At 70.4% G+C, this 115,343-nt stretch carries 91 protein-coding genes, 1 tRNA gene, 1 rRNA gene, 1 pseudogene and 1 riboswitch (1 of these 95 running past the window's edge); of the genes and pseudogenes, 30 read left to right on the top strand and 64 right to left on the bottom strand.

The features are described 5' to 3' along the window. From OO67_RS31585 to OO67_RS31575, 3 genes are all read right to left on the bottom strand, one after another. Positions 1-672, bottom strand: the 5' portion of a protein-coding gene (locus tag OO67_RS31585; protein ID WP_033305229.1) for an alkaline phosphatase family protein. 516 nt of this gene lie to the left of the window's left edge; the window shows 672 of its 1,188 coding nt (coding positions 1-672); its start codon is at positions 670-672; its stop codon lies off the left edge, out of view. Then, the gene (locus tag OO67_RS31580; RefSeq protein WP_033305249.1) at positions 672-1,268 is read right to left on the bottom strand and encodes a DUF5998 family protein; all 597 of its coding nucleotides are present in this window, start codon (positions 1,266-1,268) and stop codon (positions 672-674) included. The genes OO67_RS31585 and OO67_RS31580 overlap by 1 nt, the downstream gene beginning before the upstream one ends. Positions 1,269-1,331: 63 nt before the next feature. Beyond that, on the bottom strand, positions 1,332-4,244 hold the full coding sequence (locus tag OO67_RS31575) for a bifunctional acetate--CoA ligase family protein/GNAT family N-acetyltransferase (protein ID WP_033305228.1): 2,913 nt from the start codon (positions 4,242-4,244) through the stop codon (positions 1,332-1,334). Positions 4,245-4,408: 164 nt separating this feature from the next. Between OO67_RS31575 and OO67_RS31570 the strand changes: the two genes are divergently transcribed. After that, positions 4,409-4,690, top strand: coding sequence for an HPr family phosphocarrier protein (locus OO67_RS31570; protein ID WP_018520603.1), 282 nt, complete (start codon positions 4,409-4,411; stop codon positions 4,688-4,690). Positions 4,691-4,860: 170 nt separating this feature from the next. Here the strand turns inward: OO67_RS31570 and OO67_RS31565 are convergent, their stop codons facing one another. The 4 genes from OO67_RS31565 to OO67_RS31550 all read right to left on the bottom strand — a co-directional run bounded on the left by OO67_RS31565 (position 4,861) and on the right by OO67_RS31550 (position 9,720). After that, positions 4,861-5,565, bottom strand: a complete 705-nt coding sequence (locus OO67_RS31565) for a GntR family transcriptional regulator (protein WP_033305227.1) — start codon at positions 5,563-5,565, stop codon at positions 4,861-4,863. A gap of 226 nt (positions 5,566-5,791) precedes the next feature. Next, a complete protein-coding gene (locus OO67_RS31560; protein WP_033305226.1) occupies positions 5,792-6,586 on the bottom strand; it encodes a M23 family metallopeptidase in 795 nt (264 codons plus the stop codon). 13 nt (positions 6,587-6,599) lie between these two features. After that, positions 6,600-6,767: riboswitch (cyclic di-AMP (ydaO/yuaA leader) on the bottom strand. A gap of 191 nt (positions 6,768-6,958) precedes the next feature. Beyond that, positions 6,959-8,341, bottom strand: coding sequence for a M16 family metallopeptidase (locus tag OO67_RS31555; RefSeq protein ID WP_033305225.1), 1,383 nt, complete (start codon positions 8,339-8,341; stop codon positions 6,959-6,961). 26 nt (positions 8,342-8,367) lie between these two features. Continuing rightward, positions 8,368-9,720 carry a M16 family metallopeptidase gene (locus tag OO67_RS31550; RefSeq protein ID WP_033305224.1) on the bottom strand — a complete coding sequence of 451 codons (1,353 nt, stop codon included), beginning with the start codon at positions 9,718-9,720 and terminating at the stop codon, positions 8,368-8,370. 245 nt (positions 9,721-9,965) lie between these two features. Between OO67_RS31550 and OO67_RS31545 the strand changes: the two genes are divergently transcribed. Beyond that, complete coding sequence (locus OO67_RS31545; protein WP_033305223.1) at positions 9,966-12,416, top strand: DNA gyrase/topoisomerase IV subunit A; 2,451 nt, start codon at positions 9,966-9,968, stop codon at positions 12,414-12,416. A 25-nt stretch (positions 12,417-12,441) separates the two neighbouring features. Here OO67_RS31545 and OO67_RS31540 read toward each other — a convergent pair whose 3' ends face one another. Next, positions 12,442-13,506: a CobW family GTP-binding protein gene (locus OO67_RS31540; protein WP_033305222.1), complete on the bottom strand. Its 1,065-nt coding sequence runs from the start codon at positions 13,504-13,506 to the stop codon at positions 12,442-12,444. 20 nt (positions 13,507-13,526) lie between these two features. Beyond that, positions 13,527-14,690 (bottom strand): citrate synthase/methylcitrate synthase, encoded by a 1,164-nt coding sequence (locus OO67_RS31535; RefSeq protein WP_033305221.1) that lies wholly within the window; start codon positions 14,688-14,690, stop codon positions 13,527-13,529. Positions 14,691-14,829: 139 nt separating this feature from the next. On the opposite strand from OO67_RS31535, the gene OO67_RS31530 reads away from it, so the two are divergent. After that, positions 14,830-16,155, top strand: coding sequence for a citrate synthase (locus tag OO67_RS31530; RefSeq protein WP_078598392.1), 1,326 nt, complete (start codon positions 14,830-14,832; stop codon positions 16,153-16,155). 43 nt (positions 16,156-16,198) lie between these two features. Here OO67_RS31530 and OO67_RS31525 read toward each other — a convergent pair whose 3' ends face one another. Next, positions 16,199-17,206 carry a LacI family DNA-binding transcriptional regulator gene (locus OO67_RS31525; RefSeq protein WP_033305219.1) on the bottom strand — a complete coding sequence of 336 codons (1,008 nt, stop codon included), beginning with the start codon at positions 17,204-17,206 and terminating at the stop codon, positions 16,199-16,201. 210 nt (positions 17,207-17,416) lie between these two features. Here OO67_RS31525 and OO67_RS31520 point away from each other — a divergent pair, with 210 nt between their 5' ends. Further along, positions 17,417-19,174: a sensor histidine kinase gene (locus tag OO67_RS31520; protein WP_033305218.1), complete on the top strand. Its 1,758-nt coding sequence runs from the start codon at positions 17,417-17,419 to the stop codon at positions 19,172-19,174. Further along, positions 19,171-19,848 carry a response regulator gene (locus tag OO67_RS31515; RefSeq protein ID WP_033305217.1) on the top strand — a complete coding sequence of 226 codons (678 nt, stop codon included), beginning with the start codon at positions 19,171-19,173 and terminating at the stop codon, positions 19,846-19,848. The genes OO67_RS31520 and OO67_RS31515 overlap by 4 nt, the downstream gene beginning before the upstream one ends. 42 nt (positions 19,849-19,890) lie before the next feature. Here the strand turns inward: OO67_RS31515 and OO67_RS31510 are convergent, their stop codons facing one another. The 3 genes from OO67_RS31510 to OO67_RS31500 form a co-directional block, all read right to left on the bottom strand. Then, positions 19,891-21,483, bottom strand: a complete 1,593-nt coding sequence (locus OO67_RS31510; protein WP_033305216.1) for a solute symporter family protein — start codon at positions 21,481-21,483, stop codon at positions 19,891-19,893. Then, positions 21,480-21,953 carry a DUF485 domain-containing protein gene (locus tag OO67_RS31505; RefSeq protein ID WP_078598394.1) on the bottom strand — a complete coding sequence of 158 codons (474 nt, stop codon included), beginning with the start codon at positions 21,951-21,953 and terminating at the stop codon, positions 21,480-21,482. Before OO67_RS31505 ends, OO67_RS31510 begins: the two co-directional genes overlap by 4 nt. Before the next feature lie 226 nt (positions 21,954-22,179). Next, positions 22,180-24,306, bottom strand: coding sequence for a DNA gyrase/topoisomerase IV subunit B (locus tag OO67_RS31500; RefSeq protein ID WP_033305214.1), 2,127 nt, complete (start codon positions 24,304-24,306; stop codon positions 22,180-22,182). A gap of 432 nt (positions 24,307-24,738) precedes the next feature. On the opposite strand from OO67_RS31500, the gene OO67_RS31495 reads away from it, so the two are divergent. After that, positions 24,739-24,972 (top strand): DUF7455 domain-containing protein, encoded by a 234-nt coding sequence (locus tag OO67_RS31495; RefSeq protein ID WP_014153643.1) that lies wholly within the window; start codon positions 24,739-24,741, stop codon positions 24,970-24,972. A 116-nt stretch (positions 24,973-25,088) separates the two neighbouring features. On the opposite strand, the gene OO67_RS31490 is transcribed toward OO67_RS31495, so the two are convergent. The 6 genes from OO67_RS31490 to OO67_RS31465 form a co-directional block, all read right to left on the bottom strand. Further along, positions 25,089-25,919, bottom strand: a complete 831-nt coding sequence (locus OO67_RS31490; RefSeq protein ID WP_033305213.1) for a S1 family peptidase — start codon at positions 25,917-25,919, stop codon at positions 25,089-25,091. Between the two features lie 128 nt (positions 25,920-26,047). Then, on the bottom strand, positions 26,048-27,595 hold the full coding sequence (locus OO67_RS31485; RefSeq protein ID WP_033305212.1) for an RNA polymerase sigma factor: 1,548 nt from the start codon (positions 27,593-27,595) through the stop codon (positions 26,048-26,050). A 322-nt stretch (positions 27,596-27,917) separates the two neighbouring features. After that, positions 27,918-28,784 (bottom strand): FadR/GntR family transcriptional regulator, encoded by an 867-nt coding sequence (locus tag OO67_RS31480; RefSeq protein WP_157841750.1) that lies wholly within the window; start codon positions 28,782-28,784, stop codon positions 27,918-27,920. A 182-nt stretch (positions 28,785-28,966) separates the two neighbouring features. Next, positions 28,967-30,727 (bottom strand): ABC transporter ATP-binding protein, encoded by a 1,761-nt coding sequence (locus OO67_RS31475; RefSeq protein ID WP_033305210.1) that lies wholly within the window; start codon positions 30,725-30,727, stop codon positions 28,967-28,969. Between the two features lie 148 nt (positions 30,728-30,875). Beyond that, entirely contained in the window at positions 30,876-31,640 is a 765-nt protein-coding gene (locus tag OO67_RS31470) for an NUDIX hydrolase (protein ID WP_033305209.1), read from the bottom strand. A 182-nt stretch (positions 31,641-31,822) separates the two neighbouring features. Then, the gene (locus OO67_RS31465) at positions 31,823-33,169 is read right to left on the bottom strand and encodes a DUF4192 domain-containing protein (protein WP_033305208.1); all 1,347 of its coding nucleotides are present in this window, start codon (positions 33,167-33,169) and stop codon (positions 31,823-31,825) included. A 110-nt stretch (positions 33,170-33,279) separates the two neighbouring features. On the opposite strand from OO67_RS31465, the gene OO67_RS31460 reads away from it, so the two are divergent. Continuing rightward, the gene (locus tag OO67_RS31460; protein ID WP_033305207.1) at positions 33,280-35,451 is read left to right on the top strand and encodes a RecQ family ATP-dependent DNA helicase; all 2,172 of its coding nucleotides are present in this window, start codon (positions 33,280-33,282) and stop codon (positions 35,449-35,451) included. A gap of 216 nt (positions 35,452-35,667) precedes the next feature. Next, complete coding sequence (locus OO67_RS31455) at positions 35,668-36,300, top strand: hypothetical protein (RefSeq protein ID WP_033305206.1); 633 nt, start codon at positions 35,668-35,670, stop codon at positions 36,298-36,300. A 57-nt stretch (positions 36,301-36,357) separates the two neighbouring features. Here the strand turns inward: OO67_RS31455 and OO67_RS31450 are convergent, their stop codons facing one another. From OO67_RS31450 to OO67_RS31425, 6 genes are all read right to left on the bottom strand, one after another. Further along, on the bottom strand, positions 36,358-36,993 hold the full coding sequence (locus OO67_RS31450; RefSeq protein WP_033305205.1) for a flagellar biosynthesis protein FlhF: 636 nt from the start codon (positions 36,991-36,993) through the stop codon (positions 36,358-36,360). A 61-nt stretch (positions 36,994-37,054) separates the two neighbouring features. After that, positions 37,055-37,765, bottom strand: a complete 711-nt coding sequence (locus tag OO67_RS31445) for a ribonuclease HII (protein WP_033305204.1) — start codon at positions 37,763-37,765, stop codon at positions 37,055-37,057. A gap of 600 nt (positions 37,766-38,365) precedes the next feature. Then, complete coding sequence (locus OO67_RS31440) at positions 38,366-40,150, bottom strand: DUF4153 domain-containing protein (protein ID WP_033305203.1); 1,785 nt, start codon at positions 40,148-40,150, stop codon at positions 38,366-38,368. 216 nt (positions 40,151-40,366) lie between these two features. Beyond that, entirely contained in the window at positions 40,367-41,278 is a 912-nt protein-coding gene (locus tag OO67_RS31435; protein WP_033305202.1) for an ADP-ribosylglycohydrolase family protein, read from the bottom strand. Positions 41,279-41,290: 12 nt separating this feature from the next. Continuing rightward, positions 41,291-41,950 (bottom strand): histidine phosphatase family protein, encoded by a 660-nt coding sequence (locus OO67_RS31430; RefSeq protein ID WP_033305201.1) that lies wholly within the window; start codon positions 41,948-41,950, stop codon positions 41,291-41,293. Positions 41,951-42,065: 115 nt separating this feature from the next. Continuing rightward, positions 42,066-42,671, bottom strand: coding sequence for a YdbC family protein (locus OO67_RS31425; RefSeq protein WP_033305200.1), 606 nt, complete (start codon positions 42,669-42,671; stop codon positions 42,066-42,068). A 204-nt stretch (positions 42,672-42,875) separates the two neighbouring features. On the opposite strand from OO67_RS31425, the gene OO67_RS31420 reads away from it, so the two are divergent. Continuing rightward, positions 42,876-43,409, top strand: a complete 534-nt coding sequence (locus OO67_RS31420; protein WP_033305199.1) for a TerD family protein — start codon at positions 42,876-42,878, stop codon at positions 43,407-43,409. A gap of 539 nt (positions 43,410-43,948) precedes the next feature. Here OO67_RS31420 and OO67_RS31415 read toward each other — a convergent pair. Beyond that, positions 43,949-46,858, bottom strand: coding sequence for a vitamin B12-dependent ribonucleotide reductase (locus tag OO67_RS31415; RefSeq protein WP_033305248.1), 2,910 nt, complete (start codon positions 46,856-46,858; stop codon positions 43,949-43,951). 156 nt (positions 46,859-47,014) lie between these two features. Next, positions 47,015-47,530, bottom strand: coding sequence for a transcriptional regulator NrdR (gene nrdR / locus OO67_RS31410; protein ID WP_033305198.1), 516 nt, complete (start codon positions 47,528-47,530; stop codon positions 47,015-47,017). Positions 47,531-48,064: 534 nt separating this feature from the next. Between nrdR and lexA the strand changes: the two genes are divergently transcribed. Then, the gene (lexA, locus tag OO67_RS31405; RefSeq protein WP_033305197.1) at positions 48,065-48,862 is read left to right on the top strand and encodes a transcriptional repressor LexA; all 798 of its coding nucleotides are present in this window, start codon (positions 48,065-48,067) and stop codon (positions 48,860-48,862) included. Between the two features lie 154 nt (positions 48,863-49,016). Here lexA and OO67_RS31400 read toward each other — a convergent pair whose 3' ends face one another. The 5 genes from OO67_RS31400 to OO67_RS31380 are packed head-to-tail and all read right to left on the bottom strand — an operon-like array spanning position 49,017 to position 57,045. Then, on the bottom strand, positions 49,017-50,984 hold the full coding sequence (locus tag OO67_RS31400; protein ID WP_033305196.1) for an ATP-dependent DNA helicase: 1,968 nt from the start codon (positions 50,982-50,984) through the stop codon (positions 49,017-49,019). A 50-nt stretch (positions 50,985-51,034) separates the two neighbouring features. After that, entirely contained in the window at positions 51,035-52,894 is a 1,860-nt protein-coding gene (locus tag OO67_RS31395) for an IucA/IucC family protein (RefSeq protein ID WP_033305195.1), read from the bottom strand. Positions 52,895-52,954: 60 nt separating this feature from the next. Next, entirely contained in the window at positions 52,955-53,674 is a 720-nt protein-coding gene (locus OO67_RS31390; RefSeq protein ID WP_033305194.1) for a GNAT family N-acetyltransferase, read from the bottom strand. Positions 53,675-53,705: 31 nt separating this feature from the next. Continuing rightward, the gene (locus OO67_RS31385; protein ID WP_033305193.1) at positions 53,706-55,625 is read right to left on the bottom strand and encodes an IucA/IucC family protein; all 1,920 of its coding nucleotides are present in this window, start codon (positions 55,623-55,625) and stop codon (positions 53,706-53,708) included. Positions 55,626-55,653: 28 nt separating this feature from the next. Further along, the gene (locus OO67_RS31380; protein ID WP_033305192.1) at positions 55,654-57,045 is read right to left on the bottom strand and encodes a diaminobutyrate--2-oxoglutarate transaminase family protein; all 1,392 of its coding nucleotides are present in this window, start codon (positions 57,043-57,045) and stop codon (positions 55,654-55,656) included. Positions 57,046-57,384: 339 nt separating this feature from the next. Here OO67_RS31380 and OO67_RS31375 point away from each other — a divergent pair, with 339 nt between their 5' ends. Then, on the top strand, positions 57,385-58,596 hold the full coding sequence (locus OO67_RS31375; RefSeq protein ID WP_051710057.1) for a trypsin-like serine peptidase: 1,212 nt from the start codon (positions 57,385-57,387) through the stop codon (positions 58,594-58,596). An 82-nt stretch (positions 58,597-58,678) separates the two neighbouring features. Here OO67_RS31375 and hflX read toward each other — a convergent pair whose 3' ends face one another. The 6 genes from hflX to miaA all read right to left on the bottom strand — a co-directional run bounded on the left by hflX (position 58,679) and on the right by miaA (position 66,642). Further along, positions 58,679-60,199 (bottom strand): GTPase HflX, encoded by a 1,521-nt coding sequence (hflX, locus tag OO67_RS31370; RefSeq protein ID WP_033305190.1) that lies wholly within the window; start codon positions 60,197-60,199, stop codon positions 58,679-58,681. A 133-nt stretch (positions 60,200-60,332) separates the two neighbouring features. Continuing rightward, positions 60,333-61,823 carry a M1 family metallopeptidase gene (locus tag OO67_RS31365; protein WP_033305189.1) on the bottom strand — a complete coding sequence of 497 codons (1,491 nt, stop codon included), beginning with the start codon at positions 61,821-61,823 and terminating at the stop codon, positions 60,333-60,335. Between the two features lie 100 nt (positions 61,824-61,923). Further along, the gene (locus OO67_RS31360) at positions 61,924-64,071 is read right to left on the bottom strand and encodes a RelA/SpoT family protein (protein ID WP_033305188.1); all 2,148 of its coding nucleotides are present in this window, start codon (positions 64,069-64,071) and stop codon (positions 61,924-61,926) included. A 140-nt stretch (positions 64,072-64,211) separates the two neighbouring features. Further along, positions 64,212-65,084: a diaminopimelate epimerase gene (gene dapF / locus OO67_RS31355; protein ID WP_033305187.1), complete on the bottom strand. Its 873-nt coding sequence runs from the start codon at positions 65,082-65,084 to the stop codon at positions 64,212-64,214. Between the two features lie 74 nt (positions 65,085-65,158). Further along, entirely contained in the window at positions 65,159-65,596 is a 438-nt protein-coding gene (locus OO67_RS31350; RefSeq protein ID WP_033305186.1) for a hypothetical protein, read from the bottom strand. Between the two features lie 107 nt (positions 65,597-65,703). Continuing rightward, positions 65,704-66,642, bottom strand: coding sequence for a tRNA (adenosine(37)-N6)-dimethylallyltransferase MiaA (gene miaA / locus OO67_RS31345; RefSeq protein ID WP_033305185.1), 939 nt, complete (start codon positions 66,640-66,642; stop codon positions 65,704-65,706). 175 nt (positions 66,643-66,817) lie between these two features. Here miaA and OO67_RS31340 point away from each other — a divergent pair, with 175 nt between their 5' ends. Next, positions 66,818-67,063, top strand: coding sequence for an antitoxin (locus OO67_RS31340; RefSeq protein WP_033305184.1), 246 nt, complete (start codon positions 66,818-66,820; stop codon positions 67,061-67,063). 82 nt (positions 67,064-67,145) lie between these two features. On the opposite strand, the gene OO67_RS31335 is transcribed toward OO67_RS31340, so the two are convergent. Next, entirely contained in the window at positions 67,146-67,865 is a 720-nt protein-coding gene (locus OO67_RS31335) for a class III extradiol dioxygenase subunit B-like domain-containing protein (RefSeq protein ID WP_033305183.1), read from the bottom strand. 14 nt (positions 67,866-67,879) lie between these two features. Continuing rightward, positions 67,880-69,400 carry a tRNA (N6-isopentenyl adenosine(37)-C2)-methylthiotransferase MiaB gene (miaB, locus tag OO67_RS31330; RefSeq protein WP_078598391.1) on the bottom strand — a complete coding sequence of 507 codons (1,521 nt, stop codon included), beginning with the start codon at positions 69,398-69,400 and terminating at the stop codon, positions 67,880-67,882. Positions 69,401-69,560: 160 nt separating this feature from the next. Between miaB and OO67_RS31325 the strand changes: the two genes are divergently transcribed. Together OO67_RS31325 and OO67_RS31320 are read left to right on the top strand one after the other, a co-directional pair. Further along, positions 69,561-70,475, top strand: a complete 915-nt coding sequence (locus OO67_RS31325; RefSeq protein ID WP_033305181.1) for a YceI family protein — start codon at positions 69,561-69,563, stop codon at positions 70,473-70,475. 166 nt (positions 70,476-70,641) lie between these two features. Then, entirely contained in the window at positions 70,642-71,640 is a 999-nt protein-coding gene (locus OO67_RS31320; RefSeq protein ID WP_033305180.1) for a TAXI family TRAP transporter solute-binding subunit, read from the top strand. A 16-nt stretch (positions 71,641-71,656) separates the two neighbouring features. Here OO67_RS31320 and OO67_RS31315 read toward each other — a convergent pair whose 3' ends face one another. Beyond that, the gene (locus tag OO67_RS31315) at positions 71,657-73,051 is read right to left on the bottom strand and encodes a sensor histidine kinase (protein WP_033305179.1); all 1,395 of its coding nucleotides are present in this window, start codon (positions 73,049-73,051) and stop codon (positions 71,657-71,659) included. Between the two features lie 9 nt (positions 73,052-73,060). Then, positions 73,061-73,765, bottom strand: coding sequence for a response regulator transcription factor (locus tag OO67_RS31310; RefSeq protein ID WP_033305178.1), 705 nt, complete (start codon positions 73,763-73,765; stop codon positions 73,061-73,063). Positions 73,766-74,122: 357 nt separating this feature from the next. Here OO67_RS31310 and OO67_RS31305 point away from each other — a divergent pair, with 357 nt between their 5' ends. The 9 genes from OO67_RS31305 (at position 74,123) to OO67_RS31270 (ending at position 81,514) form a co-directional block, all read left to right on the top strand. Next, entirely contained in the window at positions 74,123-74,911 is a 789-nt protein-coding gene (locus tag OO67_RS31305) for an amino acid ABC transporter ATP-binding protein (RefSeq protein WP_033305177.1), read from the top strand. A gap of 59 nt (positions 74,912-74,970) precedes the next feature. Continuing rightward, positions 74,971-75,813, top strand: a complete 843-nt coding sequence (locus tag OO67_RS31300) for a glutamate ABC transporter substrate-binding protein (RefSeq protein WP_033305176.1) — start codon at positions 74,971-74,973, stop codon at positions 75,811-75,813. Between the two features lie 98 nt (positions 75,814-75,911). Further along, entirely contained in the window at positions 75,912-76,580 is a 669-nt protein-coding gene (locus OO67_RS31295) for an amino acid ABC transporter permease (RefSeq protein ID WP_033305247.1), read from the top strand. Continuing rightward, positions 76,577-77,620 (top strand): amino acid ABC transporter permease, encoded by a 1,044-nt coding sequence (locus OO67_RS31290; protein ID WP_244300364.1) that lies wholly within the window; start codon positions 76,577-76,579, stop codon positions 77,618-77,620. The genes OO67_RS31295 and OO67_RS31290 overlap by 4 nt, the downstream gene beginning before the upstream one ends. Continuing rightward, the gene (locus OO67_RS31285) at positions 77,608-79,242 is read left to right on the top strand and encodes an FAD-dependent monooxygenase (protein WP_033305175.1); all 1,635 of its coding nucleotides are present in this window, start codon (positions 77,608-77,610) and stop codon (positions 79,240-79,242) included. Before OO67_RS31290 ends, OO67_RS31285 begins: the two co-directional genes overlap by 13 nt. 32 nt (positions 79,243-79,274) lie before the next feature. Continuing rightward, positions 79,275-79,361: a putative leader peptide gene (locus tag OO67_RS40935; protein WP_311605579.1), complete on the top strand. Its 87-nt coding sequence runs from the start codon at positions 79,275-79,277 to the stop codon at positions 79,359-79,361. Between the two features lie 74 nt (positions 79,362-79,435). Then, positions 79,436-80,089: a cupin domain-containing protein gene (locus OO67_RS31280; RefSeq protein ID WP_033305174.1), complete on the top strand. Its 654-nt coding sequence runs from the start codon at positions 79,436-79,438 to the stop codon at positions 80,087-80,089. Further along, positions 80,080-80,493 (top strand): rhodanese-like domain-containing protein, encoded by a 414-nt coding sequence (locus OO67_RS31275; RefSeq protein WP_382057461.1) that lies wholly within the window; start codon positions 80,080-80,082, stop codon positions 80,491-80,493. Before OO67_RS31280 ends, OO67_RS31275 begins: the two co-directional genes overlap by 10 nt. Before the next feature lie 385 nt (positions 80,494-80,878). After that, positions 80,879-81,514 (top strand): DUF6197 family protein, encoded by a 636-nt coding sequence (locus OO67_RS31270; RefSeq protein WP_033305172.1) that lies wholly within the window; start codon positions 80,879-80,881, stop codon positions 81,512-81,514. A 548-nt stretch (positions 81,515-82,062) separates the two neighbouring features. On the opposite strand, the gene recX is transcribed toward OO67_RS31270, so the two are convergent. Next, positions 82,063-82,761 carry a recombination regulator RecX gene (gene recX / locus OO67_RS31265; RefSeq protein ID WP_033305171.1) on the bottom strand — a complete coding sequence of 233 codons (699 nt, stop codon included), beginning with the start codon at positions 82,759-82,761 and terminating at the stop codon, positions 82,063-82,065. A 3-nt stretch (positions 82,762-82,764) separates the two neighbouring features. After that, the gene (gene recA, locus OO67_RS31260) at positions 82,765-83,898 is read right to left on the bottom strand and encodes a recombinase RecA (RefSeq protein ID WP_033305170.1); all 1,134 of its coding nucleotides are present in this window, start codon (positions 83,896-83,898) and stop codon (positions 82,765-82,767) included. 373 nt (positions 83,899-84,271) lie between these two features. Between recA and OO67_RS40240 the strand changes: the two are divergent. Then, positions 84,272-84,406 (top strand): annotated as a pseudogene (locus tag OO67_RS40240) (short-chain dehydrogenase); the annotation flags it as partial. Here OO67_RS40240 and OO67_RS31255 read toward each other — a convergent pair. Together OO67_RS31255 and OO67_RS31250 are read right to left on the bottom strand one after the other, a co-directional pair. Continuing rightward, on the bottom strand, positions 84,393-85,541 hold the full coding sequence (locus OO67_RS31255; protein WP_033305169.1) for an AI-2E family transporter: 1,149 nt from the start codon (positions 85,539-85,541) through the stop codon (positions 84,393-84,395). The pseudogene OO67_RS40240 and the gene OO67_RS31255 sit on opposite strands and share 14 nt — an antisense overlap. A gap of 208 nt (positions 85,542-85,749) precedes the next feature. Beyond that, positions 85,750-85,944 (bottom strand): DUF3046 domain-containing protein, encoded by a 195-nt coding sequence (locus OO67_RS31250; RefSeq protein WP_033305168.1) that lies wholly within the window; start codon positions 85,942-85,944, stop codon positions 85,750-85,752. Between the two features lie 80 nt (positions 85,945-86,024). Between OO67_RS31250 and OO67_RS31245 the strand changes: the two genes are divergently transcribed. Further along, entirely contained in the window at positions 86,025-86,939 is a 915-nt protein-coding gene (locus tag OO67_RS31245; RefSeq protein WP_033305167.1) for a hypothetical protein, read from the top strand. 56 nt (positions 86,940-86,995) lie between these two features. Here the strand turns inward: OO67_RS31245 and OO67_RS31240 are convergent, their stop codons facing one another. Genes OO67_RS31240 through OO67_RS31230 form a run of 3 tightly spaced genes read right to left on the bottom strand, consistent with a single transcriptional unit; the run spans position 86,996 to position 88,951 of the window. After that, complete coding sequence (locus OO67_RS31240; RefSeq protein WP_033305166.1) at positions 86,996-87,301, bottom strand: AzlD domain-containing protein; 306 nt, start codon at positions 87,299-87,301, stop codon at positions 86,996-86,998. Beyond that, positions 87,298-88,077 (bottom strand): AzlC family ABC transporter permease, encoded by a 780-nt coding sequence (locus tag OO67_RS31235; protein WP_033305165.1) that lies wholly within the window; start codon positions 88,075-88,077, stop codon positions 87,298-87,300. Before OO67_RS31235 ends, OO67_RS31240 begins: the two co-directional genes overlap by 4 nt. A gap of 10 nt (positions 88,078-88,087) precedes the next feature. Next, complete coding sequence (locus OO67_RS31230; protein ID WP_033305164.1) at positions 88,088-88,951, bottom strand: AraC family transcriptional regulator; 864 nt, start codon at positions 88,949-88,951, stop codon at positions 88,088-88,090. A 102-nt stretch (positions 88,952-89,053) separates the two neighbouring features. Between OO67_RS31230 and OO67_RS31225 the strand changes: the two genes are divergently transcribed. Both OO67_RS31225 and OO67_RS31220 read left to right on the top strand, forming a co-directional pair. After that, positions 89,054-93,769 (top strand): Lhr family ATP-dependent helicase, encoded by a 4,716-nt coding sequence (locus OO67_RS31225; RefSeq protein WP_208861107.1) that lies wholly within the window; start codon positions 89,054-89,056, stop codon positions 93,767-93,769. Positions 93,770-93,827: 58 nt separating this feature from the next. Next, positions 93,828-94,634: an Fpg/Nei family DNA glycosylase gene (locus OO67_RS31220; protein WP_033305162.1), complete on the top strand. Its 807-nt coding sequence runs from the start codon at positions 93,828-93,830 to the stop codon at positions 94,632-94,634. A gap of 124 nt (positions 94,635-94,758) precedes the next feature. Here the strand turns inward: OO67_RS31220 and OO67_RS31215 are convergent, their stop codons facing one another. The 11 genes from OO67_RS31215 to OO67_RS31165 form a co-directional block, all read right to left on the bottom strand. Next, positions 94,759-94,974, bottom strand: coding sequence for a hypothetical protein (locus tag OO67_RS31215; protein ID WP_033305161.1), 216 nt, complete (start codon positions 94,972-94,974; stop codon positions 94,759-94,761). A gap of 243 nt (positions 94,975-95,217) precedes the next feature. Next, on the bottom strand, positions 95,218-95,409 hold the full coding sequence (locus OO67_RS31210) for a CsbD family protein (RefSeq protein ID WP_033305160.1): 192 nt from the start codon (positions 95,407-95,409) through the stop codon (positions 95,218-95,220). Between the two features lie 25 nt (positions 95,410-95,434). Then, a complete protein-coding gene (locus OO67_RS31205) occupies positions 95,435-95,905 on the bottom strand; it encodes a Dps family protein (RefSeq protein WP_033305159.1) in 471 nt (156 codons plus the stop codon). A 214-nt stretch (positions 95,906-96,119) separates the two neighbouring features. Continuing rightward, positions 96,120-96,503, bottom strand: a complete 384-nt coding sequence (locus tag OO67_RS31200) for a helix-turn-helix domain-containing protein (protein ID WP_014153702.1) — start codon at positions 96,501-96,503, stop codon at positions 96,120-96,122. A 109-nt stretch (positions 96,504-96,612) separates the two neighbouring features. Continuing rightward, complete coding sequence (locus tag OO67_RS31195) at positions 96,613-97,125, bottom strand: CinA family protein (protein WP_033305158.1); 513 nt, start codon at positions 97,123-97,125, stop codon at positions 96,613-96,615. After that, entirely contained in the window at positions 97,122-97,937 is an 816-nt protein-coding gene (pgsA, locus tag OO67_RS31190; RefSeq protein WP_033305157.1) for a CDP-diacylglycerol--glycerol-3-phosphate 3-phosphatidyltransferase, read from the bottom strand. The genes OO67_RS31195 and pgsA overlap by 4 nt, the downstream gene beginning before the upstream one ends. Then, entirely contained in the window at positions 97,934-99,412 is a 1,479-nt protein-coding gene (rimO, locus tag OO67_RS31185) for a 30S ribosomal protein S12 methylthiotransferase RimO (RefSeq protein ID WP_033305156.1), read from the bottom strand. Before rimO ends, pgsA begins: the two co-directional genes overlap by 4 nt. 177 nt (positions 99,413-99,589) lie before the next feature. Beyond that, positions 99,590-100,390 carry a helix-turn-helix domain-containing protein gene (locus OO67_RS31180; RefSeq protein ID WP_033305155.1) on the bottom strand — a complete coding sequence of 267 codons (801 nt, stop codon included), beginning with the start codon at positions 100,388-100,390 and terminating at the stop codon, positions 99,590-99,592. Between the two features lie 212 nt (positions 100,391-100,602). Further along, positions 100,603-103,383, bottom strand: coding sequence for a DNA translocase FtsK (locus OO67_RS31175; RefSeq protein WP_051710062.1), 2,781 nt, complete (start codon positions 103,381-103,383; stop codon positions 100,603-100,605). Positions 103,384-103,493: 110 nt separating this feature from the next. Beyond that, positions 103,494-104,174, bottom strand: coding sequence for a response regulator (locus OO67_RS31170; protein WP_033305153.1), 681 nt, complete (start codon positions 104,172-104,174; stop codon positions 103,494-103,496). Positions 104,175-104,418: 244 nt separating this feature from the next. After that, complete coding sequence (locus tag OO67_RS31165; RefSeq protein ID WP_033305152.1) at positions 104,419-109,860, bottom strand: HAMP domain-containing protein; 5,442 nt, start codon at positions 109,858-109,860, stop codon at positions 104,419-104,421. Between the two features lie 402 nt (positions 109,861-110,262). Here OO67_RS31165 and OO67_RS31160 point away from each other — a divergent pair, with 402 nt between their 5' ends. Further along, on the top strand, positions 110,263-112,890 hold the full coding sequence (locus OO67_RS31160) for a SpoIIE family protein phosphatase (protein ID WP_425274687.1): 2,628 nt from the start codon (positions 110,263-110,265) through the stop codon (positions 112,888-112,890). Between the two features lie 138 nt (positions 112,891-113,028). Here OO67_RS31160 and OO67_RS31155 read toward each other — a convergent pair whose 3' ends face one another. Together OO67_RS31155 and OO67_RS31150 are read right to left on the bottom strand one after the other, a co-directional pair. Next, the gene (locus tag OO67_RS31155) at positions 113,029-113,415 is read right to left on the bottom strand and encodes a VOC family protein (protein WP_033305150.1); all 387 of its coding nucleotides are present in this window, start codon (positions 113,413-113,415) and stop codon (positions 113,029-113,031) included. Next, positions 113,412-113,705: an ArsR/SmtB family transcription factor gene (locus OO67_RS31150; RefSeq protein ID WP_033305245.1), complete on the bottom strand. Its 294-nt coding sequence runs from the start codon at positions 113,703-113,705 to the stop codon at positions 113,412-113,414. Before OO67_RS31150 ends, OO67_RS31155 begins: the two co-directional genes overlap by 4 nt. 152 nt (positions 113,706-113,857) lie before the next feature. Between OO67_RS31150 and OO67_RS31145 the strand changes: the two genes are divergently transcribed. Next, on the top strand, positions 113,858-114,181 hold the full coding sequence (locus OO67_RS31145; protein WP_106972853.1) for a hypothetical protein: 324 nt from the start codon (positions 113,858-113,860) through the stop codon (positions 114,179-114,181). 101 nt (positions 114,182-114,282) lie between these two features. Further along, complete coding sequence (locus OO67_RS31140) at positions 114,283-114,858, top strand: dihydrofolate reductase family protein (RefSeq protein WP_033305149.1); 576 nt, start codon at positions 114,283-114,285, stop codon at positions 114,856-114,858. A 122-nt stretch (positions 114,859-114,980) separates the two neighbouring features. Here OO67_RS31140 and OO67_RS31135 read toward each other — a convergent pair. Together OO67_RS31135 and rrf are read right to left on the bottom strand one after the other, a co-directional pair. After that, positions 114,981-115,053: transfer RNA gene (locus OO67_RS31135), tRNA-Thr, on the bottom strand. 216 nt (positions 115,054-115,269) lie between these two features. Continuing rightward, positions 115,270-115,343, bottom strand: a 5S ribosomal RNA gene (gene rrf / locus OO67_RS31130); the annotation flags it as partial.

The raw sequence follows: 115,343 nt of genomic DNA, 5'->3' as shown, positions 1-115,343 counted from the left end.
TCCCTGGCCGTCGACCTCGCTGTAGTACGTGTAGACGAGGGACCTGTCACCGGCGGCGAGCCGCTCGGCGGCGAGGTCCATCCGGTCCTCGCCGGTGAGCCGGCCGAGGAAGGAACCGCCACTGAGCGCGACCTTGGTCAGGGGTGTCTGCTCGAAGTCCGGGGCGGAGACCTGGGCCGTGCGTACGCCGGCGGCGTCGGCGAGCTTGAAGACGGTGGGGTACGGCTGCCAGGCCTTGAGGTCGGTCCACGGCTTCCAGCGCAGCTGGTTCATCAGCGCACCCGTGTCCGGATTGCGCACCGTGTAACCGGGGAGGCCGTGTTCACCCGGCGCGAGGCCCGTGCCGACCGAGGCGAGCGAGGTCGCCGTGGTGGACGGGAAGCCCGACGTGACCGGCCGGCCGGTGCCGCCGCGGGAGGTGGGGAGCAGCGAGTACAGGAAGGGCGCCTCGTCCGGGTGGGCCTTGATCTGCTCCCAGCCGAGCCCGTCGATCAGGAAGACGCAGTTCCGGTCGGCGGGCGTGAGCTCCGGGATCGCCGCCTCGAAGCCGGGTACGCCCTGCCCCGCGACGAGGGTCGGCAGCAGGTCGGCGAGCGATCCGCTGCCGTACTCCGGTACGGGCGCGGTCTCGGGAGCGAGCAGGACGGGGTCCTGCCAGGCGGGCTGGACCATCAGCGGGCGGTCGCCGCGGTGGCGGCCGTGGCCTCGGAGAGGGACTGGGCGAAGACGAGGGTCTGGCGCACCGTGTCGGGGCCGTCGCCGGCCTCGCTGACGCGCAGGCTCAGGTCGTCGGCGGTGGAGCTGCCGGTGTAGCCGTGGTCGGCCTCGCAGTTGGGGTCGCCGCAGGCCGCCGGCTCGAGGTCGATACGGGAGACGGCACCCCAGCCGATGGTCAGTACGACCTCGCGGGGCAGCGTGCCGGGCACGTACTTCTCCGGATTGGCGACCACACGGCTGACCACGACGGAAGAGATCCGGTCGAGCTTGACGGACTCCGTGGACGTCGTGGCGTACGGCGTCGGCGAGCTCGTGTCGGCGGCCTGCTCGTCGGTGTGGCTGACGATGAAGCGCGTGTCCGTCAGGACGAGGACCGTGACGTGGCGGCGGACCTCGTTGGAGTCGAAGGTGGTCTCCTGGTGCACCAGGTACGAAGCGACCGGCTCCCCGCCGACAGCGGCCTCCACCGCCTCGGCCACGAGGGCCGGGTAGTAGCCGCTGCGCTCGATCGCCGCGCGCAGCCCCTGGGTCGTCGTACCGGTCTTTGCCATGAGGACCATCCTACGGGGGGCCGGTGGCTGCCGGGGACGTCGTGCTCCGGTCCGTGGGGCCCGTCAGTAGACGGGGAGCCGGCGCGGGCCGAGGTCGCTGCGGGCGGGCGGCGGGGCCAGCCGGACACTCGCTCCGAGCACCGTGAGGCCCTGCGTCGCCACGACGACGGGTTCCAGGGCGACCGAGACCACCTCGGGATGGTCGTCGACCAGCCGTGACACCCGCAGGAGCAGCTCTTCGAGCGCCGCGGTGTCCGCCGGCGCGGAGCCGCGCCAGCCGAACAGCACCGGAGCCGCCTTGATGGAACGGATCAGTTCGGCGGCGTCGCGATCGGTGGCGGGCACGAGCCGGTGGGCCGTGTCGCCCAGCAGTTCCGAGGGGGCGCCGGCCAGACCGAAGGAGAGAACGGCACCGGCGGCGGCGTCGATGGACGCCCTGACGACGGTGTCGACACCCCTGGGTGCCATGGCCTGGACGACGGGACGGAGTTCGGCGGGCGTGCCGAGCAGATCGGTCAGTTCGTCGTACGACCGGCGCAGGGCGCTCTCGTTGGCGAGGTCGAGCCGGACACCGCCGAGGTCGGCGCGATGCCGCAGATGGGGTGCGGTGGTCTTGAGGGCCACCGGGTAGCCGAGCTCCGCCGCGGCGCGGACGGCGGCGTCCGGATCGGGCGCGGGGAGCGCCGGCCGTACGGTGACGCCGTAGCGGGAGAGCAGCTCACCGGCCTCGTCGTGGGTGAGCGGGCGGCCCCGTGGGTCGGGGTCCGGGCCGAGCAGCGTCCCGATCAGCCCCGCCGTCCCGTGCTCGTCGATGGTGTCGTCGAGGAATTCGGGCACCTTGCCGGGGGCGGCCGCCTGGCGCCGCCACTGCGCGTACTTCACCGCTTCGGCGAGGGCGCGGACGGCTCGCTCGGCCGCGGGGTAGGCGGGGATCCGCCCGGCGGAGGGACCGGGGCGACCGGTGCTTCCGGGCACGGGCCCGGCCGGGGCGACGGCCCGGTCCGCACCCGCGCCCGGCGCGCCGGACGGGGGTGGGGCGGACGGCGGCGGCTCCTGCCCCGGGGCGGCCACGGGGGCGGCGGGCCGGTGCGCGGGCGGGGTGGCCGTGCTCGTCGCGGCGGCGAGGGCCTGCGCCAGTCCGCCCATCTCCACGTGCACCACCGCCACCGGCTTGGCGGGGCCGGTGGCCGCCGCCTCACGCAGCGCGGCCGCCAGGACCTCGCCCTCGCCGGTCTCCGCCTCGCCGTTCTCCCCCACCCAGGGGATCGCGGTCACGATCACGGCGTCACACGTCCGGTCGGCGAGCGCCTGGGCCAGTGCGTCCCGGAAGTCCTGCGGGCTCGCCTCCGTGGTGAGGTCGCGGGGCGGGCGCGGGCGCAGCCCCTCCGCCAGGCAGGCGTCGTAGGTGAGGAGACCGAGCGACTCCGAGTTGCCGAGGATCGCCACCCGGGGGCCGTCCGGAAGGGGCTGGCCGGCGAGGAGCAGGCCGACGTCGACCATCTCCGTCACGGTGTCGACGCGGATCACGCCCGCCTGGCGCATCAGGGCGGAGACCGTCGCATCGGGGATACGGCTGACGGGCACGGCGTGGCCCGGCGGATTGGTTCCGCTGTGGCGGGCGCCCTTCACCACGACCACGGGCTTCACGGCGGCCGTCCGGCGGGCGAGCCGGGTGAACTTGCGGGGATTGCCGAGCGATTCGAGGTACAGCAGGGCGACGTCGGTGTCCTGGTCCTCGAACCAGTACTGAAGGAAGTCGTTGCCGGAGACGTCGGCCCGGTTTCCCGCGGAGATGAAGGCCGACAGCCCTGCGCCCCTGCGGTGGAGGCCGGACAGGAGGGCGATCCCGATGGCGCCGGACTGGGTGAAGAGCCCGATGCGCCCGGCCTGGGGCGACTCGGGGGCGAGCGAGGCGTTGAGGCGGACCGCGCCGGAGGTGTTGATGATGCCGAAGGCGTTGGGTCCGATGATCCGCATGCCGTACGAGCGGGCCTGCCGGACCAGCTCCCGCTGGCGCTCCCGGCCTTCGGCACCCCGCTCGGCGTATCCGGCGGAGAGGACGACCAGACCCTGGACCCCGTGCTCGCCGCAGTCTGCGACGGCCTCGGGCACGCGTTCGGCGGGGGCCGCGACGACCGCGAGGTCGACCTGCTCGCCGATCCCGCCCACGGAGCGGTGCGCGGGCACCCCGTCGACGGTGCCCTGGTCGGCGGCGAAGGACGTGTTCACCGCGTGGACGCGCCCGGTGAAACCCGAGCCGAGGAGATTGCGCAGCACGGTCCGGCCCACGCCGCCGGGCTCCCGGCCGACGCCGATGACCGCGACGGACCCGGGGGCGAGCAGGCGCTGGACGGAACGTGCCTCGGCCCGCTGTTCGCGGGCGCGCTGGACGGCGAGGGACTCGGCCGTGGGTTCCAGGTCGAGGGTGAGGTGGACGGAGCCGTCCTCGAAGCTGCGCTGCTGGGTGAACCCGGCGTCCCGGAACACCTTGATCATCTTGTTGTTGGCGGGCAGCACCTCGGCGGCGAAGCGGCGGATGCCCCGCTCCCTGGCCACCGCCGCGATGTGTTCGAGCAGGGCCGACGCCACGCCTCGGCCCTGGTGCGCGTCCTGGACGAGGAAGGCGACCTCGGCCTCGTCCGCGGGGGCGGAGGCGGGCCGGCCCTGTCCGTTGATCCGGTCGAAGCGGACGGTGGCGATGAACTCGCCGCCGATCGTGACGGCGAGCCCCACCCGGTCGACGTAGTCGTGATGGGTGAAGCGGTGCACGTCCCGGGCGGAGAGACGCGGATACGGGGCGAAGAAGCGGTAGTACTTCGATTCGTCGGACACCTGCTCGTAGAAGCTGACCAGCCGCTCGGCGTCGTCCGTGGTGATGGGCCTGACGCGTGCGGTGCCACCGTCGCGGAGCACCACGTCCGCCTCCCAGTGGTCGGGGTACGCGTGATGCGGACTCTGCTCCGGAGTGGGCTCCATGGGCAAAGCCTACGGCTCGTCGCACCGGTCGCGGCGGGATGGCGGCGAAGGCACGCTGAGGGAGGCGGTGGGCGGCGAGCGGCCCGCGCCGATGCCGGGCACAGCAGTGCGCAGCACATGAGAGACTGGTCTAGACAACCCATTGATACGTGAAGGGCAGAACCATGGCTGAGCGCCGCGTCAACGTCGGTTGGGCCGAGGGCCTGCACGCCCGCCCCGCTTCCATCTTCGTCCGGGCAGCCACGGCCTCCGGCGTCCCGGTGACGATCGCCAAGGCGGACGGCAACCCGGTGAACGCGGCCTCCATGCTCGCGGTGCTCGGCCTGGGCGCCCAGGGCGGCGAGGAGATCGTGCTGGCGTCCGAGGCCGACAACGCCGAGGCCGCTCTGGACCGTCTGGCGAAGCTGGTCGCCGAGGGGCTCGAGGAGCTCCCGGAGACCGTCTGAGTCCGGCCGCCGCGAGCTGGATCACTCTCTGCGGAAATGCCGCGGCCTCCCCATCGGGAGCCGCGGCTTTTCTGTTTTCCGGACGGGAGCCGGCGGGACCCGGAAAACGAATTCAGGGCAGCAGAAAACACGCCCTCCGATAAACACCCTCTTTGTATACGGCGCGATTGTTAATGGCGCACTCCCCCGATGTTTACGGGAGGTTGCGAAGTCCTCACCCGCGTCGCGCCCGCCGCCTGACCCGGCCGGTCCGCGCGCCGCAGCCGGTGGGCGGCGGTGGCCCGCTCGGCGTGCAGGGTGGCGAGCGCCCTCGCCCGCTCCGGGTCGCGGCGCGCGACGGCGTCGACGAGAGCGCCGTGCTCCGCCCAGGAGTCCGCGGGGCGGGCCGGCTGCTCGACGGCGTACATCCACGCGATCTTGTGCCGGAGCTGGGTGAGCAGCGCGATGAGCGCGGGGCTGTCCGAAGCCTGCGCCAGCGTCTCGTGGAACCAGCCGCCAAGGGAGCGCAGATCCTCCCCCTCACCCCGGCGCACCCGCTCCTGCCCCAGCCTGACCAGGCCGCGGAGCACCTTGAGGTGAGCCTCCGTGCGGCGCTGCGCCGCGCGGGCGGCCCCCAGGGGCTCCAGGAGCATCCGGATCTCCAGGAGGTCGGCGGCCTCCTGCTCCGTCGGTTCGGCGACACAGGCACCGGCGTGCCGGCGGGTGACGACGAACCCCTCGGACTCCAGGGTGCGCAGCGCCTCGCGCACGGGGACGCGGGAGACGCCGTAGCGTCGCGCGAGCACCTCCTCGGTGAGGCGGCTGCCTCGTCCGAAGACGCCCGAGACGATGTCGTCACGGATTGCCGTGCATACCGAATGCGCGGGAATGCGCATGTCCGAACCTCCGCCTTAATCCCCGCGAAACGCGGCCGATCGACGCCTGTTCCGTGACTCTATTGCAACCGGCGGGAATTTCCGATGGCGGGGTGTAAACCATGGATATCTTTTGGCCTGTTGAGCACTTCGGCGAGAGCTGCGGCGCATACTCCCCTCCGGACACGGCGAAGGCCCCGGCGGATGCCGGGGCCTTCGGAGGAGCGTTCTCGTGGGGTGGCGGGGATCAGACCTGGACGCCGTGGGCGCGGAGGTAGGCGACCGGGTCCATGTCCGATCCGTACTCGGGGGTGGTCCGGGCCTCGAAGTGCAGGTGCGGCCCGGTGGAGTTGCCGGTCGAACCGGAGAGACCTATCTGCTCGCCCGAGCCGACGCTCTGGCCGACGGAGACGCCGATCGAGGAGAGGTGGCCGTACTGGGTGTACGTGCCGTCGTTCATCCGGAGCACGATGTTGTTGCCGTAGGCGCCGCCCCAGCCCGCCTCGACGACCGTGCCGGCGCCGACCGCGACGACGGAGGAGCCGGACGCCGCCTGGAAGTCCACGCCGGAGTGGCTGCCGGAGGACCAGAGCGCGCCGCCGGACTGGTAGCCGGTGGTCACGTGCGAGCCGGCGACCGGGAGGTGGAAGGAGTTCAGCCGGGCACGCTCGGCGGCGCGGGCGGCACGCGCCTTCTCCTCACGGGCCTCCGCGGCGCGGGCCTCGGCCTTGCGCTTCGCCTCCGCCTTCGCCTCCGCCCTGGCCTTCGCTTCGGCCTTCGCCTTCGCGGCGACGTCCGCCTGGTGCTGCTGCGCCTCGGCCTGAGCGTCGATCTGGGCGGCGAGAGTGGTGTCGAGGGCGACGGTCTGCGTCAGACCGGTGCCGGTGGCGGCAGCGGCCTCGGAATCCGCGGCGAGGGCCGGGGAGGCCGTGGCGCCGAGGACGCCGGTGGTGGCCAGGGCCGCGATGCCGGCGGCCTTGGCGCTCTTGCGCGTCAGGCGGCTCGGGGCACGGTGCTTCCCGGTGGCACGGATGAACGCCATGGAGGGGCTGATCCTTTCCTTCCTTCTCGCCTACCGGGTTAGCTGACGGGTTCGGAGCAGGAAGGTCTCCTACGGCCCCCTGCCCCTCTCGTGAGACACAGGGATCCGATTCACCCCAGGGACTTCGTGGGTCCCCGGCTCCCCAGGCTCGCGCCTGACGGGGACTCGGCGATGACTGTCCGGTCGCCGCGGGCGCGGCATTCGTCTGGCGGACAGCCGAGCCGACGCTAGGACGGGCCGCTTTCCCTCACCAAACGGAAAGGGCCTTTTGTCGCACATCCCACAGGACGAACAGCACTCTTCTTTGCATAACGGACAAAAGACAGAACCCCGGCGCGCATGCCCGCGCCGGGGTCCGTCACGTCCCGTTCGTCAGCCGCTGACGACCGTCACCTCGCCGATGCCGAGCGCCCTCACGGGCTCCGCGATCCGGGAGGCGTCCCCGACCAGGACGGTGACCAGACGGTCGACCGGGAACGCGTTGACCACGGCGGCGGTCGCCTCGACCGTGCCGGTCTCGGCCAGGCGGGCGTACAGCTTGGCCTGGTAGTCGTCCGGAAGGTGCTGCTCCACCTGGTCGGCCAGGGTGCCGGCGACGGAGGCCGCCGTCTCGTACTTCAGCGGGGCGACGCCCACGAGGTTCTGCACGGCGGTCTCCCGCTCGGCGTCGGTGAGACCCTCGGCCGCCAGGGTGCGCAGGACCTTCCAGAGGTCGTCGAGCGCGGGACCGGTGGACTCCGTGTCGACGGAGCCGCTGATGGCGAGCATGGCGGCGCCGGTCGAACCGGACGAGGAACCGGGCGCCGTCGAGCGCAGCACCTGTCCGAAGGCGCGCACGCCGTAGGTGTAGCCCTTCTCCTCGCGCAGCACGCGGTCCAGCCGGGAGGTGAGGGTGCCGCCCAGGCAGTACGTGCCGAGGACCTGCGCGGGCCACACGCTGTCGTGCCGGTCGGCGCCGATCCGGCCGATCAGCAGCTGCGTCTGCACGGCTCCGGGACGGTCCACGACGACCACACGGCCGGTGTCGTCCGCGGTGATCGGCGGCACGGGCCGGGCCTGGCCGGCATTCCCCGACCAGTCCCCGAGGGTCTCGGCGAGCAACGCGTCCAGGTCCACCTCGGTGAGGTCCCCGACGACGACCGCCGTCGCCGTGGACGGACGGACATGGGCGTCGAAGAAGGCACGTACGGCGGTGGCGTCGATCCGCCGGACCGTCTCCTCGGTTCCCTGGCGCGGACGCGACATCCGTGCCGTGGCGGGGAAGAGCTCCTTGGAGAGCTGCTTGGCCGCCCGCCGCGCCGGGTTGGCCTGCTCGTGCGGGATCTCGTCGAGGCGGTTGCCCACCAGACGCTCGATCTCGCTCTCGGCGAAGGCCGGAGCCCGCAGGGCCTCGGCGACCAGGCCGAGGGCCTTGGTCAGCCTGGAGACCGGGACCTCCAGGGAGACGCGGAGACCGGGGTGGTCCGCGTGGGCGTCCAGCGTGGCGCCGCACCGCTCCAGCTCCGCGGCGAACTCCTCGGCGGAGCGCTTGTCCGTGCCCTCGGACAGCGCGCGCGCCATGATCGTGGCCACACCGTCCAGTCCCTCGGGCTCGGCGTCCAGCGGTGCGTCGAGGAAGATCTCCACGGCGACGACCTGCTGGCCGGGGCGGTGGCAGCGCAGCACGGTCAGCCCGTTGGGCAGGGCGCCTCGCTCGGGCGCGGGGAAGGCCCAGGGCCTGGCCTCGCCTGCGGTCGGCTGCGGGTGGTACTCCATCGCTACTCCAGTCACGGCGGCGTCGGTCACTTGTCGGCCCCCTCGTGCGCGTCGGTGCCGTCCGTCTCGTCGGCCGGTTCGACCGGCTCGTAGACCAGGACCGCACGGTTGTCCGGGCGCAGGTGCGCCCGGGCGGCGGCCTTGACCTCGTCCGCCGTCACGTCGAGGACACGGCCCACCGCGGTCAGGGCGAGCTGCGGGTCACCGAACAGGACGGCGTAGCGGCACAGTTCGTCCGCACGGCCGGCGACCGTCCCGAGACGGTCCAGCCACTCGCGCTCCAACTGCGCCTGCGCGCGTTCCATTTCCTCCGGCGTGGGGCCCTCCTCGGCGAAGCGGGCCAGCTCCTCGTCGACCGCGGCCTCGATCTGCGGCACCTCGACACCGCCGGACGTCTTGACGTCCAGCCAGCCCAGCGAGGGCGCACCCGCCAGCCTGAGCAGCCCGAATCCCGCTGCCACGGCCGTACGGTCACGGCGGACCAGGCGGTTGTGCAGGCGGGACGACTCGCCGCCGCCGAGCACGGTCAGCGCCAGGTCCGCGGCGTCGCACTCGCGCGTGCCGTCGTGCGGCAGCCGGTAGGCGGCCATCAGCGCACGCGCGGGGACCTCCTCCTTGACGACCTCACGCAGTTGTTCGCCGATGATGCCGGGCAGCGTGCCGTCGCGCGGGGGCTGCTTGCCGTCGTGGGACGGGATGGAGCCGAAGTACTTCTCGATCCAGGCGAGCGTCTGCTCCGGGTCGATGTCGCCGACCACGGAGAGCACCGCGTTGTTCGGCGCGTAGTACGTCCGGAAGAACGCCTGCGCGTCCTCCAGGGTCGCCGCGTCCAGGTCGGCCATCGAGCCGATCGGCGTGTGGTGGTACGGGTGGCCCTCCGGGTAGGCGAGAGCGGTGAGCTTCTCGAAGGCCGTGCCGTAGGGGACGTTGTCGTAGCGCTGTCGGCGCTCGTTCTTGACGACGTCCCTCTGGTTCTCCATGGACTCCTCGTCGAGCGCGGCGAGCAGCGAGCCCATCCGGTCGGCCTCGAGCCACAGAGCCAGCTCCAGCTGGTGGGTGGGCATCGTCTCGAAGTAGTTGGTGCGTTCGAAGCTGGTCGTGCCGTTCAGGGAGCCGCCGGCCCCTTGCACCAGCTCGAAGTGCCCGTTCCCCTTGACCTGGCCCGAGCCCTGGAACATCAGGTGCTCGAAGAGGTGAGCCAGGCCCGTGCGTCCCTCGACCTCGTGGCGGGACCCGACGTCGTACCAGAGGCAGACCGCGGCTACGGGGGTCAGATGGTCCTCGGAGAGCACCACGCGCAGGCCGTTGGCCAGGCGGTGCTCGGTCGCCGTCAAGCCGCCGGAACCGGCCTGGGCTGTGGCCGTGTGACCCATGGGCATGTACGTCCCTTCGATCGGTACAGGTTTTCCTGCCGGACCTGCCACTCTAAGCAAGCGCACGGGCACCTGGCGAAGTTCCCGTCGGGTGAATGTTGTCGTGGATACTGCCCCTGACAGGCCTCCACGGGGGCCCCGGGGACCGCTTCGGACGGGTCGAGGTCGGCGTTGTCGGTACGGCGGTCCACAATGGTCGGCGTCAGAACCTGAGGTTGCCCGACAGAATCTGTGAAGGAGTCGCAGCCGCGATGGCCCGCCGCAGCACGAAAACCCCGCCGCCGGACGACTTCGAGGAGAAGATCCTCGACATCGACGTCGTCGACGAAATGCAGGGCTCCTTCCTCGAGTACGCGTACTCGGTGATCTACTCCAGGGCTCTTCCCGACGCCCGCGACGGCATGAAGCCCGTGCACCGCCGCATCGTGTCCCAGATGAACGAGATGGGGCTGCGTCCCGAACGCGGCTACGTGAAGTGCGCCCGTGTCGTCGGCGACGTCATGGGCAAACTGCACCCGCACGGTGACGCGTCGATCTATGACGCACTGGTGCGCATGGCACAGCCGTTCTCGATGCGCCTGCCCCTCGTCGACGGGCACGGCAACTTCGGCTCACTGGGCAACGACGACCCACCGGCCGCCATGCGGTACACCGAGTGCCGGATGGCCGACGCCACGTCACTCATGACGGAGTCGATCGACGAGGACACCGTCGACTTCCAGTCGAACTACGACGGCCAGGAGCAGGAGCCGGTCGTCCTTCCGGCGGCTTACCCGAACCTCCTGGTCAACGGCGCTTCCGGGATCGCGGTCGGCATGGCGACCAACATGCCCCCGCACAACCTCGGCGAGGTCATCGCCGCCGCCCGCCACCTCATCCGGCACCCCGCTGCCGACCTCGAGACGCTGATGCGTTTCGTCCCCGGCCCCGACCTGCCCACCGGCGGCAGGATCGTCGGCCTGGGCGGCATCAAGGACGCCTACGCCGCCGGGCGCGGCACGTTCAAGATCCGCGCCACGGTGGCCATAGAGAACGTCACGGCCCGCCGCAAGGGTCTCGTCGTCACCGAACTGCCCTTCACCGTCGGTCCGGAGAAGGTGATCGCCAAGATCAAGGACCTCGTCGGCTCGAAGAAGCTCCAGGGCATCGCGGACGTCAAGGACCTCACCGACCGGGCGCACGGTCTGCGTCTGGTGATCGAGGTCAAGAACGGCTTCGTGCCGGAGGCCGTGCTGGAGCAGCTCTACAAGCTGACGCCGATGGAGGAGTCCTTCGGCATCAACAACGTGGCTCTGGTCGACGGACAGCCGCTCACCCTGGGGCTCAAGGAGCTCCTGGAGGTCTATCTCGACCACCGCTTCGACGTGGTGCGCCGGCGCAGCGAGTTCCGCAGGACCAAGCGCCGCAACCGGCTGCACCTGGTCGAGGGCCTGCTCGTGGCCCTGCTCGACATCGACGAGGTCATCCGTCTCATCCGGGACAGCGACAACTCGGCGCAGGCGAAGGAGCGCCTGATGGAGCGCTTCTCACTGAGCGAGATCCAGACCCAGTACATCCTGGACACCCCGCTGCGCAGGCTCACGCGCTTCGACAGGATCGAGCTGGAGAGCGAGCGCGACAAGCTCACCGAGGAGATCGCCCAGCTGACCGCGATCCTGGAGTCGGACGCCGAGCTGCGCAAGCTGGTCTCGTCGGAACTGGCCGCGGTGGCCAAGAAGTTCGGCACCGACCGGCGCACGGTGCTCCTGGAGTCGGCTGGTTCGCAGGTCGCCTCGGTGCCCCTGGAGGTCGCCGACGACCCCTGCCAGGTGCTCCTCTCCTCGACCGGCCTCCTGGCTCGCACGGCCAACGCCGAGCCGGTCGTCCAGGCCGAGGACGCCAAGCGCACGAAGCACGACGCGATCGTCTCGGCCGTCCCCGCCACCGCACGCGGGGACGTGGGTGCGGTGACGTCCACCGGCCGGCTGCTCCGGCTCTCGGTGATCGACCTGCCGCAGCTGCCGGACACCCACGCCGCTCCGAACCTGTCGGGCGGCGCCCAGATCTCGGAGTTCCTGACGCTGGAGGCGGACGAGGATCTCGTCTGCCTCACCACGCTGGACGAGGAGTCGCCGGGACTGGCCATCGGCACCCTGCAGGGGGTGGTGAAGCGCGTGGTGCCCGACTACCCGCCCAACAAGGACGAGCTCGAGGTCATCTCGCTGAGGGACGGTGACCGGATCGTGGGCGCCACACAGCTGCGTACGGGCGAGGAGGACCTGGTCTTCATCACGTCCGACGCGCAGTTGCTGCGCTTCCCGGCCGCGTCGGTGCGTCCGCAGGGACGCGCGGCGGGCGGCATGGCGGGCGTCAAGCTCGCAGCGGGTGCCGCCGTCCTCTCGTTCACCGCGGTCGACCCCTCGGCCGACGCCGCGGTGTTCACGGTCGCCGGGTCGCACGGCACTCTGGACGACTCCGAGCGGACCTGGAAGCTCACCCCGTTCGATCAGTATCCGCGCAAGGGAAGGGCCACCGGAGGGGTGCGCTGCCAGCGCTTCCTCAAGGGGGAGGACGTCCTGGTGTTCGCCTGGGCGGGTGGGACCCCGGCACGGGCGGCGCAGAAGAACGGCGCGCCGGCCGAGCTCCCGGCCCCGGATCCGCGCCGGGACGGTTCGGGAACGCCGCTGACGAGCCCGGTCGCGGTGATCGCCGGCCCGCTGTAGGACGCGGTCCGGACGGCGACAGGCTTCAGGCCTCGTCGTCGTCCGGCTGCCGCACGTACCGCAGGACGCCCCACATGCTGCGCTCCAGCTCCTCGGTGGCGTCCTGCCAGGCGTCCAGGCAGTCCCCGAGTTCCTTGTGCAGCGCGTCGGCGTCGATACCGGAGCCGATCAGCACCAGCTGGGTCCGCCGCGGTTCCCCGCGGGCCCAGCGCTGCGGTACGAAGCGCAGGAATCCGCCGACGGCGTGCAGGGCGTACCGGTTGCCGGGGTCGCCCGCGCCGAAGTCGGCGAATCCCTTGATCCGGTAGAGGCCCGCGGGCCTGGAGTCGAGGAACGCCATGAAGCGGCGGGGGCTGAGCGGCACGTCCGAGGTGAAGGAGACGCTCTCGTACGCCGCGTGCAGGTGGTCCTCGTGTGTGCGGTCGGCCTCGGGGAGCAGGTCCTCGAACGTCAGCTGGCGGAAGGAGTCGTCCTCGTCCGGCCGGAGCACCGGGTCGAAGAGCAGCCCCGGGTCGATCCTCCCGTAGGCGGAGCAGATGACCGCCGCCCCGCCGCCCGCCGCGCCGACCGCCTCCTTCAGGGCACGCAGTCCGGCGTCCGCGACCCGGTCGGTCTTGTTCAGGACGATCAGATCGGCGACAGCGAGGTGGCGGTCGATCTCGGGATGGCGCTCCCGTGTGGCGGGGAACTCGGCGGCGTCGACGACCTCGACCAGTCCCCCGTACCTGATGTACGGATTCTCACTGGCCAGCAGCATCCGCACGAGCTCCTGCGGCTCGGCGAGACCGCTCGCCTCGATGACGATCACGTCGAGCCGGGCGGCGGGCCGCGTCAGCGTCTCCAGATAGGTGTCGAGCTCGCTCGCGTCGACGGCGCAGCACAGACAGCCGTTGCCCAGCGAAACCGTGGAACCGACCTGCCCCGCGACGGTCATGGCGTCGATCTCGATGGAACCGAAGTCGTTGACGATGACGCCGATCCGGTTGCCCGCCCTGTTGCGGAGCAGATGGTTGAGCAGTGTCGTCTTGCCGGATCCGAGGAACCCCGCCAGGACGACGACCGGGATCTGCGGGGCGCGGGGCTGGGTCAACGGGACCTTCCTCGGGTCGGTCAGGGCGCGGGCACGGGGGACGGAGGCGGAGCCCCGACGTAGCGGGCCGCCGGACGGATGATCTTCGAGTCCTCCGCCTGCTCCAGGATATTGGCGCTCCATCCGACCATGCGCGCGGCACAGAAGGTGGGGGTGAACATCGCGCGGGGCAGTCCGCAGAGCTCCATGACCACCCCGGCGTAGAACTCCACGTTCGTGTGCAGCTCGCGTCCCGGCTTGAGCTCGGCGAGGATCGACTCCACCTGGCGTTCCACCTCCACGGCGAGTTCGACGAGCGGGCCGCCGAAGCTCTGCGCGACCGAGCGGAGCATGCGTGAGCGCGGGTCCTCGGTGCGGTAGACGGGGTGCCCGAACCCCATGATCCGTTCTCCTGCGAGGACTCGCTCACGGATCCAGCCGTCGATCCGGTCCGGTGTGCCGATGGCGTCCAGGGTGTCCAGTGCCCGGCTGGGTGCGCCGCCGTGCAGCGGTCCGGACAGCGCGCCGACCGCTCCCACGAGGCAGGCGGCGACGTCGGCACCGGTGGAGGCGATCACCCGGGCAGTGAAGGTGGAGGCGTTGAAACCGTGGTCGACGGTGGAGACGAGGTACCGCTCGACGGCCGCCGTCCGTGCGGCATCCGGCTCCTGGCCGGTGAGCATGTACAGGTAGTTCGCGGCGAACGGGAGGTCGTCACGCGGTTCGACCGGTTCCAGGCCCTGCCCGAGACGGTGCAGGGAGGTCAGCACGGTGGGGACCGCGGCGCACAGCGCGAGGGCGTCCTCGCGGCGGCGGTCGGCGCCGATGTCGTACACCGGGCGGAACCCCGCCGATGCCCCGAGCAACGAGAGCGCGGTACGCAGTCCGGCGAGCGGGCCGGAGACCAGGCCCGCGCGGGCGATGGACGGCAGCGCGTCCCGCACCTCGGCGGGCAGCCGGCGCAGACCGGCGGTGCGTGCGGCGAAGCGGGCGCCCGCCGCCCGGCCGGGCAGTTCGCCATGGAACATCAGGTACCAGACGTCCTCGAAGCTGCGGCTCTGCGCCAGCTCGATCGCCGAGTACTGCCGGTAGTGGTAGAAGCCCTCACGACCGCGCACGTCTCCGAGCGCGGTGTCGGTGACGATCACGCCGGCGAGACCCCGGGGGGTTTCCAGTGGTGCGGTTTCCGTGTGCGAGGCAGGCATGGCAGGTCTCTCCTCCGCCGAACAACTTGACATTGATTCAACTGTTCATGGTTGATGAAAAGCTGTCAATGTTGACTTAATCAATATAAGTATCGGGTTGGAGTGATCGGCCATCCATGGATGTGGGTACGGTGGCGCCATGACGCATGACTCGGCACACGGGACCGGCCCTCAGGGCACAGAGGCCGAAAGGGCGGCGGTGGCGCCCCGGCTCACCACCCGGGAGGCCGCCGAACGGCTCGGGGTGAAGCCGGAGACCGTGTACGCGTACGTGAGCCGCGGGCAACTCGCCAGCACACGGGTCCCCGGTGGGCGCGGCAGCACGTTCGACGCCGCCGAGATCGACGCCCTGGCACGCCGGACCGGGCGCAGGGAAACTCCGTCGTCCGCCTCGGGCGACCTGGTCTTCCGTACCGGCATCACGCTCATCACGCCGGACCGCTGCTACTTCCGGGGCGTCGACGTCGCCGGGCTCGCCCGCCGCCACGGCTACGAGGAGGTGGCCGAGTGGATCTGGACCGGTGAGCTCCGCCCGGGTATCCGCTTCGTCGCGGCGCCCGACTCCCTCGCGGCGGCACGGCGGACCGCCGCGACACTGCCGCCACACAGCAGCTCGGCGGACCGGCTCCGGGCAGCTGTCGCCGCGGCCGCGGCCGCCGACCCCCTGCGGTTCGACCTCTCCCCCGAGGGGGTGCTCAACAGCGCGCGCAATCTGATCCCCACCCTGGTGGGCGCGCTGCCGAATGTCGCGGAGCCCGGTGGCGCGGACAGCTCGCTCGCCGCCGAGCTGTGGCCCAAGCTCTCCGCGCGGCCCGTGGACGCGGCGGCACTGGCCGCGCTCGACACGGCCCTCGTCCTGCTGGCCGACCACGATCTCGCCGCCTCCACCTTGGCGGCCCGTGTCGCCGCGTCGACCCACGCGCATCCGTACGCCGTGGTCTCCGCGGGGCTGGGTGTACTGGACGGCCCGCTGCACGGTGCCGCGAGCGGTCCGGCGCACCGCATGCTGGCCGAAGCCGTGGAGCGGGGCAGCGCGGCTCCGGTCGTCGCGGATCACCTGCGCGCAGGCCGGCCGGTGCCGGGGCTCGGGCACCGCCTCTACACGGGTGAGGATCCGCGGGCGGGTGTGCTGTTCGCGCTGCTGGACGAGATGCCGCAGGCGGCCCCGGCGATGGCGGCGGCCCGAGACGTGGTCGCGACCACCGCTCGCCACTCCGGGCTGCACGCCAACGTCGACCTGGCCCTCGCCGTCCTCTCGGTCGCGTGCGGGATGCCCGCCGAGGCCGGTGAGACGGTGTTCGCCGTGGCCCGGACGGCGGGCTGGATCGCCCACGCGATGGAGGAGTACGCGGAGCAGCCGCTGCGCCTGCGGCCCAGCGGGCAGTACAGCGGTCCGCGCCCGCCACAGCCCCTGCCCGCCCCGAAGGCGCCCGGCCTGGAGGCGGAACCCATCGCAGGGTCCTGAGCTTGCAAATTAACTACAGCCGGAGGAAATTCTCACCGGCTCCCTACCGGGGAGGCCGGGCCGTGGAACCCCGGACAACCAGCTCCGGCTCGAAGAGGAGCTCGTCGGAGGGCACCGTACGCCCTCCGATCTGCACCGAGAGCAGTTCGACGGCCGCCCGGCCCATGGCTTCGATCGGCTGGCGCACCGTGGTCAGCGGCGGCTCCGTGCAGTTCATGAACGCCGAGTCGTCGTAGCCGACGACCGACACGTCACCCGGCACCGACAGGCCGCGGCGGCGTGCGGCGCGTACCGCCCCCAGGGCCAGCGGGTCGCTGGCGCAGATGATGCCCGTGACCCCTTCGTCGAGCAGCCGTGTGGCGGCGGCCTGGCCGCCCTCGAGCGAGAACATGGCCCTCGCCACCCACTCGTCCGGGACCGTGGCCCCCGACCGGGCGGCCAGGGCGCGGGCCGCGGCGAGCTTGCGCTGCGAAGGGAGGTGGTCGGCCGGCCCCAGGACGAACCCGATCCGCTCGTGGCCGAGCGAGACGAGGTGGCGCCAGGCCTGCTCGACGGCCACCGAGTCGTCGCACGAGACGGCGGGAAATCCGAGATCGGCTATGGCGGCGTTGATCAGGACGACCGGGATCTTGCGGTCGGCGAGCACCTTGTAGTGATCATGGGGGGCATCGGCCTGGGCGTACAGCCCGCCGGCGAACACGACCCCGGACACCTGCTGCTGCAGGAGGAGCTCGACGTAGTCGGCCTCGGAGACCCCGCCCTTCGTCTGCGTGCAGAGCACCGGAGTCAGCCCCTGCTGGGCGAGCGCGCCTCCGACCACTTCGGCGAAGGCCGGGAAGATCGGATTCTGGAGCTCGGGCAGGACCAGCCCGACCAGCCGGGCGCGCTCACCCCGGAGCTGCGTCGGACGCTCGTAGCCGAGTACGTCCAGGGCGGAGAGGACAGCCTGCCGGGTGGCGTCGGACACGCCCGGCTTGCCGTTCAGCACGCGGCTGACCGTGGCCTCGCTGACTCCTACTTTCTGGGCAACCTGAGCAATTCGTCGCGTCATGAACGCAAGATTAGCGCAAGAAACGCAAGAAGATTGCGCTGGAGTGGATACTCATAGAACGCTCACAGACGGAGGGCGGGGAGGCAAGAGCCTGACCACCCGGCGTTCCACCGCCGGCCCCCGGCCCGTCCACGGCGTTCCAAGGGTGATCGAGGGCGGTCGACGGCCGGAGATTTCGGTAAGCACGGTGAACCCTCTACCGTTCGTACGATGAGCGCCCCACCGACCACCCCGCGGGGTCCGCGCCGGTTCGGCTGGCCGAAGCGGGTCTTCTCGCAGGTCCTGCTGATGCAGCTGGCCATCATCACCGGTGTCACGGTCCTCGTCACGGGCCTCTTCCTGGCACCGCTCAGCGCCCAGCTCGACGACCAGGCGATGCGCCGCGCGCTGGCCATCGCGCAGAGCACGGCAGCACAACCGCAGCTCGCCGCCTCTCTCCTCACCACCGAGCCGCACCCGGACGGTGCCGTCCAGGGTGCGGCGGAGCGCATCAGGCGGTCCACCGGCGCCGAATACGTCGTGATCATGGACAGGCAGGGAGTGCGCTGGTCACACACCGACCCCTCCCGCATCGGCGATGTCGTCAGCACCGACCCGAGCACGGCGCTCGCCGGAAGGTCCGTGATGGAGATCGACAGCGGCACGCTCGGACGCTCGGCCCGTGGCAAGGTACCGCTGCTCGACGGATCGGACCGGGTCGTCGGCGCCGTCTCGGTCGGGATCGCGTACGACAGCGTCCGCGCCCGGCTGCTCGCCGCGATCCCAGGGCTGCTCGCCTATGCGGGCGGCGCCCTCGCCGTAGGAGCGCTGGCCGCCTATCTGATCTCCCGCCGTCTCCAGCGGCAGACCCATGACCTGGCGTTCTCCGACATCTCGGCGCTGCTGACCGAGCGCGAGGCCATGCTGCACAGCATCCGTGAGGGGGTCGTCGCACTCGACCGCACGGGACGCATCAGGCTCCTGAACGACGAGGCCCAGCGGCTGCTCGGCCTCGGCCCGGACGCCATGGGCAAGCAGCTCGACGAGGCACTGGGCGGAGGCCGGACCACCGACGTGCTGGCCGGGCGGGTCGTCGGTGACGACCTGGTGACGGTCCGCGGCAGCCGGGTGCTGCTCGCCAACCGGATGCCCACCGACGACGGCGGGGCCGTGGTCACGCTCCGCGACCGTACGGAGCTGGAGTACCTCGGCCGCGAGCTGGACTCCACGCGCGGCCTGATCGACGCGCTCCGCGCCCAGGACCACGAGCACGCCAACCGGCTGCACACCCTCCTGGGGCTTCTGGAACTGGAGATGCACGAAGAAGCCGTGGAGTTCGTCACGGAGGTCGTCGGCGTCCACCGGGCGACGGCCGAGCAGGTCACCGAGAAGGTGCACGATCCCCTGCTGGCCTCGCTCCTGGTCGGCAAGGCGACCGTGGCCGCGGAGCGCGGTGTCGCGCTGCGCATGGCCCCGGAGACGCTGCTGCCGGACCGGCTGGTGGACCCGCGCGGGCTCGTCACGGTCCTCGGCAATCTGGTCGACAACGCGCTGGACGCCGCCGCGGGATCGGCCGACGCGCAGATCGAGGTCGGACTGCGGGCCGAGGGCCGTACGGTGGTACTGAGGGTGCGTGACAGCGGACCCGGTGTACCCGCCGGTGACCACGAATCCATCTTCATGGAGGGCTGGTCGACCAAGGAACTCCCGGCCCACGGCAAGCGCGGCCTGGGCCTGCCACTGGTGCGGCGGCTCGCCGAGCGGCAGGGCGGCAGCGTGGCCGTGACGGGCTCCCCCGAAGGCGGGGCGGTGTTCACCGTCGTGCTCCCGGAGGCCATGGACGGACCGGAACGGTCCGGCATCCCCTCCCCCGGCGAACCGGAACGGTCCGGCATCCCCTCCTCCGGCGGACCGGAACCGCTCGCCGCCCCCTCCCGCGGGGGCTCCACCGCCTCCGTGCGACCCGCGACGTCAGGAGACGCCCCGTGATCGAGGTTCTCGTCGTGGACGACGACGTCCGGGTCGCCCGGATCAACGCGGCCTACGTCACCAAGGTGCCCGGCTTCCGGGTGGCCGCCATGGCCCACTCGGCAACCGAGGCCCTCGCCAGGATCGGCGAGGTGCCCATCGACCTGATCCTGCTCGACCACTATCTGCCGGACCGCAACGGCCTGGCCGTGGTGCGGGAACTGCGCGGGCTCGGCCATCACACCGATGTGATCATGGTGACGGCCGCGCGCGACGTCGCGACCGTTCAGGCGGCGATGCGCCACGGAGCACTGCAGTACCTGGTGAAGCCCTTCGCGTACGCCGGGCTCCGCACCAAGCTGGAGGCGTACGCCGCGCTGCGCCGCAGTTTCGAGGACGGCGGCGAGGCCGAACAGACCGAGGTGGACCGGCTGTTCGGGGCGTTGTGGGCCACGGGCGGGTCGGACCTTCCCAAGGGACATTCGACGACCACCGCGGAACTGATCCGTCAGGCCCTGCGTGCGGCCGACGGGCCGCTCTCCGCGCAGGAGGTCTCGGAGAGCGCCGGAATGAGCCGTCAGACCGCACAGCGCTACCTGAAGCTGCTGGAACGCACGGGCCGCGTGCGGCTGTCCCTCAAGTACGGCGAGACGGGCCGTCCGGAACACCGATACACGTGGGCCACCGGCTCCTGACGCCCCCGCCCCGCCACCACGAGAGCGCCCGGCCCGCCCCGGCTACGCCGCACCCGCCCCGGTCAGCGACCGGACCTCCGTCTCCGCGTGCTTGGCCGGGTCGGGCGCCTCGGGCGAGGTGACCGTGCCGATCCAGCCGGCCAGGAATCCCGCCGGGATCGACACCAGCCCCGGGTTCTCCAGGGGGAAGAGCGCGAGATCCACGCCGGGGAACAGCGAGGTCGGGCTCCCCGAGACGACGGGCGAAAGCAGGACGAGCAGGACGGCGGGGATCAGCCCGCCGTAGACGGCCCAGACCGCTCCCCGCGTGGTGAAGTCCCGCCAGAACAACGAGTAGAGCAGCGCGGGGAGGTTGGCGGAGGCCGCCACCGCGAACGCCAGCCCCACCAGGAACGCGACGTTCAGGTTCTGGGCGAGGAGGCCGAGCGCGATGGCCACCACCCCGATGCCGGCCGCGGCCACCCGGGCCACTCCGACCTCGCTCCGCTGCTTCGCGCCCGGCCGCCGGAACGAGGCGTAGAGATCGTGGGCCACGGAGGCGGATGACGCGAGGGTGATCCCGGCGACGACAGCGAGGATCGTGGCGAAGGCGATGGCGGCCACGACGGCGAAGAGCACCGTGCCGCCCGTGGAGCCCTCCCCGCCTCCGAGGTCGAGCGCGAGGAGCGGAACCGCCGTGTTCCCCGAGGCGTTCGACGCCCGGACGTCCGCGGAGCCGACGATCGCGGCCGCTCCGAACCCGAGTACGACGGACATCAGGTAGAAGCTGCCGATGAGCCCGATCGACCAGATGACGGAGCGACGGGCCGCGCGGGCGGTCGGGACCGTGTAGAAGCGCGACAGGATGTGCGGGAGGCCGGCCGTGCCGAGGACGAGCGCCAGGCCGAGGCTGACGAAGTCGAGACGCGCCGTCCAGTTCCCGCCGTACCTCAGCCCGGGCGAGAGGAAGTCCCTGCCGTGTCCGCTGCGTTCGGCGGCGGACACGAGCAGGGCGTTGACGTCGCCGTGGAAGCGGACGAGGACGAGCACGGTGAGCGTGACGGCGCCGGCCATCAGCAGGACCGCCTTGACGATCTGGATCCAGGTCGTGGCGCGCATGCCGCCGAGCGACACGTAGATCACCATGAGCGCTCCGACCCCGACCACGGTCCACGATCGGGCGGTGTCGCTCGTACCTCCGAGCAGCAGCGCGACGAGGCTCCCCGCGCCCACCATCTGAGCCACCAGGTACAGCACCGAGACGGTGACGGACGAGGTGCCCACCGCTGTCCGCACCGGTCGCTCCGCCATCCGGGCGGCGACCACGTCCGCGAGCGTGAACCGCCCGCAGTTGCGGACGAGTTCGGCGACGAGGAGCAGGACGACCAGCCAGGCCACGAGGAACCCGACGGAGTAGAGCATGCCGTCGTAGCCGAAGAGGGCGATCAGCCCCGAGATACCGAGGAACGACGCGGCCGACATGTAGTCACCGGCGATGGCGAATCCATTCTCCACGGGGGAGAACAGCCGCCCGCCCGCGTAGAACTCCTCGGCGGAACCCTGTCTGTTCCGGCTGACCCATGTGGTGATGCCGAGCGTCACGGCGACGAACGCGCTGAACAACAGCAGTGCCAGCGTCTGATGGTCCCCCCTCACCGTCCGGCCCCTCTTGTCATCTCCTGGGTCTCCCAGCGCAACTCGAGCGCGGCGCGGTCCCGGTGCAGACGCGCGTGACGGGCGTAAGCCCAGGTGAGCAAGAACGTGGTGAGGAACTGTCCGAGCCCTGCCAGCATGGCCACGTTGAGCGCACCGGCGACAGGACGCGCCATCAGGTCGTGCGCGGTGGTGGCCGCGACGACGTAGGCGAGATACCAGAGCAGGAACGCTGCCGCGGCGGGAACCACGAACCGCCGGTAGCGACGGCGTACTTCGCGGAACGCCGGGCTGCTCTGAACCTCCAGATAGATCTCGGCCGCGCTGGGGCCCTGCCGCTCCCCCGAGCGGATCCGCCCGCGGTCCGCGAGGGCCACCGCGCCGTCCGGCTCGCCCCGCCCGCCGCCCGGCGCCTCGTACCACGGGTCGTCGAGCCGCATCGCTGCGCCGTCCGGCCCTGCTTCCTTCTCCACCCACAACTCCCTTGTCCGCGAGCCTTTTCGGCCGCGTAGCCAAGAATGGGCAGACCGGGAAGATCCCGGGCACTTCATGCGCCGTGCTTCACCATTTCAGGTGACGGATACGCCGGGCGGCCGCGTGAGCCCCCGGCCGTGCGCATAGTGCACGGCCGGGCCTCCGAAAGACCGGCCCAGGGTCGACCGTGGGTGGAGCAAGGGCCTCCACCCACGGGGGAGAGCGTCAGACGTCGATACGCGAGCGGTCCAGGGTCGCCGCGGAGCTCGTGATGAACTCCTTGCGGGGCGCGACCTCGTTGCCCATCAGCAGGTCGAAGACCTGCTCGGATGACTCCAGGTCGCCGATGTTGATCCGGCGCAGGGTGCGGTGCCGCGGGTCCATCGTGGTCTCCGCCAGCTGGTCGGCGTCCATCTCACCGAGGCCCTTGTACCGCTGGATCGAGTCCTTGAACCGGACGTTCTTCCGCTGGAGCTCCAGCAGGGTCTGCCTGAGCTCGTTGTCGGAGTAGGTGTAGATGTACTTGTCCTGGCCCTTCTTGGGCTGGACGAGTTCGATCCGGTGCAGCGGCGGCACGGCCGCGAAGACCCTGCCCGCCTCGACCATCGGCCGCATGTAGCGCTGGAAGAGGGTGAGCAGCAGGGTGCGGATGTGCGAACCGTCGACGTCGGCGTCCGTCATCATGATGACCTTGCCGTAACGCGCCGCGTCGATGTCGAAGGTGCGCCCGGAGCCTGCCCCTATGACCTGGATGATGGCCCCGCACTCGGCGTTCTTGAGCATGTCCGAGACGGACGACTTCTGGACGTTGAGGATCTTCCCGCGGATCGGGAGCAGGGCCTGGAACTCACTGTTCCGGGCCAGCTTCGCCGTACCGAGGGCCGAGTCGCCCTCCACGATGAAGAGCTCGCTGCGCTCCACGTCGTCACTCCGGCAGTCGGCCAGCTTCGCGGGCAGCGAGGAGGACTCGAGCGCGGTCTTGCGGCGCTGCGCGTCCTTGTGCTGGCGGGCGGCGATGCGGGTGCGGGCGGCGGCCACGGCCTTGTCCAGCACCGCCCTGGCCTGGGCCTTGGCGTCACGCTTCGTCGACGTCAGGAACGCCTTGAGCTCCTTGGCGACCACGTTGGCCACGATCCGGTTGGCCGCCGAGGTGCCCAGCACCTCCTTGGTCTGCCCTTCGAACTGCGGCTCCGCGAGCCGTACGGTGACGACCGCGGTCAGGCCCTCCAGCGCGTCGTCCTTGACGATGTCGTCCTCGGCGACGCGCAGCAGCTTGGAGGACCGCAGGACCTCGTTCACCGTCTTCGTGAGGGAGCGCTCGAAGCCGGTCATGTGCGTGCCGCCCTTGGGGGTGGCGATGATGTTGACGAAGGACTTGAGGTTGGTGTCGTAGCCGGTGCCCCAGCGCAGGGCGATGTCGACCCCCAGCTCACGCGTGACCTCGGTCGCCGTCATGTGCCCGCGGTCGTCCAGGACCGGCACGGTCTCCTTGAAGCTTCCCGTCCCGGTCAGGCGCTGAACATCGCAGACGGCCTTGTCCTGTGCCAGGTACTCGCAGAATTCGCTGATGCCACCGTCGAAGCGGAAGGTCTCCTCCGTCTTCCCCTCACCGTCGATGCCCCGCTCGTCGCGTACCACGATGGTGAGACCGGGCACGAGGAACGCGGTCTGGCGAGCTCGCTGGTACAGCGTCTCCAGGCTGAGCTTCGCGTCCTTGAGGAAGATCTGGCGGTCCGCCCAGTACCGCGTACGGGTACCCGTACGCGTCTTGGGAACGCGCTTGCCCTTGCGGAGGCCGTTGGCGGGGTCGAAGGGGCTGTCCGGCCCCTGCTCGGTGAACATGCCCGGGACACCGCGCCGGAAGCTGATGGAGTGGGTCGCGCTGTTGCGGTCGACCTCGACGTCCAGCCGGGCGGAGAGCGCGTTCACGACCGAGGCGCCGACGCCGTGGAGGCCGCCGGACGCCGCGTACGAGCCGCCGCCGAACTTTCCGCCGGCGTGCAGCTTGGTCATGACGAGCTCGACGCCCGAGAGCCCGGTCTTGGGCTCCACATCGACGGGAATGCCCCGGCCGTTGTCACGGACCTCGACGGAGGCGTCGTCGTGGAGGATGACCTCGATCGTGTCGCAGTAACCCCCGAGAGCCTCGTCGACGGAGTTGTCGATGATCTCCCAGAGGCAGTGCATGAGTCCGCGGCTGTCCGTGGACCCGATGTACATTCCGGGACGCTTACGGACCGCTTCGAGCCCCTCGAGGACGAGAAGGTGCCGCGCGGTGTAGTTGGAGCTGTCCCTGTCTGAGCCGCCTGCTCCGGTCAGCAGCGCAGTGGACGGCACGGAATCGGCGGTCACGCGGTTCGCTCCTCGCTGAATTTCATTTGGGGCCCAGTGGGTAACGGGCTCGGCCTCGGTAGCCGCTGAGAGCCTACCGAGGCCTGGTAGAGCGGTTGTAACGCCACCCAGGGGGAATCCTTATGCTAGTCCAGCCTCGCATACGCGTTCGATCATTCGTTGGAGTGACGTGCACATCACGTTCCCTTCGAGGCATGAACCATTTAGGCTCCGGGCACGTCCTCATGAACAACCGGCAAGCCAGCCGGTGGACCTGCCCCCGCAAGCAACGCGAAACCGTAGCGCTACGCAATACGGCACATTCGCCGCCAACCGGCAACAGACAGCCATCCTGAGAAGAAGTTTCGAAGAAATGCCACGAGCGGGAACGTTTTCGGCCTGGTTGGATGTTGACCCTGGTACGACAGCTCGTCGAGCTAGAGAAGAGGCGACGTGACTACTGTTCTGACCCCCGCGAGCCCGCTGACCGCAGCAGACCGCTGTGACCGTTGCGGCGCCCAGGCCTATCTGCGCGTCGTCCTCATCAGCGGCGGTGAACTGCTCTTCTGCGCCCACCACGGGCGCAAGTTCGAGCCGGAACTCAAGAAGATCGCCGCGGAAATACAGGATGAGACAGATCGGCTCACTGCCGTGCAGGCCAGTGCCGCCGACGAGGAACAACACTGACACCTCGCATCCACGACGAGCCATGGGTCCGGTCCAGGACCGGCCGGCGGGCGGCTCTCCCCTCGGGGAGTGCCGCCCGTTCTCATACCTACGGACACGAGGTGCGGTGTCCGCGGTCAGCTCCGGTCGGCCATCCACCGGATCGCCGCGGACATGCGGGTGTACACCCCGGGGCTGCCCGGGCTCCCGCAGCCGCTGCCCCACGAGACCAGCCCGATGAGGCGCCCACGGGCCACCAGCGGGCCTCCGCTGTCCCCCTGGCATGCATCCCGCCCACCCGCCCTCTCACCGGCGCAGAGCATCGATGAGGCCTCGTAGGCGCCCTGTGTGCCGCCGGGGTACGCCCGGGTGCAATCGCCGTCCGGCAGCACCCGCACCGTGGCCGCACGCAGCTCCGAGGCATAGGCGCCGTAGCCGGTCGTGTCCCCCCAGCCGTACACCGCCGCCGCGGTTCCCGGTTCGTACCCGGCGTGTCCGGCCCCGGCCATCGGGATCACACTGCTCCTGGGCAGCGCCCGGTCCAGGGTGAGGACCGCGAGGTCGGCGGCGTTCGTACGCGGGTCGTAGCCAGGATTGACCCACGTCGAACGCACGGGGATCTCCTGGCCGCCGGGCCCGTTCAACTCGTCCCGTCCGGCGATGACCCGCAGGTCCCGGACCTCCGGGACAGCGGCTCCCAGCACGTCCTCGCGCAGGCAGTGTGCGGCTGTCAGCACCTTGCTGGGTGCGATCACCACGCCGCCGCAGAACTGGCCCGCGCGGATTCCCCCGAACCGGTCACGGCTCGACAGGGCCACGACCCACGGACTGTCCGCGACGGCCACCGGCCTCCCGCCGACGATGATGCTGTCCGCCGCCGCGGGTTCAGGAGGGCCGAGGGGTATCACCGCCGCTGCGACCGCCAGGGTGAGGGCGGCGGGAAGGGCACGGACGAGAACGCGGGGCATGGGGACTCCTTACGCCTGGGTGAGCAGTGCCCACTCAGCGTCATCCGCCCCGGTGCCGACCGCATGCGGACATGGCCGGGGCCCGGAACCTCTTCAGGTTCCGGGCCCCGGCCATGTGCGTCCGCGATCTAGTCGAGGTAGTCGCGCAGCACCTGCGAACGTGACGGGTGGCGCAGCTTCGACATCGTCTTGGATTCGATCTGACGGATGCGCTCACGCGTCACTCCGTAGACCTTCCCGATCTCGTCCAGCGTCTTCGGCTGCCCGTCGGTGAGACCGAAGCGCATCGAGACCACGCCCGCCTCGCGCTCGGAGAGCGTGTCGAGCACGGAGTGCAGCTGCTCCTGGAGCAGCGTGAAGCTCACCGCGTCCGCGGGCACGACGGCCTCGGAGTCCTCGATCAGGTCTCCGAACTCGCTGTCCCCGTCCTCGCCCAGCGGAGTGTGGAGGGAAATCGGCTCGCGGCCGTACTTCTGGACCTCGATGACCTTTTCCGGGGTCATGTCGAGCTCCTTGGCCAGCTCCTCCGGGGTGGGCTCACGGCCCAGGTCCTGGAGCATCTGACGCTGCACACGCGCGAGCTTGTTGATGACCTCGACCATGTGCACCGGGATGCGGATGGTGCGGGCCTGGTCGGCCATGGCGCGGGTGATCGCCTGGCGGATCCACCACGTGGCGTACGTGGAGAACTTGTAACCCTTGGTGTAGTCGAACTTCTCGACCGCGCGGATCAGGCCGAGGTTGCCCTCCTGGATGAGGTCCAGGAAGAGCATGCCGCGACCGGTGTAGCGCTTGGCCAGCGAGACCACGAGGCGGAGGTTGGCCTCCAGCAGGTGGTTCTTGGCCCGGCGGCCGTCCTCGGCGATGATCTCCAGCTCGCGCTTGAGCTTCGGAGCGAGCTTGTCGGAGTTCGCGAGCTTGTCCTCGGCGAAGAGCCCGGCCTCGATGCGCTTGGCGAGCTCGACCTCCTGCTCGGCGTTGAGGAGGGGGACCTTGCCGATCTGCTTCAGGTAGTCCTTGACCGGGTCGGCCGTGGCGCCGGCGACGGCGACCTGCTGCGCAGGCGCGTCGTCCTCGTCGTCGTCGGAGAGGACGAAGCCCTTGTTCTCGCCCTCGCCCTCCTCTTCCTCACCCTTGCCGGCCTTTACTTCCTCGACCGGCTCGTCACCGTCGAGCAGCTCGTCGTCCTGCTTACCGGCCTTCTTCGCCGCGGTCTTCTTGACCGTGGCCTTCTTCGCGACGGTCTTCTTGGCAACCGTCTTCTTGGCTGCTGTCTTCTTCGCAGGAGCGGCAACGGCAGCGTCGTCGGCCGCCACGTCCGCGTTCTCGGCCGCCGGGGCGGCGGACGCCGCGACGGTCCGCGTCACAGTCGTCTTGGCTGCGACAGTCTTGGTGGCGGTGCGCTTGACCGGGCTCTTCGCTGCGACGCTCTTGCGGGCGCGCTTAGGCGACTCCGCGGCACTGACCATCAGCGTCACACCCTCTTCCTCGAGGATCTGGTTGAGGCTGCGCAGAACGTTCTTCCACTGGGTTGGCGGAATCTGGTCAGCCTCGAAGGCCCGACGCACGTCATCGCCGGCGATCTGCCCATCAGCCTTTCCCCGCTCGATGAGCGCCATCACAGACTCGGACTCGGCGATCTCCGGCGGGAGCGTACGGGATGTGCTGGCCGACACGAACAACCTCTCGGAACGATGGAAACGGCTTCCGGCCCGGCCCTGGAGAGGGCTGGAACCGACGACCGTCGGCTGGGGATGTCGCCGACGGCGCGGGTTTGGCCTCAGAACTGCACAGCGCACTGTGTGGCTGCTGTATTCCTTCCGCGGCGGTCACCTCTTAAGTCATCGCACTGTTTCGAGGAGTGTTACGCCCAATTCGCGTGGCCCCAGTCACACCTCATACGCGACAAACAGACCAGAGGGCGCATCACCGTATAAACATGCCGCCGAACCGCTGGGGCCCGACGGCACCCGGTTCATGTACCCCGGTTTCGGACGCTCAGTGCTCGCGAGGCGCGGGAACCACCCGTTCCCCGTCGGTGTGGCCCACCAGCAGCTGCCGCATGGCGGCCTCGGCGCCGGCGGAGTCACCTGACGCGAGAGCCTCCGCGATCCGCGCATGGTGACCGAGAGACGCCTCAGCGGGCCGGTCACAGCCCGTGACGGGCCCGCCGGAGACATGCAGGGCCGCCGACACGATCCCGGAGAGGTGCTCGAGCATGCGGTTGCCCGCCGCCTGGATCAGCAGGGCATGGAACTCCGCGTCGGCCCGGGAGAACGTGACGGCGTCCCCCTGCCCCATCGCGTGCCCCATGATCTCGATCATGTCGCCCAGGCGCTGCTGAATGTCCTCGCGCCCGTGCCCGGCGGCCAGCCGGGCGGCCAGCGGCTCGATGGTCCACCTGAGGTCCTCCAGTTCGCGGCGCTGATCATCACGCTGCGGCCCGAAGGCGCGCCATTCGATGATGTCGGGGTCCAACAGGTTCCAGTCACTCACCGGCCGGACCCGCGTGCCCACGTTGGGCCGGGCACTGACCAGACCCTTGGCCTCGAGAACGCGCAGGGACTCCCTCACGACGGTGCGGGAAACCTCGAATCGCTGACCGATCTCCTCCGGCACGAGCGGCCGGTCGGCACCGAGGTCACCGGAAACGATCATCTGGCCCAGCTGCTGGACCAGCTGGCCGTGAAGCCCACGGCCGCGACTGGCCGTGCCGCGTCGGCTCGCCCGCCCCAGATCGGATTCGGCACCACCCCAGGAACGCAAGGCGGCACGCTCGCCGGCCGGCGCCTCCGTGTAGGGATAGCGGTCGAGTTCGCCCGGGCCGGCGAGGCCGGAGTCGGCGGAGCGGGCGGCGGTCATCATGGTGTGCGCAAGGGTACTCACGCATCCTTTGTCGGCGCGGCTCACCCGCCCCTTGAGGTCTTTGCTGAAAAGCACACGAAAGGGTGATCGGCACCCACCTCTCAATTGACGCCTTATCAACAGAAATCCCACTGTTTCGGGGGAGTTGTCCGTGACGGGCTACCCGCAGCAGGACGATGCGGTCACCAACGAGCTCTCCCACGCAGGCTGGTGAACACATACGCGCAGATCAAGGCAGACAGCGACAAGGAAAGCGCCAGTCCCACGGGTTGGGCCACGATCCGCACGGCAGCCATCGCCCATCGGTCCGTCTCGTACGGCCACTGCGGCCAACCGAGTTCACGCAGCCGGCCCGGCAGACCGGTGACCGAACGGGCGGACGGGCCCGCGAGGAGCTTCTGCATCAGCGGTACGACGAGAACCGGGACCGCCAGCACGGCGGCGACTCCGGCACCGGCCAGCCGGAAAACGCCGGCTCCCAGCAGTCCCGCCCAGGCACACCCGACCGAGAGGCCGGCCCAACTGGCGGCCAGCTGAACCGCGTTCGCGGGGGCGGCTACCAAGTCGCCGCCGTAGACGAGGCGCAGGGCTTCGGCGTCCGCCAGAACGGAGAGCAGCGCGAGCAGCAGCGCGACCCCCGCCGAGACCACCAGTTTGGCCAGCAGAAGACCGAGGCGGCGCGGCACGGTACCCCGCCCCGCGGCAAGCGCCGGGTACCGGTACTCGTCGCCGAAGGAGAGGGCTCCCAGCAGGCCCGCGGCGAACGCGGCAGGCGGTAGTGGCAGCAGATCAGGCCAGGCGACGAGCAGATCCGGCAGAGGCGTCCTCCCGGAGCGGGCCATCAGCACGGAGAGCCCCACCGAGAGGGCCAGAACGGCCGCCATGATCAGAGCGGTTGTCCTTACGCCGAAGAGCCGGCGCAGTTCGTAGCGAATGGGCCGGAGCGGGCCACGGGCCGGGCGCACGGGGATCGGAGGGGGCAGCTTCGAGATCGCCACGGTCGAGGCCTGTCCGGACGGGACAGTCCCGGCCGGACTGTCACCCGCGCCTCGGGGAGGAGCGGGCGCCGGGCCTGTGTCCCCGGTCTCGTCGGCGAGTTGGTGGACAGGGACTCCGTGCCGGTACGCGGTGTCCCCGACCTCCGCGCACGTACTTCCGTACACCGACAGACGGCTGCCTCCCTCGGCGACCACTTCGACGGAGCGCTGCGCGGCGCGGGCCTCACGGCTCACCACGGCGGCAAGCCGGGCCGCGTGCGGGGTCCGCACGGCGACCCTGGGACGCAGACGGGTACGGGAGAAGTCGGCGACCTCCTGGTCCGCCACGAGGCGTCCCTCGTCGATGGTGACCACACGGTCGGCCGCGCGGGCGGCCTCCTTGGGATCAACGGTGGTGTGCAGGACCGTGCCCCCTTCGGCCGCGTGTGCACGGAGAAGACCGTGGAGCCAGCTCCGCTCACGCGGCGAGAGGCCCTCGGTGGGCTCGTCGAGTACAAGCGTATGAGGGTCACCGAGCAGGGCCGAAGCAAGGCCGAGCCGCCGGTCCATACCGGCCGAGAGGGTGCCGATGCGCTGGTCCCCCAGCCCTGCGAGACCGACGACCTCGAGCAGCTCGTCGGCTCGCGACGCCGGAACTCCTGCCGCGGCACAGAGCATGCGGAGCTGGCCGCGCGCTGTGCGCGCCGGATGCCCCGGTACGTCTCCGAGCAACACCCCGACCTCTCGTGCGGGATGGCCGATGCGGTGCAGCGGGCGGCCCCTGAAGTAGGTCACGCCCCTCCCCGCTTCGAGCTCCAGCATCAGGCGGAGGGCGGTGGTCTTGCCGGAGCCAGGAGCGCCGAGCAACGCGGTGACGCTGCCGGACGGGGCTTCGAAGGTCAGGTCGTCCACAACGGGCGGACGGTCACGGCGGGGGCTGCTGGTGAGTCCGATGGCCTGGAGCATCGCTTCTCTCGCGGAGGGTGAGACCCGCTCGGCGGCAGGATGGAGTACCCCAGCAAGATAACGCTACATTCCGGACTTTTCGCGCACCGTTGCTTCAGTGGGCGTTCCGCAGGTCCGGGCGGGGTGAGTCCTGAAGGGCCGGACCCGCTCAGACTTCCGGCCTCAGCATCGGAGGGTTGAGCACGGTCGCCGCCCCGGCCCGGAACAACTGCGCGGGACGGCCTCCCTGCCGCGTGGTCGTCCCACCGGACGGAACCAGGAAGCCGGGCGTTCCGGTGACCTTGCGGTGGAAGTTCCGGGGGTCCAGGACGACACCCCACACCGCCTCGTACACCCTCCGCAACTCACCGACCGTGAACTCGGGCGGGCAGAACGCCGTGGCCAGCGAGGAGTATTCGATCTTCGAGCGGGCTCGTTCCACCCCGTCGTCGAGGATCCTCGCGTGATCGAAAGCCAGTGCCGCCGACTGCTCGTCGTCGCGACCGAAGCCGCCCCCCGGCCCGAGCAGGTCGTCCACGGGTGCCCAGCGCGCGCTGTTCGCGTCACCACCGGCACGCGGGGCCGGGAGGTCGGGCGCCAGAGCGAGGTGCGCGACACTGACGACTCTCATCCTCGGGTCACGCCCCGGGTCGCCGTAGGTGGCAAGCTGTTCGAGGTGGGCGCCGTTTCCTACGGCGGGGGCAGCCGGATCGTGGGCGCAGAGACCCGTCTCCTCGACGAGCTCACGCGCCGCCGCCGCGGCGAGGTCCTCATCGGCTCGGACGAATCCGCCCGGCAGCGCCCACCGCCCCTGGAACGGTGATTCGCCACGGCGCACCACCAACGCGCAGAGCGCATGACGTCGCACCGTGAGGACAACCAGGTCGACGGTGACAGCGAAGGGCGGGAAGGTCGACGGGTCGTAGGGCGGCATGCCGAAATCATAGTCGTCTTCCTGACGATAAACACTCCCTTCGCGATACCCGGTTCCGTGTTCGGCCCGCTTCACGCGCTGCGGCGGCGGCCGGCCCGGCAGAGGCGTCGGCCGGATCCTTTCGCTCCCTCCGACTGCGGCCTGTCCGGCAGCGGGCCGGGCCGACCCGGTGAACGCAGCGGTCAGTCGCGGCTCCCGGCTCCGCGAGAACCCAGCCGCCGTGTGTCGCCGGCCCGTCCCCGGCCGGCGGCCGGGCCCGGACGGGAGACAGGGCCTGCTGCCGACCGGTCCACCGGCTTCCGTTTCCGCCTCCCTGCCGGAGTGCGCGCGGTCCGCCGGTGCCCTGCCCGCCCCGTGTGCCGCCCACCGGGATCCTGAGAGGGGCTGTCGCTACCCTGGCCGTCGCGCCGGACGCGCTCCCTGCGGAGACACCGACGCAGCGTCTCCGGGTCGAGACCTTGATTGCACGCCTGGTGCAGGAGCTGGGCGAACGTGTAATGGGGGTCGGCGCGCAGAGCGAGCCCCAACGCCACCCTGGCACCCGCCTCGTCGCCGGTGGACCATGAGACCCAACCGGCCAGCGCCAGGGGCGCCGCTGCGTGCTCCACATACGGGCCGACACAGCGGCGGGCCAGAACATGCCACAGCCGCAGCGCCGTTTCCGCCTCGCCGCCCTCCATCCACTCGGCCGCCCGGTCCCTCGTCTCGCGGTCCTGCAGGCCGAGGATCACAGCCGCCGCCTCGTGGGGCGCGATCAGGCCGTCGTCACCGCCGTCCGTCCCGGCGGACCCGGCGGCCGGCGCCTTCCTGAGGCGTTCCATGAGGTCACGCGCGAGCGCCAGGGTCTCTGCCGCCACCTCACCGCGCCCTTCGACGTCGAGGATCCGGGACACCAGCACGGCACCCGCTGAGTCCAGAGCCCGTTCCTGCTCCTGCGCCGCCGCGGATTCCCCTGGCAAGAGGCGCGCTTCCATGTCCCGCAGCGATCCGCGCACCTGAACACCTGCGTACGCGGCTGCGGCAGCCATCACCGTGGTGCCCGGCAGGGCCAGCGGATTGCCCTCGGGCGGGCAGCAGCGGTCATCGGGGCAGCAGTAGGACCAGTAACGGCCGTCGGAGATGCACAGCGCTTCGAGCACGGGCACGTCGAGCGCGCCGCAGGCCGTCCGCAGGCGTTGGGCGAGCGGCCTCAGCCGCTCCATGGTCTGCGAGGCGCCCTCCCCCTCGGCCGGGTCCTGGCAGAGGAAGACGATGATCGCGTCGGGACGGGATTCGCGCCTCTCACTTCCCACGATCAGGCACTGCGCGAGTTGGTCGGCGACCGGCCCCCACTCCTCCGGCTCGTGCGGAATACCCAGCCTCAGTCTGCCGCCGAAGCGGCCCCGGCCACCGTGCAGGGCGACCATGACCACGCTGTCGTTCGGATGGAAACCCATCAGGTACGGAAGGGCGTCGGCAAGTTCGGCGGGACCCCGCAGAGTGATCTGCTGTGCGTCCGGCGGTCCGGTGGTTTCGTCGTGCTTGTTCATGGCATGACCGTCCCGCGGGCCGCCGGTTTCCGCGACCCCTGTGGATAACTTTGTCCACAGGTGTCGACCACCGTTCGTGGTTTGTCGTAGGCATCGGGTTGCATGGGGGTATGACCAACGAAGACCGCGCAGAGCTCAGGGCCTCGGCCGATTCCGTACTCGCCCGTCTGGTCGGGGACGCCACCGGCACCGCCCGGCTGCGCGAGGACCAGTGGCGGGCCATCGAGGCCCTCGTCGCCGACAAGCGCAGAGCCCTGGTCGTCCAGCGGACAGGGTGGGGCAAGTCCGCGGTGTACTTCGTGGCCACGTCGCTGCTGCGCTCGATGGGCAGCGGCCCCACGGTGATCGTCTCGCCCCTGCTCGCCCTGATGCGCAACCAGGTGGCGGCTGCCGCCCGGGCCGGTATCAGCGCCCGCACGATCAACTCCTCCAACACCGAGGAGTGGGAGACGGTCCAGGCCGAGGTGGCGGCGGGCGAGGTCGATGTGCTGCTGGTCAGTCCCGAGAGGCTCAACAACCCGGATTTCCGGGACCAGGTACTGCCGCGCCTCGCCGCGGCGACGGGCCTCCTGGTGGTCGACGAGGCGCACTGCATCTCCGACTGGGGCCATGATTTCCGGCCGGACTACCGACGGCTGCGGACCATGCTCGCCGATCTTCCTGCGGGCGTCCCCGTGCTCGCCACGACGGCCACCGCCAATGCCCGCGTGACCGCGGACGTCGCGGAACAGCTCGGTACGGGGGCGGGCACGGACGCCTTGGTGCTGCGGGGACCTCTGGACCGGGAGAGCCTCAGCCTCGGAGTGCTGCAACTGCCCAATGCGGCGCACCGTCTGGCATGGCTCGGTGACCACCTCGGAGAGCTGCCGGGCTCGGGGATCATCTATACGCTCACGGTCGCGGCCGCCGAGGAGATCACCGCGTATCTCCGCCAGTGCGGGCACCCGGTCACGTCGTACACCGGCCGGACGGAGAACGCCGACCGGCAGCAGGCGGAGGACGATCTTCTGGCCAACCGGGTCAAGGCCCTGGTGGCCACGTCCGCGCTCGGCATGGGATTCGACAAGCCCGACCTCGGCTTTGTCGTGCACGTGGGATCCCCGTCCTCGCCCATCGCCTACTACCAGCAGGTCGGCCGGGCGGGACGCGGAGTCGAGCATGCCGAGGTCCTGCTGCTCCCCGGCAAGGAGGACGAAGCCATCTGGCAGTACTTCGCCTCGGTCGCCTTCCCCCCGGAGGAGCAGGTCCGCAGGACGCTCGACATCCTCGCCCAGGCCGGCCGCCCCTTGTCGCTGCCCGCCATGGAACCCCTGGTCGATCTGCGGCGCACCCGCCTCGAGACCATGCTGAAGGTGCTGGACGTCGACGGTGCGGTGAAACGGGTGAAGGGCGGCTGGATCTCCACCGGCGAACCGTGGGTGTACGACTCCGAGCGCTACGCCTGGGTCGCGCGGCAGCGGGCCACCGAGCAGCAGGCCATGCGCGACTACGTCTCCGCCACCGGATGCCGCATGGAGTTCCTCCGGCGCCAGCTGGACGACGAGGAGGCCGAGGCGTGCGGGCGCTGTGACAACTGCGCGGGCGCACGATTCGACGACAAGGTCTCCACTGCTGCCCTCGACGGTGCGCGCGGCGAGCTCGGCAGGCCAGGCGTGGAGGTGGAGCCGCGCAAGATGTGGCCCACGGGGCTCGCCGCGGTAGGGGTCGATCTCAAGGGCCGTATCCCGGCGGGCGAACTGGCCCTTCCGGGCCGGGCGCTCGGCAGGCTCTCGGACATCGGCTGGGGCAACAGGCTGCGTCCGCTGCTCGCGGCGCAGGCGCAGGACGCCCCGGTGCCCGACGACGTGGCGAGCGCGGTGGTCACGGTCATCACCGACTGGGCGAAGGGCCCTGGCGGCTGGGCATCCGGGGCCCCGGACGCGGCGCCCCGGCCGGTCGGTGTCGTCACGGTCGCCTCGCGCCGCAGACCGCAGCTGGTCCATTCCCTCGGCAGCCGTATCTCCGAGGTCGGCCGGATGCCCCTGCTGGGTACGGTCACCTACGCTCCGGGCAGCGAGGAGCTGCGGATCTCACAGACCAACAGCGCGCAGCGGGTGAAGGCCCTGCACGACGCCCTCGTCGTGGAGCCCGCGTTGGGTGAGGCACTCGCAGCCGCGGGAGGGCCCGTCCTGCTCGTGGATGATCTCTCCGACACCGGGTGGACCCTGGCCGTGGCGGCGCGGCTGCTCCGGCGTGCGGGAGCGGAAGCCGTGTTTCCGCTGGTCCTCGCAGTCCAGGCCTGACAGATGGCTTCGTTCGTCGCCGAACGGGCAGGGATATAGGAGTCATTCCGTCAGATACCCGTCAGCCAAGCCAATTGCTCGTTGCCGCCTGCCGATACGACAGGAAGAATTGGAGTCGCTCCCCGCACGGTCTTTTCGCGGGCCCGGAAGGGCTGTGCCGCGGCGCGCCCCCACTCGACCCTGCCCGCACCGTGGGCGCGTAGCGAAGGGAGGACCGTGACCTTCGGATTCGCTCCGTCCGCAGCCACTTCACTGTCGGCATCAGCGGGCTCCGTCAACCACGTTGCCAGGATGCTCGAACCTGCCGAGTGGGCCGCGGCAGGGATACCTCTGCTGCGCAGTCCGCGGGAGGTCGTCAGCGGCCTCCACTCGCGGCACCGGCCGACTCCGGCCACCGCGGTCGTCGCCGTCCTCGACCATGAGGAAAGGCTCACGGCCAGCGCCTCGTTCACCCGGCGGTCCACCGCGGCAGCGGACGGCTGGGAGTTCCGCAACGCCCTGCTGGCACATCTGCGCCGGGTGATCCCGCACGATCTCCGCCGCCGCACCCCGGTGCGTACCGCGGTCCTGCTCTACTGCCGTGACGGGGACGAGCGCTGGACGGAGGAGGACGGGGCGTGGATGTGGGGACTGCGGGACGCCTGCACTCTGCACGGTCTGAGATGCGGGGCCTACATCACCCTCACCCGTGGGGGATGGCAGGTGCTCGGCGAGGGCCGGGGCGGCCGCAGGCCGACGCTGCTGTCCAGGCCTTCGGCCCTGGCGGACACCTCCTCCGACCACGACTCCGTTCCGCTGCGCACCGGCGGCGGGGCAGCCGAAGCACTGCGGCGGAGCGCGGCCCGCTGAAGCGGGATGTGGGTCCCGGCCGTCCATGAGGACGGCCGGGACCCACGGCCGTACGTCTCAGACACCCGCGCCGAGTGCGGAATTGATCTTCTGCGGGTCTCCGCACACGATCAGCAGGTCACCGGCGCGCTCCCGCACGCCGGACAGCGCCCGGGCAGCCGTGTCGTCGAGGTCGCCGTCGACCGCGACGACGACCACCGAACGGGAGGCGCAGCGGTCGGCGTCGGCCGTGCGGGCGAAGAAGACATCGTCCCCCGCGTCGTGCTGGGCCCAGTACGCGGCCTCTCCGAAGGAGAGTTCGTGCGCGGCCCACGGGTGCGGTTCGCCGGTGGTGAGCACAAGGATGTCTCCCGGCGCCCGTCCGGTGTCGAGCAACAGGTCGACCGCCTCGTCGGCAGCATCGATCGCGCCGCCGGCCGGAGCCGGGATCAGCTGGAACTGCGCTGCGGAATCTTCCGGCAGCTTCCGCCCGGCAGGGACCGGAGCAGCGGGGGCGGCGGATACGGGGCGCGCGCGCTGCGCCGGGGGCGCGGGGCGCGCGGGGCCGCGGCCGGGGTTGCCGGGACGCGGGGTGGCCGCGGAACGCGGGCCAGGTACGGGACGGGGGGTCGGCGCGGTGCGGCCGGCGGCCGGAGTGACGCGGGGACCCTGGGCGCTCTCGGGAATCTGAGGCTCCTCGGGGATGAGAGGCATGAATGGTTGTCTGTCACAGCCGACGCGGCACGCGTCGGCGGGTGGATACGCCTGTGTGCGATCAGAAGTCGAAGCCGAGCTGGCCCCCGCTTTCAAGCGCCGCCGCCTCGGCGGAGAACCGGACCTTCTTCAGGTGCTGCCACTGGGGCAGCGCGTCGAGGTAGGCCCAGCTGAGACGGTGGTGAGGCGTAGGCCCCCGCACCTCCAGCGCTGCCCGGTGTACCGGTGACGGATAACCGGCGTTCGCGCCGAAGGCGAAGTCCGTGTACTGCCCCGTATCCGCCCCCAGTTCGGCCATCATCGTGTCCCGGCGGACCTTGGCGATCACCGAGGCCGCCGCGACGGCGATGCACGACTGGTCACCCTTGATCACGGTGCGGACGTTCCAGGGCGGTCCGAGGTAGTCGTGCTTGCCGTCGAGGATCACGGCGTCCGGCCGCACGGGCAGCGACTCCAGCGCCCTGACGGCCGCGAGACGGAGTGCCGCGGTCATGCCGAGATCATCGATCTCCAGGGGCGACGCATGGCCCAGCCCGTAGGCCGTGACCCACTTCTCGAGCACCGGGGCGAGTTCCGCCCGGCGCTTGGGGCTGATCAGCTTGGAGTCGGTCAGGCCCTCGGGGGGCCTGCGAAGACCGGTGACGGCAGCGCACACGGTGACGGGGCCGGCCCACGCTCCGCGTCCGACCTCGTCGACACCGGCGACGGTCCTGGCACCGGACGTAGCGCGCAGTGAGCGCTCGACGGTGTGCGTGGGTGGTTCGTACGGCATGGCGCCTGCCAGGTTACGCCGACGGGCACGGCAAGAACACCCCGGGGCACCGTCCAGCGGTACGGCCCGTGTCCGACCATGTCCGGAGCGGCTTCGGCCGGTGCACGTCGAGGGCCGTTGAGGGCCGTTGAGGGCCGTCGAGGGCTGCCGAAGGGTGAGACCGGCCCGGGGCCCGTGAGCCGGATCCGGACCCCCGCTCCCTTCGCCGAGCGGCAACCGCGCGAGCACGATCGGGCCTGCGCCCCCTCCGCCGAACCGCCTCCGCCGGCGTTCCCGTGAACTCGCATCGCGGACGCGGACGCCAGCCGGCCCGCCCGCCGCGCCCCGGGTCGGCTTCGCACGGGAGCCCGGACCGGCGGCGGCGGACCGCACACGGAGGGCGTGGAGGGAGACGCCGGCCGCCCGGCCTCGTCGGCGCGAGTAGGCCCGGAACTCCCCCGGTACACCTGGGCGTTCGGCTGCCCTGGGCGCACTCCCCTCGGGCGTGGGGCGGCGGTGGCCGACCGTCGCGTCGGCCGGGGTGCTCAGCGACGGCCGCCACGGGTCTCGGCACGGGTCTCAGTACGGGTCTCGGTACCGGTCTCGGTCTCAGTACCGGTCTCAGTACGGGTCGTACGAGTCCTCCTCCTCGTAGCCCTCCCGCTCGTCGGCCTCCTGGCCGAGGCCATAGCACTCGGTCCCGTGGTTCTGCACGGCGTTCTTCTCGAGGATGTCCTGGGCCCTGGCCTCGCCCCAGCTGGTGGAATACCACGGGGCGTCCGCGGCGGCGAGGTCACGCTGGAAATTTTCCAGTGCACAGGACCTCAACGGTTCGGGCAGCGTGTTCAGGGCCGGTACGGCGTCTGCGGACAGCCCCTTGAGATAGTCGATGTCGATCGCTCTGTCGCTGCCGTACCGCTGGACGTTCTGTTCGGCGATCAGGCCGTCGGGCGAGACCAGCCCGAAGACGAGCACACCCGCGGCCGCGCTCACGGCGACCGCGCGCGGCAGCAGCCTGGCGCCGAAGATCCCGGCCGCGAGGATGAGGACCAGCACCACGCCGAGCCAGAGCTCCACAGCGGCCACCGAGATGCGGAGCCGTGTCAGACCGAAGGCGTCCACGTAGAGGTCCATGCGGCGCAGGGCGGAGGCCACGACGACGAGCGTGAGTACACACAGGGCACCGAGAACACTCCGGACCAGGGTCCGGTCGCCCGGTCCGCCCCGCGGGGCCCAGCGCAGGGCGAGCGCGATGACGACCAGGGTCAGCACTGTGGCCCAGAGAAGCTGCCAGAAGCCCTGCCGGGCGTACTCGGCGGGCAGCAGACCGGTCTCTTCCAGCACCTTGTCGTACCCGCCCAGAAGGACGACCAGCTGGAGCACGACGAAGGCCGCGAAGAGGAGGTTGAGCACGATCAGCGGAAGCGCCCACTCCCCCCTGCTCCTGGGTTTGCCGGGCCTGACGGTGATGCCGTCCCAGCGCACCGGCGCCGCAGCACTGTGCGCGGCGGCGAGGGCTCCGAGGAGGCCGAGCGCGAAGAGGAAGACGCGCCAGGGACTGTCCCCGACCGACACGTCGGGGGTGAGGCTGCCCAGCAGTTCGGCGAAGGCCGCGTCCGCGGAGGCGAAGAGCGCGCCGAACACGACGAGCAGCACGACGGCCACAGCAGTGGTGCGGGCGACGGAGCGCACCCGGCCCCGGGAATCGTCGGCGCGGGCGCGCACCCCGTGCCACCCCCAGCGCGCGCCGGCCGCCGCGGAAGGGAACAAGCCCAGCGAACCGAGCAGCACACCGGGCCAGCTGCGGCTTCCGTGCAGGGCCAGCGAACCCAGGGCGAGGGCCGACACGACGGCGAGGAAGACCGGCCACCCCGCTTCCCGGAGCGCCGGGATCGTCAGGAGCGCCAGGCCGCCCACCGCCCAGACGGCCGTCCAGGGCCGCAGTCTGCGCCCTGCCGAGCGTGCGGCGAAGAAGGCTCCCAGCGCGGCGGGCACGGCCACGATCAGCAGGTTGAGCCCGACGCCGTCGCCGAGCAGCAGCGCAGAGAGCAGGGCCGTGGCGAAAGCCGACCAGAGTGTCGCAGGCCCGATGGCGGGCGGGGGCGGAGGCCGAAGCCGGGACAGCACGCCGGGCGGCGGCTGCCCCCCGCGCAGCCAGACGTCCGGCCGTGGCGTCTTCTGGAGGTAGGCGGGCACCTTCGGCACATCCGGGCCGTCGTTCTGAGGCGGTACCGACCGGGTGGAAGCCCGTGCCGGCGTCTTCGCCGGCGCCTCAGCGCGGCCGGACCGGCCGGATGCCACCCCGCTCCCCGGCTCGGGCGCGCTGCCTGACGCGGACTCCACCGCGTCGCCGGACTCCGGTGACGTCTCGGGACGGCTGGACGCATCGGACGGCTGATCGGACATGGGACCCCTCCCCCACCGAGGTCCGCTCGCACGGCCACATCGCGGCACGACGGCCCCGGCGTCTCTAGGCGCACGCCCACCAAGATCGATGAGGGCGGCGTGGCCGAAAGAGTAAGTCCCGGCCGGTCCGTCCGACCGGTCGGGGCCTCCGCTGTGGCAGGACCGTGACAGTGAAGGCGTCGGTACCTGGACCTGGCCAGTCGGCCTGCCGGACGGTCAGGGGCGCGCCGGGACGCGGGGCACCCAGTCGGGCAGCTCCTCCGTCAGGGCCAGCCAGTCGGCCGGAGGAGCACCGGCCGGCTCCGCGGCGACGATTCCGCCGACGATGGCACAGGTGGTGTCCACATCCCCGCCCGCCTGCGCTGTCACCCAGAAGGCCTGCTCGAAGTCACCGAGGCTCCGGGCGGCCGACCAGAGGGCGAACGGCACCGTGTCGTGCGCACTCGTACGGCGACCGTTGCCGAGCACTGCCGCGACGGTCCCCGCGTCCCGGTAGTCCAGCATGTCGCGCGCCCTGCGCAGCCCGGCGCCGACCGCACTGCGCGGGACGAGGGCGACGACGCCGTCGATCAGTGCCTCCGGCGTCGGTAGCCCGCCCGGCGCGGCGACGAGGGCGGCGGCCGCCGCGACGGCCATGGCCCCCACAACGGCTTCACGGTGCTGATGGGTGGTGTACGAGGAGATCTCGGCCTGGTGGGTGGCTTGTTCCGGGTCGTGCGCGTACCAGGCACCCAGGGGGGCGATGCGCATCGCCGAACCGTTCCCCCATGAACCCTGGCCCTTGAAGAGGGCGGATGCCAGCTCCCGCCAGTCGCCGCCTTCCCTCACCAGTCTGAGCAGCCGGTTCACCGCGGGCCCGTAGCCCCGGTCGAAGTCGTGGTGCCGGGCGAAGGACCGGGCGAGCGCGTCCTGGTCGACGCGCTCGTGGGCGGCCAGGACGGCGAGTACGGAGCAGGCCATCTCGGTGTCGTCGGTCCACTGCCAGCCATCGGGCGGCAGCTCCCGGTTCTTGAGCAGGGGGTAGTTGGCCGGGACGAAGAACTGGGAACCGAGGGCATCTCCCACGGACAGTCCACGCAGGCTGGCCAGAGCACGCTCGAAGCGGTCGGTAGCAGAGTCAGCGGTCATCGCTCTGCCACTCTATCCGGTGATGCCGTACGGCTCAGGGGTCCGCCACTGCTGGAAGGGCCGGTCGAGCGTATAACGGCCGTTCTCACCGAGCAGCAGCGTTCTGGACTCGCCGTTTCCAGGATTGGACAGCGACTCGAACTCCGCGACCGACCAGTGGAACCAGCGCATGCAGAAGAGCCGCATGGTCAGCCCATGAGTCACCAGCAGGACGTTCGGCGGATGGTCGGGGGCCTCGAAACTGCGGTGGAGGCTCTCCAGGAACGCGTCGACGCGGTCGTACACATCGGCCCCGGACTCGCCCTGCGCGAAGCGGTAGAAGAAGTGTCCGTACGCGTCCCGGTAGGCCTTCTGCAGCCTGACGTCGTCACGGTCCTGCCAGTTGCCCCAGTCCTGCTCGCGCAGTCGGGGTTCCTCCCTGACACGCACACGTTCCGGTGCGAGGCCGAACGCCCTGAACGTCTCGTGGGTGCGCCGGTAGGGCGAGATGTAGACGCTGACTCGTTCGTCACCGAACGTCTCACGGAGCCGGGAGCCCGTGGCTTCAGCCTGACGCAGGCCCTTCGCCGTGAGCCTGAGCGCGTGGTCGGGCTCACGTTCGTAGACCGTGTCGTCGGCATTGCCCTCGGACTCACCGTGCCGGACGAGAACGATGCGCTGCGGTCGTGCCATGTACCGACCCTAGATGCCGTCCGGCGCGATCGAGCAATTGTGCGGGCTCCATCGGGCGTATGTGACCAAGGAAACGGCCGGCGGGTATGGATCCGGAGGAAACGGGGGGTGTGGATCAGACCGTCCACGACGGTTCGAGCTGCACCACGTCCCCCGCCAGCGATTCGACGTCCCTCTCGGTCTCGGCCCGCGCCGCCAGCCGGGCGACGCCCTCGGGCCGGTACTTGCCGCGTTCGGCGCTCGACTGCCACATCGACAGCACGAGGAACTCGTGTCCCGGGGCTTCGGCGAAGACCCCGCGCAGCATGCCAGGGGAACCCGCCATGGCCGGGTTCCACACCCTTCGCTGCATGAGGGCGAAGTGTTCGACGCGATCCTCGTACACCCGGCTGTGCGCGACCCTGACCACGTCCGCGTCGGCGAAATCCGGCTCAAAACCGGTCTTCACGTCGAAGCGGTAGTCGAAGAGTCCGACCTTCATGTCCTTGTACGTGCCCGACTGGGCGGCGGCCGGCCGGTCGTGCCCGCGAGCCATGAAGGAGTCGTAGAAGACCCTGTTCTCCCAGAACGCGAAGACATGGGCGACGTCGGGCTGCCCTCGGCTCCACCCGCCGCTCTGCCCGCGGAATCCCGGCTCATCGAGCAGCCCCGCCCACTTCCGCTGCTCCCGCTCGAAACCGCGGCGGTCCACCACGGTGCAGCGAATCCACTTGACCAGCACCGCGCCATCGTACGGCGCCCGGCGTGGCGCGGGTCACGCTCCGGGCGGGCCGTTACCGTACGGCCCCGCAGGACCGCGCGGTGCGGCAGTGCGTTTGGCCCGAATACGCCGTCCTGATCCAACGCGGTTGGATCCACGGACAGTTACGGACATGATCTGGGGATGGAAGAGGTCCGTGGGTCCAGCAGCGAGGAGGCACGTCCGATGAGCACTCCCAACAAGGACATCGAGAAGGTCGAAGTGAGAGTCAAGTGGGACCCCAGCACCGCCGGGGAGCCCGCCAACGACCTGGACATCATCGCGGCCACGTACGGGACTGACGCACCCTACGGCAGTCCCGCCTATCTCGTGCACTTCGACAGCAGGTCACCCGACGGAACGATCACGCTGAACCGGGACAGCAGGACGGGGCAGGGTTTCGGTTTCGACGAGGTCATGACACTGGAACTGGACCGCCTGTCCGACGCCTACGCCAGGGTCGTCGTCGGCGTGGCCATCCAGCAGCGCGACGGCCACAAGACCTTCGGCCAGATAGAGCACACGGCCGTGCAGATCCGGGAGGGCTACACGAATCTCGCGGAGGACGACTTCTCGACGGTGGCCGCCGCCACCGCAGCGGTGGTCGCGGAGTTCGTCCGGGACTCCTCGGGGGCCTGGGGCTTCCGGGGAACCGTCCGCGGATTCGACGGCGATCCCGATTCGTTCGCCACGGTGATGGGAAGCCGCTCGGACCGGTGAACGGCAGGGCGGGGGCCCTGCCGCACGACAAAGATCGTCCTGATGACGTCGGTGTCTCCCGACGGTTCTCCGAGGGGCCGGGCGGGGGCTCGGCCGGCCCTCGTGGCCGAGGAAGTCCACCGTCCTCTCAGTGGGCGGACGACACGGTGAGCACCTTCCTCGACGGACGGATCACCTAGGAAGTGATGGCCGGTTTCTGGCCGACTGCGGACAGTGACCCGTCGAGCACCCCGTGGCGGCTGGGCTCGCGGAGACCGGACGGACATCCGCGCACTTCACGCGCAGACCGGCGGGACATGCTGGCCGACGGTGCCGATCTTGCCGCCTCCTTGCTGCGCCCCTCGACCCGGCCCGCCACCGCCGCGCGCACGACGGATCCCGAGACCCGAAGGCCGAAGACCGAAGAGAGCGTCCGTTCCCCGGCAGCGCCGGCGCACGCCGAAGGGGACCGGCCATCGGCCGGCCCCCTTCGTGAGCTGCTGGTCAGCTACGTGCGCGGGTTACGTCGGATCTCGCGTCCAACGCGATTCCGCCCGGTATCAGCTGCAGCCGCTGGTCGAGCCGCAGCCCTCGCAGATGTAGCAGGACCCGGCGCGCTGCATCTTCGTGCCGCACGAGAAGCACAGCGGCGCGTCCGCGCTGATGCCGAGCTGCATCTCGACCAGCTCGGCCGAGGTGTGCGCCGTCTTGGGCGCCGGCTTCTCGGCAGCGCTCTCCTCGGGCGAGGCGACCGCCTTCAGCGGCTGGGTCTGCACAGGAGCGGACTGCGCCAGGCTCTCGGCATCGAGCTCTTCGTCCCCGAAGGCGGGCTCGTACGAACCGGTGTCCAGGTGGCGCTGACGCTCCTCGGCCGAGTGGATGCCGAGCGCGGAACGCGTTTCGAACGGCAGAAAGTCGAGCGCCAGGCGGCGGAAGATGTAGTCGACGATCGACTGCGCCATCCGCACGTCCGGGTCGTCCGTCATACCGGCCGGCTCGAAGCGCATGTTGGTGAACTTGGAGACGTAGGTCTCCAGGGGCACGCCGTACTGCAGACCGACCGAGACCGCGATCGAGAAGGCGTCCATCATGCCCGCGAGGGTGGAGCCCTGCTTGGACATCTTCAGGAAGACCTCACCGAGACCGTCGTCCGGGTAGGAGTTGGCGGTCATGTAGCCCTCGGCGCCGCCCACCGTGAAGGAGGTGGTGATGCCGGGACGGCCCTTGGGCAGGCGCTTGCGGACCGGGCGGTACTCGACGACCTTCTCGACCGCGGCACGGATGGTGTCCTCGGTCTTCGCGGTCACCTCGTCCTTCTTCTCCTCCCACTTCTTGGTGGAGAGGGGCTGGCCGACCTTGCAGTTGTCGCGGTAGATCGCGAGCGCCTTGACGCCCATCTTCCACGCCTCGAAGTAGACCTCCTCGACGTCCTCGACGGTGGCCGTCTCCGGCAGGTTCACCGTCTTGGACAGCGCACCGGAGATCCACGGCTGGATGGCCGCCATCATCCGGACGTGGCCCATGGCCGAGATGGAACGCTCACCCATGGCGCAGTCGAAGACCTCGTAGTGCTCGGTCTTGAGCGCCGGGGCGTCGATCACATTGCCGTTCTCGGCGATGTGGGCGACGATCGCCTCGATCTGCTCCGGCTGGTAGCCGAGACGGCGCAGGGCCTGCGGAACCGTGCCGTTGACGATCTGCATGGAGCCGCCGCCGACGAGCTTCTTGAACTTGACCAGTGCGAGGTCGGGCTCGAGGCCGGTGGTGTCGCAGGACATCGCGAGACCGATGGTGCCGGTCGGTGCGATGACCGAGGCCTGGGCGTTACGGAAGCCGTTCTTCGCGCCGAGGCGCAGCACGTCCTGCCAGGCCTCCGTGGCGGCGGCCCAGACCGGCGAGTCGAGGTCGTCGACGTGGACGGCCACTGCGTTGGCGTCCGAGTGCTGCTTCATGACGCGCTGGTGCGGCTCCGCGTTGCGGGCGTAGCCGTCGTACGGGCCGACGACCGCGGCGAGCTCTGCGGAGCGGCGGTAGGACGTACCGGTCATCAGCGAGGTGATGGCGCCGGCGAGCGCACGGCCGCCGTCGCTGTCGTACGCGTGCCCGGTGGCCATCAGCAGGGCGCCGAGGTTGGCGTAGCCGATGCCCAGCTGGCGGTAGGCGCGGGTGTTGTCGCCGATCTTCTGGGTCGGGAAGTCCGCGAAGCAGATCGAGATGTCCATCGCGGTGATGACCAGCTCGACGACCTTGGCGAAGCGCTCGGCCTGGAAGGACTGGTGGCCCTCGCCGTCGTCCTTGAGGAACTTCATCAGGTTCAGCGAGGCCAGGTTGCACGAGGTGTTGTCCAGGTGCATGTACTCGCTGCAGGGGTTCGAGCCGTTGATGCGGCCGGACTCCGGGCAGGTGTGCCAGTGGTTGATGGTGTCGTCGTACTGGATGCCGGGGTCGGCACAGGCCCACGCGGCCTCCGCCATCTTGCGGAAGAGGGACTTGGCCTCGACCTCTTCGATGACGTCACCGGTCATGCGGGCACGCAGGCCGAACTTGCCGCCCGACTCGACGGCCTTCATGAACTCGTCGTTCACGCGGACCGAGTTGTTGGCGTTCTGGTACTGGACGGACGTGATGTCGTCGCCGCCCAGGTCCATGTCGAAGCCCGCGTCGCGCAGGGCGCGGATCTTCTCCTCCTCCTTCACCTTGGTCTCGATGAAGTTCTCGATGTCGGGGTGGTCGACGTCGAGGATGACCATCTTGGCCGCGCGGCGGGTGGCGCCGCCCGACTTGATCGTTCCTGCGGAGGCGTCGGCACCCCGCATGAAGGAGACCGGGCCGGAGGCGTTGCCGCCGGAGGAGAGCAGTTCCTTGGAGGAGCGGATGCGGGACAGGTTCAGGCCGGCGCCGGAGCCGCCCTTGAAGATCATGCCCTCTTCCTTGTACCAGTCGAGGATCGACTCCATGGAGTCGTCGACGGCCAGGATGAAGCAGGCCGAGACCTGCTGCGGCTGGGGCGTTCCGACGTTGAACCAGACCGGCGAGTTGAAGCTGAAGATCTGGTGCAGAAGTGCGTACGCCAGTTCGTGCTCGAAGATCTCGGCGTCGGCGGGGGAAGCGAAGTAGTTGTAGTCCTCGCCGGCCTTCCGGTACGTCTTCACGATCCGGTCGATCAGCTGTCGCAGACCGGTCTCACGCTGCGGCGTACCGACAGCGCCCCGGAAGTACTTGCTGGTGACGATGTTGACCGCGTTCACCGACCAGAAGTCGGGGAACTCGACGCCACGCTGCTCGAAGTTGATCGAGCCGTCGCGCCAGTTGGTCATGACGACGTCACGGCGCTCCCAGGCGACCTCGTCGTACGGGTGCACGCCGGGGTTCGTGTGGATGCGCTCGATGCGCAGGCCCTGCTTGGTCGCAGTCGACTTGGCTCCCTTGGTGCGGGAACCCCGTGCCGGGCCGCTCGCCGTCTCTGTCATGCCGCCTCCCATATGTGGGCAAAAACGCCCTGAAGTGCCCAGTTCTTCCCAGGGCACAGTGTGTGTCTGATGCTCCGGACGCCGCGCACAGCGTCTCGGAACAGGTCTTGGTGCCGCCTGCCGCCGGCCCGGCCGCCCTGTCGGTCGGCCTGGTGATCAATCAGCGGCGACCGCGGCGGGGGCGGGGGCCTCAAGGGTCTCGCCGCTCCCGCGTTGCTCCGCGCGAGGCCGCTGTTCGCGGAGTTCCGCGATGGCCGCCTCGAAGTCCTCGAGCGAGTTGAACGCCCGGTACACCGACGCGAAACGCAGATACGCGACGAGGTCGAGTTCCTGCAAGGGGCCGAGTATGGCCAGCCCCACGTCGTGTGTCGTCAGTTCGGCACTCCCCGTGGCCCGCACGGCCTCCTCGACCCGCTGGCCGAGCTTCGCCAGAGCGTCCTCGGTGACGGGGCGACCCTGGCACGCCTTGCGGACTCCCGAGATGACCTTGGTGCGGCTGAAGGGCTCGGTCACGCCGCTGCGCTTGACCACCATCAGCGAGCAGGTCTCCACCGTCGTGAAGCGACGGGAGCAGTCGGGGCACTGACGGCGCCGTCGGATCGACGTCCCGTCGTCCGTCGTGCGACTGTCCACGACCCGGCTGTCGGGGTGCCTGCAGAAGGGGCAGTGCATGTCTCCGAACCCTCCTTCACAGCACGACTGAATGGCCCTCGGTGCCCTGTTCAGGGCCCCTGGGGACAGGCTCAAGCATAGGCGATGAACTCCGCCCCGCCGGACCGGGGACCACTACTTATGGGCGGCGATGACAAGGCAACCACTACATCTAGGGTTTTGCCCCACCCCTGCCCCCCGCGCGTGTCGCGCAGGCCCATGGGCCGGGAGGCAGCCTACGGCCCGGCACGAGGGTACGGGAAACGCATGGCGGCCGAGGCCGCAGGGCCACCCGGGAACCGCCGTGGGCGCGCCTCCGCTCGACCTGTCGCGGCACGCGTGGGGACACGCACCCCGCGCACGGGAAGGGGGCGCCGGAGCGTTAGCGTGACCCCGGGGAGCATCGCCGGATCCCGGTCACCGCATCGGCGCATACACCTCCCGGTAAGCCGGTGACGGCCCTTTATTTGTTTTTCACTCGAACGTGTGTTTGGCGCAACCTTTCGAAAGCTACTACCGTTGCCTAACCAGGGAGACCATTCGAGAGGGGCCGACGTGACCACCACCGCAGACAGCGCCACCATCACCGCCCAGGACCACCGCTCCCAGGGCCGACTTGAGCCGGTGCATGCCATGAATGACTCAGTCATGAACGCGGAGGGGCCGGAGCCCACGCGACCCGCACGCTCCTTGCCCGGCCGGCCTCCAGGAATCCGGGCGGACAGCTCGGGACTCACGGACCGCCAGCGGCGCGTGATCGAGGTGATCCGGGATTCCGTGCAGCGACGGGGCTATCCCCCGTCGATGCGCGAGATCGGCCAGGCGGTGGGGCTGTCCAGCACCTCGTCCGTCGCCCACCAGCTGATGGCTCTGGAGCGCAAGGGCTTCCTGCGCCGCGACCCCCACCGGCCGCGCGCATACGAGGTGCGTGGCTCGGACCAGCCCAGCACCCAGCCGACCGACACCACCGGGAAGCCCGCGGCCTCGTACGTGCCACTGGTGGGACGGATCGCGGCCGGTGGGCCGATCCTCGCCGAGGAGTCCGTCGAGGACGTCTTCCCCCTTCCCCGCCAGCTCGTCGGTGACGGCGAGCTCTTCGTGCTGAAGGTCGTGGGGGACTCGATGATCGAGGCAGCGATCATGGACGGGGACTGGGTCACGGTCCGGCGCCAGCCCGTCGCGGAGAACGGCGACATCGTGGCAGCCATGCTGGACGGCGAGGCGACGGTCAAGCGCTTCAAGCGCGAGGACGGCCACGTATGGCTCCTCCCGCACAACTCCGCCTACCAGCCGATTCCCGGTGACGAGGCGACGATCCTGGGCAAGGTCGTGGCGGTGCTGCGGCGGGTGTGACCTCCGCCGGTTCGGACCGGGCCCCGGGATCCCTGCGCCGATCCCGGGGTCCTGACGCATGCCGCCCTGACGCCGTCCTGACGCGTACGCCCGCCCCTCCGTAGGGCCGGGCAGGCGCTACGACGGAGCGGCGGGCCCGGGGCCCCGCCCGCCGTTACTGCGCGGCCTTGGCGGCCGCGTCGATGGCCGCGAGCGAGCGTCGCGCTTGATTACGGTCCGTCGTGTACCAGAAGTCCGGCAGCGAAGCGCGGAGGTAGCTCCCGTACCGCGCGTTGGCCAGCCGGGGGTCGAGCACGGCGACCACTCCCTTGTCCCCCATGGCCCGGACGAGCCTGCCGGCTCCCTGTGCCATCAGCAGTGCCGCATGGGTCGCCGCCACCGCCATGAACCCGTTGCCGCCGGCTTCCTCGACCGCCTTCTGGCGCGCGCTCATCAACGGGTCGTCCGGCCGCGGAAAGGGAATCCGGTCCATGACCACGAGCTGACAGCTCGGGCCGGGGACATCGACGCCCTGCCAGAGGGACAGCGTCCCGAACAGACAGGTCTCGGGGTCCGCCGCGAAGTTCTTGATGAGCTCGCCGAGTGTCTCCTCGCCCTGCAGCAGGACCGGCTTGTCCTGGCGGCCACGCAGGTCCTCGGCTGCTGCCTGGGCCGCCCGCATGGAGGAGAACAGGCCCAGGGTGCGCCCGCCCGCGGCCTCCACCAGCTCGGAGAGCTCGTCGAGCATGTCGGTGCGGGAACCTTCCCGTCCGGGCGTGGCCAGGTGCCGGGCGACGTACAGGATGCCCTGCCTCGGGTAGTCGAACGGCGAGCCCACGTCGAGGCCCCTCCACTGCGGGATGTCGTCGCCCGCCGTGCCCTCGGGAGCGAGTCCCAACGAGGCCCCCACCCCGTTGAAATCACCGCCGAGCTTGAGCGTGGCCGAGGTCAGCACGACAGAGCGGTCGGCGAACAGCTTCTCGCGCAGCAGACCGGACACGGACAGCGGGGCCACCCGGACCGATGCCCCGAAACGGTCATGGCGCTCGTACCAGACGACGTCGTACTCCGAGCCCCGTGTGATGCGCTCCGCCACACTGTGGAACGACTCGACGGACGCCATGGCCTGCTTGCGCACCGCGTCCTCGTCCTGGACGGACTTGTCCCGTGTGCCTCCGAGGGCGGAGATCACCGTACGCGCCGCGTCACGCAGAGCCATCAACGCGTAGCCGAGGTCTTCCGGCACCTCTTCCAGGCGGCCCGGGAGCGCCAGCTCCATGACCCGCTCGAACCCCTCCGACGCGGTCAGCAGAGCGTCGGCCGCCTTCTCGTTGACGAGCTTCGCCGCTCTGCGCACCGCGCGGTTCACCTGGCCGGGGGTGAGCTCGCCGGTAGCCACTCCGGTGACCCGGGAGACCAGCTCGTGGGCCTCGTCGACGATGAGCACCTCGTGCTTGGGGAGCACCGGGGCGCCTTCGATCGCGTCGATCGCGAGCAGGGCGTGGTTGGTGACGACGACATCGGCGAGCTTGGCCCGCTCGCGGGCGGCCTCCGCGAAGCACTCGGCGCCGTACGCGCACTTCGTGGCGCCGAGGCACTCACGCGACGAGACGGAGATCTGGGACCATGCCCGGTCCGAGACACCCGGCGTCAGGTCGTCCCGGTCGCCGGTCTCCGTCTCGTCCGACCAGTCCCGCAGACGCAGCAGGTCCTGGCCCAGCTTGCTCGACGGCGCCGCCGCCTCGAACTGGTCGAAGAGCCCCTCCTCCTCGTCCTGCGGCGCACCTTCGTGGAGCCGGTGCAGACAGAGGTAGTTCGAACGGCCCTTGAGCATCGCGAACTGCGGCCGGCGGCGCAGCAGGGGGTGCAGCGCGTCGACCGTACGCGGAAGGTCCCGCTCCACCAGCTGGCGCTGGAGGGCCAGCGTCGCCGTCGCCACCACGACCCGCTCACCGTGGGCCAGTGCCGGCACCAGGTAGCCGAGGGACTTGCCCGTGCCGGTACCGGCCTGGACGAGCAGGTGGGCGTTGTCGTCGACGGCCTCGGCGACGGCCTCGGCCATGGAGACCTGGCCGGGTCGTTCCGTACCGCCGACAGCGGCGACGGCGGCGTGGAGGAGCTCGGGGAGAGATGGCTTCGTCATAGCCCGTCCACCCTACGGCGCCGCACTGACAACATCGATCGGTCCCGGACTCACGCGGAGGGGTGGAGGGGGTTGGGGACGGTTCCGTGGACAGCCGCATGCGGGCGCTGCGGCCGGTCCCGGTAACCGTCCAGGTGCAGACGGTTGCGGTTGAGACACAGGCGCTCGATCGTCGGCGTCAGCATGTCGAAGATCTCGTACCGCTCCTTGAGGTCGGGAAAGCGCGCATGGTGCCTCAGGATCTCGGCACGGACGAGTGACCAGAAATCACCCTCCGGTACGTCCAGTTGTTCCTCGCAGAGAGGTGACAGATAGCGGAAGACCCCCACGAAGAGCCCGGAGTGGATGAACTGGGTGAGGAACGAGGGATCCTCCGTGAGCAGGATCGCGCGGACGTCCGCGGGCATCGTGTCGTGCTCGGGCAGGCGCCGGCCACTGACGTTGACGTCGTCGACGAAGTCCTTGATCGCGAGGCGTACCGGTACGTCGTTCTCGTCGAAGACGACGATGGCGTTCTCGCCGTGCGGGGAGAAGACCGTGCCGTAGCGGTACAGGAAGTGCAGCAGCGGGGGCAGCAGCGCGGAGAACAACCGGGTCAGCCAGGCGGCCGGGGTCAGTCCCGACCGGGCCACGAGCTCGGCGGTGAAGGAACGTCCGTCGGGATCCGTGTGCAGCAGTGCGGCCAGCGTGCGGGCGCGTTCGCCGGGTGCGAGGCGCGGCTGGAGGGGCTCCCGCCAGATCGCTCCGAGGATCTCCTTGAACTGGTACGGAGACTCGGGGAGGTGATCGTAGAGCGGATGCTCGACAGCCACCGAAGCGACCTCTCCGAGCAGAATGACGCCGCAGGTGTCACGGAGGAAGGGATCGCCGTCGCACAGCCCCTGGACCCATGCCGTGACGGCCGGGGCGGCGAGTGTGCGTTCGGTCGGAAGTCCCCGCCAGACCAGGGTGTTGAGGATCGACAGGGGCAGCTTGACCGTGTGCCGGTCGGGGCGCGCCACGTTGGTGAAGGTGCGGATGGACTGCTGCGGCAGCCGGAGGTCGTCGTCCGTGTGCAGGGGCACGATGTCCCCGTCGGCGATCGCCGGGGCGAAGAGCGGGACGATCCATTCGTCCCACTGCCACGGATGCACGGGGAGGAAGAGGTAGTCCTGCGGGTCCAGATCCCGTCCGCGCAGGATCTCGGCGAAGGAGTCCCGGACGCGGCGGTCCAGTTCCTGGGCGTAGAGGTCTCCCGGGGCGGCGACACGGCCCACTCCCCGGTAGCCCGCTATGCGGGTGCTGACGGCGATCCAGGGCAGTACGGTGGCCGACCGGGCTTCCGGTGTGAAGCGGGCCGCATCGGCGGCGGAGAACCCGAGACGGCCCTTGTTGGCCACGAGCCAGGGGTGGCCGGTCTGGTGGCCTTCGAGTTCGGCGTAAGGGAGTTCGGCGAGCTGCGCCGCGCGGAGCGCGGTGTGGTCGAGGCGGGCGTCGGCGGTGAGCGTGGCGGTGAGCTCACGGATGAGGTGGCCGAGCGTGGCGCCGTCGAGACCGAGGAGACGGCGGCCGCGGGCGAGGAATCGCAGCGGATCCCGGAAGGGTGCCCCATCGGTGCTTCCGTCCCCGGGGCCCCCGGTGGCGCTCTCGCGGATCGTCGCGGGGTCGACGCGCCAGCTGCCGTAGACACCGCGTCGGGCCTGGAAGCTCAGGATCGCACCGTCGTCGAGCGCCAGGGAGTAACCGTCGGCCTGCCCCACGCCGCCGTCCGTCCGTGGTACGGGCTCGATGATCTCTTCGTAGGCGAACTCACCGAGCATCTTGGCGAGGAGCCTCGCCCCTGCCCGGTCCCAGACGGCCCGGTTGAGTTCCGGGGAATCGAGCGGCGTATGAGGCTCCGCCGGGTGACGGCTCGCAGGGTATGTCGGCACGGGGACTCCTCCGGGTGGGACCGATGGGGTTCGAGCAGGCTGTGCGGTGCGGCGAGTTGCTCACAGGTGTTCACGGTGGGCTCGGTCACGGACCATCAGTGCGGCCCGCTTGTCGGGAAGGTCCACTTCCGCGCAGAAACGGAAGCCGGCGCTCAGGAAGGCGGAGACGGACGGGGTGTTGCGCAGGTCCGGCTCCGCGACGACGCGTCCGCAGAGCGGGCGGTTGCCGAGCACGAGGTCGGAGACGGCCCGCAGGAGGATGCTGCCGACTCCCCGTCCGCGGTCGCCCACCGCACCGATGAGGAGGTGGACACCCATGTCGTGGGGCCGCGCCGGGTAGTGGCGGGCCAGTGGGTCCAGGTCCGCACGGTAGATCTCCCAGTAACTCATGGGTGTGCCGCCCAGGACGCCGAGGCAGGGGACGCTGCGGCCGTCACCCCCGAGCTGCCGACGGAGATGGGCGGCGGTCACCGCCTCAGGTCCGGCGAGCTCCCAGAAGGCGGCGACCGCGGGGTCGTTCATCCAGCGGCTGATGACCGGCAGGTCACGCTCGGGTTCCACCGCCACGAGCCGGAACGGCCCGGCGGGGGTCGGGACCGGGCTCCACGCGCCGGGATCGCCCACCAGAGCGGAGGCGCCGGCCCCTGCGGCGACGGCCGCAGGGGAGTCACCGAGCAGGGCGAGGAGCTCCTCGGTGAGCCGCAGCTCCAGGGTGTCCTCGGTTCCGGTGACGTCGGGCGGGACGGTACCGGTCTCGGTGTGGGCATCGGCTTGATGCACCGTGACGCTCTCCTCTCGTGGGTTCAGGCGGTCATGCCTTGTCGCTGCGGAGCGGGTTGGCGATGGCGACGTACACGGACTGGGTGTCCACCGGCCCGACGAGTTCGTCTAGGCCGTGCATCCGGGTCAGCAGATTGGCCTTGCAGCGGAGCTGGCCGGTCTCCAGAAGGTAGGCCGGCAGGGGGGAGCCGAGGTCGACGGCGCCTTCGAGGAAGCGGCGGAACGCGGCGAGGAGCAGTCGTTCGTCGGCCAGCCGCTGGGCTCCGAAGGCCCCGATCAGTCCGAACACGTTGTTGATGCCGAGGTAGTAGGCGAGCCGTTCGTCGGTGACCGCGTCGGACACGAAGGTGTCGCTGACGGCTCCGATGCCCGGGAGCCGGCGCTCGAGTGCGGACCGGTGGGACTCGCGGAAGTAGTAGCCCTGGTTGTCCCGGTACCTTCCGCCGACGGGCCAGCCGTCCGCGTCGAGAAGGACGAGCGTGTTCTGCTGGTGTGCCTCCAGGGCGACGCCCGCGTGTGCGTCGAGCCAGAGGACGGGCAGGACGACGCGGTCGAGGTAGCGCAGGAACCACTCGGCGCACACCGCCCCGGTCGTCCTGCCCGTGCGGGCGGCCAGCGAGGAGACGGTGTCGGCGAGGCGCGAGTGCGTGCCGGGGCGGCCGGGCCACGGCCGGGGGGCGGTGAGTCCGGCGATGCACACCGCGTCGTCGGCCGGGCCGAAGGGGTTGTGGCGGAGCATCACGTCGAGGCCGGGGACGGGGTTGCCGTCCGGGTGGTCCACGGCCAGCCAGGCGGGGTCCCGGACGATGTCGAAGCCCGGGTGTGCCTCCCGCCACCGGTCGGCCAGGCCGGTGCGCAGCAGCCGGTGTACCTCGGCGCCGCGGTGGAGTTCCTTGCGGAGGTTCTCCCGGCGGGAGTTGGTGATGCGTACGCCCAGGGACAGTTTCAGCATGAGGTCGGAACCGGGGCGGTGCACGGTGCGGACGGAGGAGGTGGGGTGCCAGCGTTCACCGTGAGGACCGAGGTCGTGCAGGAGCCCCTTCTCGCACAGGGCGACGACCTCGGGGCGGCGCAGGACCTCTGCGGCCTGCCAGGGGTGGAGCGGGAGCGCCGCGGTCCCTTCGGGGAGGCTCAGCCCTTCGGCGTGGGGCGCGAGGAGCGCCTCCGCCGGGACCGGCCTGCCGGCCTTCGTCCATGACGAGTCCGTGGCCAGCACGGAACGGTCGACCGCCATCCAGTGAAGGGGAAAGGATCCGCGCAGCTCAGGTGAGTAGAGCGGCGTTTCGGACTCGGAGAGACCTTCGCGGCTCTTGGGCGTGGGGTGCAGCGGGTGGCCGAGGACGAGGGACTGCTCGCCGGTGAGGAAGAGATCGGCTTCGGACGGCGCCGCGGGTGTGCGGCGCCGGTCGGCGATGAAGGCAGCCGTGTGCCGTACGGAGTCGGCCACCCTGGCCACCAGATCGACTCCGGCGCTCCGCTCGCTCTCACGGCTCAGCAGCGCGGCCACCGTGACGGCGTCGACGCCCGGGGCGCCGGCGGGCGCGTTCTCCAGCGCCGGCGTCCCGAAGCGGTGCCAGCCCGTCGCGGACCAGTGGACGACGGGGACGATCAGGGCGAGGCCGCTGGCGGGGAGCGGAATGCGCAGCGTGTTTCCCTGCGGCCGGGGAAGATCGTTCTCCCTGGCCCAGCAGCGCAGCAGATTCTCCGTTCCGGCCGAGTCCGCGGCCCGGAGGGGATCAGGGTGATCGAGCAGGTCCTGGTCCGTGAGGCAGGAACGGCCGGGGAGGGCGCCCGTGGGGGTGCCCGCCCCGGCCCGCGGGGCTCCGTGCGGACCGGCCTTCTGGCGTGGCACGGTCGTCGACTCGACGGCGAGAGGGCCCTCCGGCAGGTCATGTCCTCGCTGCTGGCTGGTGAAGGGGCCGTCGGCCTCGGGCGCAGGGGTGGGGTTCACGGCGGTCTTCCTTGTGAGGGGTCCGGGATCAGCGGGTCGGCCCGGCAGAGGCCCGGCGGTACGGAGAGCGCTCGGCCGCTCTCAGCGCGTCGGCGAGGCGGTCGACGACCGCCGTCGCCTGTTCGTCGGTGAGAGTGAGGGGAGGGAGCAGTCGGACCACGGCGTTGTCGCGTCCGCCGAGTTCGACGATGAGGCCGCGGCGCAGGCATTCCTGCTGCACCGCTGCGGCGAGGGCGGGATCGGGTGGTGGGGCGTCGCCGTTCTCGGTGGTGACGGTGGGCGGCTCGGCCTCGGGGTCGACGAGCTCGATTCCGATCATCAGTCCACGGCCCCGGACGTCACCGATGCTCGGATGGTCCGCGCCCAGCGCCCGGAGCCTTGCCAGCATGCGCGCGCCCAGCGTCCCCGCGCGTTCGGCGAGCCGGTTCTCCCGCACGTACGCGAGGGTGGCGGCACCGGCGGCCATGGCGAGCTGGTTGCCCCGGAACGTGCCCGCGTGGGCGCCCGGCCTCCAGAGGTCGAGCTCGGCGCGGTAGACGATCACCGCGAGGGGCAGCGAGCCGCCGATGGCTTTCGAGAGCACCATCACGTCGGGCACGATACCGCTGTGCTCGACCGCCCAGAAGGCGCCGGTCCTGCCGACTCCGGTCTGCACCTCGTCCGCGATCAGCGCGATGGAACGCTCCTGGGTGATCTCCCGCATCCGGCGCATCCAGCCGTCCGGGGCGGGATTGACCCCGCCCTCGCCCTGGACCGGCTCCAGGATCATCGCGGCCGGCGCCGGCACACCGCCTTTGGGGTCGTCCAGGAGGTATCGCGTCCAGTGCGCGGCGATGTCCGCGCCCCGTTCCCCGCCGGCTCCGAAGGGGCAGCGATAGTCGTGCGGGAAGGGCAGCCTCGTCACCTGTACGTCCGGGGCGCCGCCCGAAGCGGCCAGGGCGCCTGCGGTCATCCCGTGGTACGCGCCGGTGAAGGCGAGGAGTCCGCTGCGTCCGCTCGCCGCCCGGACCAGCTTGAACGCCGCCTCGACGGCGTCGGTGCCCGCCGGACCGCAGAACTGGATCCGGGCGTTCTCGGCCAGCTCCCGGGGAAGAGTGGCGAACAGCTCGGTCGTGAAGGCGTCCTTGACCGGAGTGGCGAGATCGAGCACGTGCAGCGGTGCGCCGGAGTCGATGACCTTTCTGATCGCCTCCAGCACCACGGGGTGGTTGTGGCCGAGGGCGAGTGTGCCCGCCCCCGACAGACAGTCCAGGTAGCGCCGGCCGTCCGCGCCCTCGATGGTCATGCCCCGCGCGCGCACCGGCACGATCGGCAGGGACCGCGCGTAGGTGCGGGCCGCCGATTCACGGAGCGCCTGACGCCGCAAGATCCCGTCGTGGGCAGGGGAAAGTGCCACCGGAGCTGGTTCGGTCACGGCCACGGCTTCTCGGTCCTCCTGCTGTAACAGTCGCGTCGCGCGTCGGTACGGCCCGCTGGGGGCGGACCGCGCCGATGAACGCTGTCCGGGGCTCCCCCGTACGTACCAACGACGCGGAACGCCGGAGATCACGGGTAATCGGAAGATCCTTGCGCACGCGGAACCGTGGCCCTGCCGCGCACCGTCCCCATCGGCACCGGCATAGTAGGGGCCGCACTCGGGTCCGAGCCGCCGCTCCGGGGGTGCGTGCCGTGGCCCGCAGGTCCGTGCCTCGCACCCCAAGCCCTCAGTGCAGTAACGAAGTCAGTGACGAAGTCCCAGGGGGATCACCAGATGCGACCCATGCGCCCGATCGATACCGCACACCGCGGGGGGAGCGCCCGCCGAGCCCCTCGGGTGTTCGCCGCAGCCGCCCTCGCCGCTGTCCTGACGCTCACCGCCACCGCCTGCGGGCCGGAGGAGGACGGTGCGATCAGCGAGCCGAGCAGTTCCACCGGTCAGTCCTCGGACGGAAAGGTCACGATCCCGGACGATCTCAAGGACCGGCTCAAGGAGCACGGGATCGACCTCGACAAGTGGAGGAACGGCGAGTGGAAGAACTGGGACAAGGACAAGTGGCTGCGTGAGGCCAAGGACTACGTCAACCCCGTCATCGAAGACCTCTGGGACCCGGACCGCATGCGGGAGGCCGACAAGCCTCCGGAGAACCCCGTCGACAACGACATCTCCGGCGACGAGGGCGTGACGGATCCGACCCCCGCGCCCGTCGAGGCGGCGAACCTTCAGACGCCGTACCACGGCAGCGCTCCGGAGTCCGGCAAGCTCCTGTTCGACGGCCCCGACGGTTCGATGGTCTGCTCGGCGACCGTGGTGCAGGACCCGGCCCGCCCGGGCAAGTCCAACATGGTCTGGACCGCCGGGCATTGCGTGCACGCGGGTAAGAACGGCGGCTGGTACCGCAACATCGCCTTCGTCCCCTCCTACAACGACAGCGGTCTGTCAGCGGCCGAGCTGCAGAACGCGTCCAAGGAGGAGGTCGCTCCGTACGGCGTGTGGTGGGGCCAGTGGGCGCAGACCTCCGAGCAGTGGATCAGCCAGGGCGCAGCGACCGGCGGCCAGGGCGCTCCGTACGACTTCGCCGTACTGCAGGTCACTCCGGAGAAGGGGTCGACGGGCAAGTCCCTGGAGGAGACCGTCGGTTCGGCACTGCCCGTCGGGTTCGACGCCCCGGCCGTCCCGGAGATCGACAGCATGACGGCCACCGGCTATCCGGCGGCCCCGCCGTTCGACGGCCAGAAGGCGCTGCAGTGCACGGATGAGCCGGGCCGCCTCGCCGTCTTCGAGCAGCAGCCGACGATGTACCGCATCGGGTGCACGATGACCGGTGGTTCCTCCGGCGGCGGCTGGGTGGCGAACGGCCAGGACGGCAAGCCCGCGCTGGTCTCCAACACCTCCATCGGCCCGGTGACCGCGGGCTGGCTGGCCGGCCCTCGCCTGGGCAAGGAGGCCAAGGGCATCTACGAGGCCGTCAGCAAGAAGTACGCGGGACAGTAGGACCACAGCATGCAAGAGGGCCGGGCTCCCCTGTTCGAGGGGAGCCCGGCCCTTTCTGCGATCACCGCACGCGATGACGGCGTCAGTGGGTCACCGGTGCGAACATCGCCAGATCAGCCCCGAGCTGCTCGTGGACCCGCGCCTTGAGCAGGGTGCCCTCCGGCGTGTGCTCCTCGGAGATCACCTCGCCCTCGGCATACACGCGTGACACGAGTCCGCCCTGGGTGTAGGGCACGAGCGCCTCGATCTCCACGGACGGCCGCGGCAGCTCGGCGTCGATGAGCGCGAGCAGCTCGTCGATGCCCGCGCCGGTCCGCGCCGACACCGCGATCGCGTGCTTCTCGGTGCGCAGCAGGCGCTGCAGCACGAGCGGGTCCGCCGCGTCCGCCTTGTTGATCACGACGATCTCGGGAACGTCGACCGCGCCGACCTCCCGGATCACCTGCCGCACGGCGGCGAGCTGCTCCTCCGGCACCGGGTGGGAACCGTCCACCACATGCAGGATCAGGTCGGAGTCACCGACCTCCTCCATGGTGGAGCGGAAGGCCTCGACCAGGTGGTGGGGAAGGTGCCGCACGAACCCGACGGTGTCGGCCAGGGTGTAGGTCCGGCCGCTCGGGGTCTCGGCCCGGCGCACGGTCGGGTCCAGGGTCGCGAACAGGGCGTTCTCGACGAGGACGCCCGCGCCGGTGAGCCGGTTGAGCAAGGATGACTTGCCGGCGTTGGTGTACCCGGCGATCGCCACCGAGGGCACCTTGTTGCGCTTGCGCTCCTGGCGCTTGATCTCGCGGCCGGTCTTCATCTCCGCGATCTCCCGGCGCATCTTCGCCATCTTCTCGCGGATCCGTCGCCGGTCCGTCTCGATCTTGGTCTCACCAGGACCACGGGTGGCCATGCCGCCACCGCCGCTGGATCCGCCACCGCCCATCTGCCGGGAGAGCGACTGGCCCCAGCCGCGCAGGCGCGGCAGCATGTACTGCATCTGTGCCAGCGACACCTGCGCCTTGCCCTCGCGGGACTTGGCGTGCTGGGCGAAGATGTCGAGGATCAGTGCGGTCCTGTCGACCACCTTCACCTTGACGACGTCTTCCAGGTGGATCAGCTGGCCGGGGCTGAGCTCACCGTCGCAGACGACGGTGTCGGCCCCTGATTCGAGAACGATGTCGCGCAGCTCCAGTGCCTTGCCCGAGCCGATGTAGGTGGCCGGGTCGGGCTTGTCACGCCGCTGGAACACGGCGTCGAGCACCTGGGCGCCCGCCGTCTCGGCGAGGGCCGCGAGCTCCGCGAGGGAGATCTCCGCGTCGTGGACGGTCCCCGATGTCCAGACACCGACGAGAACGACGCGCTCCAGGCGCAGCTGCCGGTACTCGACCTCGGTGACGTCCTCGAGCTCGGTGGAGAGACCGGCGACACGGCGCAGCGCCGCACGCTCGGAACGGTCGAGCTGGTCGCCGTCCCGCTCTCCGTCGATCTCGTGGCTCCAGGCGACGTCCTCTTCCATCAGGGCGTCGGCCCGAAGGCTCTCGGTGAGGCTCTCGGAGTTGGCTTCCGTGGCGCTCTGCGCGTCCTGCGCGTCCTGGGGAAGGGAGGAAGAGGAGGTCATTGGATCCTTACGTCGATAGAAGTCCGATACGTCAGTCACAACGCGTCACCCCGCCGGAAGATTCCCCGGGAGGAGGTCCACCGGCCGGCCGCCGTGCCGACGCGTCGATAGTGGCATGTCCCCGCCGGGCTCGTCACTCGGGTTTCGGTGCCCGCGCGGGGCTCTGCCCGCCCGCTGCGTCGCGGGGCGTCTCACTGCGCCAGTCCGGGTGTCCCGGCATCGGCGGTGTCTTCTCCGCGTACAGCCACCCGTCGAAGAACGCCGTCAGGTCGCGCCCCGCGATCCTCGACGCCAGGTCGGTGAAGTGCCGGGTGGTCGCCGATCCGTTGCGGTGGACTCGTACCCAGGTCCGCTCCAGGCGGTCGAACGCGGCTTCACCGATCTCCTCACGCAGCGCGTACAGGATGAGGGCGCTCCCGTCGTACACCACCGGCCTGAACAGGCTGATCTTGTGGTCCGGGGTGGGGACGTCGGGGTGTGCGGGCGGGCCGCCCGCGGCGCGCCAGGTGTCGGAGCGGGCGTAGGCCGCACGCATCCGCAGCTCCAGCGGTTTCTGCGCGTGTTCCTCGGCGTAGCGCGCCTCGTACCAGGTGGCGTGCCCCTCGTTGAGCCACAGATCGGACCAGGAGCTCGGGGAGACGCTGTTGCCGAACCACTGGTGGGCGAGCTCGTGCACCATGACCGAGTCGACGTACCACTCCGGGTACCCGGTCCCGGTGAACAGGGAGCGCTCGAAGAGCGAGAGAGTCTGGGTCTCCAGCTCGAAGCCCGTCTCGGTGTCCGCGACGAGGAGTCCGTACGTCTCGAAGGGGTACGGGCCGACCTGCTCCTCCATCCAGGCCAGCTGTGACGGGGTCTTGCTCAGCCAGGGCTCCAGCTTCTCGCGGTCGGCCGTGGGCGCCACGTCGCGCAGCGGCAGTCCGTGAGGACCGGTGCGGTGCAGCACGGCGGACCGGCCGATGGACACCTGGGCCAGCTCCGTGGCCATGGGGTGTGCGGTGCGGTAGGTCCAGGTGGCGGCTCCCGCGTGCTCCCGCTTTCCTGCGGGGAGGCCGCCCGCGACCACCGTGAGTTCCTTCGGCGCGGTCACCCTGAAGGTGAAGTAGGCCTTGTCGGCGGGGTGGTCGTTGCCGGGGAAGACCCGGTGTGCGGCATCGGCCTGGTTGGCCATCGCGAGACCGTCGGCGGTCCGGACCCAGCCGCCGTTGGCCTGGTCCCCCGAGGGGTCGCTCGTGTGCCGGACGGTGATCCGCAGGGGCGCCCCGGCAGGGATCCGGGAGGGGGCGTCGACGATCAGGTCCTCGCCCGCCGTGGCGAACTCCGAGTTCAGCCCGTTGACTTCGACGGACCGGACGGCGCCCCGGGCGAAGTCGAGGTTGATCCGTTCCAGAGGTGCGGTGGTCCGCGCGTCGATCGTGGTGACGGCGTCGAGGGGCTTGGTGTTGCTGCCCTTGTAGGTGAGCGAGACGTCGTACGAGAGGACGTCGTAGCCCGGGTTGCCGAGGTGAGGGAACAGACGGTCGCCGATGCCGAGCGGTTCGGGTGCGGGCAGGGTGGCGGCGACGAGCGTGACCGACGCGGTGGCCAGCAGAGCGGCACGCAGTCGGCGGGAGGTGAGCGGCATGGACTACGGCTACCAGCGCGCACCGCCCGGGCGGGGGTGGCGCGCGCCGCACCACCCGAACGGGGTCGCCGGGCGGCGGCCAGGAGAGCCAGAGGGCCGGTCAGCCCGCGGCTGCGGGCTGCTGGGCGCGGCTCACGTCGTACACGCCGGGTACGTCCCGCATCGCCCGCATCAGGCCCGGCAGCCCTGCCGCGTCCGGCAGCTGCAGCGTGTACGTGTGCCGGACGCGCTGTTCGCTGGGCGGCTCGACGGTCGCCGAGACGATGGCGGCGTCCGCGGTCGCGATGGCCTCGGTGAGGTCGGCGAGGAGCCGTGGGCGGCCGAAGGACTCAGCGACGAGGGTGACGCGGTAGTCGGCGGCCCCGCTCCGGTCACCCGGGTCGTTCCAGCGTGCCCCGACGGCCGATCGGCCGAGCTCCCGCATGCGGACGACCGCCGGACACTCCTCGCGGTGCACGGTGACGGCTCCGCCGCGCACCGTGAAACCGATGATGCCGTCGGGGGGGACAGGGGTGCAGCACCCGGCGAGCCGAACCGGCGCGCCCGGTGTGTCCACGGCCACGCTCGGAACGCGGCCGCCCGCCCTCCCCCGGCTGTTCGACACGTCGTCGGTGGGCTGGGCCTGCGGCCTCGGCGTGTCGGGCCCGCTCCTGTGCGCTCCCTGCGCTTCGTCCGGATGGGCGTCGAGCCACGCCGTGATCGCGATCCTGGCAGCGGGGGTACGCGCGTGGTCGAGCCACTCCGGGGAGGGGCCGGACGAGGCGTCCTGGGCGAGGAGCAGCTGCACGGTGTCGCCGTCGTTCAGTGCGGTGCCGAGCGTCGCCAGACGGCCGTTCACACGGGATCCGATGCAGCCGTGCGCCTCCTCGCCGTACTGCGCGTAGGCGGCGTCGACGCAGCTGGCGCCCGCCGGCAGCCCGAGGGTCCCGCCGTCGGCGCGGAAGACCGTGATCTCCCGGTCCTGGGCGAGATCGGCGCGGAGCGTGGCCCAGAACGTGTCGGAGTCGGTCGCTGACTCCTGCCAGTCCAGGAGCCGGGAGAGCCAGCCGGGCCTGGTGGGGTCCGCGCGCTCGCCGTCGGCGGGTTCGGCCTGCGGCGCGGCGGCGGTGCCGTCCTGGGTGTACGGGTTGCCGAGCGCGACGACGCCCGCCTCCGCGACCTTGTGCATACGGTGCGTGCGGATGAGGACTTCGGCGACCGCTCCCTCAGGGCCGACGACCGCCGTGTGCAGCGACTGGTAGAGGTTGAACTTGGGAGCCGCGATGAAGTCCTTGAACTCGGAGATCACCGGGGTGAAACAGGTGTGCAGTTCGCCCAGGACCGCGTAACAGTCGGCGTCCTCCGCGACCAGCACCAGCAGCCGTCCGAAGTCGGTGCCCCGCATCTCGCCGCGTTTGATCCTCACCCGGTGCACCGAGACGAAGTGGCGCGGCCTGATGAGCACTTCGGCGCTGATGCCGGCTTCCCGCAGAGTCGACCTGACGCTGTCGGCGATCTCGGTGAGCGGATTCTGCGCGCCGTCCCACGCGGAGATCAGGGCCTGGGTGCGCTCGTACTCCTCCGGGTGCAGGATCGCGAAGACGAGGTCCTCGAGCTCCGTCTTGAGGGCCTGTACACCGAGGCGTTCGGCGAGCGGGATGAGCACGTCCCTGGTGACCTTGGCGATCCTGGCCTGCTTCTCGGGACGCATGACACCGAGGGTCCGCATGTTGTGCAGCCGGTCGGCCAGTTTGATCGACATGACGCGGACGTCGTTCCCGGTGGCGACGAGCATCTTGCGGAAGGTCTCGGGCTCGGCGGCGGCCCCGTAGTCGACCTTCTCGAGCTTGGTGACTCCGTCGACCAGATAACAGACCTCGTCGCCGAACTCCTCCCGCACCTGATCGAGGGTCACCTCGGTGTCCTCGACGGTGTCGTGGAGGAGCGAGGCGGTCAGGGTCGTCGTCTCCGCCCCGAGCTCGGCGAGAATCAGGGTGACGGCCAGCGGGTGGGTGATGTACGGCTCGCCGCTCTTGCGCGTCTGGCCGCGATGGGAGGACTCGGCGAGTACGTAGGCCTTGCGCAGGATGGCGAGGTCGGCGTCCGGGTAGTGCGCGCGGTGGGCCTCCGCGACATGCCCGATGGCGTCGGGCAGCCGGTCACGGGAGACCGGCCCCAGCAGGGCGACACGGCCCAGCCTGCGCAGGTCGATCCGTGGACGACCGCGCTTGCGAAGGGGAGCACCTGGATTGGTGGCCTCTGCGCTCATGGGGCACCTCCGGCAACGTCGACCGGCGATGGAGAGGTGCGGATACACCCCCGGGCCGGTGCTTGATGCTATCGACCCCACCACGTGGCGCAGTCCCGCTCCTGCCCAGCGTGAAACGGATCACCCATTCGAGCGAAGCTCTAACCGGTCATCGTTTCGAGCCAGGCGGGGTCGATCACGCCTTCCGCGACGATCACGGCGGGCCCCGTCATGTCGATACCGCCGTCCGGATACTCGGTGATCACGAGGGTGCCGCCGGGCAGGTCCACCGTGTACGTGGCCGGGGCACCGGTCCGCCCCGGGTCCACACCGTCCCTGCGGGCGGCGGCGACGGCCACGGCGCAGGCGCCGGTGCCGCAGGAGCGGGTCTCGCCGGAACCGCGCTCGTGGACACGCATCGCGACGTGCCGGGGCCCGCGGTCCGCGACGAACTCGATGTTGACTCCCGCCGGGTACACGGACTGCGGGCTGAACGGCGGTACGGAGCGGAGCTCTCCGGCGTGGGCCAGGTCCTCGACGAACACGACGGCGTGAGGATTGCCCATGTTCACGTTGCGGGCCTCCCAGCTGCGGCCGTCCACGGTGACCGTGACACCGTCCTCGGGCAGTACCGACCTCCCCATGGAGACCGTGATGTCGCCGTCCTTGGCGATGTGCACCCGCTTGACCCCGCCTCGGGTCGCGACGGCCAGATCGCCTTCGGCGACGAACCCGGCACGCTGGAGGAAACGGGCGAAGACGCGCACCCCGTTGCCGCACATCTCCGCGACCGAACCGTCGGCGTTGCGGTAGTCCATGAACCACTCGGCGTGCTCGGCCATGTCCCGCGCCTCGGGGTGCGCCGCGGAGCGCACGACGTGCAGCAGCCCGTCGCCGCCGATGCCCGCCCGGCGGTCGCAGAGCCGGGCGACGACGGAGACCGGCAGGTCGAGGGCGTTGTCCGGGTCGGGAACGATCACGAAGTCGTTCTCGGTGCCGTGGCCCTTGAGGAAGGTGATCTGCGAAGTGCTCACGGAGCAATCGTACGAGGGTCCACCGTCGGTACGCGGAGCCGGGCCCGCTCCGGGGCGGACGCGGTACGGACCGGTCAGCGGAGCCGGGCCACGCGCCAGACCGCCAGGGCCACCAGCACGGTGCAGACGGCCACGTACAGCGTGATCACCCGCCAGTCGGGGCGCTCCCCCGAACCCCTGGCAGGCAGGCCGGGCCAGGTGTGGCCCACGCGACGCGCGGCCATCATGCCCCAGCCGGCGGCGCAGCAGCTGATCAGCAGGCCCAGCATCGCCACCACGGCACCGCCGCCGCCGAACTCGAAGGCGAGCGGGAAGGCGAACATCAGGGAGCCGACCGCAGCGAGTCCCACGATCGGTGCGAGCTGCCAGATACGCAGTCGGCGGGCGGGGCGGAGCTCGACCTCGACCTCGGGGGTCACATCGGGCTCGTCGGGCCCGTCAGGGCTCAGTCGTCCTGCCACGTGCTGCGTAACCGGTGCGTCTCGGTCTGTGTCGCGAGGGCCGGCCTCCATCGCCACGCGCCCTCCCAACTCGGACTCCACTGGTCGATCGATGCTCGATGATGGCACGGCCCCGGCTGCCGAAATGACGGGCGGAGCGTCCCGATGCCATCACGTGATCAGGCTGTGACCGCTCGTTCGACCAACGCCAGCGCCCGGTGCGGGAGTTCTTCGCGGTGTTCCACGGCACCGTTCAGCCACCGGACGCGCGGGTCGCGCCGGAACCAGGAGTCCTGGCGGCGCGCGAAGCGTTTGGTGGCGCGTACCGTCTCCGTGCGCGCCTCGTCCTCGGTGCACTCCCCCGCGAGCGCGGCGAGCACCTGCTGGTAGCCGAGCGCCCGGGAGGCGGTACGCCCCTCGCGCAGCCCCTGGGCCTCCAGGGCACGCACCTCGTCGACGAGCCCGGCCTCCCACATCCGGTCCACGCGGGCACTGATCCGTTCGTCGAGCTCGGGGCGTTCGACGTCCACACCGATCTGAAGGGCGTCGTAGACCGATTCGTCACCCGGCAGATTGGCCGTGAACGGCTTGCCGGTGATCTCGATGACCTCCAGCGCGCGGACGATGCGGCGGCCGTTGCTGGCCAGGATCGCGCGGGCGGCCCCGGGGTCCGCGGCGGCGAGCCTGGCGTGCAGGGAGCCGGACCCGCGCTCTGCCAGTTCCTGTTCGAGTCTGGCGCGTACCTCCGGGTCCGTTCCCGGGAATTCGAGGGCGTCGATGGCGCCCTTCACGTAGAGACCCGAACCACCCACCAGGACCGGGGTCCGCCCCTCGGCCAGCAACCGGTCGATCTCGGTGCGGGCGAGCCGCTGGTATTCGGCCACGCTCGCGGCCTCGGTGACGTCCCAGATGTCCAGCAGGTGATGGGGGACACCGGCGCGCTCGGGAAGAGTCAGCTTCGCGGTGCCGATGTCCATGCCCCGGTAGAGCTGCATGGAGTCGGCGTTGACCACCTCACCACCGAGCTGCTGGGCGAGAAAAACTCCCAGATCGGACTTTCCGGCCGCGGTGGGACCGACGACCGTGATGACGCGGGGGGTGGGAGCGGGTCTTCTCACCGGGACAGTCTCGCAAACTTCGGGACCCGTCCCGACCGCAGGACGCCGACTTGATCTTCCGCCCGGGCCGGTGCGGAGGTCCACTCATCCGGAGCGGACGGACACGGCGAGTCACGCGCGTTTGCTCCCGGACGGGTAAAATGTGATCACAGTCCCCCAGCACGGAAGGTGACCCATGGGTTTCCTGGACAACCTGAAGGCCAAGCTGGCCCCGGCCAAGGAGAAGGTCGGCGACCTCGCGCAGCAGCACGGGGGCAAGATCGACCAGGGCCTCGACAAGGCTGCCCGCACGGTCGACCAAAAGACCAAGGGCAAGTACAGCGACAAGATCGTGTCCGGTACGCAGAAGGCCAAGGACGCGGTAGACCGCCTGGGTCAGAAGAACGAGGGCGGTACACCGCCGCGGCCGCCCGCGGCCTGACCCTGGTCCCAGCGGAACCGAGGGCCGTGGAGCGACGTCGCTCCACGGCCCTCGTCCGTGCGGGCGGGAAGGCGGGGACGGGTCACGACCACGCCGCCACGGCGTACCCCACGCCGTACGGAGCGTCCTCGTACAGCAGCCGTCCGCCGAGGCCCGCGCCCCGGGCCGCGCCCGCGAGAACCTGCCAGGGAGCCCGCCCCGCCGCCTTCAGTTCGTACGCGAGCGACTCGTCCAGAGCGCTCAGCGCCGCAAGGTCCGCACTCCCCAGCGCGCGGGCCGCCGCCGCGTCGAAGGCCGCCGCCCGCTCGTCCAGGTAGCCGGGCGCCTTGACCGTACGGCAGGCGCTGCCGTCGCCCATGACCAGCAGGGCCACCCGCTCGGCCCTGGCAGCCAGGCCCGCTCCCGCCCCCAGGCAGCGGTCGGCGGGGAGCGTTTCCCCCACGCCGAGGCCTTCGACCGGGGCACTGTCCCACCGGGCACGGCCCAGCAGCCAGGCGCCGACGGCGAGAGAGGCCGGAAGCGGGCGTTCCGGCGCGGGGGATCCGGCGGGCGCGTCGCCCAGCCGCACGGTCAGACCGACGCCGAAGCCGGAGAAGGATCCGGCCGAACCCGGGGCGAACGGTCCGTCACCGTCCGGTCCGGCGGGCCCGGCCACGATCAGCAGCTCCGGCTTCGCGGCGGCGAGCACGCCCACGGCGTCGAGGCACGCCTTCCGCGCGGCGTCGAGCTCGGGCCCGGCTCCGGCGGCCACCTCGGGGACCAGGAGCGGCGGGCAGGGACATACGGCGGCGGCGACAAGCATGCCGGTCAGCGTACTCAGTCGCGGGCGCACCCCGGGGTGGCGGCCGCGGGCAGCGGTGCGGGCGCGCCGATGCCGGGCAGGCCGAGCATGACTCCGGCGGGCTGAGGAGCGGGAGCCGCGGTGCGCTTCTCCCAGGCGTCTCCCGACCGGGTACGCCGCACGCCCAGGGGCGCGCCCTCGGCGAGCAGGTGGTGCGGGGCCGCGTACGTGATCTCCACCGTCACCACGTCCCCGGGGCGCACGTCCTGGGACGGCTTGGTGAAGTGGACCAGGCGGTTGTCGGGAGCGCGGCCGGAGAGCCGGTGCGTGGCACCGTCCTTACGGCCCTCTCCCTCCGCGACCATGACGTCCAGGGTGCGGCCGACCTGCTTCTTGTTCTCCTCCCAGGAGATCGCCTCCTGGAGGGCGGACAGGCGCATGTAGCGCTCCTGGACGACCTCCTTGGGGACCTGCCCCTCCATGTCGGCGGCGGGGGTCCCGGGGCGCTTGGAGTACTGGAAGGTGAAGGCGTTCGCGAAGCGGGCCTCACGCACGGCGTGCAGGGTCTGCTCGAAGTCCTCCTCGGTCTCCCCGGGGAAACCGACGATGATGTCGGTGGAGATGGCGGCGTCCGGCATGGCGGCACGCACCTTCTCGATGATCCCGAGGAAGCGCTCCTGGCGGTACGAGCGGCGCATGGCCTTCAGGATCGTGTCCGAGCCCGACTGCATCGGCATGTGCAGCTGGGGCATCACGTTCGGGGTCTCGGCCATCGCCGCGATCACGTCGTCGGTGAAGTCACGCGGGTGCGGGGAGGTGAAGCGGACGCGCTCCAGGCCCTCGATCGTGCCGCAGGCCCTCAGCAGCTTGGAGAACGCCTCGCGGTCGCCGATGTCGGAACCGTAGGCGTTGACGTTCTGCCCGAGCAGCGTGATCTCGCTGACGCCCTCGGCGACGAGGGCCTCGATCTCGGCCAGGATGTCGCCGGTCCGGCGGTCCTTCTCCTTGCCCCGCAGCGCGGGGACGATGCAGAAGGTGCAGGTGTTGTTGCAGCCCACGGAGATCGACACCCACGCGGCGTACGCGGACTCACGGCGGGTGGGGAGGGTCGAGGGGAAGGCCTCCAGGGACTCGGCGATCTCGACCTGCGCCTCCTCCTGGACCCGTGCGCGCTCCAGGAGCACCGGCAGCTTGCCGATGTTGTGCGTACCGAAGACGACGTCCACCCAGGGGGCGCGCCGCACGATCGTGTCGCGGTCCTTCTGCGCCAGACAGCCACCGACGGCGATCTGCATCCCCGGGCGCTTCGTCTTCATGGGGGCGAGGCGGCCGAGGTTGCCGTAGAGCTTGTTGTCGGCGTTCTCACGCACCGCGCAGGTGTTGAAGACGACGACGTCGGCGTCCCCGTCGGAGCCCTCCGGGGCGCGCACGTATCCGGCGCCCTCCAGCAGCCCCGACAGGCGTTCGGAGTCGTGGACGTTCATCTGGCACCCGTAAGTGCGTACCTCGTAGCTCTTCTGGACGTCCACTGCTTCGCTCCGGTTGCCGCTGGTCATGGGTCAAGGGTAGGCGGTGGCCGAGGCGTGGCCGTACGCCGGAGCCGCGGCAGGGGGCGGGCGGAGGCCGCCCGGGGCCGGCTGGGGGTCCGGGGGCGGTTGAACGACTGGTTCCGGCCCATTTCTATGCTGGACCCTCCACGCTCGAAAGGTGCACGTCATGGTCCTCTCTCTCCTCCGCGGCAGGCGATCCAGGGGGGCCTCCGATGGCGGGGCGAGATTCGCTCTTCCTGTGCCTCCCGGGGCCGGAACCCTCACCTGTGAGGTCGTCGACCCCATGGGACAGCCGCTCGGAGGCGCCGAGATCACGGTCACCTCCCAGGACTCGGCCCGGACGGCGGCGAAGGGGACCACCGACCTGTTCGGCATGTTCGTCGCGGCTCTGCCCCCGGGCGAGTACCGCCTGCTCATGACGGCCGAGGGCATGCAGCCGGCCAGCTGGACGTTCGACATCGCCGTGGGCGAGACCCTGTCGATGGGCCGCGTGCAGCTGGACGTCGCGCAGCAGTTGCAGCCTCCGGCCCCCGGCACCTGGCTCTTCGACCCCCCGCACACCGCGATCCGGTTCATCGCCAAGCACGTCGGCATGGCCAATGTGCACGGCCGGTTCACCACCTTCGAGGGCGGTGTCCGGATCGCGCCCTCCGTCGAGGACTCCCAGGTCGAGATACGCATCGATGCGTCGAGCATCACCACCGGCAACAAGACCAGGGACAACCATCTGCGGTCGGCCGACTTCCTCGACGTGGAGAACTACCCGTACCTCCATTTCGCCAGCAGCCGGTTCGTCTACAGGGGTGGGAACAACTGGTCCGTCCAGGGCGGGCTGACGATGCACGGGGTCAACCGCTCCGTCTCCCTGGATACGCAGTACCTGGGGACCGTCAACGGCGGTTACGGCGAGGAACTGCGCTGTGCGGCACGTGCCACCGCCGAGCTGCACCGCGAGGACTACACCCTGAACTGGCGCAACATGCTCGCCCGCGGCATCGCCATCGTGGGGCCCACGATCCAGCTGGAGATGGACATCCAGACCATGTTCCAGGGCCCCGACACCCCGACGCCTCCGGAGTGACGGCCGGGGAGGGCGCCCCGTCGGCGCGGACGGCCTGATCCGGGCCGAGGGCGCCCCGTCGGGGCGGACGGCAGGATCCGGGCGGCGGGAGCGGCCACGTCCCGGCGGGGGCGTGCGCCCACCCCCGCCCTGGCCGTCAGGGGCAGGGAAATGGCAGGATCGCGCCATGCTGCACGCACTGTCCCGTTTCGGCCGGCGACGCACCCTGCAAGGGGGCGCCGCCGCCGTGGTCGTGCTCGGACTGCTGTCGTGGTGGGTCCTCCCGATCGGGGAGGAGGAGCCGAGCGGTTCGCTCACGTTCTCCACCGGCGTGCGGAGCGGCGTCTACCAGCGCTACGGACAGCGGCTCGAGGGCGCGCTGGCCAAGGACATGCCCAAGGTGTCGATACAGCTGCAGACGAGCGAGGGCTCCCAGCAGAACATCGAACGGGTCGCGACGGGGAAGGCCGACTTCACCATCGCCACCGCCGACGCCGTCGCCACGTACCTGCAGAGCGGGAAGCCGGGTGCTGAGCGGCTGCGCGGCTGCGTCCGGCTGTACGACGACTACGTCCAGCTGATCGTGCCCCGGGATTCCGGGATACGTACGGTGGCCGATCTGCGTGGCAAGCGGGTGGGAGTGGGGCAGAAGGGGTCCGGGGTGCTTCTCGTCGCGGACCGGCTGATGAAGGCGGCCGGTCTCGACCCGGCCGCGGACATCACTCCCGTCCAGGCGGGGATCGACACCATGCCCGCCCGGCTGACGGACGACCGGCTGGACGCCTTCTTCTGGTCCGGAGGGCTTCCGACCGGCGCGGTGCAGGAGCTTTCGGAGAAGTTCTCGATCCGGCTGGTACCGCTCGGCGAGGCACTGGTCACCCGCCTCCAGGCGGCGGGCGGCTCCACGCGCTACTACCGCTCGGCCGTGATGCCGGCGGACGCCTACCTGAACGCGCAGCAGGGTGAGGCCGTGCCGACGGTCGCCGTCTCGAACCTGCTGATCACCACGGACCGGACGGATCCGCTGATGACCGAGGCGTTCACCCGGACCGTGATCGACAGCCGGGACCGGATCGGCCGCGAGGTGCACTCGGCGCAGCTGGTGGACCTGCGGACGGCGATCTACACCGATCCGCTGCCGCTGCACGAGGGCGCCAGGCGCTACTACCGCTCGGCCAAGCCCTGACGGTCCGGAGCGGGGCTCACGCGTGCGGAGGGTTGCGCGGCACGGCGACCGTCACCCGCAGACCGTGCGGCTCGTGCGTGTCGTAGCGGATCGACGCGCGGCCCGCCGCGAGCAGGGCGTGCGAGATGGAGAGTCCGAGCCCGGATCCCCTGACGTTCTGATGCCGCCCGCTGCGCCAGAAGCGGTCACCGACGCGCTCCAGTTCCTGCTCGGTCAGGCCGGGCCCGCGGTCCGCGACGACCACCGTGGCGCTCTCACCGTCGGATCCGACGGTGACCCGGACGTCCTGGCCCTCGGGGGTGAATTTCAGCGCGTTGTCGATGACGGCGTCCAGCGCGCTGGAGAGCGCGATCGGGTCGGCCCACCCCGTCACGGCGGGCGCCCCGTCCAGGGTCAGCCGTACGCCCTTGTCGTCGGCCAGCGGGCGCCATGACGCGACCCGCTCGCCGGTGAGGGCGGCGATGTCCGTGAGCTGGAGGTCGGCCGCCGTGTGCTCGGCCAGTGCCAGGTCCAGCAGGTCGTCGAGGACCTGCGCGAGGCGCTTGCCCTCCGTACGGACCGAGGCGATCTCCTCGTTCCCCTCGGGGAGCTCGAGTGCGAGAAGCTCGATCCGGAGCAGCAGCGCGGCCAGCGGGTTGCGCAGCTGGTGCGAGGCGTCGGCGACGAAGGCACGCTGCTGCTCCAGGACGTCCTCGACGTTGTCGGCCATCTCGTTGAACGAGCGGGCCAGGCGCCGGAGCTCCGGGGGCCCGCCGGACGCCACGACCCGGGACCTCATCCTGCCGCTCGCGATGTCGTGTGCCGCCGCGTCCAGGGTCCGTACGGGCAGGAGCACCCATCCGGTGAGGCGGAAGGCGGCGCCCACCGCCACCAGCATGGCCGCGCCCTCCCCGAGGGCGATGAGCAGCCAGCCGCGCAGGGTCCGGGAGCGCATGTCACCGGTGGGCGAGTCGGTCACGACGACGGCGACCACGTCCCCGTCGCGCACGACCGGGGAGGCGACGACGATCCGGTGGTCCTGCCACGGCCAGACCTGGGGCGGGTCGTGGGAGCGACGGCCGAGGAGGGCCTCCTTGAAGGCCGCCCGGCCCTCCCCCTCGGCGGGCAGGGCCCAGGAGGCGGGAGCCTTGGCGAGGGGTCTGTCGTCCCGGTAGAAGACGCCCGCCCGTATCCCGTACACCGAGTCGTAGGCCTCGAGCTCGGTCTGCAGGATCCGCTGCCGTTCCTCGGTGCCCTCGACGGGTTCGCTGACGAACTGGGCCAGCGCACCGAAGCGCGCGGTGTCGTCGATCCGGTCGATGACGACCCGCTGCTGTTCGGCGGCGGCCACCCGCACGGCCAGCGGGAAGCCCAGGGCGAGCAGCACGGCGGCCATCAGGATGATGAGCAGGGGGAGCAGGCGGGTGCGCAGCGTAGGTCCTCAGGCCGGCGGTGGGACGAGCCGGTAGCCGACGCCTCGTACGGTCTCGATCAGTGCGGGAAGCCGCAGCTTGGAGCGCAGCGACGCGACATGTACCTCCAGGGTGCGGCCCGTTCCCTCCCAGCTCGTCCGCCACACCTCGCTGATGATCTGCTCCCGGCGGAAGACCACACCGGGGCGCTGGGCGAGCAGTGCGAGCAGGTCGAACTCCTTGCGGGTGAGCTGGACCTCCTGGCCGTCGACACTGACCTTGCGGGTGGGCAGCTCGATGCGGACCGGGCCGATACTCAGGGCCGCGAGCGGGGTCGGCCCGGTGTCCTCCCCGGCCGTCCCGCGCCGGGCGACGGCGTGGATCCGGGCCAGGAGCTCTCCGGTGTCGTACGGCTTCACCACGTAGTCGTCGGCACCGAGGTTGAGGCCGTGGATCCGTGAGCGGACGTCGGACCGCGCGGTCACCATGATCACCGGGATCGCGGAGCGCTTGCGGATCTTCCCGCACACCTCGTAGCCGTCCTGATCGGGCAGCCCGAGGTCGAGGAGCACCACCCCGAAGGGTTCCTTCCCGCCCGGCTTCTCGGTCGGCAGCAGCGCCCGGAGAGCGTCCTCACCGCTGCGGGCGTGCACGACCTGGAAGCCGTGCCGCGAGAGCACTGCGGACAGGGCAGCGGCGACGTGGTCGTCGTCCTCGACGAGCAGCAGTCTCATGGCCCCCCTCTCCGCCTCATGTCTTGTCTCATTGTCCTTCGCGATGGCCGGAAACCGTACGTGACGGTCCACCGGCGTTCCGGTCGGCGAACCTTCCCGTACGGCCAGGATTCACGTCATCCCCGTACCAGGGCATCCACGCCGATGGCGGGTGTGCCAGTCAAGTCCCCGCCGGTTACCACCGGGTTTCCGTTACCCACCCGGTATGCCCGCCGAGCACCCCGTGTCGCCCCGTTCACGCGGTGTGTCCGGTCGAGGCCGGATCGTTATGCTCAATTTCCGCTCAGATGTAATGACGCTGGTAGCACTGCGTCACTAGGGTCCTTCCCTAACCGAGGAGGACGGAGCAAGAAGCCGATGAGCGGAGTTTCAGTGAACAAGGCCGCCGAGGATGCCGCACCTGCGGGAGACGACCTTGTCGTACTGAGCAACGTCAACAAGCACTTCGGCGCGCTGCATGTGCTCCAGGACATCGATCTGACCATCGCCCGTGGCGAGGTCGTCGTAGTCATCGGGCCCTCCGGGTCCGGGAAGTCCACGCTGTGCCGCACGATCAACCGCTTGGAGACGATCGACTCGGGCGCGATCTCGATCGACGGCAAGCCCCTGCCCCAGGAGGGCAAGGAGCTCGCCAGGCTGCGTGCCGATGTCGGCATGGTCTTCCAGTCGTTCAATCTTTTCGCGCACAAGACGGTGCTCGAGAACGTGATGCTGGGCCAGGTCAAGGTTCGCGGGACGGACAAGAAGGCCGCCGAGGCGAAGGCCAGGAGCCTGCTCGACCGTGTGGGGGTCGGCGTACAGGCGGACAAGTACCCGGCGCAGCTCTCCGGCGGTCAGCAGCAGCGCGTGGCGATCGCACGGGCGCTGGCGATGGACCCCAAGGTCATGCTCTTCGACGAGCCCACTTCGGCGCTCGACCCGGAGATGATCAACGAGGTGCTCGAGGTCATGCAGCAGCTGGCGCGGGAGGGGATGACCATGGTCGTCGTCACCCACGAGATGGGCTTCGCCCGCTCGGCCGCGAACCGTGTGGTCTTCATGGCGGACGGAAAGATCGTCGAAGAGGCGACTCCCGACCAGTTCTTCAGCAACCCGCGCAGCGACCGGGCCAAGGACTTCCTTTCGAAGATCCTTCACCACTCATAACGCACGGCTGGTCCAGCGCCGGCTGAGTACTCACATCGCGTCAACCCAGGGAATCCATCATGCAGCTTCGCAAGGTCACCGCCGCCTCGGCCGCCGTGCTCGCGCTCGCCCTCACCGCCACGGCCTGTGGCTCCGGAGACAAGGACGACGCCGCGGGTTCCGGCGGCGGCAAGAAGATCACGATCGGCATCAAGATCGACCAGCCCGGTCTCGGCCTGAAGACGCCCGACGGCAAGTTCGCGGGCTTCGACGTCGACGTCGCCACGTACGTGGCCAAGGAGCTCGGCTACGACGCCGAGAACATCGAGTTCGTCGAGACGAAGAGCGCGGACCGCGAGACGGCCATCGAGCGCGGCGACGTGAAGTTCATCGCGGCGACGTACTCCATCAACGACGAGCGCCTGCAGAAGGTCGACTTCGCCGGCCCCTACCTCCTCGCGCACCAGGACGTCCTCGTCCGGGCCGACGACAAGACCATCAAGTCGCCCGAGGACCTCAACGACAAGAACCTCTGCTCCGTCACCGGTTCGACCTCCGCGAAGAACGTCAAGGAGAAGCTGGCCCCGAAGGCTCAGCTGCAGAACTACGGCGGCTACTCCGAGTGCCTCACCGGCCTGGAGAACAAGGCTGTCGACGCCCTGACCACGGACGACTCCATCCTCGCCGGATACGCGGCGCAGGATGCCCACAAGGGCAAGTTCAAGCTGGCCGGCTTCAAGATGACCAACGAGAACTACGGCATCGGTCTGAAGAAGGGCGACGCCGACCTCAAGAAGAAGATCGACGCCGCGCTGACCAAGATGTTCTCGGACGGTGCCTGGGACAAGGCGGTCGAGGCCAACTTCGGTCCCGCCAACTACAAGAACGAGCCCGCGCCGAAGATCGGCAACGTCGTCAAGTAGCACTCCCCTCGCAAAGCGGTCCGAAGCCGGGCTGACGAGGTGCGCCGCCGCCGAGGCGGCGCACCGAGCCCTCCCCACACGTGGAAGCACGGGAGATCGTGTTCGACTTTCTTGAAGGTTACGACCTACTGGGGGCCTTCTGGGTGACGGTGAAACTCACCGTCTACTCAGCCCTCGGTTCCCTCATATGGGGAACGCTGCTGGCCGGTATGCGGGTCGGCCCGGTCCCCCTGATGCGCGGTTTCGGTACCGCCTATGTGAACATCATCCGTAATATCCCGCTGACCGTCATCATCGTCTTCGCGTCGCTGGGCCTGTTCCAGACCCTGCAGGTCAAGCTCGGAGGCGGAGGCGACTTCGAGGTCATCAACTTCCGCCTCGCGGTGCTCGCACTGGCCCTCTACACGGCGGCCTTCGTCTGCGAGGCACTGCGCTCGGGCATCAACACGGTGCCGACGGGCCAGGCCGAGGCCGCACGGGCACTCGGTCTGAGCTTCACCCAGGTCCTCCGGCTGGTCATCCTCCCGCAGGCCTTCCGCGCGGTCGTCAATCCGCTGGCCAACGTGCTGATCGCGCTGACCAAGAACACCACGGTCGCCGCGGCGATCGGTGTGGTCGAAGCGGCGTACCTGATGAAGGACATGATCGAGGCAGAGGCACAACTGATCCTGATCTCCGCAGTCTTCGCGTTCGGGTTCATCTGCCTCACCCTCCCGACCGGGCTCCTCCTCGGCTGGGTGAGCAAGAAGGTGGCGGTGAAGCGATGACGACGTCCGTCCTCTTCGACGCGCAGGGCCCCCGTGCCAAGCAGCGCAACGTCCTGTACACCGTCGTCTTCGTGGCAGCCCTCGCGGCCGCGGCGTGGTGGGTGTTCAGCAGCCTCGCCGAGAAGCACCAGCTCGACTGGGTCAAGTGGGAGCCGTTCTTCACGAGCCCCCAGCCGTGGGAGACCTATATCTGGCCCGGGCTCCAGAACACGCTCAAGGCCGCGTTCTTCGCCCTGCTGATCGCCCTGCCGCTCGGTGCCCTCTTCGGGATCGGCCGACTCTCCGACCACCGGTGGATGCGCATGCCGTCCGGCGTCGTCGTGGAGTTCTTCCGCGCGATCCCGGTCCTGATCCTGATGATCACGGCGAACGCCGCGTACGCGGAGTTCACGACCCTCGCCACAGAGGACCGGCTGCTCTACGCCGTCGTCACGGGCCTGGTCCTGTACAACGCCTCGGTACTCGCCGAGATCGTGCGGGCAGGCATCCTCTCCCTCCCCCGAGGGCAGACCGACGCCGCGAAGGCGATCGGCATGCGCAAGGGCCAGACGATGCGGTACGTGCTGCTGCCGCAGTCGGTCACCGCGATGCTGCCCGCGATCGTCAGCCAGATCGTGGTCATCGTGAAGGACACGGCCCTCGGCGGTGCGGTGCTCACCTTCCCCGAGCTGCTGGCGTCGGTCCGTCCGATGAGCGCGAACTACGGGGCGAACACCATCGCGTGCTTCACCATCATCGCGCTGATCTACATGGCACTGAACTTCGCGCTGACGTCGTTCGCGAGCTGGCTCGAGGGCGGAAGACAGGCTCGGGGTTCTACCCCTACGAGTGACCCGCTTCTCCGGTGCGGCGGGGGGGGGGGGCGCGCCCCCCCCCCCCCCCCCCCCGCCACGTTCGCGGGTCACTTGACGCGCGCATCGACAGTAGGTTGCATACGTTCTGTGATCCCGCCCCGAACCACCCACGTCGCAGCCCTCTCCCCCTCCTCCCCCTCGACCTCGACGACCGGTGCGGGAGGGTTCCCCCAGTGGACCCGGTGATCGTCGTCGGCGCCGGCCCGGTCGGGCTGGCGCTGTCGCTCGCCCTCGCGGCACAGGGCGTGCCCTCCGTCCTGCTCGACGAAGGTCCCGGCAAGGAGGAACAGCGTCCGGCGCGCACCGTCGTGCTGCGCGAGGACACCGCGGACCTGGTGGAACGGCTCGGCTGCTCGGTGCTCCACCAAGAAGGACTGCGGTGGGCCGGCTGGCGGTCGGTGCGTCGCAAGCAGCTGGTGCGGGCAGTGGCGCTGGGCGAGGAGGAGGGCACCGTTCCGCTGCCCTCGCCCGTCCACCTCCCCCAGCACGCGCTCACCGGAGGACTGCGGGCGGCGGTCGCCGCACACGACCTGGTCACCCTGGTGCCGTTCAGCAGGATCGACACCCTGGAGCAGGACGAGCACGGGGTCACCGTGCACACCCGGGAGCCGGGATCGACCTGGTGGCGCGGGAGTTACCTGGTGGGCTGCGACGGTGCGCGCTCCACCGTGCGCAAGCTCCTGGACATCAGATTCCCTGGTCGTACGGCGGTGGAACGGCACGCCGTCGCGGCGCTCCGCGCCCAACTGCCCTGGCCCGGCGAGGCCGTGCTGCACCGGGCTCCGCCCTGGCGTTCCGGGGGTGCCGAGGTCACCGCGAGGCCGCTGCCCGACGGGGTCTGGAGGCTGGACTGGCTTCTTCCGCCACGCGGCGAACTCGTCACCCCCGACGCCCTGATCACCCGGATCCGCGACACCCTCGAGGGCTGGTGCGGTGAGACGCCGCCCTACGAACTGCTGGACACGGGCGTGTACACGCTCCACCACCGGCTGGCCAGGCGCTGGCGGGTCGAGCGCGCGTTCCTCGCCGGGGATGCCGCGCACCTGCTGGGCGCGCTCGGCACCCAGGGTCTGGACGAGGGGCTGCGGGATGCCGAGAACCTGGCCTGGAAGCTGGCACAGGCCTGGCACGGGAATGCCTCCGGTCTCCTGCTCGACAGCTACCAGGCCGAGCGAAGGGCCGCGGTCGCCTCCCGGCTGCGGGCAGCCGACCAGTCACTGCCGATACTGCGGGGCGGCGCGGCCCTCCGGACACTCGTGCCCGGCGCCGCGCGCGGGCACGACACCCTGCTGGCCGACGGCCATCTGGGATGCGGGCCTCTGGGCGCGCCCCCTTCGTACACGCACTCCCCCCTCTCGCCTCGGCGCGCCGAAGCCCACGTCTCCGTAGGGACGGCCCCCGGCGCACCGGTCGCCGACGTCCGGGTGACCGCACCCGACGGGAAGACGGTGCGGCTGCGCGACCGGCTGGGCCTGGGGCACCTGCTGGTGATCCTGGTCGCACCCGGTACCGGGGTGTGGGACAGACGACACTGGCTGACGGCGGGTGTCATGCCCCGTCTCGTCGACGCGGTGGGATCCCTCCCGGTGAAGGCCGAGCTGCTGGTGACCGAGAGCTACCCGGGCGCAACGGCCCACACGGTTCTGCTGGTCAGGCCGGACGGCCATCTCGTCGCCGCCTTCAGCGGGGTGCGACCCCAGGAGCTCTTCGCGGCTGCCGACGCGGCGCGTGGGGGTGGCGTGGACACGGCGCGCGAAGACGGGGCTCGCACGACCACGAGTTCCGACCGGACCGCGGACGTCAATTGACCGCCGCAGACGCACATGGTGTACTCCAGATCATGACCGACACCGATGTGCGCCTGTGGCGGAGGGTCCATATGGATCTCGTCCGCTATGCGGGCTGCGTGTGTCGCCCGTCCTGCTGAATCGCCTTCACCCGGCACGCCCCGCTGTTTCGACCGCGGCTGTGCTCACACGCGAACTTCTCAGGACGGTTTCTGTGTCTGCATCCTCTTTCTCCCTGCCCACGCCCGCGTCCGCCGTCGACACGGCCGCGCCGGCTTCGACCGTGGTCGGCACGGATCCATCGGCCGCCGTCGGTACGGATCCCCGCCCCGCCGTCGGCACCGAGGCTCCGACGGCCGCCGGCACGGGCACCGGGGCCCCGACCGCCGCGGAACTGCTCGACTTCGTCCGCCGGACCGCGGAGGACAGCGCGCTCGTCGCCTCGCTCCCGCTCGACCCCGAGGGACGTACCTGGCTCCGGCTCGACGGCCCCGGGGGAAGCGAGGCGTGGCTCATCAGCTGGCCTCCCGGTACCGGCACCGGCTGGCACGACCACGCCGAGTCGACGGGGGCGTTCACCGTCGCCGCGGGTGGCCTCAGGGAGCACTCACTGGCCGCCCGGCTGCCCACCGACGGCTGGAGGACCCTCGAACTGAGCGAGGGCATCGACCGGACCCGGCTCCTGGCCACCGGCCAGGGCAGGGCGTTCGGCCGACACCACGTCCACGAGGTACTCAACGAATCCGGCCACGAACACGCCGTGTCGGTGCACGCGTACTACCCGCCCCTGCCGCAGATCCGCCGCTACAGCCGCACGGGAGCGGTGCTGCGCCTGGAGCAGACCGAGCGCCCGGAGGACTGGCAGTGAGCGGCGGGGGCCGAGGCCGCCGGGAGCGGGTGGGCATCGACGAACTGCTCGTCCGGGTACGCGCGGGCTACGAGCGGGTCGGCCCCGAGGAGGCCGCAGCCGCGGCTGCCCGAGGGGCCCTGCTGGTCGACATCCGCTACGCGGCCCTGCGCGAGAGGGACGGACTGATCCCCGGGGCCCTGGTCGTCGAGCGCAACGAGCTGGAATGGCGGCTCGATCCGCAGGGAAGCCACCGTGCCCCCCAGGCGGTGAGCCACGATCTACAGGTCGTGGTGATCTGCAACGAGGGGTACGCCTCGAGTCTCGCGGTCGACTCCCTGCGTCAGCTGGGACTGCACCGGGCCACGGACCTGACCGGCGGCTTCCAGGCGTGGCGCGCGGCCGGGCTCCCGGTCGCTCTCTGACCTGAGGCACCCCGGCTCACCGCCTCCCACGGCGACCTGAGGCACCCGATCCGCCAGGCCCTCCCACGACGACCTGAGACACCCGGTCCGCCAGGCCCTCCCACAGCGGCCTGAGGCACCCCGGCCGCCAGGCCTCCCAAGGCGGCGAGCGCCCCTGGCCACCTCTCCGAACGGCCTCCGGGATGGCGGGCCGACGTGCCCTGTCCGCAGGCGAACGGCCGGTGACGCCGACACGGCCGGTGACGCCCGCACGGCCGATCGGCTGCGGACACGGCCGAATGGACCTCCGACCCACTCCAACGCTGCTCTCCGGTAGAGCAATCGTCGCGCGCGACGGACATTCGCCTCATCACTGAGGACCGGAATGTATGGAGATGTCGTACCGATGGAAACCGTTCAGCTCACCCCGGACCAGCTCGACGCACAGATCTCCCAGCTCCACGACACGGATGCCTGGCAGCGCATCGTGACGGGCTGGGAACGCACGGCCCCGGGCCCCTCATCACCGGATCGCGAACCGGTCGGCGAGACGTCGCCCCGGCACCCGGCCGACTGGCGGGACCTGCTGTCCGTGCCCGTCGACCGGCTGATCGAGGACTCACTGCGAAGCATGCCCGCGAGGCAGCCCCGCGAGCGCGCGCTTCCCGGGCGTCTCGGCGCCGTGCTGCCCGAGCGCCTGCACGCGTGGCGCCGGATCGGACAGCCCGATGTGCGTCCGTCCACCCATCTTGGTTACGCCCGGCGGATTCTGGCCGAGTGGGGCTGGCAGAACACCCCCTATCGCCTGCGCGACGCTCGCGGTGCGCGCTGCCTCTGCGGGGCCATGCTGACCGCCCACCGGCTCGGCTACGGATCGCTGGACACCGTCGACCGGGCCGGCGCCTGGCTCATCACCGAGCTGCGCTCGGTGGGCTGGACCGGTCTGATCGGCCCCTGGAACCGGCATCCCGGCCGTACGGCCGCAGACGCACTGGCCCTGATCGACGCCACGATCCTCCGGGCGGCCCGGGCTGGGCACTGAGCGCGGCTGCCGGGTGCGACCCCGCCGGACCCGAGCGCGGCCCGCCGCAGTGTGTTCCTGTCCTGGCACCATGACGGCCGGGCAACACCCCGGTCCGGCATCGTGACGGCGGGGACAACACCCCGGTCCGGCACCATGACGGCCGGGCAACACCCCTGTCCGGCATCGTGACCGCCGGACTTCCCTCCTGTCCGGCACCACGACGCCGGGCGACGCTGCTGGCCGGCACCACGCGCGGCCCGTCGGCGATGGCCCCCTCCGCCACCGCCGACAGACCCCGCTCACACGAACTGCGCCTCCGGCCCGTCACACCGAGTCACCGTCGTGCCGTGCCCGTCACAGCAAGGCCCGTTCATGCCGTGCCGGTCGCTCTGAGCCCCGTTCATGCCTGGCCAACCATGTTGACTCCCCGCGATGTTCACGCCCGAGCCACCGGCCGCCCGTGCCCATCGACCGGCGGCACCCCCCGTTTCCCGGGCCCCGTGCCCATCGACCGGCGCACCCCCGTGCCCCCGGTCGACGCGCTCCCCCAGTCCCCCGTTCGCCGATCAGAAGGGCTCGTCCAGCCCTTCCGTGTCCTCCCCCTCCGCCTCGAGCGCCTGACGCACCACGCGCAGCGCCATTCCCTCCCCGTATCCCTTGCGCGCCAGCATGCCGGCGAGCCGACGCAGGCGCTTGTCCCGGTCCAGCCCCCGGGTGGAGCGAAGTTTCCGCGCGACGAGCTCCCTGGCGGTCTCCTCCTCCTGGTCGGGGTCGAGCTGCCCGACCGCCTCGTCGATCACCGCCGGATCCACACCCTTGGTGCGCAGCTCGCGCACGAGGGCACGGCGGGCCAGTCCTCTGCCATGGTGCCGGGACTCGACCCAGGCGTCCGCGAACGCCGCGTCGTCGATCAGTCCCACGTCCTCGAACCGCGAGAGCACTTCCTCCGCCGCCTCGTCGGGGATCTCCCGCTTGCGCAGCGCGTCGGCGAGTTGCTTGCGGGTGCGCGGCGTCCCGGTCAGCAGCCTGAGACAGATGTTGCGCGCCTGCTCGACCGGGTCTCGCGGTTCCCCTTTCTCGGCCCTCGACGAGGAAGGGGAACCGCTGCTCCTGGAGCGGGAGCGGGAACGACGGCCCGCCCCCTCGCCGAACCCGGCCCCCCGACCGGGCTCCGAGGGGCCCCTGGACGGCTCTGCGGCGTACGCCGGGCCGGCCTCCTCCTCGCCGGCGGCGTCAGCGCCCGGCCACTCCGTGCGACGCGTCACGGCCTAGCTCTTGGCCGCCGCGGCCTTGGCAGGCTTGGCCTTGGTCGCGGGAGCCGGCACCGACTTGGCCGCCGCCCCGTCGGCCGGGGCACCCGCGGTGACCGCCGCATCCGCTGCGGGCTCCGCCGCGGCATCCTCCGGACGGACACCGACGCCGAGCTTGTCGAGGATCTTCTTCTCGATCTCGTTGGCCAGGTCGGGGTTGTCCTTGAGGAAGTTGCGGGAGTTCTCCTTGCCCTGACCGAGCTGGTCGCCCTCGTACGTGTACCAGGCGCCGGCCTTGCGGACGAAGCCGTGCTCCACGCCCATGTCGATCAGTCCGCCTTCACGGCTGATGCCCTGGCCGTAGAGGATGTCGAACTCGGCCTGCTTGAACGGCGGCGCCACCTTGTTCTTGACGACCTTGACGCGGGTGCGGTTGCCCACGGCGTCGGTGCCGTCCTTGAGCGTCTCGATCCGGCGGATGTCCAGACGCACCGAGGCGTAGAACTTCAGCGCCCGGCCACCGGTCGTCGTCTCCGGGGAGCCAAACATCACCCCGATCTTCTCGCGCAGCTGGTTGATGAAGATCGCCGTGGTCTTGGACTGGTTGAGCGCGCTGGTGATCTTACGGAGCGCCTGGCTCATCAGACGCGCCTGCAGGCCCACGTGCGAGTCGCCCATCTCGCCCTCGATCTCCGCACGGGGCACCAGGGCCGCGACGGAGTCGATGACGATCAGGTCGAGCGCGCCGGAGCGGACGAGCATGTCCACGATCTCCAGCGCCTGCTCGCCGTTGTCCGGCTGCGAGAGGATGAGGTTGTCGATGTCGACGCCCAGCTTCTTCGCGTACTCCGGGTCCAGAGCGTGCTCCGCGTCGATGAACGCCACCGAGCCGCCGAGCTTCTGCGCGTTCGCCACGGCGTGCAGCGTCAGCGTCGTCTTGCCGGAGGACTCCGGTCCGTACACCTCCACCACGCGGCCGCGCGGCAGACCGCCGACGCCGAGCGCGACGTCGAGGGCGGTGGACCCGGTGGGGATCACCTCGATCGGCTCGTTCGGCCGCTCACCGAGGCGCATCACCGCGCCCTTGCCGAATTGCCGTTCAATCTGTGCGAGTGCGGCGTCCAGCGCCTTCTCGCGGTCGGTTCCTGCCATGGGTTCCACCCGATTTGCTTGAGTCGATCGCTTCACGTCACAGACGCTAACCCCTGCCACTGACAATGGGCCTCGACGTCCTCCCGGCCTGTGGACAACTCCAGGGCCGGACCCGGCAAATCCCGGCCGGAATCCCATAAGAATGGATGTTCGATTTCAGTGTCAAGCGCACCGCGCCGGGCCGATACGACGAGGGTAGTGGCTTATAGCAGCACACATCCAGCAAGTCAATGAACCGCGACGGACATCACGTTGATTTCAGTCGACATCCGGACATCCATTCCTGACCTGTCCTGATATGCCGCTCTTGTCGCTGTCGGCGCCCGCAACACCGCTCGGGATATCGCCGCCCTGCGGGGGCCGCCGGAGCCTCGGCAGGTCGCTGTCGGGCGGAACCTGGCGCCGGGTCCACTGATTCACCTATCTCGACGACAGCAGGCCCGACGCCTGGAGATATCTCGTGGAGGTCCAGGACCCGGGTCTGCCGGCCGAGGTCACCGGCTGCCGCCGGCCGGGCCCGCGTCATCCCCGCCGCGGGCCCGCAACGCGCGGCGGATCCTCGACGGCACCGGCTCACCACGCCGCGACAGCCGGCCCCCCTGCACCCTGGGGTCGTCCGTCACGTCGTAGCGCTTCACATAGGCGCCCAGGAACGCCTGAAGCGTCGCGACGGCCGGAATGGCGATCAGCGCCCCGACGGCGCCCATCAGCGCGGTACCCGCGACCACTGAGCCGAAGGCGACCGCGGGGTGGATGTCGACCGTCTTGGACGTGAGCTTCGGCTGCAGCACGTAGTTCTCGAACTGCTGGTAGACCACGACGAAACCGAGCACCCACAGCGCGTACCACGGGTTGACGGTGAAGGCGATCAGCATGGGCAGCGCGCCGGCGAGATACGTACCGATCGTGGGGATGAACTGCGAGACGAGGCCGACCCAGACCGCGAGCGCCGGTGCATAGGGCACACCGAGGGCAAGGAGCAGGACGTAATGCGCCGCACCGGAGATCAGAGCCATCAGCCCGCGCGAGTAGATGTAGCCGCCGGTCTTGTCGACCGCGATCTCCCAGGCGCGCAGCACCTCGGTCTGCCGGGAGGGGGGCAGTACCGAGCACAGCGCGCGCCGCAGCCGGGGGCCGTCGGCGGCGAAGTAGAACGAGAACAGGAAGATCATCAACAGCCGGAACAGCCCGCCGAGCACGGTGGTGGAGACGTCGAGCACCCCGGTCGCACTGTTCTGGACGTACTTCTGGAGCCAGTCGGAGTGCAGCAGGCTGTCCTGGACCTCGACCCGGGAGAGCTCGGTGCGGAAGGTCTGGTTGACCCAGTTGATCACCGAGTCCAGGTACTTGGGGAACTCCTCGACCATGTCGACGATCTGGCCGGCGAGCATCGAACCGAGCAGGACGACGAAGCCGACCGCGGCGACCAGCACGGCGAGGAACACCAGGAACGTGGCGAGTCCACGGCGCATCCCGCGCCCGGCCATGCGGCTGACGGCCGGCTCGATGGCCAGCGCCAGGAAGAAGGCGATGAGGACGTTGGTCAGCAGTCCGATGAGCTGGTAGAAGGCCCAGCTGCCCAGTTGGAAGCACCCGTAGAGAGCAAGTGCCATGACCATCGCGCGCGGCAGCCAGCCGGGCATGCGGACGGGTCCGGCGCCGGGCGGCGGATTCGGTGGAGCGGCCGGCGGGACGGGCGGCGAGGCGGGCGGCTGGGTCTGGGCGGTCTCGTCTGTCGGTGCCACGGGACAAGTCTCGCTCACCGCAGCGACAGCCTGTCCCACGGCCCGGTGGCGACCGGCTCGGGAGCCGCAGGTGATGCTGTCGTGCCGGGGGGCGCGACGCCCTCGCTCAGCGCTGGTCCGCAGGCACTCCGACCGCGGCGCAGACCCCGCGCCAGACGTCCTTTGCTTCCCAGCCCGCGGCCAGGGCCTCGTGCACCGTACGGCCGCCGAGCTCCGCCATGACGTGATCGCGCGCGAAGGAGTCGGCGTACGTCTCGCCGAAGTGTTCCGCCATCCGTTCCCAGAAAATCGTCAACCGCATGCTCCCAGTATCCCGCTCCTGAGAGTGCAGCCGGGCCGGGAGGGCCCTGCCGGCCCCCTCATCCCCTCTACGGTCGGTTCATGGCTGGAACCGGAGCAGACCCCCTTGCCCACGCCGAGCAGTTCATCTGGCTCACCGCACGCGTTCTCGAGCAGCGGCGGTTCGCCCATCTCTTCCTGGAAGGAAGCGCGGACAGCGTCGAAACCGCGCTCGCCGCCTACCGGAACGAGGACGGTGGATACGGTCACGCCCTCGAACCCGATCTTCGCGGTCCTGTGAGCCAACCGCTGCACACCGCTCACGCACTGAGCGTTCTCGACTCGATCGGCCGCTGCGGTGGACTGCGCGTGGAGCGGATCTGCCGCTACCTGACGGACGTGTCGACCAAGGAGGGCGCGCTGCCCGCGCTCCACCCCTCCCAGCGCGGTTACCCCGCGGCACCCTTCATCCCCGTCGTCGACGACCCGCCCGCCGAACTCCTGACGACGGGCCCGGTGGTCGGGCTGCTGCACCGCAACCAGGTGTGGCATGCGTGGCTGTTCCGGGCCACCGACTTCTGCTGGGCCGCCGTCGACGCTCTGGATCAGTCCCATCCGTACGAGATCGAGGCCGCCGTCGCCTTCCTGGACGGCGTCCCCGACCGTGCGCGCGCCGAAGCGGCCGCCGACCGGCTGGGGCGGCTGGTGCGTGAGCAGCGGCTGGTGGTGCTCGATCCGCGCCGCCCCTCCGCATACCCGGTGCCTCCCGGCTACGCCCCAGGAGAACACCACTTCCCCTACGACTACGCCCGCACGCCCGGGTCACTCGCCCGCCGCTGGTTCAGCGACGGGGAGCTGGAGAGCTCCCTGGATCATCTGGCGGCCGAACAGCAGGATGACGGCGGCTGGCCGGTCAACTGGCGGCAGTGGGCCCCCGGAACGGCCTTGGAGGGCCGTCCGATCGTGACACTCAAGGCTCTGCGGACCCTCCGGGCGTACGGTCGCGCCCTGCGCTGACCCGATCCCGTCCTCCTCCGGGCCTACGCTCGTTCCCTGTGCTGACCTGTCCCGCCTCAGAACAGGGCGCGCACGACGGCGGTGACCACCACGGCGGTGCCGACGACGACCAGGAACGGAGCACGCAGGACGAGGGCGAGCGCCGCCGCGGCGAGCCCTGCCGCCCGGGCGTCCAGTACCAGCTGCTGTCCGTCGGCGAAGGTCTGCTGGGCGGTGAGAGCGGCGAGCAGTGCCACCGGCAGGAGTGCTGCCAGCCGTTGCACCAGGGGGCGTTCGAGGACGCCGGCAGGGACCAGGAGCCCCAGGAGCTTGGCGAGATAGCAGCCGACGGCGGTGAGCCCGATGGCGATCCAGACGGTCATCGGCCCTCCCCGGGCGCCGTGCCTTCGATGACGGTCTCTTCCGTGGCGCCCTTGCCACGGCCCTTCAGGAAGAGGACCAGCGGAGCGGCCAGTGCGGACACGAGTACGGGTGCGCCCGCAGGCAGCACCGGCAGGAGGCCCAGGACCAGGAGGACGGCGACTCCCGCTGTGGCACGCTCCGTGGTGCTCTTCAGCATCGGCGCGAGCAGGGCGAGGAACACGGCGGGGCCGGCCGCGTCCAGCCCCCAGGCGTTGGTGTCGCCGAGCGCCTCCGCCCCGAGCGCGCCGGCCAGGGTGGTGAGGTTCCACAGGGCGTAGAGGGTGAGCCCGGTGACGGTGAAACCGATGCGCGCGGCACGCCTGGTGGGCTGGGGCAGGGTGACGGCCGTCGTCTCGTCGATGACCCATTGCGCGGCAAGGGGACGCAGTGCGCGCGGCAGGGCGAGGAGCTGTGACAGCCGCAGCCCGTAGAAGGCGTTGCGGATGCCCAGGAAGAACGCTCCTGCCGCGGCGGTGTAGGGGTTGCCCCCGGCCGCGAGGGCGCCCACGAGGGCGAACTGGGAGGCGCCGGTGAAGACGAGGAGACTCATCACACAGGACTGGAGAAGGGTCAGTCCGGCGCCTGCCGAGGTCACGCCGAAGGCGAATCCGGAGAGGCCCACGGCGATTCCCACGCCGAGTGCGTCCCGGACGACGGCGGAGTCCGGCTTGCCCGGACCCGCGTCACGCGCGTCGGGGGCACCGGCGCTCGGAGGGGGTGCTGTCTGTTCTGCCACGCCCGGAACGCTACGGGGAGGGGCCCTTGCCGGTCTTGTACGTTCTTGCACGCTCCCGGCGGTAGGCGCCGGGAGGCACCCCGACGATCCGGGTGAAGTGACGGTTGAGATGGGGCTGGTCGGTGAAGCCCACGGCGGCGGCTGCCTCGGCGGGTGCGGTCCCCGCGTCGAGCATGCGCCGGGCACAGCGCACCCGGGCGTCGGTGAGCCAGGTGTGCGGGGGCATCCCGTACTGCTTCTTGAAGGCCCGCAACAGGGCGAACGGACTGGTGCCCAGCTCGGCGGCGAGCGCTTCCAGGGTGGGCGGCCGGTCCATCCGCTCCTCCAGTACCGCCCGCGCCCGGGCGGCGTCACGGGCACCGGCGGAGTGCGCCGCACTGGCCGGCTGCACGCTGCCGTGGCGGTCGAGCAGCCGGGCGACCAGGATGCGCAGGACACTGTCGGCGGCCAGGGCGTTGCCCTCCTCGGCCGCCCGGTGGACTCCGGTGATCAGGTGGGCGGCATGCGGGTCGCTCACTCCGGTCCCGGTGAATCCGACCGTGCCGCGCGGACCGGTCAGATCGGCCGCGATGCCGTTGATCACCTGGGCGGACGGATAGAGCGTGGCGTACGCCCACCCCTCGGGCACTCCGGCGCGAGCGGTGTGCGGCACTTCCGGGTTGATCATGATCACGGTGCCGGGCCCGGCCTGCACGCTGCCCTCGGGAAGGCCGACCTCCTCCACACCGCTGGTGACCGTGGCGAGGACGTACCCCTCGTGGCTGTGGCGCGGAAAGGTGTGGCGGACGTACCTCGCACGGAGCAGATCAAGGCCGGGCAGCTCCGCGTGCTGCCAGTGCCTCGCCCATTCCCCTGCCGGTGCCACCTCCGCCATGCTCGAATTCTCGCAGGCCCGGGCAGGTGACCGAAGTCCGGGAAGACGAGCTGCGGACACGTCCACCGGCCGTTGTCAGTGCCGGGGTGCACGATGGGGGGCATGGCCGGTTCCGCACTCGATTCGTTCTCGCCCGCGACCCGCAGCTGGTTCGCGGCGGCCTTCGACGCGCCCACCGCCGCGCAGGAAGGTGCCTGGCGCGCCATCGGTGAGGGCTCGGACGTCCTGGTCGTCGCACCGACCGGATCGGGCAAGACGCTCGCGGCCTTCCTCGCCTCGCTCGACCGGCTGGCGGCCGACCCGCCACCCGCCGAGGCGAAGAAACGCTGCCGCGTGCTGTACGTGTCGCCGATGAAGGCGCTCGCCGTCGACGTGGAGCGGAATCTGCGTTCGCCGTTGACCGGGATCCGCCAGGAGTCGGTGCGTCTGGGCCTGCCCGAGCCGGAAGTGAGGGTGGGCATCCGTTCCGGCGACACCCCTCCGGCCGAGCGTCGTTCGATGGCGACGAAGCCTCCGGACATCCTGATCACCACTCCCGAATCGCTGTTCCTGATGCTCACCTCCTCGGCCCGGGACGCACTTGCCGGCGTGGAGACGGTGATCGTGGACGAGGTGCACGCCGTCGCGGGCACCAAGCGTGGCGCCCATCTCGCCGTTTCCCTGGAGCGCCTGGACGAGCTGCTGCCCCGGCCCGCTCGGCGTATCGGGCTGTCGGCGACGGTCCGCCCGGTCGACGAGGTCGCGCGGTTCCTGTCACCCCAGCGGAGGGTGGAGATCGTCCAGCCCCCGTCCACCAAGGAGTTCGACCTCTCCGTCGTGGTCCCGGTGGAGGATCTCGGCGAGCTGAGCGGCTCCCCCGCGACCGGTGACGAGGGCGGCCAGGCGGAGAAGCCGTCGATCTGGCCCCACGTCGAGGAGCGGATCGCCGATCTCGTGCAGTCGCACCGTTCCACGATCGTCTTCGCCAACTCCCGGCGGTTGGCCGAGCGTCTGTGCAACCGGCTGAACGAGATCGCCTACGAGCGGGCGACCGGCACGGCGTTCGAGGAGGAACCGGCGGCCGGCACACCCTTGCCCGACGCCCACTCCCCCGCCGAGATCATGGCCCAGTCGGGGGCCGCGAAAGCGGCGCCGGCCGTCCTCGCCCGTGCGCACCACGGCTCGGTATCGAAGGAACAGCGCTCCCAGGTCGAGGAGGACCTCAAGGCGGGCCGGCTGCCCGCCGTCGTCGCCACCTCCAGCCTTGAGCTGGGGATCGACATGGGCGCGGTCGACCTGGTGATCCAGGTCGAGTCACCGCCGTCCGTCGCCTCGGGGCTGCAGCGGGTGGGACGTGCCGGGCACCAGGTCGGTGCCGTGTCCACCGGCGTGGTCTTCCCCAAGTACCGCGGCGATCTGGTGCAGGCTGCGGTCGTCACCGAGCGGATGCGAGCGGGCGCCATCGAGGCACTGCGGATCCCGTCCAACCCTCTGGACGTGCTCGCCCAGCAGATCGTCGCCATGGTCGCGCTCGACAGCTGGCAGGCCGACGACCTGCTCGCCCTGGCCCGCCGGGCGGCCCCCTTCGCCTCGCTCCCGGAGTCCGCGTTCACCGCCGTGCTGGACATGCTCGCCGGACGCTATCCGTCGGACGCCTTCGCGGAGTTGCGGCCCCGTGTGGTGTGGGACCGTGTCACCGGTACGGTCACGGGCCGCCCCGGTGCCCAGCGGCTCGCCGTCACCTCGGGCGGCACCATCCCCGACCGCGGGCTCTTCGGCGTCTTCCTGGCCGGCGCCGATCCGAAGAAGGGCGGCGGACGCGTCGGCGAGCTGGACGAGGAGATGGTCTACGAGTCCCGGGTCGGTGACGTCTTCACTCTGGGCACCACGTCCTGGCGCATCGAGGACATCACCAGGGACCGGGTCCTGGTCTCGCCCGCCCCCGGCGTCCCGGGCCGGCTGCCGTTCTGGAAGGGCGACCAGCTGGGCCGCCCGCTGGAGCTCGGCCGTGCGCTGGGCGCGTTCCTCCGGGAGATCGGCGGACTGTCCGCCGAGGACGCGAGGCTCCGGCTGCTCGCCGCCGGACTCGACGCCTGGGCGGCGGACAACATCCTGTCCTACCTGGACGAGCAGCGCCGTGCCTGCGGGCACGTACCGGACGACCGGACCGTCCTCGTCGAGAGGTTCCGGGACGAGCTGGGCGACTGGCGGATCGTGGTGCACTCACCGTTCGGCGCCCAGGTGCACGCCCCCTGGGCACTCGCCCTGTCCGCCCGGCTCGGTGAGCGGTACGGGATGGACGCGCAGGTCATGCACGCCGACGACGGCATCGTGCTCCGACTGCCCGACGCCGATCTGATGGGTCTCGACCTCCTCGACTTCGATCCGGTCCAGGGGGACGCGGGCGGCGGGACCGGCGGTGATACCGGACGCGGCGACACCGGCCCCGGCTTCCCCGCCGCCGGATACGACAGCGAGCAGCCCCCCGTCGCGGCCACCGACGTGGTGTTCGACAAGGGGGAGATCAGCCAGCTCGTCACCGAACAGGTCGGCGGATCGGCCCTGTTCGCCTCCCGGTTCCGCGAATGTGCGGCGCGCGCCCTGCTGTTGCCCCGGCGCAGCCCGGGCAAGCGCACGCCTCTGTGGCAGCAGCGCCAGCGAGCGTCCCAGCTGCTCCAGGTCGCTTCCGAGTTCGGCTCGTTCCCCATCGTCCTCGAAGCCGTCCGTGAATGCCTTCAGGACGTGTTCGACGTCCCCGGCCTCACCGAGCTGATGGGCGACCTGGAAGCGCGCCGGATCCGTCTGGTCGAGGTGACCACCCCCGAGCCGTCGCCGTTCGCCCGCTCGCTCCTCTTCGGCTACGTTGCGCAGTTCCTGTACGAGGGCGACTCCCCTCTCGCCGAGCGGCGGGCGGCAGCCCTCTCGCTCGACTCCCATCTCCTGGCCGAGCTGCTCGGCCAGGCGGAGCTGCGCGAGCTGCTCGACGCTGATGTCCTGGGGGAACTGGAGCGGGAGCTCCAGTGGCTGACCGACGACCGGAAGATCAAGGACGTCGAGGGCGCCGCCGATCTGCTGCGCGTCCTCGGCCCCCTCACCGGCGCCGAGCTGGCCGAGCGCGGCGCTGAGCCCGCATGGGCGCCGGAGCTGGAGACGTCCCGGCGTGCCATCAAGGTCCGTATCGGCGGAGCCGCTCACTGGGCGGCCGTCGAGGACGCGGGCCGACTGCGCGACGCACTCGGCACCGCCCTCCCGGTAGGGGTGCCCGAGGCGTTCACCGAGCCGGTCAAGGACCCTCTCGGAGACCTCCTCGCCCGCTACGCCCGTACACACGGCCCGTTCACCACCACGCAGGCGGCAAGCCGTTTCGGTCTCGGCCCCGCGGTCACGGACGGGGCGCTGCAAAGGCTGGCGGCGTCGGGCCGTGTGGTCCAGGGCGAGTTCCACCCCGCGGGCATCGGCCAGGAGTGGTGCGACGCCACGGTCCTGCGACGGCTGCGCCGTCGCTCGCTCGCCGCGCTCCGCCAGGAGCTGGAGCCGGTCCCGCCCGCCGCCCTGGCCGGTTTCCTCCCGCAGTGGCAGCACCTCGGCGACAACAGCCTGCGCGGCATCGACGGACTGGCCCGGGCCATCGAGCAGTTGCAGGGCGCCCCTGTGCCCGCGTCCGCCCTGGAGAAGCTGATCCTTCCGAGCCGCGTCGCGGGATACACCCCCGCCATGCTCGACGAGCTCACCACCACCGGCGAGATCGTCTGGGCGGGCGCGGGCGCCTTGCCCGGCAAGGACGGCTGGCTCTCCGTCTACCTGGCCGACAGCGCGCCCCTGCTCCTCCCGCCGCCCCACCCACTGGAGGAGACCGCGTTGCACGAGTCGGTCCTCACCGTCCTTTCCGGCGGGTACGGGCTCTTCTTCCGGCAGATCGCCGATCAGGTCCGGTCCACCACGCACCCGGACTGCACCGACCCCCAGCTGGCCGACGCGCTCTGGGACCTGGTCTGGTCCGGGCGTCTCACCAACGACACGCTCGCCCCGCTGCGTGCGCTCCTCGGCTCCGGCCGCACGGCAGGGTCCACCGCCCACCGCGCGAGGCGCAATGTGCCGCGCGGTCGTTACGGGTCGCTGACCGCGGCCGCCCGTCCGGCGTCCCGCACCGGTCCGCCGACCGTCTCGGGGCGCTGGTCGCTGCTGCCCCCGGCCGAGCCCGAGCCGACCCATCGCGCACATGCCCTGGCCCGGACGCTCCTCGACCGCCACGGTGTGGTGACCCGCGGTGCGGTGCAGGCCGAGGGTGTCGAGGGCGGGTTCTCGGCGGTCTACCGCATCCTCGCCGCGTTCGAGGACAGCGGGCAGGCCCGCCGCGGTTATGTCGTCGAGGGACTCGGGGCGGCCCAGTTCGCCATGGACGGTGCCGTGGACCGGCTCAGGGCAGCCTCCACCGCACGCGACCGTGCGGACCCCGGTTCGGCTCCCCGTGCGCTGGTCCTCGCGGCGGCCGATCCGGCCAACGCGTACGGTGCCGCTCTGCCATGGCCCGAGTCCCCGGACGGCGCGGGACACAAGCCGGGGCGCAAGGCCGGCGCGCTGGTGGTTCTCGTGGACGGCGAGCTCACCCTCTACATGGAGCGCGGTGGCAAGTCCCTGCTCGCATGGCCCACCGATCCCGCCGACCCCGCACTCCGCGCCGCGGCCGAGGCCCTCGCCTTGGCGGCCCGCGCGGGGACGCTCGGCACGGTCACGGTGGAACGCACCAACGGCGCATCCTCCCTCACCTCTCCGCTGGGCCGGACCCTGGAGGCCGCCGGCTTCCTGGCCACCCCACGCGGTCTGCGGCTGCGCGCCTGAGTGCGGCGCCGAGCGCGGCAAGGAACCACGTGTGGCCCTGACCGCGCATCATGGACGCATGCCCGAAGGTGACACCGTCCTGCAGACCGCCCGGCGTCTCGACGCCGCACTCGCCGGCCAGGTGCTGACGGTCTCCGACCTACGGGTCCCGCGGTTCGCCACAGCCGACCTCACCGGCCGGAGGGTCCTGGGCGCCACGGCACGCGGCAAGCATCTGCTCACCCGTTTCCAGGACGGCATCACTCTCCACAGCCACCTGCGCATGGAGGGCTCGTGGCGTGTGTACGACCCCGGCGAGCGCTGGCGAGGCGGCCCCGACCACCAGATCCGGGCCGTGCTCGCCACCGCGGAGCACACCGCCGTCGGCTACCGCCTGCCCGTCCTCGAACTGCTCCGCACCGAAGACGAGGAGCAGGTCGTCGGTCATCTCGGCCCTGATCTGCTGGGGCCGGACTGGGACCCTGACACCGCTCTGCGCAATCTGCTCGCCGACCCCGGGCGCCGCGTCGGAGACGCTCTGCTGGACCAGCGCAACCTCGCCGGTATCGGCAATGTCTACATGTGCGAACTCTGTTTCATGGCCCGCGCGACGCCCTGGCTCCCTGTGGGCGAGCTGCCCATGCCCATCGCCACCCGCCTGGTGAGCACGGCCAAGCAGCTTCTCGAGGCGAACCGCGACCGTCCGATGAGGACCACGACCGGGGCGACAGCCGCGATGTCCCGCATCCGCACCCGGGAGCGCCTCTTCGTCTACGGGCGGGCCGGCCGCCCCTGCCTGCGCTGCCGCACACCCATTCGTAAGGCGGACCGCGATGACCGCCCCACCTACTGGTGCCCGCACTGCCAGGCCGGCCCCACCGGCTAGCGGACTGCGGACTGCGGACTGCGGACTAGCGGGCCACGGGCCACGGGCCACGGGCCACTGCGGCAAACCGGCCGGTGCGGCCCGAGGACACCTTCCGAGACGCCCCCCGACGCCTGCGGTGAGGCTAGAAGGGTATGTCCGACCGGTCGACCGCGGGCTCGTCACCGGGCCGCTCCCGCCGCGCCGGCGCCACATGCACCGGCAGGAGGCTCAGCCCCCATCCCCCGGCCGCCACCGCCCCCTCGACCAGTCCGGCGCGTTCCGGCTCCAGTAACAGCCGCAGCACCGCCCACCACCACACGCCACCGAGGACCAGCGCCGGCACCCGTCGCCGCACCATGGCTGCCTCCTCCGGCCGACGTCGGTACGGCACGCTTCCTGACGGAAGGGCGCACCGTTGCGCTACCGGCGTGCGCAACGGGAGCGGAACGGCGGTGCGCGCTCTCCGGGGCCGATGTCGGGAGACGTCCCGGCCCTCTTCCGCAGTTTCCCCCGGGTCGAGGTCGGCTGCATCCTGCGGCCCCGGACATGCCGGCGCCCCCGGGACCGGAATCCGCGGGGGCACAACCGGTGGGCGGTTCTCTTACCTGTCGTCGTCGGTGAGGGAGTCCTTCACGCCCTTGGCGCGGTCGCCGGTGGCGCCCAGGGTGCCTTCCGCCTTGGCCTTGGCCTGGTCGGACTTACCCTCTGCCTCCTTGCGACGGTCTCCGGTGACCTTGCCGGTCGCTTCCTTGGCCTTGCCCTTGAGCTTGTCCATGGCCTTCTTGTCCGTCACGGCAATTCCCTCCTCGATTTCGGGCTCAGGCACTCTCCGCCTGGAACATCCACGCGTGCTTCTCGAGATCCGCGGTGAGTGCGATCAGGATGTCCTGGCTGATGGGATCCGGTTCATCGGTCGCCTCGATCCGCTCCCGCATGCGGTCGACGACCACGCGGAGGGCGTCGACGAGCACGCGTACCGCGTCCACGTCCTTGATCCAGCCATCGGGCACGGAATCGATCGCCGTGGTCTTCGCGAGCGTCCGGGACCGGCCGTCCGGGTTGACGCCGAGTGCGGAGGCCCTCTCCGCAACCGTGTCCGAGTGCTGCCGCGCCGTGTCGACGACCTCGTCGAGCTGAAGGTGCACAGAGCGGAACCGCGGGCCGACCACGTTCCAGTGGACCTGCTTGGCCACCAGGGAGAGGTCGATCAGGTCGACCAGCGCACCTTGCAGCGCGTCTCCCACTACCTTGCGGTCGCCATCGGACAGGGCGCTCTTCACGACAGACATGCACTTCTCCGTTCAGATAGCTGTTTGACTACCATCTGTCCACAATGTCACATATGAGGCGAAACGGTCATTCAGGTGGCTGTTCAGAAGAATCGCCACCCGGCCTCACTCCGCACCTGCCCCGCGAACGCCCCCGCACACACCGCGATACGCGAAAGCCCCGGCCGGCCCCTCGAGGGGCCGGCCGGGGCTTCATTCACCACGAACCGTGCGGTCAGGCGGCGACGACGTCCACCGCTTCCGCGGGCGCCTTGATGGTCACCCGTCCCGTCGGTACGCCGGCGACCGACGCAACAGAGACGGAGTTGAGCATCGGGCGTACTGGTACAGGCACCGCATCACTGGCTGCTGCCGACTCGGCCAGCTCGGCCAGCGACAGTTCATCGCTCACTTCACGCATGAGCTCGGACATCCGTACGTCCAGCGCGTCGCAAATGGCGGAGAGCAGTTCGGAGGATGCCTCCTTCTGCCCCCGCTCCACCTCGGAGAGATAGCCGAGCGAGACTCGGGCGGACGAGGAGACTTCGCGCAGAGTACGGCCTTGGCGCTGGCGCTGCCGACGCAGCACGTCACCAAGCAGGCGACGGAGCAGAATCATCGGTGGCTCCCTCCTCGGACCGCGTAGCCGCATCCTTCACGCCCCACCGTACCGCCTTGCGCTGCGGCCGTGCGGGGAGCGATGTCGTGTTCACTAAGGGCTGCAAACATCAAGTCCCCCCGTTCTGTTCCGTATCCTGTGCCCTCGCATTTTCGCCGAGTTCGCCGGAGAGCAGTTCGAGCAGGCTCCGTACACTCTCCTTACGGATGTCCGCCCGCCCGCCGTTCAACCTCAGCTCGGCGACTTTCCGTGCGCCCCCCGGCCCCGAAACGGCTACGAAGACCGTTCCCACAGGCTTGCCGTCCTGCGGCTCAGGACCCGCGACCCCGGTGGTCGACACGCCCCAGTCCGCGCCGAGAACCCCGCGTACGCCGACGGCCATCGCCTGGGCGACGTCCGGGTCCACCGCTCCCCGCTCCGCCAGAAGCGCGCCGTCGACACCCAGCACATCCCGCTTCAGGGGCGTGGCGTACGCCGTGACGGACCCGCGGAAGCTCCGAGAGGCTCCGGGTACGGCAGTGAGCTCAGCGGCCACCAGACCGCCGGTGAGGGACTCGGCGACCCCGAGCGTCTCACCGCGCTCCTGAAGCAGCCGCAGCACCTGGGCCGCTGCGGACGTCACCGCTCCGCCTCCGCGGTGCCCCGGCCGCCCGCGACGCGCTCGCCGACCGGCTCCACGAGGGGTTCCGCCACCGGCTCCACGACGCCTTCGGTCGTCCCGCCCGTTTCACCGGCGGCGTACCGCGCGCCGGAGGTGTTCGCGTCAGCGACGGCCGCGACCGCTTCCACCGCAGCGGCCAGCCCGCGGCGGCGCAGCACGACGGCCTGGCGTACGTAGTCGAGGCCCGTGACGACGGTCAGCACGACGGCGGCCATCATCACCCAGAAGCGCAGGGTAGCCAGCGGACCTGTCAGCGCCAGGACGTACATGCCCACGGCAATGCCCTGGGCCAGGGTCTTCACCTTGCCGCCACGGCTGGCAGGGATCACCGAGTGCCGGATGACCCAGAACCGCATGAGTGTGATGCCGAGCTCACGGAAGAGGATCACGCCGGTGATCCACCACGGCAGATCTCCGAGCGCGGACAGGCAGATCAGCGCGGCGCCCATGATCGCCTTGTCGGCGATCGGGTCGGCGATCTTCCCGAAGTCGGTGACCAGGTTGTACGTACGTGCGAGATGGCCGTCGAACACATCGGTGATCATCGCGACGGCGAAGGCCGCCCAGGCGAACGCCCGCCAGACGGGGTCGTAGCCCCCGTCGTGCAGGAGCAGCATGACGAAGCCCGGGACGAGCAGCAGCCGCACCATCGTGAGAATGTTCGCGATGTTCCACAGGCCGGCCTGGTTGACGGCCGCCGCACCCAGCTTGCCGCCGCGGGGCGCCGGCGTCGCGCCGGAGCCGCCTGCCGCGGATGCCGGGGCTCCCGTCATCTGGCTGCCTCCGCAAGCTCGTGGTGTTCGGCCACGAGGTCCACTCCCTCGGTGCCCACTGCCTTCGCTTCGACCATACGGCCCGGCACAAGCCCTTCGCGTGCGGTGAAGACGACCTGGCCGTCCGTTTCCGGCGCCTGGTGGGCGGCTCGGCCCACCGCCACGGGCCCGTCCTCGTCCGACTCCACGGACTCGACGAGGACCTGAAGTGTTTCGCCCACCCGCTCCTCGGCGCGCTGCGAGGTCAGCTCCTCGGCGAGCTGCGAGATGTGCGCGAGGCGCTCGGCGATGACGTCCGCGTCCAGCTTGTTCTCGTAACCGACCGCCTCGGTGCCCTCCTCGTCGGAGTAGCCGAAGACCCCGATGGCGTCCAGGCGGGCGCCGGTGAGGAAGCGTTCCAGCTCGGCGAGGTCGGCCTCCGTCTCACCGGGGAATCCCACGATGAAGTTGGAGCGCGCACCGGCCTGCGGCGCCTTCGACCGAATGGTGTCCAGGAGTTCGAGGAAGCGGTCCGTGTCACCGAACCGCCGCATCGCGCGCAGGACCCCGGGGGCGGAGTGCTGGAAGGAGAGATCGAAGTAAGGGGCGACCTTGGGCGTCGAGGTGAGTACGTCGATCAGCCCCGGCCGCATCTCGGCGGGCTGCAGATAGCTGACGCGGATCCGCTCGATCCCGTCGACCTCGGCGAGCTCGGGCAGCAGGGTCTCCAGGAGCCTGATGTCCCCGAGGTCCTTGCCGTACGAGGTGTTGTTCTCGGATACGAGCATGACCTCCTTGACGCCCTGCTCGGCGAGCCAGCGGGTCTCCCCCAGGACGTCGGAGGGACGCCGCGAGATGAACGAGCCGCGGAAGGACGGGATGGCGCAGAACGAGCAGCGCCGGTCGCAGCCCGAGGCGAGCTTCACGGAGGCGACCGGGCTCGTACCCAGCCTGCGGCGCAGCGGTGCCCGCGGACCTGAGACCGGGGCGACGCCTTCCGGCAGGTCTGCGGGAGCCGGCGTGATCTCCTGGGCGTGGCCGGGCAGCGCGACGGCGGCGTCCTGCCGTTCGGCCGGGCTGATCGGGAGCAGCTTGCGTCGGTCACGTGGGGTGTGGGAGGCGTGGATGCCGCCGTTGAGGATGGTCTGCAGGCGGTCGGAGATGTCGGCGTAGTCGTCGAAGCCGAGGACCCCGTCCGCTTCCGGCAGCGCCTCGGCGAGGTCCTTGCCGTAGCGCTCGGCCATGCACCCGACGGCCACGACGGCCTGGGTTCTGCCGTGGTCCTTCAGATCGTTGGCTTCGAGCAGGGCATCGACGGAGTCCTTTTTGGCGGCCTCGACGAATCCACAGGTGTTGACGACGGCGACATCCGCGTCCGTGGCGTTCTCGACGAGCTCCCAGCCGTCCGCTGCCAAGCGGCCTGCGAGCTCCTCCGAGTCCACCTCGTTACGGGCGCAGCCAAGAGTGACAAGGGCGACGGTACGGCGTTCGGGCATGGGCCCAAGACTACTTTGTCCCGGCCCTCGCCCTGCCGAGCAGGGTTGGACGCTACGGGGAGTGACCGAACAGTCGGTGAAATGGAGGGAGCACGGGGGAAACGCCGACGGTGAGTGCCCGGCAGGACTGCCGGGCACTCACCGTCGGAAGAGTCGGGAAAGCAGGGCGCGGAGAGGTCAGCCGACCTCGGGGTCACCCTTGGTGTACGAAAGCCGTTCGACCTGACCCGACTCGAACTGATCATCGACCTTCTTGCCGTTCACGAAGAGATCGATCACTCCGGCGTCCCCCAGCACGAGGTCGACCCGCTCCTTGTCCTGGAAGGTCTTGGAGTCGCCCTGTGCCAGCAGGCCGTCGAAGAGCAGCCGCCCGTTGTGATCCTTGGCGGAAATCCAGCTCTTGCCCTCGGTGGCGCTCAGCCTGACCGTCACCTTGTCCAGCGGGGCTGCGGCGATCGCGCTTTCGGAGGGAGCGGGCTTGGGGTCGGCGGTCTTGGTGGCGGTGGGCTCGGGAGTGGTCTTGTCGGGTGTCGAGCCTTCGGCGACCTGCGCCGAGCCCGACCCCTCGTCCTCGCCGCTGAAGAGCGTGAAGCCGACGAAGCCGACCACGGCGACGATCGCGGCGACCATGGCCGCGGTCCAGTTGGGCCGACGGGGTTCGGAGCGGATCCGCTCCGCCTCGAACAGCGGCGCCGCGGGTGTGGGTGCGGGGCCGCCGCCGTGCTCGGCGTCGAACTCCGCGATCAGCGGGCCGGGGTCGAGCCGGACGGCGTGGGCGAGCATACGGATGTGGCCGCGGGCGTACACGTCGCCGCCGCAGCGGGAGAAGTCGTCCTCCTCGATCGCGTGCACGATGGGCATGCGCACCCGGGTGGAGCTGCTGACTTCCTCGACCGTCAGACCTGCGGCGATACGAGCCTGCTGAAGCGCGCGACCGATCGAAGGCCGGTCGTCTTCGGGGGAGTTGCCGATGGACACGGGGGCGCCTTTCGAGCGTGAGCCACCTGCTGGATGTTCAGTCTAGGGGTGGTACGAAAGGGTGGGGCAACTGGGAGCGACGACTTTGTACGCCATCGGGTTCGCCGGGCAGCCCCTCGGGCAGGACACAGGACGGAGAGCAAGACGGATCATCCCGCTGCTCCTCCCTTCAACTTGACGTACGGCCGGGCGAAACGGTTGCCCGCAAAACTCTACGGAGCGGTTTCCCCGCGAATGACGGCCAGCACACCGTCGAGTTCGTCCGCCTTCACCATGACATCGCGGGCCTTGGAACCCTCGCTGGGACCCACGATGTTGCGCGACTCCATCAGGTCCATCAGCCGACCGGCCTTCGCGAAGCCGACCCGCAGCTTGCGCTGGAGCATCGATGTGGAACCGAACTGCGTGGACACGACGAGTTCGGCCGCCTGACAGAGCAGATCGAGATCGTCGCCGATGTCCTCGTCGATCTCCTTCTTCTGTTTCGTGCCGACCACCACGTCCTCACGGAAGACCGGCGCCATCTGATCCTTGCAGTGCTGGACGACAGCCGCGACCTCGCCCTCCGTGACGAAGGCCCCCTGCATACGGGTCGGCTTGTTCGCCCCCATCGGCAGGAACAGACCGTCACCCTTTCCGATGAGCTTTTCGGCACCGGGCTGGTCGAGGATGACCCGGCTGTCCGCGAGCGACGAGGTCGCGAAAGCGAGGCGGGAGGGCACGTTGGCCTTGATCAGGCCGGTCACGACATCGACCGAGGGTCGCTGCGTGGCGAGCACCAGGTGGATGCCGGCGGCGCGTGCCAGTTGGGTGATGCGGACGATGGAGTCCTCGACGTCGCGCGGGGCCACCATCATGAGGTCCGCGAGCTCGTCGACGATGACCAGCAGGTAGGGGTAGGGCGAGAGCTCCCGCTCGCTGCCTTCGGGTGCCTTGGCCTTGCCGGTGCGTACCGCGTGGTTGAAGTCGTCGATGTGGCGGAAGCCGTAGGCCGCGAGGTCGTCGTAGCGCAGATCCATCTCCCGCACGACCCACTGCAGTGCCTCGGCGGCCTTCTTCGGGTTGGTGATGATGGGCGTGATCAGGTGCGGAATGCCCTCGTAGGCGGTGAGCTCGACCCGCTTCGGGTCCACGAGCACCATCCGCACGTCGTCCGGAGTCGCCCGCACCATGACCGATGTGATCAGACAGTTGATGCAGGAGGACTTGCCGGAACCGGTGGCACCGGCGACCAGGACGTGCGGCATGTTCGCCAGGTTGGCCATCTCGTAACCGCCCTCGACGTTCTTGCCGAGTGCCACCAGCATGGGGTGGTCGTCCTCGGCCGCGTCCGCGAGGCGCAGGACGTCGCCGAGGTTGACCATCTCCCGGTCGGAGTTGGGGATTTCGATACCGACGGCGGACTTGCCGGGGATCGGGGAGATGATCCGGACGTCCGGGCTGGCGACGGCGTACGCGATGTTCTTGGTGAGGGCGGTGATCCGCTCGACCTTGACGGCGGGGCCGAGCTCCACCTCGTACCGGGTGACGGTCGGGCCGCGGGTGAAGCCGGTGACGGACGCGTCGACCTTGAACTCCGTGAAGACGTTGGTCAGTGAGGCGACGACCGCGTCGTTGGCCGCGCTCCGCGTCTTGCCGGGGCCCCCGCGCTCCAGCAGGTCCAGCGAGGGGAGCGAGTAGGTGATGTCGCCGGAGAGCTGCAGCTGTTCCGCCCGCGCGGGCAGCGACTCGGACCGCTCGGGGACGGGCTTCGTCAGGTCGGGGACTCCACCGGAGGCGGAGGTGCTCTTCTCCGCGCCCCCGTGGCCCGACGGTGGCTTCTCGGCCGACCGCGCCCCGGGAACCGGGGTGGCGGTCCGTTCCCGCTCCCTGTCCGCGGACACGCCCTGGGTGAGATCGGCGACGACGGGCGACGGCGGCATGCCGTTCAGCACGGCCCCGTCGAGCGCCGCGGCCGCGGCGGCCGCGACGTCGACCGCGTCCATGGGCCGGTTCATCGCAGGCTGGGCGGACGGCCTGCGGGTCCGGCGCCGCTTGGCCGGCGCCGCCCCCTCGGCGTGATCCAGGTCGTATTCGGCGTCCGGCTCCGGACGTCGCGCCGAGGAACGCCGCGAGCGCTCGGGCAGCGCTTCGCGCCACTGCTCGTCGTACCGCTCGTCGTCGCTCCCGTCCTCCTCGCCCGGCACGTACACCGGGTCGACGATGCCGAGCCTGACGCCGAGCTGCCTCAGACGCCGGGGAATGGCGTTGACCGGGGTCGCGGTGACGACCAACAGCCCGAAGACCGTCAGCAGAAGAAGCAGCGGGACCGCCAGGACCTCGCCCATCATGAAGACGAGCGGCTGGGAAGCACCCCATCCGATGAGACCTCCCGCATCCTGCATGGCGCCGGTGCCGTCCTCACGGCCCGGTGAGCCGCAGGCGATGTGGACCTGCCCGAGCACGCCGATGACGAGAGCGGAGAGCCCGATGACGATACGGCCGTTGGCCTCTGGCTTCTCCGGATAGAGGATCAGCCGTACGGCGACGGCGCCCAGCAGTATCGGGACCAGCAGATCGAGCCGGCCGAACGCCCCCGTCACGAGCATCTCGACGAGATCGCCGACGGGCCCCTGCAGACGCGACCAGGTGCCCGCCGCCACGACCAGCGCGAGGCCGAGGAGCAGCAGCGCGAGCCCGTCCTTGCGGTGTGCCGGGTCAAGTCCCTTCGCGCCGCGCCCTATGGAGCGGAACACCGCCCCGACGCCGTGCGCGGTACCGAGCCAGATCGCCCGGACGAACCGGTACACGCCCCCGGTGGGGGACGGTGCGGGCTTGGGCGCGGCCCTCTTCGCCGCGGCCTTCCTGGGCGGCGCCTTCTTGCCGGGCGCTGTCTTCTTCGCCGCGACCTTCTTGGCGGGCGCGGCTTTCTTCGCCGGTCCCTGACTACGGCCGGCACCCTTCGCGGTGCCCGCCGTAGTCAGGGAACCCTTGCCGGACGTACGTGAGGCCATGTGACTGAGGTTACCGGTGTCGACGCCTGTGGACACGTGTGCCTACGGCTTCACCCGTCCGTGTCGCCCTTGCACGGGCGCCGAACTGACGCGACTTCAGCCGTCGCGGGTCAGCCCTGCGAGGGCAGGGTGGCCGCGGAACCGCCCGCACCGGGCTCCAGCGCGTCGAGCGCGCGACGAAGTCCTGTGAGCTTGCGCTCGAGATGCGCGGCGGTGGCCACGGCGGCAGCGTCCGCCGACTCGTCGTCCAACTGCTTGGAGAGAGCCTCCGCCTGCTCCTCGACGGCGGCGAGCCGCGCCGAGAGCTCGGCGAGCAGACCGGCCGGTTCCTTCTCGTCGGCTCCCTGGTGGGTGCCGCCTTCGAGTTGGAGACGCAGCAGCGCCGCCTGCTCGCGGAGCTGGCAGTTCTTCATGTACAGCTCGACGAAGACCGAGACCTTGGCGCGCAGCACCCAGGGGTCGAAGGGCTTCGAGATGTAGTCCACCGCGCCCGCCGCGTAACCACGGAAGGTGTGGTGCGGACCGTGGTTGATCGCGGTCAGGAAGATGATCGGGATGTCCCGGGTCCGCTCCCGCCGCTTGATGTGCGCGGCCGTCTCGAATCCGTCCATGCCGGGCATCTGTACGTCCAGCAGGATGACCGCGAAATCGTCCGTGAGCAGCGCTTTGAGCGCTTCCTCCCCTGACGATGCCCGTACCAGTGTCTGATCGAGCGCAGAGAGGATGGCCTCCAGCGCCAGCAGATTCTCCGGCCGGTCATCGACCAGGAGGATCTTGGCCTTCTGCACCATGGCCCGTCCTCCTCGCCCCGGAATCGCACCGGGTGCCGCCCCAGGGGACGACTCCCTTACGCCGTCCGTCCTTGTGCCGGTCATGGTAGCCGCACCCCGCCCGTCGCCACACCCTGTCACCGCGATGTCACTGTGCACATAGCGAAAACGCCGTCGAGGAACAGAAGGTTCCCCGGAATCCGCATGCTCACACCCGTCCGGAGACAGCCTGCTGCCGGATTCCGGCGACCCGGACCCCGCCCGGTCACTCTCCGCGCATCCAATTCTCCATCACCGAGAGCAGATGGTCGGAATCGACCGGCTTGGTCACGTAGTCGGAGGCTCCGCAGTCGATCGCCTTCTCGCGGTCGCCCTTCATGGCCTTGGCGGTCAGCGCGACGATCGGAAGTCCCGCGAACTGCGGCATCCGGCGGATCGCCGTCGTCGTCGCGTAACCATCCATCTCGGGCATCATGATGTCCATCAGAACGATCGTCACATCATCGTGCTGCTCGAGGACTTCGATCCCCTCGCGCCCGTTCTCCGCGTACAGCACCGACAGCCCGTGCTGCTCCAGCACGCTGGTGAGGGCGAAGACATTGCGGATGTCGTCGTCGACGATCAGTACCTTCTCCCCGTGGAAGCGGAACGTCCGGCGGGGTTCCGGCTCCTCCTGCGGGCTCTGTACCCACCCCTCGGGCGCCTCGGGCGCCGCGGCCTCCTCCCCGGACCTGCCGTTCGCCAGGGCGGGACGCTGCGCCGCTCCCCCCAGGGCCTTGCGGCGCCGCCGGAACACGCCGGCGGAGTTGGCGGGATCACCCAGGCGCTGCTCGGCACCGGCGCCCTGTGGAGCCTCCAGGCGCAGGGCACCCTCGGCGGAACTCGCGTGGACCTCGATGGGGCCGGGCCCCGTCTGCGGATAGCCCTGCGGAGGCAGCTCGCTCGGGTGCAGGGGCAGGTACAGCGTGAAGGTCGAGCCACGCCCCGGCTCGCTCGCCGCGTGGATCTCGCCGCCCAGCAGCCGGGCGATCTCCCGGCTGATGGAGAGACCGAGGCCGGTTCCCCCGTACTTGCGGCTGGTCGTGCCGTCCGCCTGCTTGAACGCCTCGAAGATCACCAGCATCTTGCTCGACGCGATACCGATTCCGGTGTCGGTGACCGAGAAGGCGATCAGGTCGCCGTCGGCGTCACGCAGCGAGCCGGCCTCCAGCAGGTGCTCCCTGATGGCGTTCGGCACATCCGCCCCGGCGGGCCGGATGACCAGCTCCACGGCGCCGCTGTCGGTGAACTTCACCGCGTTGGACAGGAGGTTGCGCAGCACCTGCAGCAGCCGCTGCTCGTCCGTGTGCAGGGTGGCGGGGAGCTCCGGGGACACCCGGACGGAGAAGTCGAGCCCCTTCTCCGCGGTGAGCGGCCGGAACGTCGCCTCCACGTAGTCGACCAGCTGCACCAGGGCGATCCTGGTCGGGCTGACGTCCATCTTGCCCGCCTCGACCTTGGAGAGGTCCAGGATGTCGTTGATCAGCTGGAGCAGGTCGGAACCCGCCCCGTGGATCGTCTCGGCGAACTCCACCTGCTTCGGCGAGAGGTTGCCCTCGGCGTTGTCCGCGAGGAGCTTGGCCAGGATGAGCAGCGAGTTGAGCGGCGTACGCAGCTCGTGCGACATGTTGGCCAGGAACTCGGACTTGTAGCGCATCGAGACGGCGAGCTGCTCGGCGCGCTCCTCCAGGACCTGGCGCGCCTCCTCGATCTCGGTGTTCTTCACCTCGATGTCGCGGTTCTGCTGGGCGAGCAGTTCGGCCTTCTCCTCCAGCTCGGCGTTGGAGGCCTGCAGCGCCTTCTGCCGGTTCTCCAGCTCCTGCGAACGGTCGCGCAGCTGCTCGGTGAGCTCCTGGGACTGCTCGAGGAGCTTCTCGGTCTTCGTGTTGACGCTGATGGTGTTGACGCTCGTGGCGATCATCTCGGCGAGCTGGTTGAGGAAGTCCCGCTGAATGTGTGTGAACGGCTGGAAGGAGGCCAGTTCGATGACACCGAGCACCTGGCCCTCGAAGAGCACCGGCAGCACGATCACATGTGCGGGCGGCGCCTCACCGAGTCCCGAGGAGATCTTCAGATAACCAGGTGGCACGTTGTCCACCTGGATCGTCCGCTTCTCCTCGGCCGCCGTGCCGATGAGCGTCTCACCGGGCCGGAAGGAGGTCGGCATGGAGCCCGCCGAATAGCCGTAGCTGCCGCGCATGCGCAGCTCGTACGAGCCCTCGTTGCCGGCGTCCGACCCGACCTCGTCACCGTCGCCGGTGGTCATGGCCAGGAAGAACGCCCCGTGCTGGGCGGAGACCACGGGCGTCAGCTCGCTCATGATCAGCGAGGCGACGTCGTCCAGATCGCGGCGGCCCTGCATCAGGCCGGAGATCCGGGCGAGATTTCCCTTGAGCCAGTCCTGCTCCTTGTTGGCGAGCGTGGTGTCGCGCAGATTGGCGATCATCGTATTGATGTTGTCCTGCAGGACCTGGATCTCGCCGGCCGCGTCGACGTCGATCTTGAGATTCAGGTCGCCCCGCGTCACCGCGGTGGCGACGGCCGCGATCGCGCGTACCTGGCGGGTCAGGTTCCCTGCCATCTCGTTCACCGACTCGGTGAGGTCACGCCAGGTGCCGTCGACGTCCCGGACCCGGGCCTGCCCGCCCAGCTGCCCCTCGGTACCCACCTCACGGGCCACCCGGGTCACCTGCTCGGCGAACGAGGAGAGCTGGTCGACCATCGTGTTGATGGTGTTCTTCAGCTCCTGGATCTCACCGCGCGCATCGATGTCGATCTTCTTGGTGAGATCGCCCTTGGCGATGGCGGTGGTGACCGTGGCGATCTGGCGCACCTGCCCGGTCAGGTTCGACGCCATCGAGTTCACCGACTCGGTGAGGTCCTTCCAGGTGCCCGAGACGCCCGGGACGCGCGCCTGGCCGCCCAGCTCCCCCTCGGTGCCCACCTCGCGCGCCACCCGGGTCACCTCGTCCGCGAACGAGGACAGCGTCGTCACCATCGTGTTGACGGTGTCGGCGAGTTCGGCGACCTCGCCGCGCGCCTCGACCGTCACCTTCTTCGTCAGGTCTCCGTTGGCGACCGCGGACGAGACCCTGGAGATGTTGCGCACCTGGCTGGTCAGGTTGTTGGCCATCAGGTTGACGTTGTCGCTGAGGTCCTTCCAGATGCCCGTCGCACCGCGCACCCGGGCCTGCCCGCCGAGGATGCCCTCGGTACCCACCTCGCGGGCGACCCTCGTCACCTCGTCGGCGAAGTTGAGCAGCTGGTCGACCATCGTGTTGACCGTCGTCACCAGTTCGAGGATCTCGCCCTTGGCGTCGACGGTGATCTTCTTGGAGAGATCACCCTTCGCGACCGCGGTGGTCACCTCGGCGATGTTGCGCACCTGGAGGGTCAGGTTGTTCGCCATGCCGTTGACGGACTGGGTGAGGTCCTTCCACGTACCGGAGACGCCCTGGACCTCCGCCTGCCCGCCGAGGATGCCCTCCGTACCCACCTCGCGGGCGACCCGGGTCACCTGCTCCGCGAAGTTCGAGAGCTGGTCGACCATGGTGTTGAGAGTGTTCTTCAGCTCCAGGATCTCGCCCCTGGCGTCCACGTCGATCTTCTGCGACAGGTCACCCCGCGCCACCGCCGTGGCGACCTGCGCGATGTTGCGGACCTGGGCGGTGAAGTTCCCGGCCATGCCGTTCACCGAGTCGGTCAGGTCGCGCCACACACCTGCCACACCCGGGACCTGGGCCTGGCCGCCGAGACGGCCGTCGGTGCCCACCTCGCGGGCCACCCGGGTCACCTGGTCGGCGAAGGCGGAGAGCTGGTCGACCATCGTGTTGATGGTGTTCTTCAGCTCCAGGATCTCGCCCCTGGCGTCCACGTCGATCTTCTGCGACAGGTCACCCCGCGCCACCGCCGTGGTCACCTGGGCGATCTGGCGTACCTGCGAGGTCAGGTTCCCGGCCATGAAGTTGACGGAGTCGGTGAGCTCCTTCCACGTACCGGAGACACCGTCGACGCGTGCCTGACCGCCCAGGCGGCCCTCCGTGCCCACGTCACGGGCCATCCGCGTCACCTGGTCGGCGAAGTTGGACAGCTGCGCCACCATGGTGTTGACGGTGTTCTTCAGCTCCAGCATCTCGCCGGCCACATCGACGGTGACCTTCTGCGACAGGTCGCCGTTGGCGACGGCCGTCGTCACCTGCGCGATGTCACGCACCTGGCCCGTGAGGTTACGGAAGGCGGTGTTCACCGAATCGGTGAGGTCCTTCCAGGTGCCCGCCGCACCCGGCACCTCTGCCTGGCCGCCGAGACGGCCTTCGACACCGACCTCCCGGGCGACCCGGGTCACCTCCGAACCGAAGGCCTGGAGCTGGTCCACCATCGTGTTGACGGTGTTCTTCAGCTCCAGCATCTCGCCGGCCACGTCGACGGTGACCTTCTGCGTCATGTCCCCGCTGGCCACGGCGGTGGTGACCTGCGCGATGTCACGCACCTGCGTCGTCAGGTTCCGGAAGACCGTGTTCACCGAATCGGTGAGGTCCTTCCAGGTGCCCGCGGCACCCGGCACCTGAGCCTGGCCACCGAGCAGACCCTCGCCACCGACCTCGCTCGCCACGCGTGTGACCTCGTCCGCGAAGGTGCGCAGCGTCTCGGTCATCTGGTTGATCGTCTCGGCGAGCTGCGCGACCTCGCCGCGGGCGCTCACCGTGACCTTCTGGGACAGGTCTCCGTTGGCGACTGCCGTCGTCACCTCGGCGATGCCCCGCACCTGCGACGTGAGGTTGCCCGCCATCGTGTTGACGGAGTCGGTGAGGTCCTTCCAGACCCCCGCCACCCCCGGAACCGTCGCCTGCCCTCCCAGTTCGCCCTCGGTCCCCACCTCACGGGCGACCCGGGTCACCTCCGAGGAGAACGACGACAGCTGGTCCACCATCGTGTTGACGGTGTTCTTCAGCTGGAGCATCTCACCGGCCACATGGACGGTGACCTTCCGGGACAGGTCGCCCTTGGCCACTGCCGTCGTCACCAGTGCGATGTCGCGCACCTGTGCGGTGAGCCGGTAGGCCATGGTGTTCACGGAGTCCGTGAGGTCCTTCCAGGACCCGGACATGCCGCGTACCTGGGCCTGTCCGCCCAGCTTGCCCTCGGTCCCCACCTCGACCGCGACCCGCGTCACCTGTTCGGTGAATGCCGACAGCTGGTCGACGAGGTTGTTGACCGTGCGGGCGACCTTGAGGAACTCCCCGCGCAGCGGGCGTACGGTCTCGTCCGCGGCGTGGGTGCGCAGTTCCATCCGCTGCTCGAGATCACCGTCCGCGACCGCGGAAAGTACCCGTCCGACTTCGGAAACGGGTCGCGCCAGGTCGTCGACGAGCTCGTTCGAGGCGTCGATCGCGGCAGCCCATGAGCCCTCGCACGCGCCGGTCTCCAGGCGCTCGGTGAGCTTCCCCTCGCGCCCGACCACACGCCGCACACGGGCGAGCTCGCCCGTCAGGTGCAGATTGCGGTCGGCCACCTCGTTGAAGACCGCGGCGATCTCCGTGAGTACGCCGTCGCCGGAGACGGTGAGCCGCCTGCGGAAGTTGCCGTCCCGCATCGCCACGAGGGCCGCGAGCAGTCTGTTCAGAGCTGCCGCGTCCACGTCGATGGTCCCATTGCGCTGCTTTTTCACGGACTGCCCGCCTTTTGTGCGCGTTCCTGAACCCCGCGCCGCCACGCCAGACTCCACCGTGTCCCTCCCGCAGGGGTTGACCGTATCGCTCGGGCCGTTATCGGAAGCTTGCCCGGTTCCACTTTGGCTCACCGCCACAGCACACCGTCAACGGGTGACTATGCGGTCGTCAAATCGTTGAAACGTACCAGGCCGGAAGGGGCGGCCGGGGAAAGTCTCATGGTCGTCCCATTTCCCTCACCGGGGAGCCCATAGTTGTGCGCCCGGCGCACGACCGGCGGGCGTCCCGCGTGCACAAGTCTGCCCTCGTGTACCCGCGGCACCTGGCGAGCGTCTAGCCTGGCAGGCGAATCGAAGCGGCGATATACGGGCACAGGACTCGGGGAAGCGACGAGACACCATATGGGGAGTGCTGTGATCACCGCGCGCGCGGCTGCCACCTTCGATCCGGTCGGACGCTCGGTCGCGACCGCCCGCGCGTTCGTCCGCGACACCCTTCAGGGGTGGGGTTACACCGACGTCGTTGACGACGCCGTCGTTCTTACCAGTGAACTCGTGACCAACGCGGTCGTGCACGCGGGCACGGCCGCAGATGTGCTCTGCCTGCGCACCGAGGACGGCGTCCGCGTCGAGGTCTCCGACCACTATCCGGAGCGCGAGGTCCCGCTGCAGAGCTCCGGCCTCGACTTCGGCAGCCCGGACCGTGAGGGCGGCCGTGGTCTGCTGCTCTGCGCGGCTCTCGCCTCCCGCTGGGGAGTCGAGTACACCCCGACGCACAAACACGTCTGGTTCCAGCTCGACCTCCCCGAACGCCCCGTGGGTGTCCGCTCGGCGAGTCCGGTGCTGCCCACCGCTCTCCTGCCGGTGGCGGAACAGCGTGTACGGGTGGCCGTCGTCCAGATCGACGGTTCCGGATCCATCGCCGCGTGGAACGACGACGCCTCCTTCCTCTTCGGGTACGCCGCGGAGAAGGTCGACGGCAAGCAGTTCACCGACTTCGTCGCGTGGCCGCACACCCCGGGCACCAACACCGGTATCGCCGAAGCACTGCGGCTCTCCCGGTGGGAGGGCAGCTACGGGATCCGCGGCGCAGACGGCCGCGTCATCCCGGTGTACGGCTCGCACCTCAGAGTCCGCGACGCCGACGGCGAACCCTCCACCGTCTGCCTCCTCGTGCGCGACTACGAACGCGCCGTGCTCCAGACCCCGGTCCGCGCGCCCGTCTCCGACACCTCGGCAGAGAACCGCAGTACGGACCCGTTCGAAATCTTCATCGGCTCCCCCGCCCCCGACGACCTCGACGGACTGCTGCAGCGCACGGTCGAACGGGCCCGCGACATGCTGGACGCCGACGCCGCCTTCCTGCTGCTGGCCACCGACGACGAGACCGAACTCGAGGTCCGCGCGACCACCGGCCTTCCGTCGGCCCGCCAGCGCTTCGCACGGGTCCCTGTGGAGGCCGGCACGGGCCGCTACGGTTCCGCTCGCATGCCCGCCGTCCACGAGGACCTCACGGTCGTACCCGGCGCCGTGCCGCTGCTCAGTGACACCGGGATGCGCTCGGTCGTCACGGTCCCCCTCAAGGTCGAGGGCCGCCTCACCGGCTCCCTCGGGGTCGCTGCCGAAGCGGCCGGGCGGTATTCGAACGAGGAGGCCCTGCGCCTGCAGTTCGCCGCGGACCGCATCGCGCTGGCCGTCGAGTCGGCCAGGCTCGGCGAGCTGGAACGCCTGCGCCGCGGCTCACTGTCCTTCCTCGTCGAGGCGTCGGACCTGCTGGCCGGAACACTGGACAGGGACCAGACACTGGCGCTGATGGCACAGATGACCGTGCCCACCCTGGCCACCTGGTGCGCCGTGTACACCATCGCGGACCAGTCCTCGGAGCCGTATCTCTCCTACGTCCTCCACGAGGACGAGGAGCGCATCGACGGCCTGAAGGCCCTGCTCTCCTCCATCGACCCGCCGGATCCCGTCCCGGCCCCTGGTGCCCGGCTCTGGCCGGCACCGACGGAAGCCGGGCACCAGGCCGCCCTTCGCACGTCCAAGCGGACGCTGGGCAGGGACGCGCCCCTCAGCATGGGGGCGGCCGCCCGCACCACCCTGGCCACGGCGGCCGCCGTGGGAGGGGAGACGGTGGTACTGCCGCTGGTGGCGAGGAACCGCGTGATCGGCATGCTCACGCTCGGCAAGCCGTCGGACGAGCATTTCCGCCAGGAGATCCTGGAGCTGGCCGAGGACCTGTCCCGGCGGGCCGCTCTGGCCCTGGACAACGCCCGCCTGTACTCGGAGCGCATGGCCATCAGTCAGTCGCTCCAGCGCAGTCTTCTGCCGCCCGGCCTGCCCGACGTGCCCAACGTCGAGATCGAGGTCATCTACCGTGCGGCGGGCGAGGGCAACGAGGTCGGCGGCGACTTCTACGACGTCTTCCCCATCCGCGACGGCGCCTACGGCTTCGCCATCGGTGACGTCTGCGGTACCGGCCCGGAGGCGGCAGCCGTCACCGGCCTCGCCCGGCACGCCCTGCGCCTGCTGGCCCGTGAGGGGTTCAGCGGCCCCGCGGTACTGGAGCGGCTCAACGCCGCCATCCTGGACGAGGGAGCCCGCAGCCGCTTCCTCACCCTGCTCTACGGGGAGTTGTGGCCCCAGGAGGACGGAAGCGCCCTCCTGAAGGTGGTCTGCGCCGGCCACCCCCTCCCCCTGCGTCTGCGCCAGGACGGCTCCGTGGAAGCAGCAGCCGAGCCCCAGCCGCTGCTCGGCGTCATCGAGGACCTCGAGCTGTACGAGCAGGAGGTCACGCTGGAGCCCGGCGACGTGCTCCTGTGTGTGACCGACGGAGTGACCGAACGCCGGGAGGGAACCCGCATGCTGGGTGACGACGGGCTCGCCGACGTCCTCGCCGTGTGTACGGGCCTGACGGCCGGCGCGGTCGCGGGGCGCATCCTTCGCGCCGTCGAGCGCTTCGCCGCGGAGCCCGCATCCGATGACATGGCGATCCTCGCCATGCGTGTCCCGGAGCCGCACAGCCTCTGAGACGTGCACCGATCGAACGGCTCGTGGGTCCGGCCGAGCTCAGCACCGTAGGCGGTGCCGCCTGACGAGCGGCACCGCCTACGGACGCCGGCACCGACCGGTGTGACAGCCACGGGACAGCTGCCGCCCGCGCCGGGCCTACTTGCTGTGCACGATCTGGATCAGGTTGCCGCAGGTGTCGTCCAGGACCGCAGTGGTGACCGGGCCCATCTCCAGCGGCTCCTGGGTGAACCGCACACCGAGCTCACGGAGCCGGGCGAACTCGGCGGGCACGTCGTCCACGGCGAAGGACGCGGCCGGGATGCCGTCCTCGACCAGCGCCGTCTTGTAGGGCTTCACCGCGGGGTGGCCGTCGGGCTCCAGCAGCAGTTCGGTCCCGTCGGGGTCCTCGGGAGAGACCACGGTCAGCCACCGGTCGTCCCCCAGCGGAACCTCGGTCTTCTTCACGAAGCCCAGCACCTCCGTATAGAAGCGGAGAGCCTTGTCCTGATCATCGACGAAGACGCTGGAAAGGTGGATCTTCATGGCGTGCTCTCCGGTGTTCCGGGCCTGAGCCATCGCGTCACGACGCGCTCAAGGGGTTCGGTGTTCAGGTCGTGGAACTTGTAGCGGCCCTGGCGCCGCGAACGGACCAGGTCCGCGGACTCCAGTACGGCCAGGTGCTGACTGATCGCCTGACGGGACAGCCCCAGACCGTGCTTGGTCACCAGCCGTGCGCAGATCTCGAACAACGTCTGGCCGTCACGGTCCACCAGCTCGTCGAGAATGCGCCGACGGGTGGGGTCGGCCAGAGCCTTGAAGACATCATCCGCCATGGACGACACCATAGGCAAGCATAGACTTGCCTATCAAGTGCGGTTCCTGGAACCGAGTGGCCGGAGCAGACATCCGCTCGGGCCGATCACTGAGGGCAGCACCGCTCCGGCGCTATTGTCAGTTTCCCTGTCCCGCAGAGCGGAGGACGATCGTGGAACGTTGGCCCGAGGGGCCGTCCGCCGACCCGAAAGCGGCGCGTGAGCGCTACGACTCCGGCATACGGGAATCCCGGAAGGCGTGGCGAGAAGCGAACAAGGCCGCCCTGCCCGCAGCACACTTCGGCCTGGGGATCGTCACCGTCGCCTCTGTGACCGTGGGCTTGTCAGCCGGGCCGGTGCCGGGTCTTCTCGTGGCTGGAGCCTTCACCGCCCTGTTCCTCGTCGCCCACGCGGTCATGACCCTGCGGGGCGTCCGAGGTCCGGACGGGGTGCGTCGGGCCTATCTCCTCACCTTCGGATGGACGAACTGGATCTGAGAACGTCCGGACGGGAGAACTGAGGCGATGCCGCGAGTCGCGATAAGTGCTGCGGCGGTCGGCGGTCGTAATGTCGCACGTGTTCCCGAGGAGGAATTCTGATGCGTAGCGTGACTTACTCGATGAGCGTCTCACTTGACGGCTACATCGTCGGGCCGGACGGCGACTTCGACTGGACGGCGCCCGACGAGGAGGTCTTCCGCTTCTGGATCGACGAGATCCGGGAGGTCGGCGTCCACCTGTTGGGGCGACGGCTGTACGAGACGATGCTGTACTGGGAGACCGCCGACCAGGATCCGTCGCTCGACGACTCGATGCGTGAGTGGACCTCGCTCTGGAAGCCGCTCCCGAAGGTGGTGTTCTCCACCACCCTGTCTGCGGTGCAGGGCAATGCCCGCCTGGCATCCGGCGGCCTGGCGGAAGAGATCGAGCGGGCGCGAACCGAGCCTGGAGAAGGCGATATCGCGATCGGCGGCGCGACGCTCGCCGACGAGGCGGCCGCGTCGGGACTGATCGACGAATACAGGGCCATGGTCCACCCGGTGCTGGTCGGCGGCGGCATTCCGTTCTTTCCCCGGCACGAGCGCCGGGTGGGCCTCGAACTCGTCGAGACCCGCACCTTCAGCTCGAAGTTTGTCTACCTCCGCTACCGTGTGGCGCGCCCTGCCGCGGCCTAGAGGTCGCTGAGGACGTCGATCAGATGGATCCTCGTGGCACCGACGGTCAGAGCACGGCGCCCTCTGGTGTCACATGAAAAGAAAGAGGCCCCCGCCTGAGGCGGGGGCCTTCTTCCGTACTGAGCCCCAATGCGGAATCGAACCGCAGACCTTCTCCTTACCATGGAGACGCTCTACCGACTGAGCTATTGGGGCCTGCTGCCTTGCGGCAACGAGATAAAGCATACCCTGAACCCGGGGGTGCTCAAAACCAGCAGTTCCGAGTTCTACCGACGCTGCGGCCGGCCTCCGCTTGGCCGGGAACACCCGGCCGTTCCGCCTCCGCGAGCCGACCGGGCTCGCGCGTGATTCGGGCAGCAGAACGCAGAAAAGCCCCATGCCACAAAGGCACGGGGCTTTCCCGGAATAATTGTTCGGCGGCGTCCTACTCTCCCACAGGGTCCCCCCTGCAGTACCATCGGCGCTGAAAGGCTTAGCTTCCGGGT

Source organism: Streptomyces atroolivaceus (assembly GCF_000717025.1).
GTDB lineage: Bacteria > Actinomycetota > Actinomycetes > Streptomycetales > Streptomycetaceae > Streptomyces > Streptomyces atroolivaceus.
This window is presented reverse-complemented; position numbering and strand designations above follow the sequence as displayed.

What these genes read in the sequence shown, in the direction of transcription:
- OO67_RS31465 (WP_033305208.1), bottom strand. Translation starts at nt 33,169, where the DNA reads ATGAACAAGCACGACGAAACCACCGGACCGCCGGACGCACAGCAGATC.
- OO67_RS31335 (WP_033305183.1), bottom strand. Translation starts at nt 67,865, where the DNA reads ATGCTTGTCGCCGCCGCCGTATGTCCCTGCCCGCCGCTCCTGGTCCCC.
- OO67_RS31325 (WP_033305181.1), top strand. Translation starts at nt 69,561, where the DNA reads ATGGTCCTCTCTCTCCTCCGCGGCAGGCGATCCAGGGGGGCCTCCGAT.
- OO67_RS31240 (WP_033305166.1), bottom strand. Translation starts at nt 87,301, where the DNA reads ATGACCGTCTGGATCGCCATCGGGCTCACCGCCGTCGGCTGCTATCTC.
- OO67_RS31560 (WP_033305226.1), bottom strand. Translation starts at nt 6,586, where the DNA reads ATGGCGTTCATCCGTGCCACCGGGAAGCACCGTGCCCCGAGCCGCCTG.
- OO67_RS31530 (WP_078598392.1), top strand. Translation starts at nt 14,830, where the DNA reads ATGACGCATGACTCGGCACACGGGACCGGCCCTCAGGGCACAGAGGCC.
- OO67_RS31220 (WP_033305162.1), top strand. Translation starts at nt 93,828, where the DNA reads ATGCCCGAAGGTGACACCGTCCTGCAGACCGCCCGGCGTCTCGACGCC.
- OO67_RS31555 (WP_033305225.1), bottom strand. Translation starts at nt 8,341, where the DNA reads ATGGAGTACCACCCGCAGCCGACCGCAGGCGAGGCCAGGCCCTGGGCC.
- OO67_RS31545 (WP_033305223.1), top strand. Translation starts at nt 9,966, where the DNA reads ATGGCCCGCCGCAGCACGAAAACCCCGCCGCCGGACGACTTCGAGGAG.
- OO67_RS31290 (WP_244300364.1), top strand. Translation starts at nt 76,577, where the DNA reads ATGACGACGTCCGTCCTCTTCGACGCGCAGGGCCCCCGTGCCAAGCAG.
- OO67_RS31270 (WP_033305172.1), top strand. Translation starts at nt 80,879, where the DNA reads ATGGAAACCGTTCAGCTCACCCCGGACCAGCTCGACGCACAGATCTCC.
- nrdR (WP_033305198.1), bottom strand. Translation starts at nt 47,530, where the DNA reads ATGCACTGCCCCTTCTGCAGGCACCCCGACAGCCGGGTCGTGGACAGT.
- OO67_RS40935 (WP_311605579.1), top strand. Translation starts at nt 79,275, where the DNA reads ATGACCGACACCGATGTGCGCCTGTGGCGGAGGGTCCATATGGATCTC.
- OO67_RS31415 (WP_033305248.1), bottom strand. Translation starts at nt 46,858, where the DNA reads ATGACAGAGACGGCGAGCGGCCCGGCACGGGGTTCCCGCACCAAGGGA.
- hflX (WP_033305190.1), bottom strand. Translation starts at nt 60,199, where the DNA reads ATGACCTCCTCTTCCTCCCTTCCCCAGGACGCGCAGGACGCGCAGAGC.
- OO67_RS31175 (WP_051710062.1), bottom strand. Translation starts at nt 103,383, where the DNA reads ATGGCCTCACGTACGTCCGGCAAGGGTTCCCTGACTACGGCGGGCACC.
- OO67_RS31310 (WP_033305178.1), bottom strand. Translation starts at nt 73,765, where the DNA reads ATGAGACTGCTGCTCGTCGAGGACGACGACCACGTCGCCGCTGCCCTG.
- OO67_RS31445 (WP_033305204.1), bottom strand. Translation starts at nt 37,765, where the DNA reads ATGCCGTACGAACCACCCACGCACACCGTCGAGCGCTCACTGCGCGCT.
- OO67_RS31375 (WP_051710057.1), top strand. Translation starts at nt 57,385, where the DNA reads ATGCGCCCGATCGATACCGCACACCGCGGGGGGAGCGCCCGCCGAGCC.
- OO67_RS31155 (WP_033305150.1), bottom strand. Translation starts at nt 113,415, where the DNA reads ATGAAGATCCACCTTTCCAGCGTCTTCGTCGATGATCAGGACAAGGCT.
- OO67_RS31430 (WP_033305201.1), bottom strand. Translation starts at nt 41,950, where the DNA reads ATGGCACGACCGCAGCGCATCGTTCTCGTCCGGCACGGTGAGTCCGAG.
- OO67_RS31520 (WP_033305218.1), top strand. Translation starts at nt 17,417, where the DNA reads ATGAGCGCCCCACCGACCACCCCGCGGGGTCCGCGCCGGTTCGGCTGG.
- OO67_RS31350 (WP_033305186.1), bottom strand. Translation starts at nt 65,596, where the DNA reads ATGGAGGCCGGCCCTCGCGACACAGACCGAGACGCACCGGTTACGCAG.
- OO67_RS31340 (WP_033305184.1), top strand. Translation starts at nt 66,818, where the DNA reads ATGGGTTTCCTGGACAACCTGAAGGCCAAGCTGGCCCCGGCCAAGGAG.
- OO67_RS31480 (WP_157841750.1), bottom strand. Translation starts at nt 28,784, where the DNA reads ATGATGACCGCCGCCCGCTCCGCCGACTCCGGCCTCGCCGGCCCGGGC.
- OO67_RS31255 (WP_033305169.1), bottom strand. Translation starts at nt 85,541, where the DNA reads ATGCCCGGCTGGCTGCCGCGCGCGATGGTCATGGCACTTGCTCTCTAC.
- OO67_RS31570 (WP_018520603.1), top strand. Translation starts at nt 4,409, where the DNA reads ATGGCTGAGCGCCGCGTCAACGTCGGTTGGGCCGAGGGCCTGCACGCC.
- OO67_RS31245 (WP_033305167.1), top strand. Translation starts at nt 86,025, where the DNA reads ATGGCTGGAACCGGAGCAGACCCCCTTGCCCACGCCGAGCAGTTCATC.
- OO67_RS31475 (WP_033305210.1), bottom strand. Translation starts at nt 30,727, where the DNA reads ATGCTCCAGGCCATCGGACTCACCAGCAGCCCCCGCCGTGACCGTCCG.
- recA (WP_033305170.1), bottom strand. Translation starts at nt 83,898, where the DNA reads ATGGCAGGAACCGACCGCGAGAAGGCGCTGGACGCCGCACTCGCACAG.
- OO67_RS31150 (WP_033305245.1), bottom strand. Translation starts at nt 113,705, where the DNA reads ATGGCGGATGATGTCTTCAAGGCTCTGGCCGACCCCACCCGTCGGCGC.
- OO67_RS31550 (WP_033305224.1), bottom strand. Translation starts at nt 9,720, where the DNA reads ATGCCCATGGGTCACACGGCCACAGCCCAGGCCGGTTCCGGCGGCTTG.
- rimO (WP_033305156.1), bottom strand. Translation starts at nt 99,412, where the DNA reads ATGCCCGAACGCCGTACCGTCGCCCTTGTCACTCTTGGCTGCGCCCGT.
- OO67_RS31435 (WP_033305202.1), bottom strand. Translation starts at nt 41,278, where the DNA reads ATGACCGCTGACTCTGCTACCGACCGCTTCGAGCGTGCTCTGGCCAGC.
- OO67_RS31535 (WP_033305221.1), bottom strand. Translation starts at nt 14,690, where the DNA reads ATGCCTGCCTCGCACACGGAAACCGCACCACTGGAAACCCCCCGGGGT.
- OO67_RS31565 (WP_033305227.1), bottom strand. Translation starts at nt 5,565, where the DNA reads ATGCGCATTCCCGCGCATTCGGTATGCACGGCAATCCGTGACGACATC.
- OO67_RS31575 (WP_033305228.1), bottom strand. Translation starts at nt 4,244, where the DNA reads ATGGAGCCCACTCCGGAGCAGAGTCCGCATCACGCGTACCCCGACCAC.
- OO67_RS31365 (WP_033305189.1), bottom strand. Translation starts at nt 61,823, where the DNA reads ATGCCGCTCACCTCCCGCCGACTGCGTGCCGCTCTGCTGGCCACCGCG.
- OO67_RS31170 (WP_033305153.1), bottom strand. Translation starts at nt 104,174, where the DNA reads ATGGTGCAGAAGGCCAAGATCCTCCTGGTCGATGACCGGCCGGAGAAT.
- OO67_RS31450 (WP_033305205.1), bottom strand. Translation starts at nt 36,993, where the DNA reads ATGCCTCTCATCCCCGAGGAGCCTCAGATTCCCGAGAGCGCCCAGGGT.
- OO67_RS31470 (WP_033305209.1), bottom strand. Translation starts at nt 31,640, where the DNA reads ATGCCGCCCTACGACCCGTCGACCTTCCCGCCCTTCGCTGTCACCGTC.
- OO67_RS31160 (WP_425274687.1), top strand. Translation starts at nt 110,263, where the DNA reads ATGGGGAGTGCTGTGATCACCGCGCGCGCGGCTGCCACCTTCGATCCG.
- OO67_RS31580 (WP_033305249.1), bottom strand. Translation starts at nt 1,268, where the DNA reads ATGGCAAAGACCGGTACGACGACCCAGGGGCTGCGCGCGGCGATCGAG.
- OO67_RS31205 (WP_033305159.1), bottom strand. Translation starts at nt 95,905, where the DNA reads ATGTCTGTCGTGAAGAGCGCCCTGTCCGATGGCGACCGCAAGGTAGTG.
- OO67_RS31400 (WP_033305196.1), bottom strand. Translation starts at nt 50,984, where the DNA reads ATGACGAAGCCATCTCTCCCCGAGCTCCTCCACGCCGCCGTCGCCGCT.
- OO67_RS31200 (WP_014153702.1), bottom strand. Translation starts at nt 96,503, where the DNA reads ATGATTCTGCTCCGTCGCCTGCTTGGTGACGTGCTGCGTCGGCAGCGC.
- OO67_RS31460 (WP_033305207.1), top strand. Translation starts at nt 33,280, where the DNA reads ATGACCAACGAAGACCGCGCAGAGCTCAGGGCCTCGGCCGATTCCGTA.
- OO67_RS31215 (WP_033305161.1), bottom strand. Translation starts at nt 94,974, where the DNA reads ATGGTGCGGCGACGGGTGCCGGCGCTGGTCCTCGGTGGCGTGTGGTGG.
- OO67_RS31420 (WP_033305199.1), top strand. Translation starts at nt 42,876, where the DNA reads ATGAGCACTCCCAACAAGGACATCGAGAAGGTCGAAGTGAGAGTCAAG.
- OO67_RS31225 (WP_208861107.1), top strand. Translation starts at nt 89,054, where the DNA reads ATGGCCGGTTCCGCACTCGATTCGTTCTCGCCCGCGACCCGCAGCTGG.
- pgsA (WP_033305157.1), bottom strand. Translation starts at nt 97,937, where the DNA reads ATGACGGGAGCCCCGGCATCCGCGGCAGGCGGCTCCGGCGCGACGCCG.
- OO67_RS31490 (WP_033305213.1), bottom strand. Translation starts at nt 25,919, where the DNA reads ATGCCCCGCGTTCTCGTCCGTGCCCTTCCCGCCGCCCTCACCCTGGCG.
- OO67_RS31360 (WP_033305188.1), bottom strand. Translation starts at nt 64,071, where the DNA reads ATGAGCGCAGAGGCCACCAATCCAGGTGCTCCCCTTCGCAAGCGCGGT.
- OO67_RS31525 (WP_033305219.1), bottom strand. Translation starts at nt 17,206, where the DNA reads ATGACGCGACGAATTGCTCAGGTTGCCCAGAAAGTAGGAGTCAGCGAG.
- OO67_RS31140 (WP_033305149.1), top strand. Translation starts at nt 114,283, where the DNA reads ATGCGTAGCGTGACTTACTCGATGAGCGTCTCACTTGACGGCTACATC.
- miaB (WP_078598391.1), bottom strand. Translation starts at nt 69,400, where the DNA reads ATGACCAGCGGCAACCGGAGCGAAGCAGTGGACGTCCAGAAGAGCTAC.
- OO67_RS31305 (WP_033305177.1), top strand. Translation starts at nt 74,123, where the DNA reads ATGAGCGGAGTTTCAGTGAACAAGGCCGCCGAGGATGCCGCACCTGCG.
- OO67_RS31440 (WP_033305203.1), bottom strand. Translation starts at nt 40,150, where the DNA reads ATGTCCGATCAGCCGTCCGATGCGTCCAGCCGTCCCGAGACGTCACCG.
- OO67_RS31250 (WP_033305168.1), bottom strand. Translation starts at nt 85,944, where the DNA reads ATGCGGTTGACGATTTTCTGGGAACGGATGGCGGAACACTTCGGCGAG.
- OO67_RS31300 (WP_033305176.1), top strand. Translation starts at nt 74,971, where the DNA reads ATGCAGCTTCGCAAGGTCACCGCCGCCTCGGCCGCCGTGCTCGCGCTC.
- OO67_RS31230 (WP_033305164.1), bottom strand. Translation starts at nt 88,951, where the DNA reads ATGGCGGAGGTGGCACCGGCAGGGGAATGGGCGAGGCACTGGCAGCAC.
- OO67_RS31320 (WP_033305180.1), top strand. Translation starts at nt 70,642, where the DNA reads ATGCTGCACGCACTGTCCCGTTTCGGCCGGCGACGCACCCTGCAAGGG.